At 37.7% G+C, this 95,695-nt stretch carries 98 protein-coding genes and 1 riboswitch (1 of these 99 running past the window's edge); of the genes, 24 read left to right on the top strand and 74 right to left on the bottom strand.

The window, feature by feature from the left end:
• Positions 1 to 483 precede the first annotated feature (483 nt).
• The 3 genes from cysS to folE form a co-directional block, all read right to left on the bottom strand.
• Positions 484 to 1,950, bottom strand: a complete 1,467-nt coding sequence (cysS, locus tag AOB46_RS15425; protein ID WP_062700954.1) for a cysteine--tRNA ligase — start codon at positions 1,948 to 1,950, stop codon at positions 484 to 486.
• Between the two features lie 120 nt (positions 1,951 to 2,070).
• Complete coding sequence (locus AOB46_RS15420) at positions 2,071 to 2,502, bottom strand: DinB family protein (protein ID WP_062700952.1); 432 nt, start codon at positions 2,500 to 2,502, stop codon at positions 2,071 to 2,073.
• Between the two features lies 1 nt (position 2,503).
• Positions 2,504 to 3,172 (bottom strand): GTP cyclohydrolase I FolE, encoded by a 669-nt coding sequence (folE, locus tag AOB46_RS15415; RefSeq protein ID WP_062700950.1) that lies wholly within the window; start codon positions 3,170 to 3,172, stop codon positions 2,504 to 2,506.
• A gap of 98 nt (positions 3,173 to 3,270) precedes the next feature.
• Here folE and AOB46_RS15410 point away from each other — a divergent pair, with 98 nt between their 5' ends.
• Complete coding sequence (locus AOB46_RS15410) at positions 3,271 to 4,425, top strand: hypothetical protein (RefSeq protein ID WP_062700948.1); 1,155 nt, start codon at positions 3,271 to 3,273, stop codon at positions 4,423 to 4,425.
• A 51-nt stretch (positions 4,426 to 4,476) separates the two neighbouring features.
• On the opposite strand, the gene metF is transcribed toward AOB46_RS15410, so the two are convergent.
• The 7 genes from metF to AOB46_RS15375 all read right to left on the bottom strand — a co-directional run bounded on the left by metF (position 4,477) and on the right by AOB46_RS15375 (position 14,177).
• Positions 4,477 to 5,436, bottom strand: a complete 960-nt coding sequence (metF, locus tag AOB46_RS15405; protein ID WP_062700946.1) for a methylenetetrahydrofolate reductase [NAD(P)H] — start codon at positions 5,434 to 5,436, stop codon at positions 4,477 to 4,479.
• Positions 5,437 to 5,501: 65 nt separating this feature from the next.
• On the bottom strand, positions 5,502 to 8,159 hold the full coding sequence (metH, locus tag AOB46_RS15400; RefSeq protein WP_062700944.1) for a methionine synthase: 2,658 nt from the start codon (positions 8,157 to 8,159) through the stop codon (positions 5,502 to 5,504).
• Between the two features lie 6 nt (positions 8,160 to 8,165).
• Positions 8,166 to 9,257 (bottom strand): fatty acid desaturase family protein, encoded by a 1,092-nt coding sequence (locus AOB46_RS15395; RefSeq protein WP_062700942.1) that lies wholly within the window; start codon positions 9,255 to 9,257, stop codon positions 8,166 to 8,168.
• An 83-nt stretch (positions 9,258 to 9,340) separates the two neighbouring features.
• Positions 9,341 to 10,351: a homocysteine S-methyltransferase family protein gene (locus AOB46_RS15390; RefSeq protein ID WP_062700941.1), complete on the bottom strand. Its 1,011-nt coding sequence runs from the start codon at positions 10,349 to 10,351 to the stop codon at positions 9,341 to 9,343.
• Positions 10,352 to 10,393: 42 nt separating this feature from the next.
• The gene (locus AOB46_RS15385; protein ID WP_062700939.1) at positions 10,394 to 11,554 is read right to left on the bottom strand and encodes an O-succinylhomoserine sulfhydrylase; all 1,161 of its coding nucleotides are present in this window, start codon (positions 11,552 to 11,554) and stop codon (positions 10,394 to 10,396) included.
• A 141-nt stretch (positions 11,555 to 11,695) separates the two neighbouring features.
• Positions 11,696 to 13,234, bottom strand: coding sequence for an ACT domain-containing protein (locus AOB46_RS15380; protein WP_062700937.1), 1,539 nt, complete (start codon positions 13,232 to 13,234; stop codon positions 11,696 to 11,698).
• A gap of 4 nt (positions 13,235 to 13,238) precedes the next feature.
• Positions 13,239 to 14,177: an alpha/beta fold hydrolase gene (locus tag AOB46_RS15375; protein WP_062700934.1), complete on the bottom strand. Its 939-nt coding sequence runs from the start codon at positions 14,175 to 14,177 to the stop codon at positions 13,239 to 13,241.
• A gap of 58 nt (positions 14,178 to 14,235) precedes the next feature.
• A riboswitch (SAM riboswitch) is annotated at positions 14,236 to 14,343 on the bottom strand.
• Between the two features lie 190 nt (positions 14,344 to 14,533).
• On the opposite strand from AOB46_RS15375, the gene AOB46_RS15370 reads away from it, so the two are divergent.
• A complete protein-coding gene (locus AOB46_RS15370) occupies positions 14,534 to 17,149 on the top strand; it encodes an MGH1-like glycoside hydrolase domain-containing protein (RefSeq protein ID WP_062700932.1) in 2,616 nt (871 codons plus the stop codon).
• A gap of 76 nt (positions 17,150 to 17,225) precedes the next feature.
• Here the strand turns inward: AOB46_RS15370 and AOB46_RS15365 are convergent, their stop codons facing one another.
• From AOB46_RS15365 to AOB46_RS15335, 7 genes are all read right to left on the bottom strand, one after another.
• A complete protein-coding gene (locus AOB46_RS15365; RefSeq protein ID WP_062700930.1) occupies positions 17,226 to 17,645 on the bottom strand; it encodes an OsmC family protein in 420 nt (139 codons plus the stop codon).
• Positions 17,646 to 17,711: 66 nt separating this feature from the next.
• The gene (locus tag AOB46_RS15360; protein ID WP_062700928.1) at positions 17,712 to 19,034 is read right to left on the bottom strand and encodes a DUF58 domain-containing protein; all 1,323 of its coding nucleotides are present in this window, start codon (positions 19,032 to 19,034) and stop codon (positions 17,712 to 17,714) included.
• Positions 19,035 to 19,188: 154 nt separating this feature from the next.
• Positions 19,189 to 20,220 (bottom strand): AAA family ATPase, encoded by a 1,032-nt coding sequence (locus tag AOB46_RS15355; protein WP_062700927.1) that lies wholly within the window; start codon positions 20,218 to 20,220, stop codon positions 19,189 to 19,191.
• 114 nt (positions 20,221 to 20,334) lie between these two features.
• A complete protein-coding gene (locus tag AOB46_RS15350) occupies positions 20,335 to 21,495 on the bottom strand; it encodes a DUF4350 domain-containing protein (RefSeq protein ID WP_062700925.1) in 1,161 nt (386 codons plus the stop codon).
• Positions 21,496 to 21,510: 15 nt separating this feature from the next.
• Entirely contained in the window at positions 21,511 to 22,311 is an 801-nt protein-coding gene (locus tag AOB46_RS15345) for a hypothetical protein (RefSeq protein ID WP_062700923.1), read from the bottom strand.
• On the bottom strand, positions 22,304 to 23,269 hold the full coding sequence (locus AOB46_RS15340; RefSeq protein WP_062700920.1) for a DUF4013 domain-containing protein: 966 nt from the start codon (positions 23,267 to 23,269) through the stop codon (positions 22,304 to 22,306). Before AOB46_RS15340 ends, AOB46_RS15345 begins: the two co-directional genes overlap by 8 nt.
• Positions 23,253 to 24,236, bottom strand: coding sequence for a stage II sporulation protein M (locus AOB46_RS15335; RefSeq protein ID WP_062700918.1), 984 nt, complete (start codon positions 24,234 to 24,236; stop codon positions 23,253 to 23,255). Before AOB46_RS15335 ends, AOB46_RS15340 begins: the two co-directional genes overlap by 17 nt.
• 28 nt (positions 24,237 to 24,264) lie before the next feature.
• On the opposite strand from AOB46_RS15335, the gene AOB46_RS15330 reads away from it, so the two are divergent.
• Together AOB46_RS15330 and AOB46_RS15325 are read left to right on the top strand one after the other, a co-directional pair.
• Positions 24,265 to 25,014: an RDD family protein gene (locus AOB46_RS15330; protein WP_062700916.1), complete on the top strand. Its 750-nt coding sequence runs from the start codon at positions 24,265 to 24,267 to the stop codon at positions 25,012 to 25,014.
• A gap of 123 nt (positions 25,015 to 25,137) precedes the next feature.
• On the top strand, positions 25,138 to 25,428 hold the full coding sequence (locus tag AOB46_RS15325) for a GNAT family N-acetyltransferase (protein WP_062700914.1): 291 nt from the start codon (positions 25,138 to 25,140) through the stop codon (positions 25,426 to 25,428).
• Between the two features lie 135 nt (positions 25,429 to 25,563).
• On the opposite strand, the gene AOB46_RS15320 is transcribed toward AOB46_RS15325, so the two are convergent.
• The 5 genes from AOB46_RS15320 to smpB form a co-directional block, all read right to left on the bottom strand.
• A complete protein-coding gene (locus AOB46_RS15320; protein WP_062700912.1) occupies positions 25,564 to 26,535 on the bottom strand; it encodes a glycosyltransferase family protein in 972 nt (323 codons plus the stop codon).
• Positions 26,536 to 27,360 (bottom strand): UDP-2,3-diacylglucosamine diphosphatase, encoded by an 825-nt coding sequence (locus tag AOB46_RS15315; protein ID WP_062700910.1) that lies wholly within the window; start codon positions 27,358 to 27,360, stop codon positions 26,536 to 26,538. It lies immediately after the preceding gene.
• 136 nt (positions 27,361 to 27,496) lie between these two features.
• Positions 27,497 to 28,237, bottom strand: coding sequence for a YebC/PmpR family DNA-binding transcriptional regulator (locus AOB46_RS15310; RefSeq protein WP_062700908.1), 741 nt, complete (start codon positions 28,235 to 28,237; stop codon positions 27,497 to 27,499).
• Between the two features lie 94 nt (positions 28,238 to 28,331).
• Positions 28,332 to 29,819 (bottom strand): OmpA family protein, encoded by a 1,488-nt coding sequence (locus AOB46_RS15305; RefSeq protein ID WP_062700906.1) that lies wholly within the window; start codon positions 29,817 to 29,819, stop codon positions 28,332 to 28,334.
• Between the two features lie 77 nt (positions 29,820 to 29,896).
• On the bottom strand, positions 29,897 to 30,355 hold the full coding sequence (gene smpB, locus AOB46_RS15300) for an SsrA-binding protein SmpB (protein WP_062700979.1): 459 nt from the start codon (positions 30,353 to 30,355) through the stop codon (positions 29,897 to 29,899).
• Between the two features lie 121 nt (positions 30,356 to 30,476).
• Here smpB and AOB46_RS15295 point away from each other — a divergent pair, with 121 nt between their 5' ends.
• On the top strand, positions 30,477 to 32,099 hold the full coding sequence (locus AOB46_RS15295) for an ABC-F family ATP-binding cassette domain-containing protein (RefSeq protein WP_062700904.1): 1,623 nt from the start codon (positions 30,477 to 30,479) through the stop codon (positions 32,097 to 32,099).
• 75 nt (positions 32,100 to 32,174) lie between these two features.
• On the opposite strand, the gene AOB46_RS15290 is transcribed toward AOB46_RS15295, so the two are convergent.
• Both AOB46_RS15290 and AOB46_RS15285 read right to left on the bottom strand, forming a co-directional pair.
• Positions 32,175 to 32,945, bottom strand: a complete 771-nt coding sequence (locus AOB46_RS15290) for a T9SS type A sorting domain-containing protein (RefSeq protein ID WP_062700902.1) — start codon at positions 32,943 to 32,945, stop codon at positions 32,175 to 32,177.
• A 293-nt stretch (positions 32,946 to 33,238) separates the two neighbouring features.
• On the bottom strand, positions 33,239 to 34,051 hold the full coding sequence (locus tag AOB46_RS15285; protein WP_062700977.1) for a M48 family metalloprotease: 813 nt from the start codon (positions 34,049 to 34,051) through the stop codon (positions 33,239 to 33,241).
• Between the two features lie 107 nt (positions 34,052 to 34,158).
• On the opposite strand from AOB46_RS15285, the gene recJ reads away from it, so the two are divergent.
• The 6 genes from recJ (at position 34,159) to AOB46_RS15255 (ending at position 43,230) form a co-directional block, all read left to right on the top strand.
• Entirely contained in the window at positions 34,159 to 35,871 is a 1,713-nt protein-coding gene (gene recJ / locus AOB46_RS15280; protein ID WP_062700900.1) for a single-stranded-DNA-specific exonuclease RecJ, read from the top strand.
• A gap of 255 nt (positions 35,872 to 36,126) precedes the next feature.
• A complete protein-coding gene (gene nadD / locus AOB46_RS15275) occupies positions 36,127 to 36,711 on the top strand; it encodes a nicotinate (nicotinamide) nucleotide adenylyltransferase (RefSeq protein WP_062700897.1) in 585 nt (194 codons plus the stop codon).
• A 78-nt stretch (positions 36,712 to 36,789) separates the two neighbouring features.
• Positions 36,790 to 37,134, top strand: a complete 345-nt coding sequence (locus AOB46_RS15270) for a DUF3817 domain-containing protein (RefSeq protein ID WP_062700895.1) — start codon at positions 36,790 to 36,792, stop codon at positions 37,132 to 37,134.
• Between the two features lie 433 nt (positions 37,135 to 37,567).
• Positions 37,568 to 39,823, top strand: coding sequence for an outer membrane beta-barrel family protein (locus tag AOB46_RS15265; protein ID WP_062700975.1), 2,256 nt, complete (start codon positions 37,568 to 37,570; stop codon positions 39,821 to 39,823).
• A 47-nt stretch (positions 39,824 to 39,870) separates the two neighbouring features.
• The gene (locus AOB46_RS15260) at positions 39,871 to 42,177 is read left to right on the top strand and encodes an outer membrane beta-barrel family protein (RefSeq protein WP_062700893.1); all 2,307 of its coding nucleotides are present in this window, start codon (positions 39,871 to 39,873) and stop codon (positions 42,175 to 42,177) included.
• 180 nt (positions 42,178 to 42,357) lie between these two features.
• The gene (locus AOB46_RS15255; protein ID WP_062700891.1) at positions 42,358 to 43,230 is read left to right on the top strand and encodes an alpha/beta hydrolase; all 873 of its coding nucleotides are present in this window, start codon (positions 42,358 to 42,360) and stop codon (positions 43,228 to 43,230) included.
• A 72-nt stretch (positions 43,231 to 43,302) separates the two neighbouring features.
• On the opposite strand, the gene AOB46_RS15250 is transcribed toward AOB46_RS15255, so the two are convergent.
• The 4 genes from AOB46_RS15250 to AOB46_RS15235 all read right to left on the bottom strand — a co-directional run bounded on the left by AOB46_RS15250 (position 43,303) and on the right by AOB46_RS15235 (position 48,375).
• A complete protein-coding gene (locus AOB46_RS15250) occupies positions 43,303 to 45,057 on the bottom strand; it encodes a discoidin domain-containing protein (RefSeq protein WP_062700889.1) in 1,755 nt (584 codons plus the stop codon).
• 138 nt (positions 45,058 to 45,195) lie between these two features.
• Positions 45,196 to 46,119 carry a citrulline utilization hydrolase CtlX gene (gene ctlX / locus AOB46_RS15245; RefSeq protein ID WP_062700887.1) on the bottom strand — a complete coding sequence of 308 codons (924 nt, stop codon included), beginning with the start codon at positions 46,117 to 46,119 and terminating at the stop codon, positions 45,196 to 45,198.
• A gap of 3 nt (positions 46,120 to 46,122) precedes the next feature.
• Positions 46,123 to 47,454 (bottom strand): hypothetical protein, encoded by a 1,332-nt coding sequence (locus tag AOB46_RS15240; RefSeq protein ID WP_157845072.1) that lies wholly within the window; start codon positions 47,452 to 47,454, stop codon positions 46,123 to 46,125.
• 6 nt (positions 47,455 to 47,460) lie between these two features.
• On the bottom strand, positions 47,461 to 48,375 hold the full coding sequence (locus AOB46_RS15235; RefSeq protein WP_062700882.1) for a dimethylarginine dimethylaminohydrolase family protein: 915 nt from the start codon (positions 48,373 to 48,375) through the stop codon (positions 47,461 to 47,463).
• A gap of 286 nt (positions 48,376 to 48,661) precedes the next feature.
• Here AOB46_RS15235 and AOB46_RS15230 point away from each other — a divergent pair, with 286 nt between their 5' ends.
• The 3 genes from AOB46_RS15230 (at position 48,662) to AOB46_RS23405 (ending at position 50,117) form a co-directional block, all read left to right on the top strand.
• Entirely contained in the window at positions 48,662 to 49,153 is a 492-nt protein-coding gene (locus AOB46_RS15230; RefSeq protein ID WP_062700880.1) for a hypothetical protein, read from the top strand.
• 49 nt (positions 49,154 to 49,202) lie between these two features.
• Positions 49,203 to 49,694: a hypothetical protein gene (locus AOB46_RS15225; protein ID WP_062700878.1), complete on the top strand. Its 492-nt coding sequence runs from the start codon at positions 49,203 to 49,205 to the stop codon at positions 49,692 to 49,694.
• A 258-nt stretch (positions 49,695 to 49,952) separates the two neighbouring features.
• Entirely contained in the window at positions 49,953 to 50,117 is a 165-nt protein-coding gene (locus AOB46_RS23405) for a hypothetical protein (RefSeq protein ID WP_157845071.1), read from the top strand.
• A gap of 157 nt (positions 50,118 to 50,274) precedes the next feature.
• Here AOB46_RS23405 and AOB46_RS15220 read toward each other — a convergent pair whose 3' ends face one another.
• The 7 genes from AOB46_RS15220 to AOB46_RS15185 form a co-directional block, all read right to left on the bottom strand.
• A complete protein-coding gene (locus AOB46_RS15220) occupies positions 50,275 to 50,763 on the bottom strand; it encodes a hypothetical protein (protein ID WP_062700876.1) in 489 nt (162 codons plus the stop codon).
• A gap of 82 nt (positions 50,764 to 50,845) precedes the next feature.
• On the bottom strand, positions 50,846 to 52,132 hold the full coding sequence (locus tag AOB46_RS15215) for a citrate synthase (protein ID WP_062700874.1): 1,287 nt from the start codon (positions 52,130 to 52,132) through the stop codon (positions 50,846 to 50,848).
• An 81-nt stretch (positions 52,133 to 52,213) separates the two neighbouring features.
• Positions 52,214 to 53,506, bottom strand: a complete 1,293-nt coding sequence (gene eno / locus AOB46_RS15210; protein ID WP_062700872.1) for a phosphopyruvate hydratase — start codon at positions 53,504 to 53,506, stop codon at positions 52,214 to 52,216.
• Positions 53,507 to 53,705: 199 nt separating this feature from the next.
• Complete coding sequence (locus tag AOB46_RS15205) at positions 53,706 to 54,749, bottom strand: YEATS-associated helix-containing protein (RefSeq protein ID WP_131724392.1); 1,044 nt, start codon at positions 54,747 to 54,749, stop codon at positions 53,706 to 53,708.
• 166 nt (positions 54,750 to 54,915) lie between these two features.
• Positions 54,916 to 55,704, bottom strand: a complete 789-nt coding sequence (locus AOB46_RS15200; RefSeq protein WP_062700867.1) for a sensor histidine kinase — start codon at positions 55,702 to 55,704, stop codon at positions 54,916 to 54,918.
• Positions 55,705 to 56,331: 627 nt separating this feature from the next.
• Complete coding sequence (locus tag AOB46_RS15190) at positions 56,332 to 57,042, bottom strand: hypothetical protein (protein WP_062700863.1); 711 nt, start codon at positions 57,040 to 57,042, stop codon at positions 56,332 to 56,334.
• Positions 57,043 to 57,048: 6 nt separating this feature from the next.
• Positions 57,049 to 57,681, bottom strand: a complete 633-nt coding sequence (locus tag AOB46_RS15185; RefSeq protein ID WP_062700861.1) for a response regulator — start codon at positions 57,679 to 57,681, stop codon at positions 57,049 to 57,051.
• A 179-nt stretch (positions 57,682 to 57,860) separates the two neighbouring features.
• Here AOB46_RS15185 and AOB46_RS15180 point away from each other — a divergent pair, with 179 nt between their 5' ends.
• Entirely contained in the window at positions 57,861 to 58,295 is a 435-nt protein-coding gene (locus AOB46_RS15180; protein ID WP_062700859.1) for a hypothetical protein, read from the top strand.
• 56 nt (positions 58,296 to 58,351) lie between these two features.
• Here the strand turns inward: AOB46_RS15180 and AOB46_RS15175 are convergent, their stop codons facing one another.
• The 30 genes from AOB46_RS15175 to AOB46_RS15035 all read right to left on the bottom strand — a co-directional run bounded on the left by AOB46_RS15175 (position 58,352) and on the right by AOB46_RS15035 (position 74,356).
• The gene (locus tag AOB46_RS15175; protein ID WP_062700857.1) at positions 58,352 to 59,176 is read right to left on the bottom strand and encodes an N-acetylmuramoyl-L-alanine amidase; all 825 of its coding nucleotides are present in this window, start codon (positions 59,174 to 59,176) and stop codon (positions 58,352 to 58,354) included.
• A gap of 260 nt (positions 59,177 to 59,436) precedes the next feature.
• The gene (gene rplQ, locus AOB46_RS15170) at positions 59,437 to 59,964 is read right to left on the bottom strand and encodes a 50S ribosomal protein L17 (RefSeq protein WP_062700855.1); all 528 of its coding nucleotides are present in this window, start codon (positions 59,962 to 59,964) and stop codon (positions 59,437 to 59,439) included.
• Positions 59,965 to 59,970: 6 nt separating this feature from the next.
• Complete coding sequence (locus AOB46_RS15165; protein WP_045491108.1) at positions 59,971 to 60,966, bottom strand: DNA-directed RNA polymerase subunit alpha; 996 nt, start codon at positions 60,964 to 60,966, stop codon at positions 59,971 to 59,973.
• A 33-nt stretch (positions 60,967 to 60,999) separates the two neighbouring features.
• Positions 61,000 to 61,608, bottom strand: coding sequence for a 30S ribosomal protein S4 (gene rpsD / locus AOB46_RS15160; protein WP_062700853.1), 609 nt, complete (start codon positions 61,606 to 61,608; stop codon positions 61,000 to 61,002).
• Between the two features lie 19 nt (positions 61,609 to 61,627).
• Positions 61,628 to 62,017, bottom strand: a complete 390-nt coding sequence (gene rpsK / locus AOB46_RS15155; RefSeq protein ID WP_039364102.1) for a 30S ribosomal protein S11 — start codon at positions 62,015 to 62,017, stop codon at positions 61,628 to 61,630.
• A 12-nt stretch (positions 62,018 to 62,029) separates the two neighbouring features.
• Positions 62,030 to 62,407 (bottom strand): 30S ribosomal protein S13, encoded by a 378-nt coding sequence (gene rpsM, locus AOB46_RS15150; protein WP_002983260.1) that lies wholly within the window; start codon positions 62,405 to 62,407, stop codon positions 62,030 to 62,032.
• 9 nt (positions 62,408 to 62,416) lie between these two features.
• Positions 62,417 to 62,533, bottom strand: coding sequence for a 50S ribosomal protein L36 (gene rpmJ, locus AOB46_RS22955; RefSeq protein ID WP_007839480.1), 117 nt, complete (start codon positions 62,531 to 62,533; stop codon positions 62,417 to 62,419).
• A 113-nt stretch (positions 62,534 to 62,646) separates the two neighbouring features.
• A complete protein-coding gene (gene infA, locus AOB46_RS15145; RefSeq protein ID WP_034684855.1) occupies positions 62,647 to 62,862 on the bottom strand; it encodes a translation initiation factor IF-1 in 216 nt (71 codons plus the stop codon).
• Between the two features lie 3 nt (positions 62,863 to 62,865).
• The gene (secY, locus tag AOB46_RS15140) at positions 62,866 to 64,245 is read right to left on the bottom strand and encodes a preprotein translocase subunit SecY (protein ID WP_062700851.1); all 1,380 of its coding nucleotides are present in this window, start codon (positions 64,243 to 64,245) and stop codon (positions 62,866 to 62,868) included.
• A 9-nt stretch (positions 64,246 to 64,254) separates the two neighbouring features.
• Positions 64,255 to 64,704, bottom strand: a complete 450-nt coding sequence (gene rplO, locus AOB46_RS15135) for a 50S ribosomal protein L15 (RefSeq protein ID WP_062700849.1) — start codon at positions 64,702 to 64,704, stop codon at positions 64,255 to 64,257.
• Positions 64,705 to 64,725: 21 nt separating this feature from the next.
• The gene (gene rpmD / locus AOB46_RS15130) at positions 64,726 to 64,902 is read right to left on the bottom strand and encodes a 50S ribosomal protein L30 (protein WP_029297759.1); all 177 of its coding nucleotides are present in this window, start codon (positions 64,900 to 64,902) and stop codon (positions 64,726 to 64,728) included.
• A gap of 11 nt (positions 64,903 to 64,913) precedes the next feature.
• A complete protein-coding gene (gene rpsE / locus AOB46_RS15125) occupies positions 64,914 to 65,435 on the bottom strand; it encodes a 30S ribosomal protein S5 (protein ID WP_034703137.1) in 522 nt (173 codons plus the stop codon).
• Between the two features lie 20 nt (positions 65,436 to 65,455).
• A complete protein-coding gene (rplR, locus tag AOB46_RS15120; protein WP_062700848.1) occupies positions 65,456 to 65,809 on the bottom strand; it encodes a 50S ribosomal protein L18 in 354 nt (117 codons plus the stop codon).
• A 15-nt stretch (positions 65,810 to 65,824) separates the two neighbouring features.
• The gene (gene rplF, locus AOB46_RS15115; protein ID WP_062700845.1) at positions 65,825 to 66,370 is read right to left on the bottom strand and encodes a 50S ribosomal protein L6; all 546 of its coding nucleotides are present in this window, start codon (positions 66,368 to 66,370) and stop codon (positions 65,825 to 65,827) included.
• A gap of 17 nt (positions 66,371 to 66,387) precedes the next feature.
• Positions 66,388 to 66,786, bottom strand: coding sequence for a 30S ribosomal protein S8 (rpsH, locus tag AOB46_RS15110; protein ID WP_062700843.1), 399 nt, complete (start codon positions 66,784 to 66,786; stop codon positions 66,388 to 66,390).
• 144 nt (positions 66,787 to 66,930) lie between these two features.
• Complete coding sequence (rpsN, locus tag AOB46_RS15105; protein WP_002983233.1) at positions 66,931 to 67,200, bottom strand: 30S ribosomal protein S14; 270 nt, start codon at positions 67,198 to 67,200, stop codon at positions 66,931 to 66,933.
• Between the two features lie 3 nt (positions 67,201 to 67,203).
• Positions 67,204 to 67,755: a 50S ribosomal protein L5 gene (gene rplE, locus AOB46_RS15100; RefSeq protein ID WP_062700841.1), complete on the bottom strand. Its 552-nt coding sequence runs from the start codon at positions 67,753 to 67,755 to the stop codon at positions 67,204 to 67,206.
• A gap of 13 nt (positions 67,756 to 67,768) precedes the next feature.
• A complete protein-coding gene (gene rplX / locus AOB46_RS15095; protein WP_062700839.1) occupies positions 67,769 to 68,095 on the bottom strand; it encodes a 50S ribosomal protein L24 in 327 nt (108 codons plus the stop codon).
• A gap of 21 nt (positions 68,096 to 68,116) precedes the next feature.
• Positions 68,117 to 68,485, bottom strand: a complete 369-nt coding sequence (gene rplN / locus AOB46_RS15090) for a 50S ribosomal protein L14 (protein WP_007839504.1) — start codon at positions 68,483 to 68,485, stop codon at positions 68,117 to 68,119.
• Positions 68,486 to 68,487: 2 nt separating this feature from the next.
• Complete coding sequence (gene rpsQ, locus AOB46_RS15085; RefSeq protein WP_027381310.1) at positions 68,488 to 68,742, bottom strand: 30S ribosomal protein S17; 255 nt, start codon at positions 68,740 to 68,742, stop codon at positions 68,488 to 68,490.
• Between the two features lie 12 nt (positions 68,743 to 68,754).
• Positions 68,755 to 68,940 (bottom strand): 50S ribosomal protein L29, encoded by a 186-nt coding sequence (rpmC, locus tag AOB46_RS15080; RefSeq protein ID WP_062700837.1) that lies wholly within the window; start codon positions 68,938 to 68,940, stop codon positions 68,755 to 68,757.
• Positions 68,941 to 68,952: 12 nt separating this feature from the next.
• The gene (gene rplP / locus AOB46_RS15075; protein ID WP_062700835.1) at positions 68,953 to 69,378 is read right to left on the bottom strand and encodes a 50S ribosomal protein L16; all 426 of its coding nucleotides are present in this window, start codon (positions 69,376 to 69,378) and stop codon (positions 68,953 to 68,955) included.
• 98 nt (positions 69,379 to 69,476) lie between these two features.
• Positions 69,477 to 70,223, bottom strand: a complete 747-nt coding sequence (rpsC, locus tag AOB46_RS15070) for a 30S ribosomal protein S3 (protein ID WP_062700833.1) — start codon at positions 70,221 to 70,223, stop codon at positions 69,477 to 69,479.
• 7 nt (positions 70,224 to 70,230) lie between these two features.
• The gene (gene rplV / locus AOB46_RS15065) at positions 70,231 to 70,629 is read right to left on the bottom strand and encodes a 50S ribosomal protein L22 (RefSeq protein ID WP_002983214.1); all 399 of its coding nucleotides are present in this window, start codon (positions 70,627 to 70,629) and stop codon (positions 70,231 to 70,233) included.
• Between the two features lie 2 nt (positions 70,630 to 70,631).
• Positions 70,632 to 70,910 carry a 30S ribosomal protein S19 gene (rpsS, locus tag AOB46_RS15060; protein WP_002983209.1) on the bottom strand — a complete coding sequence of 93 codons (279 nt, stop codon included), beginning with the start codon at positions 70,908 to 70,910 and terminating at the stop codon, positions 70,632 to 70,634.
• A gap of 2 nt (positions 70,911 to 70,912) precedes the next feature.
• Positions 70,913 to 71,734, bottom strand: a complete 822-nt coding sequence (rplB, locus tag AOB46_RS15055; protein WP_062700831.1) for a 50S ribosomal protein L2 — start codon at positions 71,732 to 71,734, stop codon at positions 70,913 to 70,915.
• Between the two features lie 22 nt (positions 71,735 to 71,756).
• Entirely contained in the window at positions 71,757 to 72,047 is a 291-nt protein-coding gene (gene rplW, locus AOB46_RS15050) for a 50S ribosomal protein L23 (protein ID WP_062700829.1), read from the bottom strand.
• A gap of 3 nt (positions 72,048 to 72,050) precedes the next feature.
• Entirely contained in the window at positions 72,051 to 72,680 is a 630-nt protein-coding gene (gene rplD, locus AOB46_RS15045) for a 50S ribosomal protein L4 (RefSeq protein ID WP_062700827.1), read from the bottom strand.
• Positions 72,671 to 73,297: a 50S ribosomal protein L3 gene (rplC, locus tag AOB46_RS15040; protein WP_034678007.1), complete on the bottom strand. Its 627-nt coding sequence runs from the start codon at positions 73,295 to 73,297 to the stop codon at positions 72,671 to 72,673. The genes rplD and rplC overlap by 10 nt, the downstream gene beginning before the upstream one ends.
• Positions 73,298 to 73,591: 294 nt before the next feature.
• Positions 73,592 to 74,356, bottom strand: coding sequence for a DeoR/GlpR family DNA-binding transcription regulator (locus AOB46_RS15035; protein WP_062700825.1), 765 nt, complete (start codon positions 74,354 to 74,356; stop codon positions 73,592 to 73,594).
• A 116-nt stretch (positions 74,357 to 74,472) separates the two neighbouring features.
• Between AOB46_RS15035 and AOB46_RS15030 the strand changes: the two genes are divergently transcribed.
• From AOB46_RS15030 to AOB46_RS15000, 7 genes are all read left to right on the top strand, one after another.
• A complete protein-coding gene (locus tag AOB46_RS15030; RefSeq protein ID WP_062700823.1) occupies positions 74,473 to 76,071 on the top strand; it encodes a glycerol-3-phosphate dehydrogenase/oxidase in 1,599 nt (532 codons plus the stop codon).
• Between the two features lie 10 nt (positions 76,072 to 76,081).
• Positions 76,082 to 77,578 (top strand): glycerol kinase GlpK, encoded by a 1,497-nt coding sequence (gene glpK, locus AOB46_RS15025; RefSeq protein WP_062700821.1) that lies wholly within the window; start codon positions 76,082 to 76,084, stop codon positions 77,576 to 77,578.
• A 25-nt stretch (positions 77,579 to 77,603) separates the two neighbouring features.
• The gene (locus AOB46_RS15020; RefSeq protein ID WP_062700819.1) at positions 77,604 to 78,335 is read left to right on the top strand and encodes an MIP/aquaporin family protein; all 732 of its coding nucleotides are present in this window, start codon (positions 77,604 to 77,606) and stop codon (positions 78,333 to 78,335) included.
• A 17-nt stretch (positions 78,336 to 78,352) separates the two neighbouring features.
• Positions 78,353 to 79,153, top strand: coding sequence for a hypothetical protein (locus AOB46_RS15015; protein WP_117590581.1), 801 nt, complete (start codon positions 78,353 to 78,355; stop codon positions 79,151 to 79,153).
• A 203-nt stretch (positions 79,154 to 79,356) separates the two neighbouring features.
• A complete protein-coding gene (locus AOB46_RS15010) occupies positions 79,357 to 80,523 on the top strand; it encodes a T9SS type A sorting domain-containing protein (protein ID WP_062700817.1) in 1,167 nt (388 codons plus the stop codon).
• 82 nt (positions 80,524 to 80,605) lie between these two features.
• A complete protein-coding gene (locus AOB46_RS15005) occupies positions 80,606 to 81,577 on the top strand; it encodes a hypothetical protein (RefSeq protein ID WP_062700815.1) in 972 nt (323 codons plus the stop codon).
• A 76-nt stretch (positions 81,578 to 81,653) separates the two neighbouring features.
• Entirely contained in the window at positions 81,654 to 84,377 is a 2,724-nt protein-coding gene (locus tag AOB46_RS15000; RefSeq protein WP_062700813.1) for a hypothetical protein, read from the top strand.
• A 123-nt stretch (positions 84,378 to 84,500) separates the two neighbouring features.
• Here the strand turns inward: AOB46_RS15000 and AOB46_RS14995 are convergent, their stop codons facing one another.
• The 9 genes from AOB46_RS14995 to AOB46_RS14955 form a co-directional block, all read right to left on the bottom strand.
• Positions 84,501 to 85,001 (bottom strand): low affinity iron permease family protein, encoded by a 501-nt coding sequence (locus AOB46_RS14995; protein ID WP_062700812.1) that lies wholly within the window; start codon positions 84,999 to 85,001, stop codon positions 84,501 to 84,503.
• A gap of 282 nt (positions 85,002 to 85,283) precedes the next feature.
• Positions 85,284 to 86,477 (bottom strand): PepSY-associated TM helix domain-containing protein, encoded by a 1,194-nt coding sequence (locus AOB46_RS14990; protein WP_062700810.1) that lies wholly within the window; start codon positions 86,475 to 86,477, stop codon positions 85,284 to 85,286.
• Between the two features lie 228 nt (positions 86,478 to 86,705).
• The gene (locus AOB46_RS14985) at positions 86,706 to 87,323 is read right to left on the bottom strand and encodes a hypothetical protein (protein WP_062700808.1); all 618 of its coding nucleotides are present in this window, start codon (positions 87,321 to 87,323) and stop codon (positions 86,706 to 86,708) included.
• Between the two features lie 15 nt (positions 87,324 to 87,338).
• On the bottom strand, positions 87,339 to 89,507 hold the full coding sequence (locus AOB46_RS14980; protein WP_062700971.1) for a TonB-dependent siderophore receptor: 2,169 nt from the start codon (positions 89,505 to 89,507) through the stop codon (positions 87,339 to 87,341).
• A 302-nt stretch (positions 89,508 to 89,809) separates the two neighbouring features.
• Complete coding sequence (rpsJ, locus tag AOB46_RS14975; protein WP_002661363.1) at positions 89,810 to 90,115, bottom strand: 30S ribosomal protein S10; 306 nt, start codon at positions 90,113 to 90,115, stop codon at positions 89,810 to 89,812.
• A gap of 16 nt (positions 90,116 to 90,131) precedes the next feature.
• Positions 90,132 to 92,249 carry an elongation factor G gene (gene fusA / locus AOB46_RS14970; RefSeq protein ID WP_062700806.1) on the bottom strand — a complete coding sequence of 706 codons (2,118 nt, stop codon included), beginning with the start codon at positions 92,247 to 92,249 and terminating at the stop codon, positions 90,132 to 90,134.
• A 6-nt stretch (positions 92,250 to 92,255) separates the two neighbouring features.
• Positions 92,256 to 92,732, bottom strand: a complete 477-nt coding sequence (rpsG, locus tag AOB46_RS14965; protein WP_062700804.1) for a 30S ribosomal protein S7 — start codon at positions 92,730 to 92,732, stop codon at positions 92,256 to 92,258.
• Positions 92,733 to 92,755: 23 nt separating this feature from the next.
• A complete protein-coding gene (rpsL, locus tag AOB46_RS14960; RefSeq protein WP_002983146.1) occupies positions 92,756 to 93,169 on the bottom strand; it encodes a 30S ribosomal protein S12 in 414 nt (137 codons plus the stop codon).
• 109 nt (positions 93,170 to 93,278) lie between these two features.
• Entirely contained in the window at positions 93,279 to 94,871 is a 1,593-nt protein-coding gene (locus AOB46_RS14955; RefSeq protein WP_062700801.1) for a hypothetical protein, read from the bottom strand.
• 222 nt (positions 94,872 to 95,093) lie between these two features.
• On the opposite strand from AOB46_RS14955, the gene AOB46_RS14950 reads away from it, so the two are divergent.
• The gene (locus AOB46_RS14950) at positions 95,094 to 95,570 is read left to right on the top strand and encodes a Dps family protein (RefSeq protein ID WP_062700798.1); all 477 of its coding nucleotides are present in this window, start codon (positions 95,094 to 95,096) and stop codon (positions 95,568 to 95,570) included.
• Positions 95,571 to 95,663: 93 nt separating this feature from the next.
• Positions 95,664 to 95,695: the 5' portion of a nicotinate phosphoribosyltransferase gene (pncB, locus tag AOB46_RS14945; RefSeq protein WP_062700796.1), read on the top strand. Its footprint extends 1,147 nt past the window's final position; 32 of the gene's 1,179 nt are visible here — the first part of the coding sequence; the start codon lies at positions 95,664 to 95,666; the stop codon falls past the right edge of the window.

Raw genomic sequence — 95,695 nt, 5'->3', positions numbered from 1 at the left:
TGAAAATATCAGAGTTATCCACAAAAGCGGATATGTTTCTGCAATCTCCCGGAAAGGGTGTTTAAGAAGGCAGGGATGGTTTCTTTATTTATATTATATATAACAGATCGGGGTATTAATAATGTGGGGCAAAACTATAAGTAAACGGTTTTGCGCTAAGCCGTATTGGAGGAACGGTATCCAGTTTGAACCTCATCGGGGGAATTTTAATAATATGTACTCTACCCTAGCCCCGATAGAAGCGGTTACCCCGCAACATGCACCGGAAAGGCAAAGGAAATGAAGCGGCAAAAAACGGCGTGAGGAGTAAAAGCGGAGAGCGGGAAAAAGCTCCTAAGAAAAAAATTGAATTCCAGAAAGATGAAATAATATGAGGGATACAATAATATATGAATGATCTCCCCAAAAAATATTCCGTAAGAATCCTGATGCTTAACACTTCTGGATTCCTACGGAATTATATCAATTGAAATTTTACTATTTTTAATTCAGAACGTAAGTTGTTCCGTCTCTTCCGTCTTTTAGTTCGATGCCTTCTGCAAGCAGTTTGTCTCTGATCTGGTCTGAGAGTTCGAAATTTTTTGATCTTCTGGCCTGATTTCTGAGTTCAATTAAAACTTTTAAAGTCTGATCCAGCTTTTCATAATTATTTTCTTCTACTGCCTGAAGTCCTAGTACATCAAATACAAAAGCATTCAGGGTTGATTTGAAATCTTCAAGATCTGCGGATGAAATGGTTTCTTTTTCATCTTTCAGTGCGAAGATGTACTTCACGGCTTCGAATAGATGTGCAATCAGAACCGGAGAATTGAAATCATCAGTCAGTGCATCGTAAGCTTTGCTCTTCCAATCTTGGAAACTAAATCCTGACTGTTTCGTGTCATCCGGAGTAATGGAGTTTAACACTTTAAGGGCCTCCATCAACCTGATAAATCCTTTTTCGCTGGCGATCATTGCATCATTAGAGATATCCAGCACGCTTCTGTAATGTGCCTGCAGGAAGCAGAAACGAACGATTGAAGGATGGAAAGGCTTTTCAAAGAAGTCATTTTCTCCTGTTACCAGCTGCATCGGAAGGATATAATTTCCTGTGGACTTACTCATACGCTGGGAATTCATCGTCAGCATATTGGCATGCATCCAATAGTTTACCGGAGCGGCATCATTGCAGGCTTTCCCCTGAGCAATTTCACATTCATGATGTGGGAATTTTAAATCCATTCCGCCTCCGTGGATGTCAAAAGTTTCGCCCAGATATTTTGTACTCATTGCAGTACATTCAAGGTGCCATCCCGGGAATCCTTCGCCCCAGGGAGAATTCCATCTCATGATGTGAGCAGGAGATGCCTTTTTCCAAAGTGCAAAATCCTGTGGATTCTTTTTCTCTCCTTGTCCGTCAAGATCACGGGTATTGGCAAAAAGCTCTTCTATATTACGTTTTGAAAGCTCACCATAATTCAGTCCTCTTCTGTTGTATTCCAGTACATCAAAATATACGGAACCATTGCTTTCGTAAGCGAACCCTCTTTCTATGAGTTTTTGTGTAAGCTCGATCTGTTCTACAATATGACCGGTAGCTGTAGGCTCAATATTTGGTGGAAGCAGATTGAACATATCTAAGACTTTATGGAAGTCTACTGTATATTTTTGTACAATCTCCATTGGTTCCAGCTTTTCTAGACGGGTCTGCTTTACGAATCTGTCGTTTTCTACGTTACCGTCATCGGTAAGGTGGCCTGCATCGGTAATATTTCTTACGTACCTTACTTTGTATCCTAAATGCATCAGGGTACGGTAGATAAAATCAAAGGAGAGGAAGGTTCTTACATTTCCTAAATGCACATTGCTGTACACTGTAGGGCCGCAGACATACATTCCCACGTTTCCTTCCAAAATTGGTTTGAATATTTCTTTTTCCGCTGTAAGCGAGTTGTATATTTTTAGTTGCATTTATTTTTAATTAAAAGATTTAATGATTAAGATTCAAAAATTAGTCAAAATAATTCTATCCACAACAAATAATTGTTGTGATGAAAATTTTATCTGAAATCCTTTTAAATTTTATCATACTTAAATTGCTTTTAAATGATACTTCAGGTGATCAATATAATCCTGAATAATATATTCCAGTGAGAAAACCTGCGGAGTTGTTTTGGTTGTATCACAGGTCCTTTTCAAAGCTTCATCCGGAATATTTTCTACGGTGTGAACAATCTGCAAATTCAGAAGCTTCCAAAGGCTGATGATTTCATCTGTAGGAATATTCTGATAGTTTTGTGCTTTTACCCAGAAATCCTGATCATAAACAATATTATCATTCTCTTTGTATTGAGTTACCACAAATCTTCTGATGTTTGTTAATGCGCTATCACAAAGATGGCCTAAAATTTCTTTTTTCGACCATTTTTCTGGTGAAATTTTATGGGACCATTCTTCCTCCGGGATGTTTTTGAATCTCGGAAGCTCTGATTCAACAATATTTTTAAGGATCTGATAGTTCATTCTAATAATCTAATTTAGCATGACTTCCCACATAGTGCAGGAATTCCTGTCTTGTGATTGGGTTTGTTCTGAAAATACCGCTTAATTCTGCCGTGATGGTAGAGCTTGCCGTATCTTTTATTCCCCTGCAGTTTACACAAAGGTGTTTCGCATCGATGATACATGCTACATCTTTTGTGCCAAGTGCTTCTTTGAGCGCATCCACAATCTGCATGGTAAGTCTTTCCTGTACCTGAGGTCTTTTTGCATAATAATCCACAATCCTGTTGATCTTTGAAAGGCCAATTACTTCACCATTTGAGATGTAAGCAACATGGGCTCTTCCGATGATGGGCAGAAAGTGATGCTCGCAGAAAGAATATACGGTAATATCCTTTTCTACCAACATCTGGCGGTATTTATATTTATTGGAGAATGTAGAGATTCCCGGTTTATTTTCCGGAAGGAGTCCCCCAAAAATTTCGTTTACATACATCTTGGCCACACGTTTCGGGGAATCTTTTAATGAGTCGTCTGTCATATCCATCCCCAGGGTTTCCATGATCTCTCCAAAAAGCTGTGTTATTTTTTCTATTTTTTCCTCTGGCGATTTATCAAAAGCATCTTTCCTTATAGGCGTATGTTCTTTTCCAGTGAAAATATCATCGTCGTTATCAGTAAAATCAACCATTTTTATTTAATTTGCACAAAAATACGGATAATATTTATTCGTCTATTTTAAATTAAACGAAAACATCATCTTTCATCTCTCAGTTTCCATCCAGGCCTATGATTATTGTTGAAGAAGTACAGAACCCAACCCAGAAAAAGGAATTTTTAGAATTTCCGTCCCGGCTTTATCAGCATGATAAAAACTATATCAGACCTTTAGATAAAACCATCAGTGAAATTTTTGATCCTGAAAAAAACAGATTCTTTAACAATGGTGAATGCGCCCGTTTCCTTTTCAAAAACAGACAGTCTGAAACGGTAGGAAAAGTTGCTGTTTTCATTCACCATGATTATCAGCAGAAACAGCCAACGGGAGGAATTGGTTTTTTTGACTGTATTAATGATCAACAGACGGCTGATTTTATTTTTGACCACTGCAAAAAGTGGCTTCAGGAGAGAGGTATGGAGGCTATGGACGGACCGATTAATTTCGGTGAACGGGATAAGTTCTGGGGACTTTTAGTTGAGGGGTTCCATGAACCGCTGTATGGAATGAACTATCATTTTCCTTATTATAAAGGTCTGTTTGAAAACTATGGTTTTCAGGTTTATTTTGAACAACTTTGTTTTTCGAGACCTATTTTCACTGAGGTTCCCAGGGTTTTCACGGTTATGCATGCCAAACACAGCCGAAATCCGGAAATTTCTGCCCAACCTTTAAGAAAGAACAATCTTCCGAAATTTGCAAAGGATTTTGCAGAAATCTATAACCGTGCGTGGGCCTGCCACGGGGAAGGGAAACAAATGGAAGAAGCAAAAATTCTGAAAATGTTCAGGACTATGAAACCTGTCATTAATGAACATATTTCCTGGTTTGTTTACGAAAATGAAAAGCCTATTGCTATGTGGATGAATATTCCGGATGTCAATCAATGGTTTAAGCATCTTCACGGCAGGTTTGGTATTGTAGAGAAGCTCAGATTTTTGTGGATGAAGAAATTCAGCAAAAACGAAAAGATGGTAGGCCTTGTTTTTGGGGTTGTTCCTGAATGGCAGAAAAAAGGAATTGACGGCTATATGATCTGGGAGGGAACACAGCATCTTCGGAAGCATACGGATTTTAAAACCACGGAACTCCAATGGATCGGAGATTTTAATCCTAAAATGATCAAAATCGCTGAAAGCCTTAATACAACGGTGACCAGAAAACTGGCTACTTACCGGTATTTATTTGACCGTAACCAGGAGTTTGAGAGACATCCTGTTCTTTAAAATAAAAACCCTGCCGTTGAACAGCAGGATATCTTTCATTTTGATACTTTATTAGAATAGCTCACCGGCTACTTTTTTAATGTTATCACTTTTCCCCATGGAGTAAAAGTGCAGTACAGGAACTCCGAAATCCAGCAGTTCCCGGCATTGGGCAATGGCCCATTCTATTCCGATCTGCTTTACCGCTTCATTATTTTTGGCATTTTCCACTTCATTTATCAATTCTTCGGGAAGATCAATCTTAAATACCTGAGGAAGTATTTTCAAATGTTTTTTTGTTGCAATAGGCTTGATTCCCGGAATGATAGGAACTGTAATTCCCATTTCTCTGGCCTTTTGAACAAATTCAATGAATTTTTTATTCTCAAAGAACATCTGGGTTACGATATAATCGGCTCCGGCATCTACTTTCTGCTTCAGCCATTTCAGGTCATAGTTCATGGAAGGAGCTTCCATGTGTTTCTCGGGATATCCGGCTACGCCTATGCAGAATTTGTTGAGTTCATCACACACCGTGTCTTCGTTATGAAGATATTTTCCTCTGCCCAGATCATTGATTTGATGAACAAGATCCATTGCACTGGCATGCCCTCCCTGAGTAGGCTCGAAATACTGATGCCCTTTCATTGCATCTCCTCTTAATGCCATAACGTTATCAATACCCAGGTACATACAATCTACCAGCAGATATTCTGTTTCTTCTTTGGTAAATCCTCCGCACAGCAGATGGGGAACGGTATCTACGTTATATTTATGCTGAATGGCTGCACAGATACCGAGAGTTCCGGGACGCATTCTTGTGATGCGGCGTTCCATCAGCCCGTTTCCTTTATCAATATAAATATATTCTTCTCTGGAGGTTGTTACATCAATAAAAGGCGGCTTGAATTCCATTAAAGGATCTATATTGGTATAGAGATCTTCAATTCCGATTCCTTTTTGGGGAGGAACAACTTCGAGGGAGAATAAAGTTTTTCCATTTGCGTTTTTTATATGATCTGTTATCTTCATTTTCTTTTCAGTTATTTTTTACTGTTACCGGTTGGCTTTTCTTAGTTTTTAACTCCCTGAATTTATTAAGCTAAATTGGGAGACAGCCATTTCTGTGCTTCTTGTATGGTGCATCTTCTTCTTACAGCATAGTCTTCCAGCTGATCTTCCGTAATTTTCCCAAGACCGAAATATTTGGCGTGCGGGCTTCCGAAATAATATCCTGATACGGATGCTGTAGGAAACATGGCTAAGCTTTCGGTAAGGAAAACACCTGTATTTTCCTCTACTTTTAAAAGATCCCAGATGGTTTTCTTTTCCAGATGATCAGGGCAGGCAGGATATCCCGGAGCGGGACGTATTCCTTTATATTTTTCGGCAATCAGGTCTTCATTACTCAGGTCTTCCTGGTTGGCGTATCCCCAATATTCTGTTCTTACTTTTTTGTGTAAAAATTCAGCATAGGCTTCTGCAAATCTGTCGGCAAGTGCTTTTACCATGATGGCATTATAATCATCATTGGCTTTTTCATATTCGGCAGCAAGTTCATCGGTTCCGAAACCTGTTGTTACGCAGAAAGCTCCTATATAATCTGTTTTACCGGAATTCTGTGGTGCAATAAAATCACTTAAAGCCAGATATTCTTTGCCTTTAGATCTCTGAGCCTGCTGTCTAAGGGTTAAGAATCTGGCCTGCTCTTTATTATCCTCATCGAAAACAATAATATCATCCGTTTCATTGGAATTGGCTTTAAAAACACCAAAAACTGCTTTTGCCTGCAGAAGTTTCTCATCAAGAATCCTCTTTAGAATACCCTGGGCATCTTTGAATAATTCTTTGGCCTGGGCACCTACCACCTCATCTTCTAAAATATTCGGGTATTTGCCATGAAGATCCCAGCTTCTGAAGAACGGCGACCAATCTATAAACGGAAGAAGCTCATTAAGGTCCTGATTTTCTATAACGGTTACGCCTAAATTATTCGGTGTAAAGATTTCTTCATTTTTCCAGTCTATGGTAAAGTTGTTTTCGCGGGCTTCCTCAATTGAAACGTAATCTTTGTCCACCTGCCTGTTCAGGAATTTTTCTCTGAAATCTGAATAGTCATTTTTTAACTCTGAAACGTATTCTTTATTTCGGTCTCCCAGAAGAGAGCTTACCACGTTGACAGCTCTGGAAGCATCATTCACATGAACGACTGCATTTTTATATTTTAAATCTATTTTTACTGCGGTATGTGCTTTAGAAGTTGTAGCGCCACCAATCAATAGAGGGAAATTAAGATTCTGTCTTTCCAATTCTGAGGCGATATATACCATTTCATCAAGGCTTGGCGTAATTAATCCGCTTAATCCAATAACGTCTACTTTTTCTTCAATAGCTGTCTGGATGATTTTTTCAGCAGGTACCATTACTCCGAGATCTACAATTTCGTAATTGTTGCAGCCCAATACCACACTCACAATATTTTTCCCGATATCATGAACGTCTCCTTTTACTGTAGCCATCAGGATTTTACCGTTAGCCGGCTTTGAACCGTCTTTCTCTGCTTCAATAAAAGGCTGCAGGTAAGCTACAGCTTTCTTCATTACCCTTGCTGATTTTACCACCTGGGGCAGAAACATTTTTCCGCTTCCGAAGAGATCGCCTACAACTCCCATTCCGGTCATCAGATTAATTTCAATAACATGGAGTGGTTTTTCTGCCTGCTGCCTGGCTTCTTCCACATCTTCTTCAATGAAACGATCGATACCTTTAACCAGGGCATGGGTAATTCTTTCCTGCAATGGATGATTCCTCCATTCAAGGTCTTCTGTCTTTTCTTTTTTTACGGATTTATGTTTTTCGGAATAATCCAGAAGTCTTTCTGTGGCATCATCTCTTCTGTCGAGGATCACGTCTTCTACAAGTTCCAGCAGCTCTTTATTGATTTCATCATATACTTCCAGCATCGCAGGATTTACGATTCCGATGTTCATTCCTGCCTGAATTGCGTGATAAAGGAATACGGAATGCATTGCCTCCCTTACGGTATCATTTCCGCGGAAAGAAAAGGAAACATTGCTCACTCCCCCGCTTACTGAAGCATAAGGCAGGTTTTGTCTCACCCATCTTGTGGCTTCAATAAAATCCAGTGCATTTTTTCTGTGCTCTTCCATTCCTGTAGCCACCGGGAAAATATTCAAATCAAAAATAATATCTTCCGCAGGAAAGCCTACCTGATTGACAAGAATGTCATAAGACCGTTTTGAAATTTCAATTCTACGTTCGAGATTATCTGCCTGCCCTACCTCATCAAATGCCATAACGATAACTGCTGCCCCATATCTTTTAACTGCTTTGGCCTGTTTAATGAATTCTTCTTCTCCCCCTTTCAGGCTGATGGAATTCACTACACATTTTCCCTGTGCCACCTGAAGTCCGGCTTCGAGAATTTCCCATTTGGAAGAGTCTACCATGATGGGGATTCTTGCGATATCCGGTTCTGAGGCAATCAGATTAAGGAATTTAATCATAGAAGCTTTTCCGTCGATCAGTCCGTCATCAAAATTCACATCCAGGATCTGCGCTCCTCCTTCTACCTGATGGCGTGCAATATCGAGTGCTTCGGAGAATTTCTCCTCTTTAATCAGTCTTAAAAATTTTTTGGAACCGGCAACGTTAGTCCTTTCACCTACATTGATGAAGTTACTTTCCGGTGTTATGATAAGAGGCTCGAGGCCTGATAATCTTAAATATTTCATTAATTTTTATTCTTCTAAAATATAGTAGGCATTGTTAGCATTCTGTTTCAGCAGATCTACATGTTTGCCTAAAGCTTTAAAAATCGGGAACCTTTTATAGGTCAGGCCATGTTCTTTTGCGAATACCTCTATTTCTTCTGTAATCTCGTTATAGTACATATAGCTATAGTTCGGAAAGAGGTGATGGGCAACATGGAAGTTAAAGTTTCCCAGTACATTTCTTACCAGCCAGTTATTTTCCTGCAGATCATTGGTTACTTCCAGCTGATGACGAAGCCAGCTGAACGGGAGTCCGTTTTTCTGATCGAGTTTGGGAAAGGCATTATCCGGAAGCGGATGCAGAGGCAAAAGCACAAACAGTGCAAAAATACTTGCTGCGATCACCTGCAGGAACCATGCTCCCAAAGCCAAACCGATTGATACTTTAAAGAACACAACCGGAACCACAATCTGATAAAAGAAGTAAAACAGTTTGTAACTCACCATTTTTACTTTTTCCATTACCGGAATGGCCCCCTGCGTTTTCAGAATTACTCTTTCTTTATCAAAAAAGTCCCTGAAATCCCTTATAAACATCCAATTAAACAGATAGAGCGGGTATACAAGGAAAAAAAATCTGTGTTGGTATTTCTGAATTCCTTTTGCTTTAATCCACGGAACAATCAGTAATAGTCCGCTCTGTTCAATGTCTGTATCCCATCCGTCTACATTGGGGTAGGCATGATGGCTTGCGATATGCCTTTTTTTCCAGATATAGGAATTGGCGCCTACAAAGTCAAACAGATGCATCACCAGCGCATTCAGCTTTTTACTTTTATAAATATTATTATGGGCAGCTTCATGAATTAAATTCAGATAGATCAGAACAAGGGAAATTCCCATTAAAATAAAGCCGGAAATATAAACCCATGGTTTATCTGCATGAAACACCGCAAAAAAATACAACCCAAAGTAGACCAAAGGCAGGATGACTGCTTTGATCTGAATATAAATATCCCGATTTTCAGGAATGGCTTCTACCCTTTGGTTCACTTTCTTTCTCAGTTCATTAAACAATTTGGCATCGTCTGAATCTTTTAAGTAACTCGGCTTTTCCATTATATTAAATTTTGTGGTTTATTTAAAGATAATATTTATAACCTAGCTCTCATTCTTTGTTTTAATTAAAAAAATCTATTAAATCAAACAAATTCCTTCAATTTCCTTGGCGGATATTCTGCTACTAAATCTGCAATTGCTTTGATATGATCGGGCGTTGTTCCACAGCATCCTCCGATAATATTGATCAGCCCTTTTTCTGCGTATTCTTTGATCTGTCTGGCCATATCTTCCGGTGTTTCATCATATTTACCAAAGGCATTCGGAAGTCCTGCATTCGGATAAGCAGAAACATAGAATTCTGAATTATGGGCCAGCGTTTCCAGATAAGGCGTCAGCTGATCTGCTCCCAACGCACAATTGAATCCTACACTCAGCAGGTTCAGGTGCGATACTGAGATCAGGAAGGCTTCAGCAGTCTGACCGCTTAGTGTTCTTCCTGAAGCATCTGTAATTGTTCCTGAAACCATGATCGGAATTCTGATTTTTCTTTCGTCCTGAATTTCGTCGATTGCAAATAGCGCTGCTTTTGCATTCAGGGTATCAAAAATGGTCTCTACCAGCAGAATATCTGACCCTCCATCCAGCAAGGCTTCACACTGCTGTTTATAGGCTATTCTCAGTTCTTCAAAAGTAATGGCCCTGTATCCGGGATCATTAACATCCGGGCTTAAGCTTGCCGTTCTGTTCGTAGGTCCTATTGATCCTGCAACAAATCTTGGCTTATCGGGATTCTTAGCTGTAAATTCATCGCATACTTTTCTGGCAATTTTTGCTGATTCATAATTAAGGTCATATACCAGCTCTTCCATATGGTAATCTGCCATTGCAATCGTTGTTCCGGAGAATGTATTGGTTTCGATAATGTCTGCTCCAGCTTCCAGGTATTTCCTGTGTACCTCTTCAATAGCCTGTGGCTGCGTAAGGGAAAGCAAATCATTGTTTCCTTTTACAGGGTGTTTCCAGTCTTTGAAACGTTCTCCACGATAGTCTTGTTCTTCGAACTTATATCGCTGGAGCATGGTTCCCATGGCACCGTCGAGAATTAATATTCTTTCGGATAGGGCTTTATATAATTGTTCTGAATTTTTCATATTTCTCTGATAGGACTGCGTTCTATGCTTTATTAAATCAAATTAGTCTAATGCCTGCTTTAAATCTGCGATAATGTCGTCCACATATTCCAGGCCTACTGAGCAGCGTACCAACCCTGCAGTGATTCCTACTTCATTTCGCTCTTCATCTGTCAGCTTGGAGTGCGTGGTTGATGCAGGATGTGTTACGATCGTTCTTGTATCACCAAGATTGGCAGAAAGTGAACACATTTTTATCTTATCCAGGAAGTTTCTTCCCCCCTCAATTCCTCCTTTGATTTCAAAGGCTACAATGTTTCCGCCCAGCTTCATTTGTTTTTTTGCCACTTCATAGCTTGGATGGGATGGCAGGAACGGATATTTTACCAGTTCTACATTAGGGTGGTTTTCTAAAAATCCGGCTACTTTCAAGGCATTTTCACAATGTTTTTCTACACGGATAGCCAGGGTTTCTAAACTTTTTGACAGTACCCATGCATTGAAAGGGGACATTGCCGGTCCTGTATTTCTTGCAAAAAGATAGATTTCCCTGATGAGATCTTCTTTTCCAACTGCTACTCCTCCTAATACTCTCCCCTGTCCGTCAATGAGTTTCGTTGCAGAATGTACAACAATATCTGCACCATATTTTACAGGCTGTTGCAGGTAAGGTGTTGCAAAACAATTATCTACAATAAAAATCAGGTTATGTTTTTTTGCGATCTGTCCGAAGAATTCAAGATCCAGAATTTCAATAGCCGGATTGGTAGGGGTTTCCAGATATAAGATCTTTGTATTAGGCTGAATATACTGTTCTACATTTTCTGCATCTTCTGCTTTAAAATAGGTGGTTTCAATATTCCATTTCGGAAAATACTTTGTAAAGAGGGTGTGGGTAGATCCGAAAACAGACTGGCAGCTTACAATATGATCTCCAGCGTTCAGCAAAGCAGCAAATGTAGAATAAATTGCTGCCATTCCTGTAGCAAATGCATATCCGGCTTCTGCTCCTTCCATTTTAGCGATCTTTTCTGTGAATTCGCTTACGTTAGGGTTTGAAAAACGGCTGTACAGGTTTTTAGGTTTTTCTTCCGCAAAACTCGCTCTCATGTCTTCTGCATCCTGGAAAATAAAGCTGGATGTAAGATATAACGGTGTGGAATGCTCATCAAACTGCGACCTTTCAGTCTGGGTTCTTATTGCTGATGTTTCGAAATTTTCCATATAGTTTTAATTTTGATAATTTATTTGACAAGGCTTTGTTCTATCCTTGTTTAAACGTTCTTTCGGACTCTGCTTCAATTAATTTATCATGACAATACTCATCGTTGGTTATCTGTTATATTGCCAGATTATTGTATCCACTTATTTGGTTTCGCTTACTCTTAAAATATCTCCGAAGACACCTCTTGCGGTTACCTGAGCTCCGGCTCCGGCTCCCATAATAACGATAGGGTTTTCACCGTAGCTTTCTGTATAGATCTCAAAGATGGAATCTGAGCCTTTTAACTGTCCCAAAGCTGAAGTTGCAGGAACAGAAATTAATTTTACATCCAGTTCACCTTTGTCTTTCTGTAAATCTCCATGTAAGTCTCCAACATACCTCAATACGTGGCCGGGTTCCTGATTTTCTTTAATCTTCTGATATTCTTCATCCAGCTCTTCCAGTCTCGAAAGGAATTCTGTTTTTGAAACGGAAAGTAAGTTTTCAGGAACCAGATTTTGAATATTGATATCCTCAAATTCGTTAATTAAATCCAGTTCTCTTGAGAGTATCAATAGTTTTCTTGCCACATCATTTCCGGACAGATCTTCTCTTGGATCCGGTTCTGTATATCCTTTTTCCAAGGCTTCTTTAATAATTGTGGAGAACTTATCGTCTCTCAAAGAAAAATTATTGAAAACGTAGCTTAATGTTCCGGAGAAAACTCCTTTTATTCTAGTGATATTCTCTCCTGAGAGATGAAGAAGTTTAATGGTATCAATTAGCGGAAGACCAGCCCCTACATTGGTTTCATACAGATAGCGTCTGTTGTTTTTACTTAACGTATATCTTAGTTTCCGATATTCTTCAATGGGAAGAGTGTTGAATATTTTATTGGAGGAAACCAAATCGAAGCCATTTTCAGCCAAGGCATGATAGTTTTTAACAAAATCTTTACTTGCTGTATTATCTACAACAATCAGATTTTCCAGCTGATTGTCATTGGAGAAATTGATCAGTTCCTGAACGTTTGATGGATGTTCTGCTGTCAGAACCTCATCTGTCCAATTTGTATCAAAACCTTTTTTATTGAAGGCTATTTTCTTTGAATTGGCTACTGCTACTACTTTAAGGTCTATTTTTTTACGTCTCTTAATCTCTTCTGCGGATTCCAGAACCTGTTCTATAAGGGTTTTCCCAACGTTACCATGACCAATAATTGCCAGATGAACGGTCTTTGGTTTCTTGAAGATTTCAGACTCTATGATGTTTTTGGTTTTTTCGTCCTGTGAAGAAGTTACCACAATGTTTACCCTATTCTCGCCTGCAACCTGATTTAACAGCAGCGGGAAGACATTATTTCTTGCCAGCTCTGCAAAGACCTTATTGAAATCTTCTGCTACAAAGCCAATAACAGAAACATTGTTGATGCTGTAGATCTGTGATACTTTTCCTGATTTTCTTTCTGCTTCAAATTCATCAATAAGGCAGGCTACGGCTTTTTCTGCATCATTTTCGTGAACCAAAATAGAGATTCCGTTTTCTATAGCCTGCTGAGAGATTACTCCTACACTTATACGCGCTAAAGTAAGCGCTTTAAAAATTCGTCCGTCAATTCCTATTTCCCCCAGAAAATCTTCTCCTTCAAATTTGATAATTGATCTGTTCTTTAAAAATTTTATTTCGTTAGCATTTTTCATTTCTCTATAAAATGTTTTTTATGATATTGTTTAATTGTTGATATTCCATTAGGAAGGCATCATGCCCGTGTATAGATTGGATCTCGTGATAAGAAATATTCTCTTTTTTTTCTCTGATTTTTTCAAAACACATCCGGATTTCAGAAGCCGGAAAGAATAAGTCTGTATCTACGGAGATCATGTGCATTCGTGCCTGTATTTTTTCCAGTGCTGTTTCATCAGCATTAATATTCATCAGTAAATGATTCATCATCCTGTATGCTTTTAAACTAAACCTTTCGTTTAGAGCATTACCATGATATAACAGCCAATCTTCTGATTCCAGGCATTGTTTTTCCTGATTATACTGGTTTTGAAATCTATTGTTTAACGATTGTGGAGTTCTATAGCACAACATGGCATGAATCCTTGCTTTTTGTAATGGATCATCCTGACTGTTCAATAAGAATTTCTGAACCAGACATTGCGCATGCAGCCAGTCATGTGTTCTGTAATCGCAGGCTACAGGAATGAATATTTCTGCCAGCTCAGGCTGCTTAGCAAGCATTTCCCAGGCAATTCCTCCTCCAAGGGAACCTCCGATAATGGCATAAAGATTTTTGATATGTAGAGATTCCAGCCCTTTCAGGAATATATTAGCGATATCTGAAGGTGTGAAGTCTTCGTAGTTTTCAATTAAAAAATCATCATATCCGTTTCCGGGAATATTGAAGCACAGAACAGTGTATTTATTGGTATCAATGATCTGATTCTCCCCAACCAGCTGTTTCCACCATCCTTTTTCACCAGACACATTTGAGTTACCGGTCAGGGCATGATTGATAAGAACAATCGGGGCTGTAAACAGGTCTTTCCCGAAGATCTGATAGGTCAACGGGATATGGTATTCCTTTTGGGAATAGGTGTGATACGAAAGATTAATATAGTTTAGTTCTGTTTTCAATTCTATTATTTTAATACAATTGAAAATGCCACAAGAAATGGCTGAAAAGAACTTCAGTAAGTTATCTGTCCAAAATAATTCTGGTAGAACGTAGCACCTTCTTTGCTTGCACAAAGGGTTGCTAAGGTTTCATAGGGTCTAATCCCTCAACCTTTCTTGATAACATTTTCAATATTTGAATGAACGAATGGTGCAAAGGTAGTTATTTTCTTTTAAATATTTGAAAAAAATTTATTTAACATTAAAAAAGCCTATAAACAGAAGAGTTCCAAGGGCATGTTAAGGATTGTTCAGATGAAAAAAATTGGAATTATTTTTCAAAAAAACTACCTTCGTATTGATAAAAATGATGAGATATGACTGTTGAAAAGGAAAGATTACAAAATATACAATGGAAAAACTGGGGTCCCTACGTAAGCAACCGGCAATGGGGAAATGTACGTGAAGACTACAGTTCAAACGGAAATGCCTGGAATTTCACCAACCATAACAATGCGGAAAGCTACGCTTACCGATGGGGAGAAGAAGGTATTGCGGGAATTTCTGATGTAAAGCAGCTTTTCTGTTTTGCTTTTTCATTCTGGAATAAGAAAGATAAGATTGTTAAGGAACGTTTTTTCGGGCTGAGCAATCCTCAAGGGAATCACGGTGAGGATATTAAAGAAATTTTCTATTATCTGGACAACACCCCTACTCACAGCTATATGAAGATGGTATATAAGTATCCGATCAATGCGTTTCCCTATGATGAGCTTGTCGCTGAAAACGGAAGACGCAGCAAGAAAGAGCCGGAATATGAAATCTTTGATACCGGAATCTTTAATAATGATGAATATTTTGATATTTTCATTGAATACTGTAAAGCTGATCATAATAACATTCTTGCCAGAGTAACGGTTTGTAACAGAAGCCGCCATGATGCCCCGATTGTTGTGATGCCTACGGCCTGGTTCAGAAATAACTGGAAATGGGGCTATAATACTTATAAAGCACAGATGCATGCTTCTCAGGATGGAAGTATTGATATTGCCCATGATAGCATTTCCATCAAAAAGCTTTATTCAAGAACTCCGAATGTAGAGAGTGTTTTCTGTGATAATGAAACCAACAACTCCAAGCTTTATGGTGCTCCTCATGCTGAAAACACCTATTTTAAGGATGGCATCAATGATTTTGTCATTTACGGGAGCGCTACGGTAAACCCGGAAAAGATAGGGACCAAAGCTTCTTTTTTGATTGACGAGATCATCGGAGCGGGACAATCCAAAACTTTTGATTTCAGATTATGTCCTGAGGAAACGGATGAGCCTTTTGAGCAGTTTGATGAGATTTTCAATACCAGAATCAGCGAAACGAATGAGTTTTATAATGAAATTCAGAGTGACACAACCAATGAGGATGAAAGGAATGTTCAGCGACAGGCTTTTGCCGGGCTTTTATGGAATAAACAGTTTTATCATTATAATATCGGAAAATGGCTGAAGGGCGATCCCAATTTTGATGCTCCGAGAAACTTCAATGAGTATGTAAGAAATACAGAATGGAACCATCTTCACAATAAGGATATTATTTCAATGCCTGATAAATGGGAGTATCCCTGGTATGCAACCTGGGATCTGGCTTTTCACTGTGTTCCGTTTTCTATTATTGATGCTGAATTTGCAAAGGGGCAGCTTCTCCTGCTCACGAAGGAATGGTATATGCATCCGAACGGGCAGCTTCCGGCTTATGAATGGAATATGAGTGATGTAAATCCGCCTGTACATGCATGGTCCTGTTTCAGGGTCTTTAAAATTGATGAAAAACAAAACGGTAAGCCCGATCTTTTATTCCTTGAAAAGGTATTCCAGAAGCTGCTTCTGAATTTTACCTGGTGGGTAAACCGGAAGGATAAAAGCGGGAATAATATCTTTGGAGGCGGATTCTTAGGACTGGATAATATCGGAGCATTCGACAGAAATATGGAGCTTAAAGACGGCCAGCATCTCGAACAGGCTGACGGAACAAGCTGGATGGCAATGTATGCACTGAATATGATGCGGATTGCTATGGAACTTGCTCAGTATTATCAGGTTTATGAAGATATGGCAATCAAGTTTTTTGAACATTATCTGTATATTGCGGAAGCCATGGAAAACCTTGGTGATGGCAAGGAAGGTCTGTGGAATGAGGAAGACGGCTTTTTCTATGATGTGCTTCAGCTTGGTAACGGGGAAAGTGTTTCATTGCGATTAAGAAGTATTGTGGGACTGATCCCTTTATTTGCTGTAGAGATTGTTGATCACCGGTTGCTGGAAAAAATGCCTAATTTCAGGAGCCGAATGGAATGGATCTTAAAGAATAAGCCTGAACTCACAAAGCTGGTTTCACACTGGGACGAGGAAGGACATGGCAGAAAACACCTGATGAGTATCCTGCGTAAGAACAGACTGACGAAAGTTTTAACCAGAATGCTTGATGAGAAAGAGTTTCTGAGTGCTTACGGCATCCGGGCGATGTCTAAAGTCTATGAGGAAAATCCGTTTGTATTTTCCGTTCATGGCTCTGAAAATGTTGTGTATTATACTCCGGCAGAAAGTGACAGCAGAATGTTCGGAGGCAACAGTAACTGGAGAGGTCCAATCTGGTTTCCGATCAATTTTCTGATTGTGGAAAGTCTTCAGCGTTTTCATTTTTACTATGGCAATAGCTTAAAGGTAGAATTCCCAACAGGGAGCGGTGATAAAAGAAATCTGGATGAAGTGGCGCAAAATATCAGCCACAGGCTCTGTTCTATATTTTTAAAGGACGAAAACGGACAGCGTGCTTTTAATGGCGGAAATGCCAAATTTAATTATGACGAACATTTTAAAGATTATATTACATTCTTTGAATATTTCCACGGAGATAACGGCCGGGGCGTGGGTGCTTCCCATCAAACAGGTTGGACTGCAACGGTAGCTAAGCTGCTTAAGCCAAGGCTCACTTTTTAATGGGTAATTGGTGATGGTAATCAGTAACAAAAAAAGCCGGACAATATATCCGGCTTTTCTGTTCTAGAATATCAGATTATATTTTTTCTCCGTTCACAAGAACTTCATACCCGATTTCTACATTAGGTTCCAGAGTTTTGGATACGGAACAGTATTTCTCGAAAGATAATTGTGCTGCTTTTAGGGCTTTTTTAGGATCTATATTTCCTTCTAAAAGAAATTTTACTTTGATTGCTTTAAATGGTTTTGCATCTTCTACAGGAACTCTTTCCCCTTCTACTTCTGCCTGAAATCCTGTAATTTCCTGACGCTGTTTTTTCAGGATAGATACCACATCAATACCACTGCATCCGGCCACAGCCATCAGCACGCTTTCCATGGGGGAAACGCCTTTTGCTCCGGGTTGTGAAGTATTGTCCAGAAGGATAGAATTTCCCTGGGAATTGGTGCATTCAAATAAAAAATCGTCGTTTATTCTGTTGAGTGTTATTTTCATTATTGCTTATTGCTTATTGCTTATTGCTTATTGCTTATTGCTTATTGCTTATTGCTTATTGCAAAGTTATAAAATTCCCCTCGCTTTTATCTCCAGATATTTATTGATAACGTCAATATTTAAATTTTCAGGAAGGGTATACACCGTATAGATTCCGTATTTCCGCAATTCCTGAATGATTAATTTTTTTTCAAATTCAAATTTTTCGGCAATTACCTCATCGTAGATTTCCTGCATGCTTTCAGGGTTTTTATGGATAAGGGTCTGCAATTCTGAGTTTTTGAAGAAGACTACAACCAGAAGGTGATTTTTGGCAATTCCGCGAAGATACTTCAGCTGGCGGTTCAGTCCGTCCAGCGTTTCAAAATTGGTAAAGAGCAGTACAAGGCTTCTTTGATTCAGGGAATATTTTACATCCTGATAGAGACGGTTGAAATCACTTTCAAAAAAGTCTGTTTTGATATTATAAAGCGCTTCTGAGATTTTCCTTAGCTGCCCCGATTTATTTTCTGCAGCCACTTTATTTTCCGTTTTCTTTGAAAAGGTCATCATTCCGGCACGGTCTCCTTTCTTCAGAATGATGTGTGATAAAGCCATAGCCGCATTGATAGAATAATCAAGCAGACTTAATCCGTTGAAAGGCATTTTCATGGTTCGCCCTTTATCTATTAATATAAAGATACGCTGTGATTTTTCATCCTGAAACTGGTTCACCATTAACCTGTTTATTTTGGAAGTGGCTTTCCAGTTGATGGTTCTGATATCATCACCGGGAACATATTCTTTGATCTGCTCAAATTCCATGGTATGTCCAAGCTTCCGGATTTTTTTTATTCCACCCAGCATAAATTCACTCTGCAAGGCCATGAGTTCATATTTTCTAAGGTGTACAAAAGAAGGATAGGAAGGCAGCATAGCATCTTTCTGGAAATTAAATCTTTTAGCGGCCAATCCTAAAGGTGAAGATGCATATATATTCAGGCTGCCAAAATGATACTCGCCTCTTTCTTTAGGCTCAAGACTGTATTGGAAAAAAGTGTTTCTTCCCGGCTCGATTGTTTTCCGAATTAAAAAGTCTCTTTTCTGAAACTGAAAAGGAATTTCGTCAATAATTTTGGTTGTAATCTTAAACCCATAATTATTTTTAATATCGATTTTAACGAAGTTTTCATCCCCGTTTGATAGTTTTTCCGGAAGTATTCTTTGCGCCTGCAAACCGTTTTTCTGATTAAATAACAGCAGATAATCTACCATGACAGCAAGGAAGCAAGCCACCAGTGCAATATGGGCAATGATCATCATAAACGGAAAGAAAAATGCCAGGACATACAGGACCCCCACTCCGATGAGCGCGAAGAAAAACCGTGTATTGATGTATAAGTTCTTCATTAAGTTGCAGCTTGTTGATTGCTGGTTATAGATTTTAGGCAGACATTCTCTCTTGCTTCAGAAAATTGATTAGCCCGTCTAACGTTTTACATATTTCTATAATCCCCAGGTCCAACTTTATATAATTTTCTTCTTTTCAGATAAGATTTTAAACCTATCTGGGAATTTCTATTCCTTCTAAAATCTGGCGGATAATTTCATCTGCGGTGAGACCTTCCATTTCTCTTTCGGGAGAAACGATTACTCTGTGTCTCAGTACGGCATAACTGGCCTCTTTAATATCTTCCGGTGTTACAAAATCTCTTCCCCTTAATGCAGCAAAGGCTTTTGATGCGGTAAGCAGTGCAAGAGAAGCCCTGGGTGAAGCTCCAAGATACAGGAACTGGTTTTCCCTGGTATTGATGATAATTTTAGCAATATATTCCATCAGCTGGGCTTCTACAATAATCTCTTTTACGAGATGCTGGTAATTTTTCAGCTGTTCTGCATTGATGACACGGTTAACCCCTTCTGTTTTGTCTTCTTTTTTGCTTTCGTGCTGGTTTTTAATAATCGCGATTTCCTGTTCCAGATTAGGGTAGCCAACATTAATTTTGAAGAGAAAACGGTCCAGCTGGGCTTCAGGAAGCCTGTAGGTTCCTTCATGCTCAATCGGGTTTTGAGTGGCAACAACAAGGAAAGGCTCATCCATGATGTAACGGACGCCATCCATTGTGATCTGTCTTTCCTCCATAACCTCAAATAGTGCGGCCTGGGTTTTCGCCGGAGAACGGTTAATCTCATCAATTAATATAAAATTAGAGAAAACCGGTCCTTTTTTAAATTCAAATTCAGAATTTTTCACGCTGAACACTGAGGTTCCTAAAATATCGGAAGGCATCAGATCCGGAGTAAACTGAATTCTGCTGAAGCCCACATCTATGGTCTTTGCCAATAATTTTGCCGTGATAGTCTTTGCTACTCCCGGAACACCTTCTATGAGAACGTGTCCGTTTGATAAAAGTGCAGCCAGAAGATGCTCAATCATATTCTCCTGTCCTACAATAACTTTCCCGATTTCAGATTTTACCTTATCCAGGCTTGCGCGAAGTTCAATCATATCTATTCTGGACTGAAACTGGTCTTCGCTTTTATTAAGATTAATTGAGCTTTTAGTTTCTATGTTTTCGTTATCAAGATTTTCCATATTATTTATTTTTTTTGACAGGACTCCGTTCTATCTTTTGTTAAACTGTTCCTTGGGAACTTTTTTTATAATTCAGTAATATTGAGCCTCGTTATACATTATTGGTACATTTTATTATTTCAATATTTCATCAAGGAGCTTATTCATCCTTGCAAGGTCTTCTTTCATCACACTGGCGTAAGGATCCTGTGCTTTTCGGATAAGGGTAATGGCCTCTTCAATCATTTCTAGGCTTTTTCCGGTTTTTAACTGCAGTTTTTTGGCAAATTCTGTATCCAGGTTTTGGGTATCTATCAGCAGGTCCATTCTTACTTTGTTCAGGAAATACTGGGATTTTTTGGCCATCATATCATGAAAGTCTCCTTCCTGAAGATAGAGATTTCCTATGCTTTTCACAAACTCTACTGAAGTATTTTTCAACGGTTCAATTACGGGAACTACGCGCTGCTTTCTTTTTGCATTGAAGAAAATAAACAATACCAGACCTCCCAAAAATATCCACCAGGCATATTTGAGTGCCGGGTTGGATAAAACAAACCTCATAAAAAAATGTGAAACTTTCCTGTTACCATCTACAAACCAAAGGGTTTCTTTATCCTGAAGATATGAAAAAACATCCTGTGCATAGCGGGCGTTCCCTGGTTTAAGAAGGTAGTAGTTGGTAAGAAATAAAGGTTCACAGTGAACATATACTGTTCCTTTTCCAAATTTGGTTTTTATAAAATTAACCTGATCTGTATTGTTTTTTTCTACTGTTTTTCCTAAAACTTCAATGTTTGGCTTAATATATGAGAAGCCTTTTCCTGAAGGAAGTTTATCTAAGTGTATGAAATCATTCTGGTATTTTTTGTCTGTGAATTTCAGTACATTTTCTTCTGCAAAAGAGATATAGGAATCAAAATAGCCGATTGTATCTGAAATTTCTTTAGGCATATTGCTAACAATTAGCATTGCATCGGAACCTTTTGCAACCTGGTCAAGTATTTTGTTCCATGACTCTTTATCAATCTCGTGTTCAATCACCACAATATTATGAGCCTCGTTTTCTTTATGGCTGTTATAATAGTCATAAGGGGTCTGATCAATCTTTTTCAGGGTTCCTTTAAATAAATCTTCAGCCTCATTATTAAAAACAAAGAGCCCGAACGGAGATTTTTCATTGATATCAAAGTTTTTCCGCCAGTCTGTTGTTTCTTTTTTATTGACTTCAAGCAATGCCAGGATAATCATCACTACGATGAATATGACAGCATATATTTTGAAGGTTTTATTCATGATTAATTCGTTTAGTTATGGTTTAAATGTCTGATATTGATCTTTAAATTTCAGATAACTCTGTTCATCAATATTGAATTCTCCGTACCAGACATTATCAAAGATGTAAGATAGTTCAGAAAACACGGATTTCACATGAGAGTCTTTTAGCTCAGCTGTATAATCTTTATTGGTTTTTTCAGGATTCCAGCTAATGAGTTTTTTATCACTCAGCTTTTTAAGGATCAATAAAAACTGGTAACGAACTGCCGAGCGGTAGTCTTTTTCTCTTTCAAACCGTGCAATGCTTTCGGGAAAGTTAATCTCATGGATATTTTCATGAAGTTCTTCTGCCTCAATATTTAATTTTTTATTTCTCTTACCAAAGAAGAAATTCCCTTCTTTGCCCATCAGATATTTAATGATAAAATAAAGCAGAAACCCTACAAGAACAATGGCAAACAGCCGGATAAAAATATCAGTAGCCTTAACTGATTTACTAAAAACCGTTTCCCCGAAAATGCTTTCAAGGATTTTATTTATTTTCCTCATCAGCTTCTGGAAAAAAGATTCCCGTGGTTTAGATACAGAATAATCAAATTCTTTTCCTTTGTATCTGGACTTCAGGTTCTCCTTAAAACTTTTCGGATAGACTGTATTTTCAGAGACCGGTTTCAGAATCAGGACAGAATCAGCACGCAGCATATTCCGGTAATGTCCGGTATCAACGGTGTCTCCCATATAATCTTCCACCACAGCATCCATTCCGTCATCATCCTGTGCATAAACGGAACCTATGGAAAAAAAGAGTAACAGAAAAATAAACAGCTTATTCATTGAGACCAATTGTATCTATTTCTGCCAGTTCAACTTTCTGATGAAGATCTGTTCTGCTGTCGTAGTACATCAGTCCGGCATTTACATACATCAGGTTCGATAGGAAAAGGGAAAGGAGTGTTGATAATCCATATAATACAAAGACAATAATCCCTATGAATCCGCCTGAAAAAGGGTTTTCCTCGAAGTTTCCGTCCGGAGCGCTTGTAAGTAATGATCCATACAGAAAAAAGACTGGTACAAAGGTAAATATCATCATAACAGCATACATGATGATAAACATGATTAATGTTCCTCCCCAATATTTCCAGTAAGGGGATTTCTCATTTCCGTTGGGATAGGAAAACTGTGCTCTTACGGAATAGCTGAGACTGTCTAAAAAACCTCTGTCTGCATTAAAATAATCAAACATCAGAAATGCAGATATATTGAATGCGGTGGGATAAATAAGCAGTATCAGGAAAATCCCTATAAAGATAAGCAGAAGTACATAGGCAAAGCCCATTACAATCATCATTACAGGAAGTAAAATGAAAAGCATACCAATGCACATCTTAAAAATTCTTCCTGCATTTCTTTTAAAATCTCCCAAAATCTCATCTGTTTTTATCTTTTGGGCTCCCTGAGCAATTCTCTTCATATAAAAGACAGGAAACAGATAGTTGACAATGGCCAGTAGGGCAAAAAGAAGAAACACCAGCAGCCCTGCAACAATAAGCAGTCCCGAGTTTTCTGCAAAATATCTTTCAAAATAGTAAGTTTCCCCGCTCAGATTGGAGCCAACAAGCTGTCCGAAGATCTCTCTGAATCCAAAAATAAGGACAACAACGGTTAAAATCAGCAGCAATCCATTGATCAGAAAATAATTCTTGAAATAATTCTTACCATACAGCTTGAAAAAATTAAAGCTGTCACTGATAAAACTTCCAAATTCTCTTTTTTTATAAAACTGTATCATTGATCTGATTATTAGTTTGTTTATACACCACTGAAGGATATACAAAATAGTAAAATCCTATAACAGCCAGTGAGCTTAAAATGATGGCCAGATTCAAGACCAGCGGCATTTTTAACGCATGTCTTGTCACGTACCCCTCTATAATTCCTGCACAAATGGTAAATGGAACGGTGCTGAGAAATATTTTGAATGAATCCTGGAAACCTCTTTTAAAAGAATTAAATCTTGAAAATGTTCTCGGAAAAAGAATGCTCGCACCCAGAATCAGCCCGCACATGGCTTCTACCACCATAGCAAAAATTTCAAAAACCCCGTGAAGCCATATTCCTCTTGCACTGTCCTTCAATGCCCCGTAATCATAGAAAAAATACTGAAATGATCCCAGCATTACACTATTGGAAAGAAGAGCAAACAGGGTTCCTACTCCGCCTGTAATTCCGTATATATATAATTTTGCGCCTACCCCAATGTTATTAAAAATAATTCCAATGGTACTTCCCCACGTAGATCCGCTTTGATATACACCTACAGCATTTCCTTTTTTAATATTTTCAATGGTCTCATTCACATAGCTTTTCCCTAGAATAATATTGGCGAAATCTTTGTCATAGACCGCAGAAAGTACTCCTATAGACGTAAAGAGGATAAAAAACAGAAAAGCATACATCAGGTATCTCCTGTATTGGTAGACCAACAAAGGGACTTCTGTTTTGAAAAAATAAACCAGCCGGTTCTCCTCTACTCTTTTGGTTTTATAAATTTTCTGGAATATCTGAGAAGACAGGTGATTCAGATAAACGGTTGTATTGCTTTTGGGATAATAAGTCTGTGCAAAAGAAAGATCATTGATCAGGTTGATATACAGTGAAGACAGGTCATCCGGATTTTTTTTTATTTTCCCTTGAATAACCTGTTCAATTCCCAACCATTTTTCTTTATTTTGTTTAATGAAATAAACTTCTCTCATAATAGTATAGGCTAAAATAATAAAAATTATGTCTCAAATTGCGATAAATACTTCACAAAATGTAAATATTAATTTCAATATTGCCAGTGTTGGGGAAAGAATGCTTGCATTTATCATTGATCTGCTGATCAAGGTAGCGTATGTTATCCTTGTATTTTATCTTTTCTTCAATATTCTGGACCTGGGATACCTTTTGAGGGGGCTTGACCAATGGTCTGTTATAGCTGTTTATATTGTGATCACCTTTCCTGTCTATGTTTATCCGGTTGTTTTAGAAAGCCTGATGGAAGGGCAGACTCCCGGTAAAAAGCTTATGAAAATAAAAGTGGTAAAGATAGACGGATATCAGGCCAGCTTCGGAGATTATCTGATTCGCTGGGTTTTTAGACTGATTGACACTTCATTTGTAGGATCAATAGGCGTGATCTCTATGATTGTTTCCAAGAACAACCAGCGTTTGGGAGACCTGGCTTCCGGTACGGCTGTTATTTCATTAAAAAACAATATTAATATTTCTCATACCATCTTAGAAAATATCCACGAGGATTATGTTCCGTCATTTCCCCAGGTTATTGCCTTAACCGATAATGATATGAGGATTATCAAAGATAATTACACCAAAGCCCTCAAAGTGGATGACCGGCAGATTATAAGCAAGCTTTCTGATAAGATTAAAAGCATTCTGAAGCTCGAGATTGATCCGACTAAAATGACTGAAAGGCAGTTTATCAGTGTGGTCATTAAAGATTATAATTATTATACCGGAAAAGACAATTAAAAGGTGAATAATAATTTTACTCTTCAAGGGAATGATGAATTACACACAGATGAGTTATTCATGTTATCTATCAGAAATTCACAGACGGTGTAATTTTTGTATTTTAATCACAAAGTTTAGATTATGACATTTGAAAACAACAGATCGGGCAACGGAGGCGTTCTTACCCTGAATAATGAAATAAAAGAAGTAGGAAGACTTACCTATACTATCTTCCCTGAAGAGAATAAATTCATCATTTCTTTTGTACTCGTTCATCCTGAATTTGAAGGAAGGGGAATGGGAAAATATCTTGTGGAGGAAGCCATAAAACTGGCAAGGGAAAACCAATGGAATGTCTACCCTCATTGCTCTTATGCAAGATCGGTCATGATGAGAATGGATGATGTGGAAGATATATTCTTAAGGAGCTAATGAAATCCAGTCGATTACAGTAGCCAGAAGTAAAAATGAATAATTTTCCCTTATGAAAAATTAGCGGCACATCACACAATAACATTTCTTACTTAAATACAAAGAAGAAGAATTGGAATAATATTTTCCAATTTTTTAAAAGGTGAGCACTTCATTCACGAGGATTTCTTCAATATCATCAGGATAGCTTACTTTTAGGTGATGATCCGAAGCAACCCACTTCATAATTTCCTGAGAATTCAGGACTTTAGAATTAGGGATTCCCATAAGATCCAGAGCGGCAGCATTGCATTCCTGCTCATATTGATTATGAATAGGGATAACAAACAGTTTCTTATCCATGAAAAGTGCCTCTGCAGGAGTTTCAAAACCTGCATTGCATAAAATTCCTTCACAGTTTTCAAAATATTTCAGGTACTGTACTTCGTCAATAGGAAAGACTTCAATGTTTTTTACTTTAACCTGTACTTTACTGTATTTTGAAAATATCTTCCACTCCACCGGAATCTGCTTTAAGATTTTGATGATATTTTCGTCTGCAAAACTAGGAAGATAAACAAGATAATATCCTTTTTTTTCAGGGTTTAAATTCCTGATTTTATTCCTGATCACCGGCTTTTTGATCTGTGGGTGATACCTTTCAAAATGAAAACCTATTTTCTGCTCACTGGGAACATAGTACTTCAAAATCAGTTCTCCTAAAAAATCTTTTTTTTGAGGTTTTGGAGTTTCCGGAAAACTCATTGAAGCCTGATGGCTAAGTTCAATCATGGGAAGTTTCCTCATTTTACATGCCCAGCCTGTTAGCGGTTCGTAGTCATTAATAATAAGATCGTACTGTGCAAGTTCGAGTTCCCTGATTGTTTTTACCGCTTTTAAAAAGTGATTTTCAGTAAAGGTTTTACGATAGGATAATCCACCGGTTTTGTTATAGAGAAGAGAAATCCCTTTATGCTGGAAGTTAATGTTAAAATCGGCCTTTAACTGAGATTGGTGCCCGCTGATCAAAGTATCCACCGAAGCATATTTTTTGAGAATAGGAATAATTTCCTGTGCTCTGGCCATATGTCCGTTTCCGGTACCCTGAAATGCATACAGAATCTTCATCTAGGAAAAGTTAGTTACTATTTTCAGAAGTTCGGAACTATCCATATCCGGAATTTCCTCGGTTTCATCCTCTCTCAGCAGATGCTTGTTTTCATCGTAATAAAAAATCTTCCATTCTTTATTATCATACTCCAGTGCGGATAAGTTTTCAATCCAGTCTCCGGAATTCAAGTAGGTACAGGAGCCTTTTTTAGTGATTACTTCCCGTATCTGAGGCTGGTGAATGTGGCCGCATATCACATAATCGTAATGGTTATCAATAGCCAGCTCAGAAGCAGTTAATTCAAAATCGCCAATGTATTTTACTGCTTTCTTCACGTTATTTTTAATTTTTTTTGAAAATGAATATTTTTCTCTTCCCATTTTCTCCAAAAACCAGTTAACGGCATTGTTAACCATGATCAAAAGATCATATCCCTTTCCGCCAAGTCTGGCAATCCATTTAGAATGCTGAACGGACGCATCAAAAACATCTCCGTGAAAGATCCAGGTCTTTTTTTTGTCTATATTCAGGCAAATCTTATTGCAGACCTTCAGATTCCCCAATTCAAAATCGGTAAACTTCCGGAACATTTCATCATGATTTCCTGTGATATAGTAAACATCTGTGTTTTTAGTCGCCAGTGAAAGAATCTTCCTGATCACTTTCAAATGAGGTTTAGGGAAGTAAGACTTTTTGAACTGCCAGATATCAATGATATCTCCATTTAAAACTAAAGTTTTAGGCTGGATAGAATTAAGATACTTCAACAGCTCTTTAGCCTTACATCCATAAGTTCCCAAATGAACATCCGATATAACAACTAATTCTACGTTTCTTTTCATCCGTATATTTCAGCTTTTTAAATTTGGCCGAATGGAACGCCTTCCTATTCCAATGGAATAAACAGAACAGGCGTTTCATGGTTTTATACAAAGAAACTAATTGAAAGTTAACTGTATATGAATGCTATATTATTTTTTATAGTGAGTCCATCAGCTCTTCTGTAATTTCCATGTTATGATACACGTTCTGTACATCATCATCATCCTCAAAGCGCTCAAGCATTTTCATATTCGCCTTGAACTGGTCTGCATTAACCTCCTTTGTATTATTAGGAATTCTCTGAAGCTCTGCACTCTTGGCTTCAATTCCCAGTTCGTCTAATTTATGAGACAGGGAACCGAAATCTTCAAATGCAGTGGTGATCATTACTTCTTCTTCATCTTTTTCAACATCTTCTGCTCCGCCGTCAATCATTTCCATTTCAAAATCATCCCATTCCATTTTAATCTGAGCAAGATCTATGGTGAATATCCCTTTTCTATCAAAAATAAATGCCAATTCACCGTTCTTTCCAAGATTTCCGTCAAACTTATTAAAAACGGCTCTTACGTTGGCTACAGTTCTTGTAGGATTATTGGTTGTACATTCAACAAAAAACGCTACCCCTCCCTGTCCGTATCCTTCATACGTGATCTCTTCGTAGTTTTCCGCATCAGCACCGCTTGCTTTTTTAATTGCTCTTTCAACATTATCCTTTGGCATGTTGGCTCCTTTTGCATTCTGAATGCATCTTCTTAAAGCCGGATTGGCTTCAGGATCTGCTCCTCCTGCTTTTACAGCTAAAGCAATATCTTTTCCAATTTTAGAGAATGTTTTAGCCATTTTATCCCATCTGGCCATTTTAGAAGCTTTTCTATATTCAAATGCTCTTCCCATTTTTATTTTTAAATTTTCAACAAAATTAATTAAAAGTCAACAGAAAAAAAATACCCCCAAAAAATTGGAGGTATTTATTATTTAGAAAAATTAATTATTTTTTCTTTTTAGCCGGAGCTTTTTTCCCAGACTTTTTAACAGCCTTTTTAACTGGCTTAGCTACAGTAATGTCATTTTTCTTGTAAGTTTCCCACTCAGAACCTGAGATAGCTCTTACAATAACTTTTCTGTCTTTTTGTCTTACAGCATCAGATGCAGTAGCTGGCTCAACAGCTTCTTGAGAACCGATACCGATAGACTTAAGCGTGTTAGGGTTGATTCCTCTAGATTCTAGAGCAGCAACTACAGCAGCAGCTCTTTGCTTAGATAGGTTCAAGTTGTAAGCAGCAGAACCTTTCTTATCTGTCATACCTACTACCAAGAAGTTAGTTTCTTCAGCATCTTTGATGATCTTAGCAGCTGTATCTAACTTACCGCTAGATTCTGGTCTGATCGTAGCTTTGTTGAAGTCGAACAAGATATCTTTTAATGTTTCGTTAACAACTACCACGTTTGGTTTTTTCGGTGGAGGAGGACATCCGTTAAATTCTGGAACACCAGGAACTGTAGGACAAGCGTCATCTTTATCTAAGATACCGTCATTATCCTGATCTGGCCAAGGACAACCGTTGTTTTCAGCAGGACCTGCTACTGAAGGACAAGCATCATCTTTATCGATAACACCATCACCATCTGTATCTGGCCAAGGACAACCGTTGTTTTCAACCGGACCAGCTACCTCTGGACACTGATCGTCTTTATCTGGAACTCCGTCACCATCTGTATCAGGACATCCCTGGAATTCTGGTAAACCTGGAGTATCTGGACAAAGGTCATCTTTATCTAGGATACCATCTTTATCTCTGTCTCTGTTTCCGAATCTGAATAAGATAGATGCGGAAGCTTGCCAGAAGTTAGCAACTGTAGATTTATCACCTGGAGTTGACACGTAATCTCCCTGAACACCAAGACCGAAGTTCTTAGTTACCCAGAAGTTAACACCAGCACCTGTAGCAACTGTAAAGTGGTTTGCTTTACCGTTTTCGTTACCGTTATCTCCGTTAGAAACAGATTCTCCTTTGTAATCGTTTCTTGGGAAAGTAAGTGCAGTATAGTCATGTCTTAGGTAGTTAGCACCAACTCTTAAGTATGGGTCAAACCAAGACTCTTCATTCCATAAAAGACCAGCTGCCTTAGCTTGGAAACCAAGACCTGTCATTAGGAAAAATTCTTTCCCCATGCCGAATCTCTTATTGTCTACATTACCTACGGTAGTCTGCCAGTCAATAACTAAACCTTTACCGATGTTTCTAGCAACTGTTAATTTAGATAATGGAGGTGTAATAGAGAAATTGTTCATATTGAACATTCTCTTCGTTAGATTATTAGCAGAGAACGTATTACCGAATTTGTTCTGTACTGCCTTGTGGTTCTCTCCATGAGCACCAACTCCGATCAACCACGGATTGTTGGTAGTCTGAGCAAAGACAGTAGAGGCAACAGTAAGCGCCAATGCTGAAATTCCTAATTTTAGATTTTTCATAGAATTAAATGATTAAATAATTGATAATGCAAAATAAATATAATTTTTCTTTATATACAAAGTTTTTTAAATGATTTTTAACTTTTCTTTAATATTCTGTCCAGGTTTCGTTTATTTTCTCTATCTTTTATCGCGTCCCTTTTATCAAAGAGTTTTTTCCCTCTGCCAAGCGCTATCAGCACCTTTGCTTTCCCCTTATCTGTGATATATAATTTTAAAGGGATAATTGTATTCCCGGCATCTTTTAACTTTTTTTCAAGTTTAAGTAATTCTTTTTTGTGCAACAGCAATTTCCGTTCCCTTTTTGTTTTATGATTGTAAAAAGTACCCAATTTATACTCATCAATCATCATGTTGATGATGTATAATTCCCCATCAATAAACTGACAGAAGGACTCTGTAATGGATGCTTTGGAAGAACGCAAAGATTTTATTTCGGTACCCGTCAGAACCATTCCTGCTTCAAACTCTTCAAGAATTTCATATTCAAAACGGGCTCTTCTATTTAATATATTAACTGTTTTCTCAATCTTCATCATTTTAAAATTTCGTTAATGAAATATATAAAAAATACCTCATAATTAAAAACTTGACTATTATATTATTACAAAATACCCAAATTCTTTTTGTATTTTTGCGCCAAATTTACAAAACTATATGTTAACAGTATCTAACTTATCTTTACAATTCGGGAAAAGAGTTCTTTTTGACGAGGTAAATATCATGTTTACCAAAGGAAACTGCTACGGAATTATCGGAGCAAACGGTGCGGGAAAGTCTACATTCCTTAAAATATTAACAGGAAAGCAGGATCCTACAACAGGACATGTATCTCTGGAACCAGGGAAAAGAATGTCTGTACTTGAGCAGGATCACTTTGCTTATGATCAATATACTGTTCTTGAAGCTGTTTTGAGAGGAAATAAGAAATTATTTGATATAAAAGAAGAGATGGACGCTTTGTATGCAAAAGAAGACTTCTCTGATGAAGATGGGATCAAGGCGGGAGAATTAGGTGTAATCTATGATGAAATGGGAGGATGGACGGCTGAATCTGATGCACAGACCATGCTTTCCAACGTTGGAATTTCCGAAGATATGCACTGGCAGCTGATGGGAGAACTTGAAAATAAAGACAAAGTAAAAGTTCTTTTGGCACAGGCCCTTTTCGGAAACCCAGATGTACTGATTCTGGATGAGCCTACGAACGACCTGGATATCGATACGATTTCCTGGTTAGAAGATTTCCTGGCTGACTATGAGAACACTGTAATCGTAGTATCTCACGACCGTCACTTCTTAGATACGGTTTGTACGCATATTGGTGACTTAGATTATGCTAAACTTAACCTTTATACGGGTAACTACTCTTTCTGGTATCAGGCATCTCAATTAGCAACAAGACAAAGAGCCCAGGCTAATAAAAAAGCCGAAGAAAAGAAAAAAGAGCTTCAGGATTTCATCGCAAGATTCAGTTCCAACGTTGCAAAAGCAAAACAGGCTACTGCAAGAAAGAAGATGATTGACAAGCTGAACATTGATGATATTAAACCTTCTTCAAGAAGATACCCTGCTATTATTTTCGAAATGGAAAGAGAAGCAGGAGATCAGATATTAGATGTAAAAGGTCTTGAAAAAACAAAAGACGGAGAGCTTCTGTTCTCTAATATTGACCTGAACCTTAAAAAAGGAGATAAAGTTGCTGTACTTTCTAAAAACTCATTAGCAATCACTGAATTTTTCGAAATTCTGGCAGGAAATGTTGAAGCTGACAAAGGTGCTGTAGCCTGGGGAGTAACAACCAACCAGTCTCACATGCCATTGGACAACACCAGTTTCTTCCAGGAAGACCTTAGTTTAGTGGACTGGTTAAGACAATTCACTAAAAATGACGAAGAGCGCCACGAAGAGTTTGTAAGAGGATTCCTTGGAAGAATGCTTTTCTCAGGCGATGAGGCTTTGAAATCTTGTAAAGTATTATCCGGAGGTGAAAAAATGAGATGTATGTTCAGTAGAATGATGCTTCAGAAAGCGAACATCCTTCTTCTTGACGAACCTACCAACCACCTGGACCTTGAAAGTATTACGACGCTGAACAACTCTTTGTCTAACTTTAAAGGAAACATTCTGCTCGCTTCTCATGACCACGAAATGCTTCAGACAGTCTGTAACAGAATTATTGAACTTACTCCAACAGGAATCATTGACAGAGAAATGACGTACGATGAATACCTTGCAGATAAGAAAGTAAAAGAATTAAGAGAAAAAATGTATTCTTAACATCAGAATACATCAATAAAAAATAGGCTGCCCTTTTGGACAGCCTATTTGCTTTTTACACATTTATCATTTATTCTATCTTTTAATAAATTTCGTTTTCGATAAAGTTCCGTCTTCATATTTAATCACCAGAAAATAAGTTCCTCTAATCAATTGGGAAACATCTATTTTTTCTTTTATTCCTGTTAAAGACAAAACAAGCTTTCCGGAAACATCTAGAATTTCTGTTCCTGCATTCTTTTTAGCGTTTTTTATAAACAGATAATCTTTAACCGGATTGGGGTACACCTCTATATCGTCTTTCAGACGCCTAACCTCAGATGCAGACAAAGTTGATTGCAGGGTTATTGATAAGTTATCAAGAAGTAACGTTCCAGGATTGCCTCCCTTGTAATTAAATCCGAAATAATAAACGCCGCTAGCGGAAGGGCTAAAAGTCATGGATGCTAAAACGGGCGCAGTATTATTCGGAATATTAGGGAATTCCTGAATCACATTAGTCATTGAAGTATCTGCTTGAGCTGTGCCGTAAGCTACTGCAAAACTTTGAGGAAGATAATTTCCTGAGTAATCAAATGTAATTTTATAGACATTACCAGCCTGCAGGTTAAAGCCCCGGGTATAAAACCATGAATTCGGATTTGCATTAGTATCACCAATGTATAGTCCTCCCAAATGCGCCTGCCATTCAGTGCCCCCTGATATCACCTGTGTTGAAGTACATGGTGGAAGAAGACTGGAATTAAAATTCTCAGAATAAGGCACATTAATAGCATTGCACTGTGCATTAAAAGCAGATGACAATAAGATCATCATTACACAAAAAGAAAAGGTAATAATTTTCATAAAATATGTTTTTATTTAACACAAACATACCATAAAAATCAAAACACATCAATGAATTAACAATTATTAACTAATTAAAATCAACAATAATTAATAAAAATTATCATACAATAATAATAAAACAGATAATAAAATTGATACCCGCATTAAATTATAAAAGAGAAATTATAGGATCATTCAATTTCAAATGAATTTCATTCTTATTCATTTTTTTTATAATGACAGACTGCTGATAAATAAAAAAATCCTCAAATAGTGAATTTGAGGATTTTGTATTCTTAAAATAAAATCTATTATTTGGTAAGTTTTGTTTTAGGAATAGATATTGTTCCCGGATCTTTCCACAAGCCATCTTTTTCTGCTCTTTTTTTGATTGCCTGGGCTCTTTTTTCACTGTCCGGGTGAGAGTTGAACATTTTTTCAAAACCACTCTGCGTGCTTCCTTCGGAAAGAAGTGCCAATTTTTTAAATGCTGAATAAGCTCCCACAACATTATAGTTGTTCGCTTTCATAAAGTCATATGAGTAAGTATCAGCTTGTGACTCTTGCTTTTTACTGTGAGAAGCATCAAGAAACGCATTAGCCATTTTTCCGATCTGGCTGTCATTTAATGTGGCCACTGCACCTGAAGCAGATGAAGCAGCATCTAATGCCGCAGCTTTCAGATAGGCTGCTTTTATAGCATCTTTAGTATCCTGATTTTTTACGTGACCAATTTCGTGACCGATTACGGCAAGAATCTCATCATCTGTCATAATATCCATTAAAGAAGAGAATACACGTACACTTCCGTCTGCACAGGCGAATGCATTGATATCTTTTACTTTATAAACTTTATAATTCAGGTTAAGCCCGTCCTGAGATTTATGCTTTCCGAACAGCTTGTTCAATCGAACAGTATAAGGATCTTTAGGACCGGCAACAGGATTATTTTTATCCATCCATTCCACAGATTCTTTGGAAAGCTTAATGGCATCTTCATTGGTAAAAGTAAGTGCTTTTGCCCCTTTGGAAACAACGTCTGCTGCTTTTCCAAGATTGATTTTCTGTGCTGAAACCGAATGCATTGCCCCTAAAACCATAAGGCAGATTGTAATTTTTTTCATAATCATTTAATTTGGACTGCGAATATAGATAATTTTTAACAACCCTGAAGACAAAACTTCATTTACAATCATTTCAGAATGCTATTTTTTTTCCTTAGTTTTGTGAAATGAGTCAAAAATGGATTTATAAGCCTGAACCCGATGAGGAAGTTGTGGACAGACTAAGTTCGTCACTTGGTTTTGGTACTTTTGAATCTAAACTTCTCGTTCTAAGAGGAATTGACAATTATCAAAAGGCCAGAGAATTTTTCAAACCCAACCTTAACGACATTCACAATCCATTTTTAATGGCCGATATGCAAAAGGCTGTAGAGCGTATTGCCAATGCTATTGAAAACGGAGAGAAAATACTGGTATATGGAGATTATGATGTAGACGGAACTACAGCTGTAGCTTTGATGTACCTTTACCTCAGCAAAATTGTTGAGAAAAAATACCTGGATTATTATATTCCCGACAGAAATTCTGAAGGATATGGAATTTCTACCGAAGGTATTGATTTTGCCAAAGAAAACGGTTTTTCCCTGATTATTGCTTTGGACTGTGGTATCAAAGCCATTGACATGGTGAACTATGCAGAAAGCCTTGGTATTGATTTCATTATCTGCGATCACCACCTTCCCGGAGAAGAAATTCCGAATGCTGCGGCCGTTTTGGATCCGAAGAGAAGTGACTGCCGGTATCCATTCAAAGAACTTTCAGGATGCGGTGTAGGTTTTAAGCTCTGCCAGGGTCTTAACACCATTTATAAGATTCCTGAAGCTGAATTATTTGAACTTACCGATCTTCTGGCGATTTCTATTGCTGCAGATATTGTATCTATGACCGGTGAGAACAGAGTGCTTGCCAAAATGGGATTAAAGATTCTGAGAAAAACCAGAAACATGGGATTAAGATTATTAATTCCCGAAGATAAACTTTCACATTTTGAAATTTCGAATATTGTTTTTGAAATTGCCCCTAAAATTAATGCGGCAGGAAGAATTTCTCATGGTAAAGCAGCCGTGGAACTTATGGTCTCCGACAACCTGAAGCATGCCAACCAGATTGTGAGCGACATCATGAACCTCAACGATGAAAGACGTGAACTGGACATGAATTCCACGCTTTCTGCTCTTAACCAGATTATCGAATCCCAGCAGGAAACCAAACATACCACCATTGTTTATCATCCCGAATGGAATAAAGGCGTCATTGGCATTGTAGCTTCAAGACTTATTGAAACCTATTACAAGCCAACCCTGGTATTTACAGACGGAAATAATGGAGAAATGGTGGCTTCTGCAAGATCTGTATCTGATTTCGACGTTCATGAAGCCCTGGATATGTGTTCTGAATATTTTCTGAAATTCGGAGGACATCATGCTGCTGCCGGACTTTCCATGGAAAAAGAAAAGTTTGCTGCCTTTAAAGAAAAATTTGAACGTATTGTTTCTGAAAAAATCCAGGATCACCAGAAAGAACCTTCCATATCAATAGATACGGAAATCAGGATTGATGAAATCAACAGGGAGTTTATCAATTTTCATAGAAAGCTGGCTCCTTTCGGCCCTCACAATATGAAGCCTATCTTTACGCTGACCAACCAAAAGCTTTCCGGTTATGTGAAAACAATGGGTAAAGACAACAATCACCTTAAGTTTTACATCAAACAGGAATCTACCGGAAGGAATATTGAATGTGTAGGCTTTAAGCTCGGGCAGTTTGCTGAAGATTTTAAAACCAAAAATTTTGATCTGGCATTTACGCTGGAAGAAAATCACTGGAAAGGAAATGTTACTCATTATCTCAATATAAAAGACGTGAAGTTCAGGGATTAACAGGATTCAGCAATCAGGAAACAGAGAAACAGATATGGAAAATTACAAGGAATTAATTATCTGGCGCAAGTCTTCAGATCCCGTTACTGATATCTATGCTGCAATGAATTGAAAACCCAACTGATTATTTTCAGAAAATCTAAACTATTTGATTTTGAAAAATTTCAAATTTTAATCGGAAAAATTCCGAAATATCAAAATGCTGAACACTATAATTACAAAGCTTCAAACTCCCTAATTCCTTATCATTAGACCATGAAAAAAATCGGTTTATTTTTCGGATCTTTTAATCCTATCCATATCGGACATCTTATCCTGGCGAATTATATACTGGAAAATTCAGATATGGATGAATTGTGGTTTGTGGTAAGCCCGCAGAATCCGTTCAAGGATAAAAAATCTTTACTGAAAGATCATAACAGACTGGATATGGTACAGCTTGCGGTAAAGAATTATCCGAAAATGAGAGCTTCCAATGTAGAATTTTCGCTTCCGAAACCGAGTTATACAATTGATACGCTTACCTATCTTCATGAAAAATATCCTGAGTATTCTTTTAGTCTGATTATGGGAGAAGATAACCTTGAAGGACTTCATAAGTGGAAAAACTCTGATATTCTGATCCAAAATCATCATATTATTGTTTATCCGCGTGTTTTTGAAGGGGAGAAAAAAGATTCTGAATATCTTCAGCATGAGAATATTTCACTGATTCAGGCCCCTGTCATAGAACTTTCTGCAACAGAGATCCGGAATATGATCAGAGATGGTAAAAATGTACGTCCTATGCTTCCGCCGGAAGTATTTGAATATTTGGACGGAAGCAGTTTTTATAAGTAATTTTGCCATTCAGTAAATAAGAAGCATAACCAGAGTGTTATAACTGACTGATGCTTCTCATCATTTATAACTTAAAGTATGGAGTTCATCGAAAAATATTTCTCAAAATACCCCGAAGAAAAAATCATCAAATGGTTTAAACAGATCTGCCTGGCAGAAGCCATTACCTGTTTCCTTCTTTACGGGGTGGCGATGATCTGGAAACGATATGATGAAGAAGGTCTTCTGGCTACCATTTTCATTATTATTATTGGGAATATCCACGGTTTATTTTTTACGCTTTACCTTTTGTTCTGTATTCCGGCCAGACGTATTTTCAAATGGGATGATGAGGATTTTGTTTTCGCTCTGCTGGCTGCTTTTTTCCCTTTTGCAACAGTCTGGGTAGATAAATCCCTGGCGAAGAAAGACCGCGAACAATAATTTACTGATAACCTGCCATACCAGGTGGAACATCATTACATGTAATCTTTTCATTCCGGGAATGAAAAGATTGGAACTTTGGGAAAGCCCATTATTATTCTATCGTTTTTTTTGCTTACAAAAGCAATCACAATACTGCATTATATTAAAAATTTCATGATCTGAAGTTCAGCTGCAATGAGCTTTTTTTTAAATAATTTCAGAAATTTATCACCCTGATGTAACATTTCATTTATTTTAATTGTCTAATTGTATAGAAAGTTAAAGTATTTAATTTTTTGAGGAAAATTTTTAATCACTGAAAGTCAATCGATTAAAAAGTAAATTAAAACATTTTAAGTACTTTGTATTGCATGATACTAAATTTATTATATATCTTTGTAATGTTAAATAACTAATCATACAAGCTATTAACACCTAAAAAATAATGATCATGAAAACTCAAATTCTTATTGCCGCCATATTTTTCAGTGGATTTGCTGCCGCCCAGCAGTCGAAAGATACCGCAAGAGTAAAAAATATTGAAGCTGTGAATATCAAGAAGCAGGTTTTCAAAAAACAAAGCGACCGTTTTATTTATGATGTAGCCTCCTCTCCTATTGCTAAAGGAACAAACTCTTTTAATCTTCTGAAACAAACTCCCATGCTTTCCAGCATCGATGGAAAATCATTGAAAATCATGGGAAAATCTGATGTGGTGATCTACATCAACAACAAGAAAACCAATATGGACTCCCAGGCGTTGATTGAGATGCTTAAAGGAACCCCCTCTGAGGATATCCAGAAAATTGAGGTGATTACAGTACCGGGCAGTGAATTCCAGGTAGAATCTAATGAAGGGGTTATTAATATCGTCATGAAGAAAAAGAAAAGTGACGGCTACAACGGGACAATGAAGATGAATAATGAACATGGTTATTATAATAATCCTTCAGCCGGAGCTTCTTTTAATATGAGAAAAGGTAAAATATCACTCAATTCCAATTTCAATATGGGAAGCTGGACAGACAGGGAGAGGTATACCTTATCCAACGGTGATGCTACTTTCAGAAATGAATCCTACGGGGCCAATGATGATCCCAATAAATATTACGGAGGCAATATCAATATTGATTATGAGATTAATCCGAAACAGAGTTTAGGTTTTACTTATAACATGCGATACAACAAGAGCTTCAATTCTATTCTTGATGTTACGAATCTGCAGAACGGGGTTCTCCGTAACAGAACGGTTAATCATGAAGATGCCCAGACCCGAAATCATTCTTTCAATTTAAATTATGAAATAAAAACAGACAGCATCGGAAGCAAGCTTACCTCTAACCTTTCTTATTTATGGTTCAACAGGGATAAAATGAGTATGAACGAGAGCTTTCCCCTGAATAATATGAAAGGGAATGAATATACAGCTCTTCAGCAGTCTGTTCCGCAAATCATCAATAATTTTGCAGGTAATATTGATTATTTAAAAAAGACAGCTGCCGGAAATACCTGGCTGATGGGAATCAGTTATAATCACACCAATACGGATAATGATACCAGACAGGATGATATTATCCAGGGAAAGCCGGTGATGGATGTTAACCAGACTAACCACTTCATCTACAAAGAGAGAATTCTCGGGGCTTATATTACGTATGAAAGAAAGTTGAACGAGAAGCTGTCTGGTAAAATAGGAACCCGCTTTGAGATGACCCGGAGCAGCGGAGATATTCTGGGTAAAGACAGCTTTGACAGAAATTACAATAATCTTCTTCCTTACCTGAATATCAACTATGCTATTAATTCAGATCATAACATCAGCTATACTTTTTCCAGCAGAATCAAGAGACCGCGTTTCTGGGAACTGAATCCTTCAAGAACCTATTTTACACCGAATAATTATACGCAGAATAACCCCTTCATTCAGGCTTCCAAGCATTATAACCAGGAGATCAGCTATATGTTTAAAAATGCTTTCTATGCCAACCTCAGCTTCAGCTATGTACAGGATGCCTCTAACCAGATGCCTTTACAGGGAACGATTACGGGCCCTAAAAAAGATGAAGAAGGCAATATCATTCTTGATGAAAACGGAGATCCGGTAATAGAGACTATCAGATTCCTTCGTTACATCAGAACCAATTACGGCAACAACAAGCAACTTGGTCTGACCTTAGGAATGAATAAGCCCTGGTTTAAAGAGATCTGGACAACCAACTATTCCGTAAATTTTGGCTACAGCATGTACAGCGGTACTATAACGAAAGACCCTACTTCTGTTCCTGCTGCAGGATATACTGAGGTACTTGAACCTTATGTGATTGATATTAAAAATTTCAGCATGTCTGCCAATATCAATAATACAATACGGCTATCCTCTAAAAAAGACTGGTTTTTAGGTATTAATTACTATTACGGCAGTAAAGTAAAGATTGAAAGCGGAACCCTCGGAACCAGACAGAGCTTTGACATCAGCCTGAAGAAGATCATTGGTGAATGGACCGTAGTAGCGGAAGTTTATGACCTGTTCAACCAGAATTATAATAAAATAAACGGTATACAGCCTAACGGAAGCTATAACAATGTAATCAATTTCGGATATCCGAGGCTTCTGAACCTAGGAGTTACCTACAATTTCGGAAACCAGAAACTGAAAAAAGCCAGAGAGATGAAATCAGCAAATGATGCTGTAAAATCAAGAACCTAAAACTATCCTGAAAATTTAAACTCAACCACACCCTAAATACTAAAGACATGAAAAAGATCATCGTATTAGCCGCAGCCATATCCGGAAGCATTGTTTTGGCCCAGGAAAAGAAATCCGATACGGTAAAGACCAAATCGATAGAAGGAATTACCCTTACCAAGCAGGTGTTCAAAAAGCAGAGTGACCGTTTTGTATATGATGTAGCGGCTTCCCCTGTTACCAAAGGGAATACTACATTTGACCTTTTGAAGCAGACTCCTCTTTTATCCTCCACTGATGATAAAACCCTGAAAATTGCAGGCAAAAACAATGCACTGATCTACATTAACGGAAGGAAAACCAATATGGATGCTGAATCTCTGGTTCAATTCCTGAAAAATACTCCCGCAGAAAATATCCAGAAAATTGAAGTGATTACGGTTCCGGGAAGTGAATACCAGGTGGAATCATCCGACGGGATCATCAATATTGTTCTGAAGAAAAAAATGAGTGACGGAACGAACGGAAATATGAGAATGTCCAACACTCAGAATAAATACAATAACAGCCAGGCAAGCTTCTCCGTGAATTACAGAAAAGATAAGCTGGGAATCAGTGCCAGCCTGAGCGGAGGTGATAATATCCAACCACAAACCTACATTCTGAGAAACGGAACATCTCTTCTTCAAAATGAATCTGTGGGAGATATTGATGATCCGAATAAAAACCTTGGCGGATATTTAAATATCGATTATCAGCTGAATGAAAAGAATAATCTGGCCTTATCCTGGAATTCATGGGCAAACAAAAGTTATGATTCTAAAATCGATTTATTTAATACCTTAACCCAGACTGATGATAAAGGAAATATTACTACCATTTATACCAGAACAAAAAACAAGGAAAATGCCCGGAATTATAATAATTCTGTTAACCTGAACTATGAATTAAAAATTGACTCACTCGGAAGTAAACTGAATGTAAATGCGGCCTATCTGATTTATAAAAGATTTCAGCTGTCCAATAACAATACGATGCTTCCGGGTAAAGATAACTGGGCTGATTTTTCAAGAACCAGCAAGACCATTGTTCAGGATATTCCACAGGTGATCAATAACTTTTCCGGAACTATTGATTACATCCAGAAGTTTAAAAATGACTTTACATTTTCTGCGGGAGGAAATTTCAACAAAACAAAAACCGACAACAATACCAAGAATCTAACCTATGATTATATATACAATAGTAACGGAGATCTGGAAAAGATAACTACAACGCCTGAGCTTAATCATTTTATTTATGATGAAAATATTTATGGGCTTTATCTAACTTTTGAAAAAAAGTTCTCTGATAAATTTTCCGGAAAAATAGGAGCACGCTATGAGATTACCAACAGCCTTGGAACGGCAGACAGCCCTTACCATACGGTGGAATCTCAAAGACATCAGGTTATTGAAAGAAATTACAATAATTTATTACCTTACTTAAGCTTCAATTATGCCATTAATGATAAAAACAACATATCATATTCATTCTCCAGCAGAATGAGGAGGCCAAGCTTCTGGGAGCTGAATCCGGTAAGAAATTATATCACAGAATATAATTATACCCAAAACAATCCTTTTGTAAAGGCCTCATCCACTTACAATCAGGAGCTGACCTATATGTATAAAAATTCTTATTTCCTGATTCTGAACCATTCTTACTTCAAAGACCAGATCACACAGGTTCCTTTACAGGGGTATACGAAATCTGTTGACGGGAAAATAAGTGACCAGAGTGTACTCAGATACATCAGAACCAATTTTGGGGATAAGCAGGAGATGTCTGCCATGGTTGGAATTCAAAAGACTTTTTTCAAGCAATATCTAACCCTGAACTTCAATGCAGGAATCCAGCATAATATCAATAACGGCTCTCTGGCCGGAGACCCAACAACCGGTGAAACTTTTGTAGACAAAGAAGGAAGACCTCTTGTTTATACCAATACTGTAAAATCAACAAGTTTAGTGGTAACGAGTAACAATACACTCCGTTTAGACAAAAAGAAAACCTGGTTTCTTGGTGTAAATTACTTCTTTGTGGATAAACAGCAGATTGAACTTGGAATGCTGAAAAACCTGATGAGCCTGGACCTGAGCATCAAGAAAAACTGGAACGACTGGACCTTTGCCGTGAATCTTAATGATGTTTTAAGAACCAATATTCTGGAAATTGAAGATTACCAACCTAACGGAAACTACAATTATATCAGAAATGATCAGTACAGAAGGGGCGTAACGGTGAGCCTTACTTATAATTTCGGAAACCAGAAGGTGAAAAAAGTAAGGGATATTGAAGGGGCATCAGATGCCATTAAAAGCAGAACAAGATAAGAGTTATCTTTCTTCATATTAATTATTTTGTGGTGTGACCGCCGGAAAGTCCGGCGGTTTTTTTAGAATTCATAATCAACTCAATTATATTTTTTACAGACTGAACTCCCGCGGGCTTCGCCCGCGGGAGTTTTTATAAAACCCTGGAAAATATCTAAGTCTTTTTTTATCTTTATCTGTATGAAAAAAAAATTCAAAGTTATCTTGATCAGTTTACTGACCTTTTTTCTCTGGACAGGATGTAAAGAGAAAAAGATCAGCCTTGGCCATAACGCCAGCTTCAGTAAAGAAGAGAATATTCATTACGGAAATGATCCGGACCAGATCATGGATCTTTATATTCCGGAAAAAAAATCTATAAAAAAAAGAGAGGCGTTCATCATCATTCATGGCGGAGGCTGGCGTGCCGGAGATAAATCCCAGCTCACTTTCTTTACCTTATCCCTGATGCAGAAATTTCCGGATCACATTTTTGTGAATATGAATTACAGGCTTGCTTCAGAAAAACGCTATGCACTGCCCGGCCAGATTAGCGATATAAGGGATGTTGCAGAATTTTTAGAGAAAAAGTTCAAATACAGTCCTAAGCTTATCCTTCTTGGGAACAGTGCCGGAGGACATTTATCAATGATGTATGCTTATCAGGCGGATACACAGAAAAAAGTGAAGGCGGTTATTAACATTGTCGGTCCGGCAGACCTTTCAGATCCCGGGTTTAAAAAATATCAGGACTATTCATTTGTGGAAAGAAGGCTTGTTGACCCCAGGGTTCCGAAGCTGGAAATTTCCCGTATAGATTATGCCAGCCCCGCCCATTGGATAGATTCTGCTTCTGCACCTACATTGTCATACTATGGAAACGCAGACCTGGTCGTTCCTTTGAGCCAGAAAAACATTCTGGACTCTGTATTCCATAAGCATCATGTCAGACATTCATCTTATGAATTTAATGGAGGACACCTGGATTGGGATAAAGCGCCGAATAATATGTTCCTGATTAATGCAATCGATCAGTTTCTTAAACAATCGGATAAAAAAAAACAAACGCCCTGAAACTCAGAGCGCTTATTTATTTTTAATGACTACAAAAGGAATTCAAACCTTTTATTGATCCCTGCTTTTATTCTATTCAGATTTTACAATTTCTGTTCTTTCAGAAATCCCGTTGGCATTAAAGGCTTCGATCTGGAAATAATAAGCATCCGTCCTGTCTGCACCGGTAAAGAAATATTCATTTTTTCCGTATACCATGATGCTTCCGTATAATTTATCCGGAGATTTCCCCCAATAGATTACATAGCCGTCTGCATCAGCATTCTGCTGCCATTTCATCCAGATGCTTCTTCTCTCGCCATATTTTTTAGGATCTGCTCTTAGCGGAACAAATCCGTCTACTTTTTTAGGCTTTTCACCTACACCTTTTCCGAAGACCCTGAAACCGCTCAGGGCAAACTTTCCGGTTGGCATTTTCAGGTTTTCCATTTTCAGGAATCTTGCTTTTGCAGGTTGTTCCAATTCAACATAATCATGAGGAACATCTTTTGTATTTTTACTTTTATCAACAATCACCTTCCATTTCTTTCCGTCATTGGAACCATAGATTTTATACTGGTGCATTTTTCCTAGGGTTTTCCCCATAAATTCAGCGTCCTGATCCGCATAATTGATCTGAATAGCATTAATGGTGGAAACCTCTCCCAGATCGGTCTGAAACCATTCTCCGGAATTTCCGGTTTTTGCACTCCAATAGGTTTTAATGTCTTCATCAACGGCAAAATTCGGCTGGTATCCTCCCAGGACTGATGAAACCTGAACAGGCTTATTGTAATTCAGCAACATCCATCCGGCAAAAAGACCTTTCGTAAAATCTTTGCCCTGAGCAAATTGAGGAAGAAAGGTAGGATAATCTCCGTAAGCGGTATTGGTATACATCACATCATCTTTATCAAAACCGGCAGGCCAGATTCCCAGCCGTCGTTCAAAATTATTTTTTGTGGAAATAAAGATGGTTGAAACGTGCCACCAGTTTTTGTAATTATCTTCAAAGGTAGCGCCATGTCCGGCTCCTCTTGCAAAGCCTCCGGGTTTATAGGAAAACGGATTGTGCTGCTGGTATTCGAATCCTTCCAGTGGGTTTTTGCTGACGTATACTCCATCGGAATAGCCGCTGAATTCTGTAGCCGGGGCACCGTACTGCATATAATATTTTCCGTTATGCTTAGTCATCCAGGCTCCTTCCACAAAGGGCTGCAGGAATACATTGTCATTATATTCCCCGAATCTTTCCCAGCCGTGGTCTTCGGGTTTTAATTTGATAATTGGCTTGACAAAACCTTCGGACTGAAGATTTTTTACTTTCACCTCTGTTCCTAATAAAGGCCACTCATTACTGGATCCCCAGTACAGATAAAGCTTATTTTTATCTTCATCATAATGGAAGGCAGGATCCCAGGCTCCTACTTTCAGGGTATCAACAGCAATTTTCCAGTCGTCTTTGGTAGGATTAGTGCTTTTCCAGATCGGAAAATCCTGTTCCCATGTGGAGCCGTAAACATACAGGGTATCTTTCATCGCCCAGACTGCCGGAGCATTAAGGTCATGAATGTATTTGTTATCTCTGAGAAATTTCCTTTTAACGAATTTCCAGTCCAGCATATCATCACTGTACCAATATCCTTCCTGATTGGTAGAGAAAAGGAATAGTTTATTTTTAAAATTAACGATTACCGGATCGGCTGTTGCCCGGTGTTTTCCCTGTTTTGAAAAAACTTCAAAAGGCGTATATCCATAATCTATATTAATTGGGTTACAAAATGTCTTCTGTTGTGCCCCCACCAATAATCCCAGGAAAATTGCCAATGATAAAAAGCATTGTCTCATTTTTAGATTTTAAACATTCAGGACAAAGTTAATTAACTTTTTCTGGTTTCTCTATTCAAAACTAATTTATACTGAAACTGTTCCATAAAAAAATCCGGTCTGTATTCAGGCCGGAAGTATATTGTGTGTTGAAGTTCATTATTTTTTAGGAAGAAAAACCTCAGCCAGCATGCATCGGGCGCTTCCTCCTCCATTTACTTCAATCGTATTCAGATCTGAGTAAATGATTTCACAGTATTTTTCTATAGCAGCTACCTGATCTGCATGTAAAGACTGATAAGCAGTCTGGCTCATGACCAGGAACTTTTTACCATCTTTATTCTGAACCTGAAGCATATTTCCGGCAAACTGCTGCATCTGGTCTTCTGAAATTTCGATGATTTCTTTTCCTGAATTTTTAATGGTTTCGATCACTTTTTCTCTTTCCAGCTCATCATCTATACAGTCTAAGCAGATCACTACGAATTGGTCCGCTACGCACATCATTACATTGGTGTGGTAAATAGGAAGTCTTTCTGTTCCTACCGTCTGATAAGAATGGAAGACAACCGGTGTAAATCCGTATTTTGAGCAGAATTCCCGGAACAGCTTTTCGTCCAGCCTTAAAGAAACCGATCCATAAGCAATTTTATTATCGTGGTCGAAGATCATGCTTCCGGTTCCTTCCAGAAAGTGTCCCTGGGTTTCTGAAAAAGACCAGTCATCAATTTCCGTTACTTCAAATCCCTGGTTTTCGATGCTTTCAATAATATCTTCTCTTCGTTCTACTCTTCTGTTGGAAGCGAACATCGGATATAAAACCACTTTTCCGTCTTTGTGGAAGCTTACCCAGTTATTCGGGAAAATAGAATCTGGTGTGTGAGGATCCAAAGTATCTTTAATGGTAATTACATTGATCCCTTTTCCTCTCAGTTTACCGACAAAAGTATTGAATTCTGCCAAAGCTTTTGACTGAATATCAGAACCGGTCTGCTCTACCTGAAAATAATTGTTTTTTGCAGTTTCTGCATTGTAACCGAATGCAATCGGCTCTATCATTAATACGGTATCTGTTGTTTGCATTTTTTATTCTTGTTTACTAAAAATATTTAAAATAATTGAAAATTCATCCGGATGCTCAAAGAATCTTCTGGTAAAGGTCTTTCCGTTTCCATTTGTTATCTCAACGGTATAATCTTCCCTGCAGATAAACTCTGTCAGAAAGTTATAGAATCCCGGAGATAAAGAAGCATTGTTTCCTAAGTAATCGTCCTTCTTTACGGGTTCGTCTGATCTCATTGTATTATAGAAAATCTCCATTTCGTTTAAAAGAACATCAGAAAAATCAAGTTGATCTGAAGCACGGCGGCTGACTTCCTTTGAAAATAAAACAGAAGGTGAAAAAATTGCATATTCTGCCATCCGGCTTTCTAATCTCCTATAAGGTATAGCTATACCGCATTCCCGCATTCTGATGATTTCATTTTTAATCTTCCTTTTATTTCTGATTAATTTTCCATCCGTAAGATCATAGTATTTTTTTGATGGATATTTGCTTTTTATTCTCCCATTCGCCTGCGTAGTTTTTATTTCCCAGAGAACATATCTTTCGTCATCTGCCGTATAATAGATATACTTATTCTTTACATGATGCGGAATAAAAAAGTCTTCATCATACAGCAAATCATTATGCTTTACTGTCCTGCTTTCTATTTTACCCCGTAAATAGGTTTCGATGTAGATGGAGTCCTGACTTCTGGTAATGCTGTCTCTATCCTTATTGCGGATCAAATGATAACGGTTTAATATATTGGGTGACACATGATAAGAAGAATCTATCTCAAATCCGCCCTCACGAGGCGTTTTTCTCACCTTAGTTCCATTCTGATAAACCCTGTAATATCCTCCTTCATAAAGATTTTCATTAAAACTCATTAATGAATCTTTTGAATTAAAAACAAAACGTTTCTTATACAACTCATTCTTGCCTGTCTTTATATCCAGGAAATTCCCCTCATAATTAATGCTTTTCGGATTATTGAGATCCGGACGGTAACTCTTTAAAATACTGACCCCATATCCACTTTTGTTTTCCCTTTCTACCGACTGTATCATTCCGTTGCCAGAATATGAAATTCTATACTCTGTGTTCTTGGATATTATGTGTGATACCCTGTTTTGTTTATCATACATAAGCCAGGAGGTTCCGGCACTGTTTGAGGTTATAATTTCATTTTTATCGGCCAGTACCTCGATCCTGTTGATTACTTCTCCGTTTTTCTTTAAAACAGCAGTTTTAATATTATACTTCCTGTATGTTTCAAGATCTCCGGCATAAATCTTCTTCCAGTCAAAAAGCTGAGCATCAGCTTTCATAACTGAGAAAAAAATCATCCCTATGAAAAGTAATCTAGCCAAAACGCATTATTCTCTTACTAACGGCATGGTAGAACATCTCAGTAATCCGCCCATTTTCGAAATTTCCCGGTAAGGGATTTCTTCTACTGTCATTCCCCACTCGTTTCTGAGGTGGTTGTTCATTCTTGTAAATGTTTTGTCAGACACGACTACTTCCGGGGAAATAGAGAAAATATTCGGGTACATTTCAAACATTTCTTCATCGTTTAAGTGGAAGCAGTTTTCTTCTCCGAAGATATCTATAATCAGACGGTAATCACTTTCATCTACAAACCCGTTTTTGTAGATCAGGCATTTATCTTCTCCAACCGGATTAAATGTACAATCTAAATGCAGGATTCCCTCTAACGGAATTTTATCATTTTTCTTCAGTTCAAGATCAATAATTCTTTTCTTCGGAAAATATTCTTTTAAAATTTCAATGGCGTATTCGTTGGTTCTTGCGGTTTTATAGTTTCTGTAATCTTCACTGAAACAGGTACCGATGAAAAGGAAATCATTCCATACGATCACGTCGCCACCTTCAATATGGGCCGTTTCCGGAAGGTTGATAATTTTTCTCCAGGCTACCTTTTCAAAAACATTTTTATAGGCATCCTGCTCATCTGCCCTGTCTGCAATCACATTGGAAATAATCATTTTGTCATCAATCACAAAAGCTACGTCTCTGGAGAAAACCTGATTGTAATCTTTGATGATACTTGGACGGAGCACTTCTACATCATACTTTTTCAGCACGGCTTCAAAAGCATTCATTTCATTGATGATATCCTCTTCTTTAGGATAAATGTTATGTTCAATGGAGTAATATGATTTGGCATCATAGCTCTCTTCAAGGGTGGGAACTGCTCCCATTGAATTAGGCTGGCCCAGCACTACTGACTTCAGCCTTCCCGTTTCGTTTTTAATATTTAGTCTCATAAAGATTTATGCAATACTACAAATATAAGTAAAGGTCTCTATCTGGAAAACTTTTGAATTGCTTTATCCTTATAATTTTATCCAATATTCGGGTTACTCTAAGGAAGGTTTTATTTACAGTTATTTTATCCGCAGAATACTATATATACAGAAAATACCACCATGATACTCACTTATAATTTTGGTATACGCGCTTATCACTGAAGTGTGCGCACTTACTTGATGTAACTGGCTTTACTTTCCTGTTGCCACTACATTAGCAGTACTAATTTTAAATCCTATTATTATGAAAAAAATGCTTACCAATTTTTTAGCTGTTTTATTAACAGTAGTATCAGTAACGTGTGTATTTGCCCAAAGCTCTTTTAGTGTCAAATATGTCGGGGAAGCAAGTCTTAACAGTTTTCCTCCTAACCATATAAAAGTAGAGGCCGATTATAATCGCCATACCCACATTATTTCCCCTCCGAACAGTTATACCCAAACTACTCCCGTTCTTGAAAGCAAATATATTACAAGCGGAACAACTGTCGCCTATCTTTCTCCTTCTACTTCTAATGGATTTCAGACCTATGAGCTTTTCCATTTAAAAGTAACATGGATTGCTTATCACAACGGAAATCTGATTTCGAGAGTATATACTTTCAATGATTTACAAATCCTTTCTGCCAATAGCGGTAATGAAGTAGATTTTACAATAATAGGGGCCAGAATACGTCTGAAAGCCATCAGTTCAGGATCACATATTACTTACCAGATCACTCTCCAAACCTATTAAGAAGATTGACCAGTATACATTAGCAATATTAATTTTAAATCTCATTATTATGAAGAAAAACCTTACCTATTTATTAACTGTTTTATTGACAGTAATGTCAGTCACCGGCCTATTTGCCCAAAATTCTTTTAGTGTTAAATACGTTGGAGAGGCAGACGGAATCAATCCTACGCCAATATCTATAAAAGTGGAAGCAGATTATGACCGTCATAATCACATTATCAACCCTCCTAACAGTTCTACTCAGACAACCCCTGTTCTTGAAAGCAAGCATATCGCCAACGGGGGAACGGTTGCTTATCTTTCCGCTCCGGCTCCAAGTCCGAATACAGGCCAGACCTTTGAGCTCTTTCATTTAAAGGTGATATGGAATAATGGTACAGGTCCCTTTTCATATGTAGTTACCTTCACTAATGCACACATATTAGCTGCCAATAGCGGGGCTGAAGCAGAGGTAACCTCAGCAGGTAGAAAATTTCGTCTAAAAGCAATCTATTCAGGTACCCATGTTCTTTATCAGATCACCCTTAAACAATTTTAAACGGACTGACTATTATTACCATTCCTATACTAATCAATATTCATCACAAAAAATAAACTCTGTTTTTACAAGCAGGGTTTGTTTTTTATTATTTCCAATAAAACCCTACACTGTTAATTAATCTACAAATAACTATTTTTCATCTACATACCAATAAAAAAAGCAATCAGAATTCAAATTAAATTCATAATTTAGTGATATAATTTCAAAAGAAATTACCATTTAAAACTTATTTATTAACATCAAAAGATCAAAATCATGAACAAGAAAAATCCAGTGCTGAAAAACGCACAAAAGTTAGGAAGAGAGCAACAGAAATCCGTTATGGGAGGAATGCCGCCGGGAACCAGAAGATGCTGCGAATGGGATGACGTTACAGGAAAATGTTATATCTGGACCTGCGACAGATGTGCGTGTCCATAAAACGAAAAAGCCTGCCTGATCAAACAAGCAGGCTTTATTTTTTAGGCTAAAGCTTATTGGATATTTTTATGATGATGTGAGCAGACTAAAGCCCATTCCTATTGAGTGACAATGTTATAAAAACAAACGAACTCTCAACCTTTCCGCTTAATCCTTATTATTGAAAATCTGACTGATTATTATGCTTTTGATCACTTTTTACTGCTTTAAAGCCATACCAAAGGGCAATCAAACTTACAATTAATTGTGCCGGAACAAATGTATTTCTGAATAATGTACTGAACGGATTTGCTTCTTTATAAATAAACGGAATCCATCTTTCTTCAGTTTCATAAAAGTACAGGTAATATACGGTAGCCACCCTGAATATCAGTAATAGTATATTGATGGAAAACAGCGTTTTAATCGTTTGCCTTGTGGAGACCAAAATAACCAGACTAAAGCCACACAAAAAGCAGATAATCATTTCCATTTGGTAGAAAATAACGTTTACCAGACTATAAGTGGCGTGATAATCTTTTGGGGTTGTATGAAGCATTTCAAGAAAATCAAATGTTTCCACAAGAAGAAAAAGCGCATAAACAAAATACAGAGCGATATTAATACGCATCATTTTTCTCATTGAATGTAATTTCTTGTTTTCCATGCTTTAATTTAAAAGTTTTCTTTGGAATAAAAAAAATCCCAAAGCAATAAACTTTAGGATTTTAATTGATAAGAATGGGATATTATCTGTTTGAAATATCTACATAGTTTCTTTTTTGAGCACCTTGATAAACCTGTCTTGGTCTTCCGATAGGGTCTCCTTTCAGTCTCATTTCTTTCCACTGAGAAATCCATCCCGGAAGTCTTCCTAATGCAAACATTACAGTAAACATTTCTGTAGGAATTCCTAATGCTCTGTAGATGATTCCTGAGTAGAAGTCTACGTTTGGATATAGCTTTCTTTCTACGAAGTACTCATCTTCAAGGGCTACTTTTTCAAGCTGCATTGCAATGTCAAGAGCTTTGTCCTGAATTCCTAATGCGTTAAGAATGTCATCAGCTGCTTTCTTGATGATTTTTGCTCTTGGATCGAAGTTTTTGTATACTCTATGTCCGAAGCCCATCAGACGGAAGCTGTCATTTTTATCTTTAGCTTTTGCTACCCATTTGTTTACATCTCCTCCATCTTTTTCGATAAGCTCAAGCATTTCAATTACGGCTTGGTTCGCACCACCGTGAAGAGGTCCCCAAAGTGCAGAAACCCCTGCAGAAATAGAAGCAAAAAGACCTGTATGAGCAGAACCTACCATTCTTACTGTAGAAGTAGAACAGTTTTGTTCGTGATCTGCATGAAGGATTAATAGTTTATCAAGAGCACCTACTACTACCGGATCGATTTCGAATTCTTCGTTAGGTAATCTGAAAGCCATTTTGTAGAAGTTTTCTACGTAGTTAAGGCTGTTATCTCCGTGGTTAAGTGGTAAACCTAATGTTTTTCTGTACGTCCATGCACAAAGATGAGAGAATTTAGCGATCATCAGTTCGGCAGCATGATCCATTTCTTCTTTAGAGTTTACATTAACGGCTTTAGGATTAAATGCAGTTAAAGCGGAAGTTAAAGAAGATAAAACTCCCATAGGGTGAGCAGAACGAGGGAAAGCATCGATGATTTTTTTCATCTCTTCTGCTACGAAGTTATATTGTTTGATGTTGTTTTCGAAAGAAGTAAACTGATCGGCTGTAGGTAATTCACCATGTAATAAAAGATACATTACTTCTGTGAAGTTGGATTTTTCAGCAATCTGTTCGATTGGATATCCTCTGTAGAATAATTCTCCTTTATCTCCGTCCAAGTAAGTGATATCGCTAATAGTAGCTCCGGTGTTTTTGTATCCTAAATCCAGAGTGATCAAACCTGTCTGGTCTCTTAATTTTGAAATATCAATCCCTCTGTCTCCGATAGTGCTATCCACGATGGGATATTCATATGAATTACCTGCGTAATTCAATATTACTTTGTTGTCTGACATTATTTATTTTTTTTTAAATATACTACTTTCCATAAAATACGGCAAACAAAAATTATCGCTTGCCGTTATTTATAAATTCAATTATCTTTTTACTTTGAATGCGTCTAAACCTGGGAAAATTGCAGTATCCCCCAATGCTTCTTCGATTCTTAAAAGCTGGTTGTATTTTGCCATTCTGTCTGATCTTGAAGCCGAACCTGTTTTGATCTGCCCGCAGTTCATGGCTACTGCAAGATCTGCAATGGTAGAGTCTTCAGTTTCTCCCGATCTGTGAGACATTACGGAAGTGAATTTGTTGTTCTGAGCCATTTGTACGGCAGCCATGGTTTCAGAAAGGGAACCAATCTGATTTACTTTTACAAGAATTGAATTGGCAATACCTTCTTTTACTCCTCTTGATAATCTTTCAACATTGGTCACAAATAAATCGTCTCCTACAAGCTGTACTCTGTCTCCGATTTTATCGGTAAGCATTTTCCATCCCTCCCAGTCATTTTCCTGCATCCCGTCTTCGATAGAGATAATCGGGTATTTAGCAGCCAGTTCAGCAAGGTAAGAAACCTGTTCGCTGCTTGAAAACTGAGCAGCATCCGCAGTCTGGAATTTTCTGTAATCATAAATTCCGTCTTTATAGAATTCTGAAGCAGCACAGTCTAATGCCAGCATAATATCGTCACCAGGCTTGTAACCTGCTTTTTCGATAGCCTGAAGCAATGTATCCAAAGCATCTTCAGTTCCTTTGAAAGTAGGAGCAAAACCTCCTTCGTCACCTACAGCTGTAGACAGACCTCTTGAATGAAGAATGGATTTCAGGTTGTGGAAAATCTCCGTTCCTTTTCTCAATGCATGAGAGAAAGAATCTGCTTTTACCGGCATAATCATAAATTCCTGGAATGCGATAGGCGCATCTGAATGCGAACCTCCGTTGATAACATTCATCATAGGAACCGGAAGTGTATTTGCGTTTACTCCTCCAACATATTTATATAAAGGCATTCCCAGTTCGGCAGCTGCAGCTCTTGCAACAGCCAGGGAAACTCCTAAAATTGCATTGGCACCAAGACTTCCTTTGTTAGCAGTTCCGTCAAGATCAATCATGATCTTATCGATAAAATTCTGCTCAAAAACAGGCTGTCCGATCAGGTTTTCTGCAATGATCTCTCTTACATTTTCAACTGCTTTCAGGACTCCTTTTCCCATGTATTCAGAGCCTCCGTCGCGTAATTCTACGGCTTCGTGTTCACCGGTAGAAGCTCCTGAAGGAACTGCCGCGCGCCCCATGGCACCGCTTTCTGTAAATACATCTACTTCAATGGTAGGATTACCTCTGGAATCCAGAATTTGTCTCGCTTCTATGAAAGAAATTGCACTCATTTTTTATTTTTTATAGTTCCTACAAATTTAATCATTTTTTGAATTTTTTGAGGTACACAGAAAGTATTTTATCGGCCATATCCAAGTTAAATTTTAGTTAATTTTAATATTATGTTAATCAAATAGTTCAAAAGAATAAAAACTCTCCGATATTGTGGAAAACCGGAGAGTCTGCAGGTTATTAAAATTGGTTGTAGTTCTATCTGTTTCTGAAGCTTTCCGGAAAGTTTTTCAGCTCTGCAATGTCAAGTTCCAGAAGGGTATTTCCGTTATCCAGGATGGCTCCTATTGTGAATGCTCCGTAAGAAGGGATCTTATATTCCACTTCTTTTTTCCCATAACCTTCAAGATGGATGATGGATTTGGCGAAAGAATTGTGCAGGAACAGGTAAACGTCACTGGTTAATTCTCCTTCATCAGCGGAAACTTTAATGGTCAGGTTGAGAAACCCCGGTATAATGTATGAATCATACTCTACGCTAAGTGTTTTTCCATTAACACAGCTCTTTCCTCCAAATCGTCCTTTCTGTGGATCGTTGGCATGAATAACCGGCGGAAGCTGAGAAAGTATCATTTTACTTTGTTCTGCCGTACTGATACCGCTTTTAAGCACGCTGGCTTGTGATGCCATCTGAAGCTGAAGAGGCTCACTTACCTTGTAATTATTTTCGGCAATGACTGATTCTTTCTTCAGGTCTTTGATTTCCTTATTCTTTTCATTAATAGTAGTTTCTGCTTGCTTAATATACTCTTTAGAGATTACCCGCGACATCAGAAGATCAATAAACCTCATTCCTGCACACGCGGCAAGAAGACAATAAGCTGTCCAGATCAGATAATCTGAGGCTAAAGAATTTTTCTCTTCGGAAGTTGTTTGAGGCTGGTCCGGCTTTGATGTATTTGTAGTTGATAGCGGCTCACTGGCCTGAGGTCCGGACCGCAGAGAATCGGGTATTGCCATTGTATGAGCTGCAGGCGTTGCTTTAGTACTTTCGGCCTTATTTTCAGCTTGTGTACACTTATTCGGAAGCTTAATTTCATCAAGAAGCTTACTTTCTGCAAATTTGAGAAACAAAGGAACAAGAATAGTCGCTGCAATTCCGAAAAGGATACACACCCCTGCTGATCTCAGTTTAGCTGTTGATTCACTTCCAGTCTGTTTATTGGCATCTGAATAAAAATTAACAATGCCTCCTAATATGCCTGTTATGAGCATAATACCTAAGATACAATATAATTCCATGGTTTTGATTTTTAAATTAATTCAGGAAAGGAACTTTCATGCTTCAGTTCGGTTTACTCAAATTTCCATTTAAAAAGGTTCCATGTCAATTACACAAAAGGGTGATTCTTAAAACCGAACAGCATCACTTCTATGAAATGATGCTGTTATTGCAGTTTTAAAATGATTACATTATTATTTTGAAAAGCAGATGCGTTCCGGCTTCAGAACTCATGATCTCGCATTCTCCTTCCTGTTCCTGCATTCTGCGTTTCATATTTCGGAGACCGTTTCCTTCAGAATGTTTTTCAGGAATTCCTTTTCCGTCATCTTTGATGGTCATTAAAAAGAAATTCTTTTCCTGGGAAAAAGAAAGTTTTAAAGTATCTGCCTGGCTGTGTTTATATACATTATTCACTGCTTCTTTGAGGCATAGAAACAGATTGCGCCTCACTTCCGTAGAAATCGGGGTCTCAGCGATGACGTCTATACTTTCCGTCCAGAGTTTTATTTTGGTTTTTTTAAGAAAGCTAGCGGCATATTGGATGGCATAATCTATAAAGTTCCCCAGCGTATCATTTCCTGAATTTAAGCTCCATAGCATTTCCCGCATGGAAAGATTCATTTCTTCCGAAGTTTTCAGAAGCTCATTGATGTCATTCTGCAAATCTTCATCATTGGCTTTCTGTTTCAGGAATTCTGCCTGGAGTTTCAATGCTGAGATTCCTGCACCGAGGTCGTCATGCATATCGTGTGAGATCCGTTCTCTTTCTTTTTCTATGGATCTCTGCTTTTCGAGTTCTTTCTGGAGGAGCTGGTTTTCGTATTCTGCCTGCCGGAGCTGTTTTTCTTTGAGATTTAATAATTGGCGCCTATTATACGTTACAATTACAAAAACGATGAAACACACCAGCAATAGTACCACAACTATTGTGACAATATATGTTGTTTTTATAGGATTATCAAAATACAACATTTCTTTTATTTTTATTATACTTCAGTAATAAGTAAAAAAACAGGCAATAGGTAATAATATTTATAATACCGAAGAAATTCCTTACACCGTCCATAAATAGCTTATCTGTATCCTGGAAATAGAATCTCGGAACTATTCTTAATAAAAAAATTACGCACCATAAAAGCATTGCAATCCCATACCAAAAAAATGGAAGATCCTGAATTTTTTTATCCGAGCTTGAACTACTTTCAATTATTTTATAAAATCCAAACAGACATACAAAAATGGTGTAAAAACAACTGATTAGCCCCCAAGAGTCTTCATAATTATTTTTTGACCAGTTCGTTATATTTAAAAATAGAAAAATTAAACATAGAACGGTTAACACTAGTATTTTTCTCTCTTTAGAAAATTGCAGAACAAAATACAGATAGGCAAAAAGGATATTAATTAAATCCGAAAAAAAATAAATTCCCGTGATATCGGTTTTAAAAATTTTCGCAAAAAGTAAAACGCTGAAATCTATTAAAAATATCAACGTTAAATAAATATAAAGATAATCATTATTGATACCCTTAATCTTTTGTACCAGTGAAAATAGCACACAGCAAAAAAAAATAAAAAAGTATATATAAAGTATCATGATTAAGGATATAATGATCCTCGGTTACCATAAACGGTCTTACCTCCGGCATCACTAAATTCACTCGTAAGACTTATTCTACCATTATCAAGACATGGGTAAATCTTTAATGTACCATAAACATCATTTATATCGGCTAAAACATCTCTTACAAGAATCGTTGTGAGTTTGCTAGGTGATAATCCTAATTCATTTGCATACTTGGTTTCAAATTTTCCATTCAAATCTGATAAATTCTCACTGTCTGCAGGTTGTAGATCTTTATTAACAATTATATACTGATGATCTCCGCTCTTCAATACAAAATTTTTTCCTTTAGGCTCACTGGTAAATTTAAACATCAGATTTCTTTGCCCTGCCTTATCCAAAATAAAATAAATATCAAGAAATTTTTTAGATTTCTTATATTTTTTCACCACTTCATTAAATGAAGCGCTATTGATCTCAAAGACCATTGTCTGTAAATTAGATCCATTAAAAATCTTATCATAGTCATTTTTAAGTGAATCATGTTCATCTTTATCTACTGTTCCGAACGTGCCACCAAATGGAGTATACTTAGTTTTATTTATTGTCTGAGATACTGTATCTTTTGTTATGGACACGGTATCATTTAATTGAGAAGCATTTTCTTTACTCTCTAATGATGTTTTGTTACAAGATAATATCAACACCGAAGTGAAAAATAATATCAATAAATTTTTAGTTCCCATAATCTTTTAGTTTTTAAATTGGTTAAATTTATTAATGGCCTCTACTTTATTGCTGACATGCAGCTTACGGTAGATGTTTCCTACGTGTTTTTTTACGGTGTCTGTGCTGATGCATTTCTTATCGGCAATCTCTTTATACAATAAGCCCTGTGAAAGAAGTTCCAGTATTTCTTTTTCACGTTCCGTAAGTTCATCGAAACCTTTAATCTCAGGAAGTTTTTTTTCAAAATGGCTTAATACTCTTCTGGCGATAGAAAAACTCATGGGTGCTCCGCCATTGTAAACATCACGGATCGAGGAAAGGATCTTATCCATGCTTTCACCTTTAATCAGGTAACCCATGGCACCAGCTTTCAGGGAATTGAAGATCTTTTCATCGTCTTCAAAACTGGTACACATAATGAACTGGGTATTGGGCATATCTTTTTTCAGTTTCTCAATAATTTCAATGCCGAGCATATCCTGAAGCTGGATATCCATCATCACTACATCCGGAGAAATATCGGAGAGGCTTTTCAGAGCTTCGTTCCCGTCAAAAAACTGGGCAATCACTTTCATGTCATCCTGATAATTGATGACCTTCTTCAACGCATTGTTGTAGTTTTTTTCGTCTTCTACTATGGCTATGGAGATGCTCATTGTTTTTTGTTTAAGACAAATTTCTGAAGAAAACAGAGCGGAATCAATTACACTTTTGTGTAATTTTAAAGCTTGAATTCATGGCTGTTGGTTTGTTTTTTGTTTCTATTAAATTTAATCAATTTTTGATTACCATTCTAAAACATTTCATACCCAACCCATTAAAAAAATAAAATATCATGAAAAAAGGGCTTTTAATAGCAGTTTCAACGGCTGCACTATCATTAATTGGCTGTAAAAAAAGTGAAAGCGGCAACAAGAGCATCATCAAAACCGATAGTTCGGAAACAGTAATTACCAACAACAACGGAAAAATTGACTCATTAACACAGAGTTCATCCACAACAGAAATAAACGGACAGAAAACTGAAAAAACAGATTTCGTTTATAAGGCAACGGACGGAACTCTGGTAAAAGTAGTATTCAAAAATGATCCTAAAGAGAATACGGTGGCCATTACCAGCAATAAGAAAACATTTACCCTTCCTAAAACAGAAACCAAGGATGGTGAAACAATCTATAAAAAAGACGACATGACTGCCAGAGTAAAAGGTGACAGCCTTCACCTTGAACAGGGCAATAATGTAATCGAATTGAAGAGAACCAAGATATAGAAACAGTAAAGTCCCCCAATTTTTATTGAGGGACTTTTATTGATGTTGTGTGTAAGTTATACTTTCTTCAGCAGATCGCTGTTGATCCAGCCATACAAAGGCTCTTCTCCGTTTACCGGCTTCAGTAAAACATAAACGTAGAACCAGCCCAGCTTACTTTTAATAAATTCTACCTGGGTTCCTTTTTTAAGCTTCATCATTGAATCAAACTCGGTTCCTGCCCCTTTTCTTATATTGACCTGATCCGCTGTCACCTGGTAAATGTCCGCAGTGTCATCCTCTCTTCCCAATAATTTTGCTCTGAAGCTTTCCATTGGAAAAGCAGGCCCCGGATCATTTTTCCTGAAAGGTGCAATATCATCATGTCCCAGAATATCTTTAATATGATAGGTCTCCATCAGCAGTTTGCAAACCCGGAAACAGGAATCGATCTGCTTTTCGGTAAAGCTATGCCAGTAGGAGGCATTTTCTTCATGCTTATGTTTTGCCCTGACTACAAATTCCTTTGGATATTCCTTTTCAAACCAGGCATAGAATCTGTCATTTACATTGGTAAGCCTTCCGGGATTATCCAATTCAATTCCTATAGAGAAATCGTTAAATCCGGAACGGTCTGCCCATCGGCTTTTTCCGGCGTGCCATGCTTTTCTGTTAAAATCTACCATTTGGGTAATCTTCCCTTCCCTGTCTATAACAAGATGAGCGGAAGCTTTAGCCGCCGGATCTTTAAACCAGCTTACGGAACTATCTGCTCCTCTTCCTGCGGTAAAATGAATAATGATATATTCGGGAACAATATTCCCTCCTTTGTTGGGAGTATCTGCAAAACTGAGACTCTCTCCTGAAACTGTTTTGGATAATTTGTCTTTTAAAACTTTCATGACTGGTATTTTTAGAAACTCAAATTTCCTGTATTTTAAAACACCGGTCAATTACACTTTAGGGGTATTCTTCCTTCTCAAACAGCTACAAGGCAAAGTTCAAAAACGGACGTTTTTATTACCAACGAGATTAAACAAGGATACATAATGATGATCGAAAAATATATTTACGTCTTTCCTGCCAGCCTTTTTCAGAATGGGATAAACAAAAAAAAACCATCCGGAATGCGGATGGTTTTTCATTGATATCTGAATGAATATTATTCTTCAGTTTTCTCTTCAGCAGAGTCAGCTGCTTCAGCCTTAGGCTCTTCAACTTTCTCTTCTACTGCAGGAACTTCAGCCACTACAGCTTCAGCTTTTTTAGCAGTTGTAGATCTTCTGCTTCTTCTTGTAGCTTTTTTCTCTTCAGCATTAGGGTTGTAAAGCTCGTTGAAATCTACTAGTTCGATAAGAGCAGTATCAGCAGCATCACCTGGTCTGAATCCTGTCTTGATGATTCTTGTATAACCACCGTTTCTTTCAGCGATTTTAGGAGCTACAGTTCTGAATAATTCAGCAACCGCATATTTATTTTGAAGGTAAGAGAATACTACTCTTCTGTTGTGTGTAGTATCTTCTTTTGCTTTTGTTAATAGAGGCTCAACATATACTCTTAAAGCCTTAGCTTTAGCTACAGTAGTGTTGATTCTTTTATGCTCAATTAGAGAACAAGCCATATTAGAAAGTAAAGCACTTCTGTGAGAAGCTGTTCTTCCTAAGTGATTGAATTTTTTACCGTGTCTCATTATTAATTATTTATCAGCGTCTAACTTATATTTTGCAACGTCGAAACCGAAGTTAAGACCTTTTGAATGCACTAATTCTTCTAGTTCTGTCAAAGATTTTTTACCAAAATTTCTGAATTTCATCAAATCAGACTTACTGTAGGAAACCAGTTCTCCAAGAGTTTCTACTTCAGCTGCTTTCAGACAGTTAAGGGCTCTTACAGAAAGATCCATATCTGCTAATTTAGACTTAAGCAATTGTCTTGTGTGAAGTGTTTCTTCATCGTATTGGATAGATGCTTTTACCGCTTCCGTTTCAAGCGTGATTCTCTCATCAGAGAATAGCATGAAGTGATAAATTAATATCTTTGAAGCTTCAGTTAAAGCATTCTGAGGGCTGATAGACCCGTCAGTTTCTATATCTAATACAAGTTTTTCGTAGTCTGTTTTTTGCTCTACACGATAATTTTCAATGCTGTATTGTACTTTCTTAATCGGCGTAAAAATAGAGTCAATAGCAATGGTACCTACCGGTGCATTGTTTGACTTATTTTGTTCTGAAGGAACATACCCTCTACCTTTTTCAATATTGAAAGTAATTTCGAAAGTTACATCAGTATTTAGGTTGCAGATCACCAAATCCGGGTTCAGCACCTCAAATCCGTTGATAGACTTTCCTAAATCCCCAGCAGTAATAACCGTTTGACCTGAAACTTTAGCAACCACCTGCTCATTGGCCTGGCCTTCTGCTGAAGCTTTTAATCTTACCTGCTTAAGGTTAAGAATAATTTCAGTAACGTCTTCGATTACTCCTGGAATAGTTGAAAATTCGTGCTCTACACCTTCTATTTTGATAGATGAAATAGCGTATCCTTCCAGAGAAGAAAGCAACACTCTTCTCAAAGCATTACCGATTGTAAGCCCGAAACCTGGTTCTAAAGGTCTGAATTCAAATTGACCTTTAAATTCATCAGAGTTAAGTAAAATTACTTTATCGGGTTTTATGAATTGTAAAATTGCCATATTATTGGGTTGAGCAAAAATTTGATTAAAAAATTATTTAGAGTAAAGTTCGACGATAAGGTTCTCCTTGATGTCTTCCGGAATCTGGATTCTTTCAGGAGCAGAAATGAAGGTACCTTCTTTCTTCTCATCGTTGAATTGTAACCACTCATAATTTGCTTTAGAAGCTAATGCATCAGTAACAACTTCAAGAGACTTAGATTTTTCTCTAACAGCGATTACATCACCAGCTTTAACCAAATACGAAGGGATATTAAGAATTTCTCCGTTCACAGTGATGTGTCTGTGAGAAACTAATTGTCTAGCAGCAGATCTTGTTTTAGCAAAACCTAATCTGTATACTACGTTGTCCAGTCTAGATTCGCAAAGTTGTAATAGTACTTCCCCTGTTACCCCTTTACTTCTGTGTGCTTTTTCGAATAAGTTAGCAAACTGTCTTTCTAAGATACCGTAAGTATATTTAGCTTTTTGTTTTTCAGCCAGCTGAACTGCATATTCTGATTTTTTAGCACCTCTTCTCTTGTTAGGACCGTGTTGTCCTGGCGGTTGGTTTTTTCTTTTTTCGAAGTTTTTGTCATCTCCGTAGATTGCAGCACCAAACTTTCTAGCAATCTTAGTTTTAGGTCCAATATATCTTGCCATAATGGGTAAATTCTAAAAATTAAACTCTTCTTCTTTTCGGTGGTCTACATCCATTGTGTGGCATAGGAGTCACATCAACGATTTCACTAACTTCAATTCCTGAATTGTGGATCGTTCTGATAGCAGATTCTCTACCTGCACCAGGACCTTTCACAAACACCTTCACTCTTCTTAAACCAGCTTCGTGAGCTACAGCAGAGCAATTTTCAGCTGCCATTTGAGCAGCAAATGGAGTATTCTTTTTAGAACCTCTGAATCCCATTTTACCGGCAGAAGCCCAAGAGATAACCTCTCCGTTTTTATTTGTTAAAGAAATGATGATGTTATTGAAAGAAGCCTGAATATGTGCTTCACCAATAGCTTCAACTTTTACTTTTCTTTTTTTAACTACTTTAGTTTGTTTTGCCATAATTCCTAACGATTATTTACTAGCTTTTTTCTTGTTAGCAACAGTTTTTCTCTTCCCTTTACGTGTTCTAGAGTTGTTTTTCGTTCTCTGGCCTCTTAAAGGTAATCCTAGTCTGTGACGTATTCCTCGTTGGCATCCTATGTCCATCAATCTCTTGATGTTCAATTGCACTTCAGATCTCAATTCTCCTTCTACTTTTACGTTTTCAGAGATATAGGTTCTGATTGCAGCCAATTCATCGTCATTCCATTCGTTGACTTTCTTGTCTTCGCTGATACCGGCAGCTTTAAGGATTTCAGAAGAAGTACTTCTTCCTACTCCGTAGATGTAAGTTAAACCGATAACACCTCTTTTGTTTTTTGGTAAATCAATACCTGCAATTCTCGCCATAATTTAATGTTAGCCTTGTCTTTGTTTAAATTTTGGGTTCTTTTTGTTGATTACAAACAGTACACCTTTTCTGCGTACGATTTTGCAGTCAGCACTTCTTTTTTTAATTGATGCTCTAACTTTCATTTGATAGTATTTATTTTTACTAATGCTCAATGGAATCTTTCGATTTCATTTTTGATAGTATTTATTTTTCAACAAGAGCCAAATGGAATATTTATTCCATTTGGCATTTGTTTTTAATATCTAAATGTGATTCTCCCTTTGGTTAAATCATAGGGAGACATTTCTAGTTTTACCTTGTCTCCAGGTAAAAGTTTAATATAATGCATTCTCATTTTGCCAGAGATATGAGCAATAAGAATATGCCCATTTTCCAGCTCTACACGGAACTGAGCGTTCGAAAGAGCTTCCGTTATAACGCCGTCTTGTTCAATATGTTTTTGTTTTGCCATAAATTAATATCCAGTCGTTCTTGACAATTTAGACTGCATTAAGCCATCATAGTGATGGTTCAGCAGATACGTATTAATCTGTTGAACAGTATCTAAAATTACTCCCACCATAATCAATAGTGACGTTCCCCCGAAAAATAGGGCAAACGCATCTGTCTGAACAAAGCTTCCATGCACAATTGCCGGAAGGACTGCAAAGATAGATAAAAAAATTGCACCTGGCAAGGTAATTTTTGATAAAATATCATCTAAATAATCAGCTGTTTCTTTACCGGGTCTTACTTTCGGTACTAAACCTCCATTTCTCTTCAAATCATCAGCCATCTGGTTTACCGGAATTGTAATCGCAGTATAGAAAAATGAGAAGATAATAATTAATAGCGCAAACAATACGTTGTACTGCCAGCTAAAAACATTCTTGAAACCTGCAAGAAAAGTATTGGACTCATCGAATTTCGTTAATAATCCTGGTACGAACATCAATGCCTGAGCAAAGATGATTGGCATTACACCAGCAGCATTTACTTTCAATGGAATCCATTGTCTTGCTCCCTGCATAAGATTTCTGTTTACACCTCCTCTTGCTTGAGCTCTGCTTACATACTGAATTGGAATTTTTCTAACAGCTACCGATAGGATCACCGCCAAAAGAACAACCAACATCCAGAATAATACTTCAATAAGGATCATGATAGACCCCATTCCTCCTTTTCCGTTCTGCACAGCCATTTCCTGTACGAATGCTTCAGGTAATCTTGAAAGGATCCCCACCATAATAAGGATAGAGATACCGTTTCCGATACCTTTGTCGGTGATTTTTTCACCTAACCACATTGCGAATACTGAACCGGCAACCAGGATAACAATACTTGGTAACCAGAACATGATAGAATTTGGCTCTTGAAAATAAGCAGACTGGAATTGAGCATACGGTAAGAATAATTGAGTAATTGAGGTTAAATAAGAAGGAGCCTGTACTAAACAAACACCAATTGTTAACCATCTTGTAATCTGATTCAATGTATTTCTACCTGACTCTCCATCTTTCTGAAGCTTCTGAAGATAAGGAATAGCCATCCCCATCAACTGAACAATAATAGAAGCAGAAATATAAGGCATGATCCCCAACGCCATTACGGAAGCGTGGCTGAAAGCTCCCCCCGTAAACGACGAAAGCAAGCCAAGGAGACCTGCTCCTTGCTTGTTACCGCCTTGATTTTTATAATGCTCTAAGAGATCTCCCACTTCTGCAAGGTTAATTGCGGGAAGTGAGATATAAGATGCGAATCTATACACAAGGATAATACCTAACGTAAAGAGAATTTTTTCTCTTAGTTCCTTTAGGCTCCAAATATTTTTAAGTGTTTGTATAAATTCTTTCATTAGTAAGTATTATAAGGTAATTGCTTTTCCACCTGCTTTAGCAATAAGCTCTTCAGCAGATTTAGTGAATTTGTCAGCAGAGATTGAAACCGCAGATTTCAATTCTCCTCTACCCATAATTTTCACTAATTCGTTTTTAGAAACTAAACCGTTTTGTACTAAAACTTCTTTCGTGATATCTCCAGTGATGGATTTGTTCTCGATTAAAGTTTGGATAGTATCAAGGTTAACTCCTCTAAACTCTTTTCTGTTTACGTTTTTGAAACCGAATTTCGGTAATCTTCTTTGTAAAGGCATTTGTCCACCTTCAAAACCGATCTTCTGAGAATAACCAGCTCTAGACTTCTGACCTTTGTGACCTTTTGTAGATGTACCTCCTTTTCCAGTACCCTGACCTCTACCAATTCTTTTTGAGTTGAAAGTAGATCCTGCAGCAGGTTTTATGTTATTTAAATTCATTTTAATTTCTCTTTTTTAAAATTATTTTTGAACTTCAAGTAAGTGGCTCACTGCAGCGATCATTCCTAAGATGGAAGGAGTAGCTTCATGTTCTACAACTTGGTGAAGTTTTTTTAATCCTAATGCTTCAAGCGTTCTCTTTTGGGTTTTTGTTCTTCCAATAGCGCTTCTTACTTGCTTTACTTTGATTGTTGCCATTGTTTTAATTATTAACCGTTAAACACTTTACTTAGAGAAACTCCTCTCATTCTAGCGATTTCTTCAGGTCTTCTGATGTCTAATAACGCTTTGAAAGTAGCTTTCACCACGTTGTGAGGGTTAGAAGATCCTTTAGATTTTGAAAGGATATCGTGAATACCAGCAGATTCCAATACCGCTCTTACCGCACCACCGGCGATAAGTCCTGTACCGTGAGAAGCAGGTCTTAAGAAGATGTCTGCACCACCGTATCTTGCTGTAGTCTGGTGAGGGATTGTGTGGTTCATTACAGGAACTTTCACAAGGTTTTTCTTAGCATCTTCAACTGCTTTAGCAATTGCAGAAGCAACCTCTTTAGATTTTCCAAGACCGTGACCGATTACTCCGTCTTCATTACCTACTACAACGATAGCAGAAAATCCGAAAGCTCTACCTCCTTTGGTTACTTTTGTTACTCTGTTAACAGCTACGAGACGATCTTTTAATTCTAATCCTCCCGGTTTTACTCTTTCTATATTATCTAGTCCTAACATATTTTCCGAAATTTTTATGATTAGAATTTAAGTCCTCCTTCTCTCGCACCATCAGCCAAAGCTTTTACTCTACCGTGGTATACGAAACCGTTTCTGTCAAATACAATACTTTCAATTCCTGCAGCAATCGCTTTAGCAGCAATAGCTTTACCTACAGCAACAGAAACTTCAGTCTTGGTTCCTTTAGCATCTACACCTTTTTCTCTTGAAGAAGCTGATGCCAGAGTTGTACCATTTTTATCATCGATTAACTGAGCGTAAATTTCCTTATTACTTTTGTATACAGATAATCTTGGCAATTCAGAAGAACCAGAGATTTTCCCTCTTACTCTTCTTTTGATTCTTATTCTTTTTTCTAATTTACTTAATGCCATAATACTTATAATTTATTAAGCAGATTTACCAGCTTTACGTCTAACATTTTCTCCTACGAATCTTACACCTTTTCCTTTGTATGGCTCAGGCTTTCTGAAAGAACGGATCTTTGCAGCTACCATCCCTAGAAGTTGGTTGTCGTGAGACGTTAAAGTAATAATTGGGTTTTTACCTTTTTCAGTCAATGTATCTACTTTTACTTCGTTTGGAAGTTCCAATACGATACCGTGAGAGAATCCTAAAGCTAACTCAAGTTTTTGACCTGCGTGTGAAGCTCTATATCCTACCCCTACTAGTTCAAGTTTCTTTTCGAAACCTGCACTTACACCAACAACCATGTTGTTGATTAACGCTCTGTATAAACCGTGAAGCGCTTTGTGTTGCTTAGAATCAGATGGTCTGTTTACATTAAGTTCACCATCTTTTTGTTCTATAGTAATTCCTGCTGTAAGCTCCTGAGAAAGTTCTCCTTTTGCTCCTTTTACTGTTACTACACCGTTGTTTTCAGTGATCGTAACTCCAGCTGGAATTGTTATAATTGCTTTACCAATTCTTGACATTTTCCTCTGATTAAAAATTAATAAACATAGCAGATTACTTCACCGCCTACTTTCTCTTCTCTAGCTTTCTTATCAGTCATTACTCCTTTAGAAGTAGAGATGATAGCTATACCCAAACCGTTTAGTACTCTTGGAAGCTCAGCTGAACCTTTGTACTGTCTCAAACCTGGTCTTGAAGCTCTCTGAATAGACTTAATAGCAGGTTTGTTAGTTTGCTTATCATACTTTAAAGCGATTTTGATCGAACCCTGAACAGCGCTATCCTCAAACTTGTAGTTTAAGATATACCCCTGATCAAATAAGATCTTAGTAATCTCCTTTTTGATTTTCGATGCAGGAATTTCCACCACTTTGTGGCCTGCGCTTTGTGCGTTCCTTACTCTTGTTAGGAAATCTGAAATTGGATCTGTTACCATTTTTCTTTTTTAAAATTATTGGTTAAAGACAATCAGTTTTGTAAAGACTTGAAGAGTAAAATATCAGACTTCAGAAATCTTCGGTCTGATATTTTTTATCTTTAGTATCTGAACAACTTAATTGTCCGGATTAATTAGTAATTATTACCAACTGGCTTTTCTTACTCCCGGGATAAGTCCGTTGTTGGCCATTTCTCTGAAAGTTACTCTGGAAATACCAAACGTTCTCATGTATCCTCTTGGTCTACCTGTTAGTTTACATCTGTTGTGTAATCTTACAGGAGAAGCATTTTTAGGTAATTTTTGAAGTCCTTCATAATCACCCGCTTCTTTTAGAGCTTGTCTTTTTGCAGCGTATTTAGCAACTAGTGCTTCTCTTTTGCGCTCACGCGCTTTCATTGATTCTTTAGCCATTTCTTAGTTCTTTTTAAATGGTAAACCGAAGTGAGTTAATAATGCTTTAGCTTCTTTATCAGTTTTCGCAGTAGTAACGAAAGTGATGTCCATCCCCTGGATTTTCTTCACTTTATCGATTGCGATTTCCGGGAAGATAATCTGCTCAGTAATACCTAAATTGTAATTACCTCTACCATCGAAACCATCTGCTTTAATACCAGAGAAATCTCTGATACGTGGCAAAGCAGAAGAAGTAAGTCTGTCTAAGAATTCATACATTCTCTGAGCTCTTAGGGTTACTTTAGCACCTACAGGCATACCTTTTCTCAACTTGAAAGCAGCTTCGTCTTTCTTAGAGATAGTTCCTACTGCTTTCTGGCCAGTAATCATCGTTAATTCTTCTACAGCATAATCAATGATTTTCTTATCTGCAGTAGCATCACCTAAACCTTGTGAAATAACGATTTTCTCTAATTTAGGTACTTGCATGATTGACTTGTACCCAAATTCTTCCATCATTGCAGGAACAATTTTCTCTTGATATATTTTTTTGGGTCTTGCTATAAATTCCATGTGTTAATTTAAATTATAAAGTTTCACCCGTTTTTTTGTTGATTCTTACTTTCTTATCTCCATCGATTTTGTAACCAACTTTGATAGCTTTTCCGTCTTTACCAACTAAAGCTACGTTTGAGATATGAATAGAAGCTTCTTTTTCAGTAATTCCACCTTGAGGATTAGAAGCTGAAGGCTTAACGTGTTTTTTAACGATGTTAAGACCTGCAACGATTACTCTTGGATCTCTTCCTTCTTTTTTGATCACTTCAATAACTTCACCTGTTTTACCTTTGATATCTTTCTTACCAGTAGTAATGATTACGTTATCTCCTCTTTTTATTTTTAACTTTGACATTTTCTTTAAAAATTTTAAAAATTAAAGTACTTCAGGAGCTAATGAAATGATTTTCATATATTCTTTGTCTCTCAACTCACGAGCAACCGGTCCGAAAACACGTGTTCCTCTCATTTCTCCCGCTGCGTTCAGTAATACACAAGCATTATCTTCGAATTTGATGTATGAACCATCTTTTCTTCTTACTGCTTTTTTAGTTCTTACTACTACAGCTTTAGATACCTGACCTTTTTTAGCGTTTCCTGATGGTGTAGAATCCTTGATAGTAACAACGATTTTATCACCAACTGAAGCATATCTTCTTCTGGTTCCTCCCAGAACTCTGATAACTAGTACTTCTTTTGCACCTGTATTATCAGCAACTTTTAATCTTGATTCTGTTTGTAACATTATTACTTAGCTTTTTCAATGATTCTTACTAATCTCCATCTCTTGTTCTTGCTCAAAGGTCTAGTTTCCTGGATCAGAACTGTATCTCCTTCGTTGCATTCGTTGTTCTCGTCGTGTGCAGTATATTTTTTCGTTTTTAATACGAATTTACCGTACATCGGGTGTTTCATTCTCATCGTTTCACTAACAACAATGGTCTTTTCCATTTTATTGCTGGAAACCACTCCGATTCTTTCTTTTCTTAAATTTCTATCCATTGTAAAATGAAATTATTGTTTGTTAGTTAACTCAGTATTTAGTCTTGCGATTGTTCTTCTCAAATCTTTGATTTGAATAGGGTTTTCAATTGGGCTGATCTTGTGAGCCAATTTCAGTTTTGAATATTGAGCTTTCAGTTCAGCAAGTTTCGCTTGAATATCCCCTGCGCTTAAATTTTTAATATCAGCTTGTTTCATTGTATTCAAAGATTATAGAGGTTTAACAAAATCGTTAGCAACTACGAATTTAGTAACTACCGGTAATTTCTGTGCAGCAAGTCTAAGAGCTTCTTTCGCAACTTCGTAAGGAACACCTCCTACTTCGAACATAATTTTACCTGGTTTTACTACAGCTACCCAATATTCAACAGCACCTTTACCTTTACCCATACGTACTTCCGCTGGTTTCTTAGTAATAGGCTTATCCGGGAATATTTTGATCCATAGCTGACCTTCTCTCTTCATATATCTTGTCGCAGCGATACGCGCAGCTTCAATCTGTCTTGCAGTGATCCAAGCTCCTTCAATAGCTTTGATTCCAAAAGTTCCGTAAGCAAGTTGACTACCTCTCTGGGCATTCCCCTTCATCTTCATCTTGTGAACTCTACGGAATTTGGTTCTTTTTGGTTGTAACATAATTTCTAAATTTTAGATTTTAGATTTTAGATTTTAGATTTTTTTTAATTTTAAAAAAGTAACGGTAATTTAAAATTCAAAATTTCTAATCTAAAATTTTAATTATTATTGTTATTGTTGTTTTTTCTAGGTCTTCTGTTATCTCTGTCTCCACCTCTGTTTCCTCCTCCAGCAGGACCTCCTTTTTTCTGTTGTCCCACTAATGGAGAAAGTTCTCTTTTACCGTAAACTTCTCCTTTCATGATCCAAACTTTTACTCCCAGTCTACCGTAAGTAGTGTGAGCTTCAGCCCAGTGATAATCAATATCAGCTCTGAAAGTAGACAATGGAATTCTTCCTTCTTTGAAAGATTCGCTTCTTGCCATTTCAGCACCGTTCAATCTACCAGAGATCTGAACTTTGATACCTTCAGCACCCATTCTCATTGTACTTGCCATAGCCATTTTAACAGCTCTTCTGTAAGAGATTCTGTTTTCAATCTGCTTAGCAATACTGTCAGCTACTAATACTGCGTCAAGTTCAGGTCTTTTGATTTCGAAGATATTGATTTGAATATCCTTACCTGTAAGTTTCTTCAATTCTTCTTTCAATTTATCAACTTCCTGACCTCCTTTACCGATGATAAGCCCCGGTCTAGCAGTAGTAATTGTAACTGTTACTAATTTTAGTGTTCTTTCAATATAGATTTTTGAAATTCCACCTTTAGATAATCTAGCCTCAAGGTATCTTCTGATTTTGTAGTCTTCTGCGATTCTGTCTCCATAATCGTTTCCACCAAACCAGTTAGAATCCCATCCTCTGATGATACCTAATCTATTACCAATTGGATTTGTCTTCTGTCCCATACCTTGATTAATTTTCTTTATTACCTAAGATTAATGTAACGTGGTTAGATCTTTTTCTGATTCTATACCCTCTACCTTGTGGAGCTGGTCTTAGTCTCTTCAATTGTCTTGCACTATCCACGAAGATTTCTTTAACGATAAGGTTTGCTTCTTCAATATCCGCACCTTCGTTTTTCACCTGCCAGTTTGCCATAGCAGAAAGAAGTAATTTTTCTAACTTGTTAGAAGCATCCTTCTTAGAATATTTTAGGATATAAAGTGCTTTATCTACCTGCTCTCCTCTAATGATATCAGCAACTAATCTCATTTTTCTTGGAGAAGACGGGCAATTATTTAGTGAAGCTTTTACAACGTCTTTGTTAGCTTCTTTTCTTGCGATTGAACTATCTTGTTTTCTTGATCCCATGATTATCTGCTTCCTTTGTTTTTGTTACCACCATGACCTCTGAAAGATCTTGTTGGAGAAAATTCGCCTAACTTGTGACCAACCATGTTTTCTGTAACATATACAGGGATAAAAGATTTCCCGTTGTGTACAGCAATAGTTTGTCCTACGAAGTCCGGAGAGATCATCGATGCTCTAGACCAAGTTTTGATAACTGTCTTTTTACCAGACTCTATATTTGCCTGAACCTTCTTATCTAAAGTATGATGAATGAATGGTCCTTTTTTAAGTGATCTTGCCATAATTATTTTCTTTTAGATACGATGTAACGGTTAGACACTTTGTTTTTCTTTCTAGTTTTGTAACCTTTAGCCGGCTTACCGTTTCTAGATCTTGGGTGACCTCCTGAAGAACGTCCTTCACCACCACCCATTGGGTGATCTACAGGGTTCATTACAACCGCTCTTGTTCTTGGTCTTCTACCTAACCATCTGCTTCTACCTGCTTTACCAGATACTGTTAACTGGTGATCTGAGTTGGAAACTGAACCAATCATTGCGATACATTCAGTAAGGATCATTCTTGATTCTCCTGAAGGCAATTTAATGATGGCATATTTTCCGTCTCTTGAAGTTAATTGAGCTGAAGAACCAGCACTTCTTGCTAAAATAGCACCTTGTCCAGGCTTCATTTCAATACAAGAAATTACAGTACCCAATGGAATATTTTTCAATTTCATTGCGTTACCTACGTTAGGTTCTACGTTCTCACCAGCGATAACTTTCTGGTCAACTTTGATACCGTTTGGAGCGATGATATATCTCTTCTCTCCGTCTGCGTATTCAACTAGAGCGATGAAAGCAGTTCTGTTTGGATCGTATTCTACAGTTTTTACCGTTCCTTCAACATCAAATTTATTTCTCTTGAAGTCAATAATTCTGTATTTCTTTTTGTGTCCACCTCCGGTGTAACGCATGGTCATTTTACCTGTTTGGTTACGTCCACCTGACTTTTTAATACCAACTGTAAGAGATTTCTCTGGCTTATTGGTAGTAATTTCCTCAAAATTGTTTACAACTCTGAATCTCTGTCCCGGGGTGATAGGTTTTAATTTTCTAACAGACATTACTATTATTTATAATTAATAATTAATTTACAGCAAAAATATCGATAACCTCACCTTCAGCAAGCTTGATTACCGCTTTTTTCAATTTGTTTGTCTTTCCTACTTGAAGACCTTTTTTAGTGTACTTTGAAGAAATCTTCGGAGCATAAATCATTGTGTTAACGTCTGCTACTTTTACACCGTAAGCTGCTTCAACAGCCTTTTTGATCTCGATTTTATTCGCCTTAGGATTCACTAAGAAAGAATAAGAACCTCTTAAATCTGTAAGGTAATTAGCCTTTTCTGAAATAACTGGTTTAATAATAACTGACATGATTTATTTCTTTAAATTTTCCTGGAATTTTTCAACTGCACCTTCGAAGAATACAACTTCACCTGCGTTTACTAAGTCATAAGAACTCACTTCGTTGAAGTTCATTACTTTAGTTTTAGGTAAGTTTCTTGAAGACAAATATACATTCTTGTTAGCTTCAGGAAGGATAAATAAAGCTTTCTTATCGTTCAACGCCAAAGCATTTAATACGTTGATGAAATCTTTAGTTTTAGGAGCGTTTAAGCTCAGATCTTCCATAACTTTGATGCTGTTGTCTCTCATTTTTTGAGATAAAACAGATTTTTTTGCTAATCTCTTAAGAGCTTTGTTCAGTTTGAATCTGTAGTCTCTTGGTTTTGGTCCGAATACTCTACCTCCACCTCTGAATACTGGAGATTTAATATCACCATATCTTGCAGATCCTGATCCTTTTTGCTTCTTAAGCTTTTTAGTAGAAGCAGTGATTTCGCTTCTTTCTTTTGCTTTATGAGTCCCTTGTCTTTGTGCTGCAAGGTACTGTTTAACTTCTAAGTAAACCGCGTGCTGATTTGGCTCAATTCCGAATACTGTTTCGTCTAGAGTTACTTTTCTTCCGGTCTCTTTTCCTGATGTATTTAATACTACTAGTTCCATTTTCTGATAATTACATAAGAATTTTTAGCTCCCGGAACAGCACCTTTTACTACTAAAAGATTTTGTTCTTGATCCACTTTTAATACCTGAAGGTTTTGTACAGTTACCTGCTTACCTCCCATTCTACCCGCCATTCTCATTCCTTTGAATACTCTCGAAGGATCCGATCCAGCACCGATAGAACCTGGAGCTCTAAGTCTGTTGTGCTGACCATGAGTAGCTTGCATTACACCTCCAAATCCGTGTCTTTTAACAACACCTTGGAAACCTTTACCTTTTGAAGTTCCTGTTACGTCAACATATTCTCCTTCAGAGAACAAATCAACTTTTACTTCTTCTCCTACTTTCACCTCATCAACGAATTCTCTGTAGAATTCCACCAATTTAGCTTTAGGAGCAGAACCAGCCTTTTTGAAATGACCAGCTAACGCTTTACCTACGTTCTTCTCACTCTTGTCATCGAAACCTAACTGAACTGACTTGTAGCCGTCCTTTTCTATGGTTCTGACCTGTAAAACCGAGCATGGACCAGCCTGAATAACTGTACAAGGAATGTTTTTTCCTTCTTCGTTAAACAAAGATGTCATACCGATTTTTTTACCAATAATACCTGACATTGTTTATATTATAATAAAATTTATCCTTTATTTATCCCCATTTTCCGGAAGTCTGAAGTAATTTCTAATTCTGATATAGGCATACTACGCTCCTAAAATGAGTGTGCAAATTTATGAATAATTTTATAACTGACAAATATTTACAGCAAAATATTTTGATTTTTAATCAATTAGATGATTTTGAAAAAACTCCGGTGAAATTTTAGCCCGGATTATTTGGAATTTAGAAAAAGAAATCAGAAAGAGGACTATTTTAAATCTAAACCTTAGCTTCAAATCTTACCCAAACTAAGATTATTTTATAATTACAATAACGCCTGCTTCTTCCAGTCCGGTCTTATCCTCTTCCGAAATCCCGTCGTCAGTGATCAGATAATCTACTTTATCCAGAGAAGCTATTTTACCAAAACCTTTTTTATTCAGCTTTGTGGAATCCGCAAGAATAATCACCTGGTCTGCACAATCTATCATCACCTGATTCAGATGAGCTTCCGCAGCATTCGAAGTACTGATCCCAAATTCAAGATCAATCCCGTCTACACCCAGAAAAAGTTTATTACAAGAAAACTGCCTCAGAATAGTTTCAGAAATGGAACCTACGATGGAAGTAGAACTTTTTCTAACCTCTCCTCCTAATTGTATAATAGTAATATTAGGATTATTACACAATTCAATAGCTACCCTTAAAGAAGATGTCAAAACAGTTAATGAACCAAAATTGACCAGCATCCTTGCCAGATAATGCATCGTAGTTCCTGAAGCCAGGATAATACAGTCATTTTCCTGAATAAGCTCTACGGCAGCTTTTACAATTCCCTGTTTCGCCTCTACATTAATATTCTCCTTTTCATTCACATTTCTTTCATAAGCATACCTTACATGCTTGCTGGCTCCTCCATGATTACGAAAAAGCAGACCTAAACTTTCGAGATAATTCAGATCCTTTCGGACCGTAACTGAAGAAACATTGAACTTTTCGCACAGGTCCTGCACCAGCACATGCCCTTTCTCATCCAGCTCTTTTAATATTTCATCATGCCTTGGTATCAACTTTTCCATTCTTATTGTTTCATCAAAAATACCATTTTTTTTCGAAAGTGTTAAAATTTCATTTATTTTCTTTATGTTTCGTTTTTAATTTATATATTTGAAAACGAAACATAAACGAAACATTTATGAAACGAAATGAAGAAATCAGCAAGCTAGCCAGCGTTCAGGAATGGGATTTCATTGTCATCGGAGGCGGAGCCAGCGGTCTGGGTTCAGCATTAGATGCTGCAAGCAGAGGATTTAAAACCCTCCTTCTTGAATCCCATGATTTTGCAAAAGCAACATCAAGCCGCAGTACCAAGCTGGTACACGGAGGAGTAAGATACCTGGCACAGGGAGACATAGGATTGGTAAGAGAAGCATTGAAAGAAAGAGGGCTTTTGGCAAAAAATGCAGCTCATGTGGTAAAAAACCAGTCTTTCATTATTCCAAACTATACCTGGTGGGGAGGGATTTATTATAAAATAGGACTTTCCATTTATGATTTTCTTGCCGGAAAACTAAGCTTAGGAAAAACAAAATACATCAACAAATCTAAAACGATTGAAAAACTCCCAACCATTGAGCAGCATGGCCTGGCCAGCGGAGTAGTTTATCAGGACGGACAGTTTGATGATGCACGACTTGCCGTTAACCTGGCACAAACCCTTATAGAAAAAGGAGGAAGCGCTATTAATTATATGAAAGTGACCGGACTTCTGAAGAATGATTTCGGAAAAATATCCGGAGTTGCAGCAGAAGACCAGTTTTCTCAGAAAAAATATGAGCTTCGTGCAAAGGCAGTGATCAACGCAACAGGAGTATTTACGAATGACATTCTGAACATGAATAACCCCAGACATGGAAAATACGTTGTACCAAGCCAGGGAATCCATCTTGTTCTGGATAAATCATTTTTGAAAAGTGATGATGCCATCATGATCCCCAAAACATCAGACGGAAGAGTTCTTTTTGTAGTCCCGTGGCATGACCGTGCTCTTGTAGGAACCACAGACACCTTACTGGAAAAACCAAGCTTTGAGCCTCACGCCCTGGAATCTGAAATTAATTTCGTTTTAGAAACCGCAAGACAATACCTGTCAAAGAAACCTACCCGTGAAGATGTAAAATCTGTTTTTGCAGGACTAAGACCTCTTGCAGCCCCAAAAGAAGGAGGTAAAAGCACAAAAGAAGTTTCCAGAAGCCACAAGGTTATCGCTTCAGATACAGGATTGGTTTCCATCATTGGAGGTAAATGGACCACTTATCGGAAAATGGCAGAAGACACCATTGATAAATCTGTAGAAGTTTTACAGCTGAAAGCAGGTCCTTCACAAACAGAGCATATGTCTATTCATGGTAACATTCAATCTGAACTTGTTGACCGCAGCAGCCACCTCTATGTATACGGATCTGATATTCCTGCTATAAAATCATTACAGAGCACCGATCCCCGGTTTGCACAGAAAATCCATCCCGATCATGCCTTCACCATTGCGGAAGCGGTATGGGCCATAAGATATGAAATGGCAGAAACCATTGAAGATATTCTTGCCAGAAGAGTTCGTCTTCTGTTTTTAGATGCAAGGGCCGCTATAGACAGCGCGCAAACCATTGCACAACTCATCGCTGAAGAAAAAAGATATTCTGAAGAATGGATTCAGCAGCACACGAGCGAATTCATTGATTTAGCAAAAGGCTATTTATTAACACCATATTCCCCTCAAACATTCAACAAAAACTAAACGATCCGGTATGAAAGAAAAACTGATTCTCGCTTTAGATCAGGGAACAACCTCTTCCAGAGCAATTCTATTCAATCACAGTGGAGCTATAGAATATATATCCCAGAAAAATTTTGAACAAATATTCCCCACTCCCGGCTGGGTAGAACATGACCCCAACGAAATATGGTCTTCTCAAATTTCTGTTGCCGCGGAAATCATTGCCAAAGCCGGAATTTCCGGGCTGGAAGTCGCTGCCATCGGAATTACCAATCAGAGAGAAACGACAATTGTTTGGGACAAAGAAACGGGCGAACCTGTTTACAACGCTATTGTATGGCAGGACAGAAGAACATCCAAATACTGCGATGAACTGAAGGAACAGGGACACGCCGAAATCATCAGGGAGAAAACGGGACTTGTGCTGGATGCTTATTTTTCTGCCACCAAATTAAAATGGATCCTGGACAATGTAGAAGGAGCCAGAGAAAAAGCAGCAGCAGGCCGGTTATGCTTTGGAACAGTTGATACCTGGCTGGTATGGAAGCTTACCCGTGGAAAAATGTTTATTACCGATGTATCCAACGCCAGCAGAACCATGCTTCTGAATATTCACACTCTGGAGTGGGATGAAGATCTTCTGCAGTTATTTGATATTCCAAGGTCTGTTCTTCCTGAAGTAAAGCAGAGCAGTGAAATCTACGGCGAAACTGCAACCACTTTATTCTCCACCAAAATCCCAATTGCCGGAATTGCAGGAGACCAGCAGGCCGCTTTATTCGGGCAGATGTGCATCACTCCCGGAATGGTTAAGAATACTTACGGAACAGGATGCTTCTTATTGATGAATACGGGAAAAGAAGCTGTATCCTCCAAAAATAATTTACTCACAACAGTTGCCTGGAAAATCAACAATGAAGTAAACTATGCTCTTGAAGGGAGTGTATTTGTAGGCGGAGCGGCTATCCAATGGCTGAGAGACGGTCTAAAGCTTATCCATTCTTCAGATGAAGTGAATAATCTGGCTGCAAGTGTTGAAGATAACGGAGGTGTTTATTTTGTTCCTGCTCTTACAGGATTGGGAGCTCCTTATTGGGACCAGTATGCAAGAGGAACTATGGTAGGCATTACCCGGGGAACTACTGACGGGCATATCGCCAGAGCAACCCTGGAAGGAATAGCATTTCAGGTATATGATATTGTAAAATCTATGGAAGCAGATTCCGGAAGAGCAAGCCTTGAACTGAGAGTAGATGGCGGAGCTTCGGCAAGTGATCTTCTGATGCAGATCCAGTCTGATCTTTTCGGATTTAAAATCACCCGGCCAAAAACCCTCGAAACAACAGCATTAGGTGCGGCTTATCTGGCTGGCCTTGCTGTGGGATACTGGAAAGATATTGATGAAATTCAGGCTCAATGGATTGTAGATAAAGACTTTCATCCGCAGCTTGAAAAAGAAAAGGCAGAAAAAATGATTGATACCTGGAACAAAGCAGTATCGCGTGCCCAAAACTGGATTGAAGATTAATTCCACTGAAAACAAAATTAAAACTATGACTCCATTTGTAGCAGAAATCATCGGAACCATGCTGATGATACTTTTAGGAAACGGCGTAGTGGCCAACGTTGTTTTAAAGGATACCAAAGGAAATAATTCCGGATGGATTGTAATTACCACCGCGTGGGCATTGGCTGTGTTTGTAGGTGTAACGGTTGCAGGACCAGTCAGCGGAGCCCATCTGAATCCGGCTGTAACTTTGGGATTGGCTTTTGCAGGAAAGTTCTCCTGGGATCTTGTTCCCACCTATATTGCCGGAGAAATGACCGGTGCAATGCTGGGTGCTTTTCTGGTTTGGCTGTTTAATAAAGACCATTTTGCCATCACAGAAGATGAAGGTGCTAAGCTGGCCTGCTTCAGTACAGGTCCGGCCATCAGAAAACCTGTTTCCAATATAACCAGTGAAATTATCGGAACTTTCGTTCTGGTGTTTGTCATCTTTCATTTTGCGGACCCAAGCGTTACTTTAAATAATGATCCGACTGCAAAAATCGGCTTAGGAAGTATGGGAGCGCTCCCTGTAACTTTATTGGTCTGGGCAATCGGGTTGTCTTTGGGCGGAACAACCGGATATGCCATTAATCCCGCAAGAGATCTTGGTCCAAGAATTATGCATGCTATTCTTCCGGTAAAGGGGAGCAGCGACTGGAGCTACGCATGGATTCCTATTGCGGGCCCAATCATCGGAGCAATTCTGGCAGCTTTACTATATGGAGCATTAAGGTAACCACTAACGCTTACACAATGAAAAAACTCTTTTATACAGGCCTGGTTTTACTAGGCACAGGGAATCTTTTTGCTCAGGAAAGCACAGAAAACCAGAAAGACAGCAGATTAGATTTTACGATGAATATCCAGAACAACCATTTGTGGAGAGGATTGATCATTACGGACAAACCTGTTGTTATGGGAAATCTTTCCTATGCTCTGGATGCTGAAAAGAAATGGAAGATGGGAATCTGGGGAGCTTCTGCGTTGGCTGATGATAAAGACAATACTCATTATAAGGAAATCAATTATTACATTCAATATTCAGATGGCCGTTTTTATATCGGGCTTTGGGATCTCTACAACTCCAGGAATATCAATACTGCTGTTGCTGCGGATGATATTTTCAGTTATTCGCGAAGGAGGACAGCTCACATCATCGATCTGAGAACCAACTATACTTTCGGACCTTCTTTTCCTTTAAATATAGAGGCAGACATTATGCTTTACGGAGGGGCTAATGCAGGAGAAGTTGTTCTGAACGATGACGGAAGCTATGAAAGGAACAAATATTCCACCTATCTTCAGGTCAGCTACCCTGTAATTTCCGGCAGGAAAATCAATCTGGATGCTTTTGCAGGGGTTGGATTCGCTATTAATGACAGACATTTCCTGTATGGGAACGGCAAAAACAGCTTCGATATTGTTAACGTAGGTCTAAAAGCAGGCAAAACCATTAAAATCACGGATCATTACAATCTCCCGGTCTCCATGATGGCGATGTGGAATCCGTCTAATAAATTCGCCAGAATTCAGCTGGCTGCAACTGTTTTTTAATCTCAAAAAAACCGAACCAATTATATAAAGACCATTTCACTCCGAAGTGGTCTTTATTTTTTAAGAACATTCAAATTACAACGCACTTATCAGAGTCTTTGAAACAGTTATTAGACAATCAAACGCATTTATTAGCTCTTGGCTGAATCTCATGCAGTATTTAAATAAATTCGTAACACATTAAACACCAAAAATTTATTATCATGAAAAGACATCTATTAAACCTTAAAAATATTGTTGCGGGAGCAATGATATTTTCCGCTGGAGTGATGAATGCCCAACAATGGGAAATTACCGGAAATTCAGGTATCACGAGCACTAACTATGTAGGAACAAATGAGCAGTCTTATTTATTTTTAAGAACCGGCGGTTCTCTTCCCAATCCGGGACAGGCCTTTTTAACAAGCCCCGGATCGTTTGTTGTAGACGCCGTAAATAATTCTAACGGGGTAAAAGCTAAAGGCAGCATTATTACCGGATCACAAAATATGCTTGGAGGAAATGCAAACAGCTCTATAGTAGGCGGCTGGGGAAACAGCTTACAGGCAAGCGGGGGTGCAAATCTTGTTGTAGGACAGACGAACACGGTATTAAATGACGCAGGAAAGTCAATAGCACTGGGGTGGAATAATACGGTCAGGGCTTCTAATCAGTTTGCCATTGGAGTTGGCGTGGACCTGACATCTGAATATTCCGGTGGGTTCGGGGTAGATCTTATTGCAACAGGAAACCGCTCTTTCGTTATAGGATCAGGAACACATGCTTCCACAAAGCTGACTAATTCGATTCCATATTCCATCATGTTCGGACTTTCAAAAAATTCAACAATGCTGATTAAAGACCAGCAGGTAGGTGTCCGTACCAATGCTCCAACGGCTAATTTCCATACGGTAGGAACTGTCCGGTTACAGGACCTTCCCAATGGATCCGGAAAGGCTCTGGTAGTAGATGCAGACGGAAATGTTATGGTAGCCTCTACCGCTTTGGCCAAGCAGGCTAATGATCAGACAGTAACTGAACTTCAAAATCAGATTGATGACCTTAAGCTGCAGGTTGATGAATTGAAAAGCCTTCTATTAAAACAAACGGGAATAAAAGATATTTCATCGGGTAACAGTGCCAGACTTTATCAGAATGTACCCAATCCTACAAAAGGGGAAACCAACATCAAATACTATCTTCCCAACGGGAGCAAAAACAGCAGTATAGAAATTTATTCTGCATCAGGCCAGTTGGTAAAATCTTTTCCTATAAGAGAAGCCGGTGAAGGTAATATTGCAGTAAACAATATAAAATCCGGGATGTATTTATACAAGCTATCTGTTGACGGTAAAACTATCGACACAAAAAAAATGCTTATTCAGGATTAATTCTTTGAACGCTGATACACTAAAATGCTGTCTCACTCTTGAGACAGCATCTTTTTTTGTTATATTTTCTTACTTTTAGAATATGAAAAAAATCTTAATTTTCTCTTTGTTATTCATTATATTCTCATGCAGTAAAAAGCAGGTTCACCCTTATACATTTTATTACTGGAAAACCCATCTGAAAATGGACCAGGAAGAAAAAAAAATATTGGATAAAGCTCCCGAACCTTTTCTCTATACCCGTTTCTTTGATGTTGACAAAGTTGGTGGAAAATTCCAACCTGTAGCTGTGATCACGAAAGACAACAGCTTTCAGACCTCCAAGCAGATTGTTCCTGTTGTTTTCATTACCAATCAATCTATGTTGCACATCTCACCGGAAGAGATCACATTTCTTGCGGAAAGCATTCATCAGGTGGTTCAGAAAAAAACCCGTGAATACCAGCTTAAGACCAATAATGAAATTCAGATCGACTGCGACTGGACAGCCGGCACACGGGACGATTATTTTAAATTTTTAAAGGAACTGAAAAGGGTTTCCGGAAAAGAGGTCACCTGTACCCTTCGGCTTCATCAGGTAAAGGATAAAAAGAATACGGGAATCCCACCTGTTGATAAAGTTTATCTGATGTGCTACTCTACTTCCTCTCCCCTGGAAAATACCAATAAAAATTCAATCCTGGATTTGGTTACGTTAAAAAATTACCTTTCAAAGCTTGAAGACTATCCTATTAAGAAAATTGAAGCAGCCCTGCCTATTTATTCATGGGGAATCGTTACCAACCACCTTGGCAGGCACCGGCTTATCAATGCCCTGTCTAAAAAGGATCTGGAAAATCCGGATTTCAAAAAAATCTCAGATCATGAAGTGGAAATTATGAAAGACGGGTTTTATTTCGGAAACTATCTAAACAAAGGCTTCAAAATAAAAACTGAAGAGATCTCTGAAGAGCAGCTTAAAGATGCCGTTGATTTCCTGGAGAAAAAAATACATGATTTTACTATTATTTATTATCAATTAGATGGTAAATTTGTGATGGGAAGGAATTTTTAATATTCTCAGCCTGTTTCAGGTATTTCCTGAAAGCAAAAAAGTTATTAACGACAACACTAAAAGCACTTGAATCTATATGAAAAAGTATATTCTTTCACTGGCAGTACTCTCTCTTTTCTATACGAAATCAGAGGCCTGCGCATGGTCAGATCCGGATTATGATTATTTTAATCTTTTTACTCAAAGTATTATTAAGGACAAATCCTATCTTCCGTTTCTGCATAACTACTCCAGCAGGTTTTATACCGGATATAATGCCGCTCTGATCCCTGATGATAATCTTAACACCTGGAAAAAGTTCTTTAACAATCAGCTTAGCTATGCTGAAACCCAAAACCTGGTGTACAAGATCAGCATGAACGACCTTAATGCTTTAAAAAAAGGAACTCCAGCCCATCCTCTCCTGCAAAAGTTAGGAACAGGATTCTATCAGAAATACCGTGAAGGCATTGATTATCTGATTGAAGCGAAATACCTGGAGCCCTACATGAGCATCAATTATGTTGAAAGTGAAAATTTATTTTATTACGGAGGCAGCAGCAATAAAGAAAATGCCACTTCTCTTGATTATCCTAAAACCATTGCGGCTTTAACTTCTCTGTATAATGCGGCTAAAAATCCTGAAATCAAACAGCGTTATGGTTATCAGCTGGTTCGTTTCAACCATTATACAAGAAATTATGATGCAGCAGTACAGGCCTTCAAAACCTATGTTGAGCCAATCAAACTGAAAGGTGCCGTTTATTTTATGGCACTTGACCAACTGGCCGGAGCTCAGAGAGGACTCGAAATGAACAGTGATGCCAACTGGAATTTCTTCCAGGTTTTTATGAATACAAAAGACCGTAAAGAATCGGCTTTTGTTTCGATGAAGCTCTCAGATACTGCTTCTTTCAGCAATATTATGAAAAGAGCAAATACGAATGAGGAAAAGAACATGGCTTATTTCCTGTTAGGCTATGAGGATTTCAACAACCCGATTCCTATCATGGAAAAGATGTATGACATCAACCCCGACTCTGAGATTCTGAAGGTAATGGCCGTACGAAGTATCAATGAACTGGAAAGAAGCTATCTTCCTACCTATTATTATTCTTCAGATGCCTCAACCCATCCGGCTGTTTCAAGAGGAAAAACCGATGGAAATACCAATTCCAAGGAGGATAAAGAAAGTACAGCAGCCCCTGAAGTGAAGGAGCAGAAGCTTTCTTTCTGGCAAAAGATTGTACGATTCTTCAAAAACCTTTTCGGAGGATCCAAATCTGATAAGACAGGAAATGCAAAAGCGGATCAAAGTGATGATGAATTATTGAACAACCCGAACAGAATTCCGTTTTACACGACAGGCTATGGATATGACGACGCCTCCAAAAACTACCTTGATGAGCTGGAAAAATTCACTTCAAAAACCAAAGAAAAATCTAAAGATGAGTATTGGCAGATTGCAGATGCCTATCTTAAGTTTTTAAAGAAAGATTATAAGGAAAGCACAGAAATCCTGAATGATATTAAAACAACCAACCCTGAATACATGGAGCAAATCAAGAGAATGAAAGTTCTTAACGATATTGTTTCCCAGCCTAAAATTGATGCTTCCTACGAAGATCATCTGATGAAGGATTATGCAGAATATTTTGTGGAAAAAGAGGTGAAGCAGGATACCGCCAATACCGATTATGATTATTATGGTGAAGCTCCTTCCACAGCCTCCTTCCTTAAAGATGTCCTTGCCAACAGATATTTCCTCCAGGGAGAAGACGGAAAGTCATATTTAATGAACAATAAGCTTTCAGATCTTCAGTACAACCCGAATTCAAGCCTGGTAAAAAGTGTTGAGGACTTTTACAGAAAGCCGAATAAAACACAGTTTGAACAACAGATCATTGCTAAAAATATGGACAGCGTAGGAAATATTGATGCTTTCTTCAACACAATCTATGGTGACAGAGCCATGAGGCAGGCGGAGTTTGAAAAAGCCAAATCCTATTACGAAAAAGCCCGGAACTTTGCCGGAATTCCAAGGCTGAACTACGACTGGACAGAAAAAGACGGCCAGAAGATCACCCAGAAACAGTACGCTCCAACAGAGTATGACGGTTTCAGAAATATTTCAGATCTTGTTTTCGGGCATAATGTATGGGAAAGTTTTGGCAGCCCTGATACCGAAAGTATGAAGGCTGAAAATTATTCAGAATTCCCGTTCATTAAAAGTACCATGAATAAAGTGGAACTTGCTGATGCACTTATCCAGTTGAAAAAGATTGGAGCCGGAACCGGTGAAAAGGCAGCAAAAGCGGATCAGCTGATCGGAAATTTACTTTACAATACTTCTATTTTAGGATATTACCGCCAGCTCTTTGTAATGGATATTGATAACAGCAACGGAGGAAAATATGATTTCTGGAACACAGCAAGAAAAAATCCGTACCAATATTATTATAAAAACTTTACGAATACTTCTTATATTGAACCTGACAATTTTGATCTGGCTATCAGCTATTATCAAAAGGCTCTTAAACTTTCCACCGATAAAGAACAAAAAGCCAGAATCCTGTTCCAGATGGCCAGCGCCGAGCAGGGAAAATATTATCAGTACGAAGAGAAGAATCGGCCTGATATTGATTATTCAGATCCTAAATGGTCTGAAAAAGAACAGGCTCATCAGGCCGAACTGGACAATCTGAAAAACCAGAAATACAGAACCTATTTTGCCCAGCTGAAAGCCCAATATGCCGATACCCAGGCAGCCAGCGCCCTGATGGGAAGCTGCAGCTATTTCAGTTATTTTATGAAAAGATAATTGAGAAAGGAAGTTGGAGGTTGGAAGAAGGAAGTTTACCTAAGCCTGAAAGACGGAAACAGAGCTTCAATAACCACTGTTTCTTATTAACAAATAAGGCGATTGTATCAAATAAAAAAGGAATCAGTTCGATTCCTTTTTTTGTTGCTGCTTCTGAAGCCATTCTTCGTGTTTCACTTTAAAAGCTTCATGTTTGCTACTCTGATTATGCTGGGCTGCATCTATGGAATGCGAGGTATGAATATCAGCGTCCTCTTTGGCAAGCTTAGCCAGGTTTTCATAAAAGCAGTGAAGCTGATCGAGTTCCTTTTCAGTAAGATCTTCAATATCTACAATTCTGTTACTGGCCTTTCCATGAGCTGCAATAAGTTCATTCAGTTTGATCTGGATCGCCTTTGAATCTTTATTCTGGGCTTTCTGAATCAGGAAGACCATTAAAAAGGTAATGATGGTGGTTCCGGTATTGATAACCAGCTGCCATGTTTCGGAATAATCAAACACCGGTCCCGAAACAGCCCATCCCAATACAACTACTACTGCTCCGATGAATGCATATGAACTCCCTGTAAATTTGGTAGCCCAGTCTGAAAATTTTTCAAAAAAACTATGATTTTTATTGCTCATACTGTAGATTCTTTTATATCTAAATGTATAAAATTAGCATGAACCGGCAATGAAATGATTTTAAGGTGGAAGATGTTTTTAGGAATGGAAGCTGGAAGAGGGATAATGGAGGTTTAAGCAGTTAAGCGTATTGGCCATAGTCATCCTATTCAATACAACATATTAGAAAACTAATGGTCTAAATTTATATTTATCTCTCTCAACTATTTATCATTAACGCTAGAAATCTCATATTACAGACTATCTAAACTTCCCTCATCCAGCCTCTATCTTTATTTCTTATCACTTTGTCTTCTTAAACCTGTGCCACCAGATCAGAAACCCTGTAACAGGCAGTGAGCAGCCAATGAGCGATATGATAAAATACAGAATAATACTCGGAAGTCCCATAATTTCTCCCGTGTGAAGCGGTTTAGCCAGAGCAGTGAACTGTTTGTTCAAAGGTCTGTCAGAAAATAATTCTTTTGTTTTTAAGATGCCGGTTTTGTCAAACGTTACTTCATCCGGAAGCATCATCCCTAAAAAGTTCTGAGTGTTGGTTTTGATCACCACATACCTTGGATTGTCTTTGTTCGGGAGTTCAATGCTGGTGGCTGCCGTGTATGGAAGATGCTCATCTGCCATTTTCAGGATCTTATCAACAGATGCTGTTGAAACATCTTTAAGGTTTTTCTTTTCATCCTGCTTTTGAAGCATATCTTCCAGAAGTCCTCCGAAAGGGTCATCTCCATTATCTTTTTCTTTAGAAATCCGGTCTATGGAAGAGCCTCCAAGGCTTACAATGAGGCCGTTTTTCACCCAGGGATAGGTTACATACAATCCAGTAACCGCCATGAAAAACAGCATTAAAAAGGTATAAAATCCCAGAGTGTTATGGAAGTCATAATTCACGCGTTGAAACTTAGCTTTGAATTTTACGGTTAAGCCTTGTTTCAGGAATTTCAATTTTTTGGGAAGCCATAAAACCAGTCCGGAAATCAACAGTATACAGAACATCAATACAGAAGCCCCCACAATCTGGCGTCCTGCATTTCCCAGCATCAGATTGCGGTGAATATCAAGCACCACTTCAAAAAAATAATTGGCTCCTGTATCAGCCTGTCCGAGAATTGTACCTGTATACTGATTGTAATATACACTTTTATCAAGCCGGTTTTCCCGATAGGAAACCACATAGCTTCTGTTTTTACCTTCAGGGATCAACAGTGAGGTCAGCTCCTTTCCGTTTTTTAATAATTCAGCCTGAATATGATCCGCTGTTTTAGCATTTGTTCCGGCAGTTATATACACTTTCTCCCAGTTGTAAAGATCGGTGATCTGACTCTTAAAGGCATATAAACATCCGGTAAAGCACATCACAAAAACAATGATGCCTGATAAAAGTCCCAGCCACAGGTGTATGATCCACATCAGGTATTTTGGGAATGATTCATTCTTTCTCTTTTTCCGGTAAAGACTTTTAAATAGTGGTTTCATGGCTTAACATAAGCAAAAACATTAAGACAGGAACGCCATCTTAATGTTTTTATTAAAAATTGAAAATGAATGTTTTTTGATAGGGGAAAAGAAGTAAGGAGGATGGATGGCAGAGGTTTCTGATAGTCGAACAAATCTCAGCCCATTGTATATTTATGCCGGATAGGCATCTTTTCTCTCCTAACTTTGTATCATTTCCTTCTCTCTTTCAGCTTCCTGTCCGGAAAATTACTTTCTTCCTTTGAACTGAACCTCTTTTACAATTTCCTGGAATTTCGTGTAATGTTCCGGAGTTAATGCTTTTTCAATAGCTGCTTTTCTCTGGGCATCAAACTTTTCCCAGTACTCTTTAGCCAGATCATTATTCCCGTGATAAACATCATGAGCATCATTGAATGCTTTTTCAAAGGCATCATTAGCTGCATTCACCACTTTGAATTCGTCTTCCGAAAGCTGGGCTTCAGTTTTTATTCTTTCCAGCAAAGCGTTGTCATATCTTGGTCTTTTTCTGGAATTTTCATCAACAAATTTATTGAATTTCTCCATCTGTGGAGCATCTAAAACTTTAGCCATTTCCAGGGACTGCTGTGCTCTGAGCTCTTCGTTCTTAATACTTAATGCCACCCTGTCCATATTTCCACCCTGAGCTTTGGCAGCCTGATAATTCTGCTCCTGAAGATCCTGATATTTTTTAGTGATCTCATCGAAACTTTTTTCCTGTTCAGGAGTAAGCTTAACTTCAGTTTTGAACTGATTGTAATCTATTCCTTTCTTTTTCTCTCCGGAGCAAGAAATAACTGCTGCCCCTATCATGAATGCGAATAATAAAGTTTTCATATTTTTCATAATGATGATTTTTGATTAGAATTTATAGTTAACCTGTACCGCAAAGTTTCTCGGCTGGATCTGGTCGATGTAGCCTCCTCTGAAGTAAGAGTTGTACCCTACAGCATTAAAAATATTATTGAAGAATCCTCTTACCCCCAATCCATTTTTAAAAGTATATCCAATCTGGGCATCCACAGTAGTATACTGAGGCATATTGAAAGGTTTTTCATCCGGCTGTGTACCATTTACGTGACCTGTGTTTACTACTTTTTGTTTATAATCATCAACAGGTCTCACACCTACATAATAAATTCCTGCACCAACATCCAGTCCTGACAGCATTCCTGTATTAAATTTATAATTCAACCAGCCGTTTGCTGAATGCTTAGGGGTATTGATCGGAGCAGAACCATTAACAAATGAAGGACTGTCCTGGTATTGAGCATCCACATAGGCCCATCCCGTCATGACCTGAAGGTTGGGAAGTATTTTACCAATTAATTCAACTTCCATTCCCTTTCTTTTCAGTTCTCCGGCCATTGCATATTCCCCGGTACCGTTATTATTAGCTATAATTTCGTATGATAAATTGTCTGTATTGATGTCAAAGAAAGTAACATTGAATCTCAGTCTTTCATTCAGCCAGTCAGACTTTATTCCTGCTTCCCATTGTTTTGTGGTGGAAGCCCCAACTGTACCGCCTCCAACTAAAGGGTTATTAGAATTTCTTAAAGATGTAGTACTGGTATAGGAACCAAAGACATTCATGTTCTCAATGGGAGAGACCATAATTCCCAATGAAGGATTCCATGCATAATCCGTAGTTTTATCTGAACCAATTAACCGGCTGTAGCGAACTCCTAAGTGAGCTTTTACATATTTATTGAAAGTGATAACATCCTGTGCCATTAATCCCATGGTAGGGGTAACTGTATTGACAGTTTTAGCTGAATTCAAATTAATATCAAATCCTGCAGGAAGAATATTACTAACGTCATTTAAAACATTAATCCTGTCTATAACTTTCGTTGCATCATATGAAGTTGTGGTAACATTAGACTCCTTCCAGTCGAACCCTGCCTGGAATGTATGTTTCACAAAACCGGTCATCACATCTGCCCCGATAAAATCAAATTGAAATACTTTGTTCAGATCTTCCCTGTCTGATCTGGTTAGTGTTCTGTTACGGAATTCGTTCGGGTTATTTCTATCGATAGGAGCTAAAGCAGCGCCAATGATTTCAGACTGATAGGAAGAGCTCATAAAAGCTGCTCTAAGTTTCAGCTTTTCGGTCAGCTTTCTTGTTGCTGTAGTGGAGAAGTTAAAGGTTTCAATTTTTGCATTATCTGATGCAAACCCCAGGAATTTTCTTCCCGGCATTCTGTAAATTGCTTCTACATCACCTTTGGCAAGATTTACAGTTCCTCTGTCTGGTGTTGTATTATTGTGCATATAATCCATTTCCACTACGATTTCCGTTTTTTCATCCGGACGGACGGCAATGGATGGGTTTACATAAATACGGTCTGTATTCACAAACCTTCTGAAACTGTTATTACTCTGGTAAGCTGCATTTAATCTCACAGCAACTTTTCCCTGAGAATCCAGCACTCTTTGAAAGTCTACTGTTGGTCTGTAGAAATCCCAGCTTCCATACCGGAAACCCACATTGGTCTGGTTGATAAACTTAGGAACTTTAGTTACTACATTAATCACTCCTCCTGCTGATCCCAATCCGTCTCCGATTCCCTGCGTAACGGCAGCAGATCCTTTAATGACCTGAATACTTTCCACTCCCTGCATATCAGTAAGCATTGCCCCTGTACGGAAGTCGGAATCCATCTGAACCCCGTTTTTCAGAACCGGAACTCCTCTGTATCCTCTGATAGACATACTCTCTCTTGTTCCCCCGTAGCTTCCGAACTGGGTAACACCCGGAATGTTTTTGGCAACATCTGTTACCGTTAACCCTCCAAGGTCTTCTATTACTTTATAGGAGATCACGGAAATACTCTGGATCTGGTCTCTGGTTTTTAAAGGCAGCCTGGTGATGGCTTCCAGTCCTTCCGGCTGTTTCTTTTTTTCACCAAACAATTCTACTTCGTCAATTTCTTTTGATTTCTTAATAGAATCATTCACTTGCTGTGCGTTTGCAAAAACCCCACCCAATACAAGCAGAGAAAAGGATACTACTTTATTCATCTGATTATTTTTTGCAAAATTATTATTTTTATTAATTCTAAATAAATACATAAGACTGACATATATCACCTCACTTAGAGTAATCAATATCAAATCAATATTTATAATTTAGAAACGATCAAAATAAACTAACAGATAAGCCCTGTGAACAAGAACATCATTCTGAAGCATCGATATAATTAAGGATAATTAATTTTCAAAAAAAGTTATTCTGTTTGATCAGTTTGCAGAAAAGCCGGTAAATAAAAAAATCCGCCCCTAAAAAGGGACGGATTTTATAATCATTGCAAAGTATGCAGTTATCACACTTTAATTTCAACGTCTACTCCTGAAGGAAGTTCTAATTTCATTAGAGCATCAACAGTTTTGGAAGAAGAAGAGTAGATATCCATTAGTCTCTTGTGAGCTGATAATTGGAACTGCTCTCTTGCTTTCTTGTTTACGTGCGGAGATCTCAACACTGTGAAGATTCTCTTATTCGTTGGCAATGGAATTGGTCCGTTTACAACAGCACCAGTAGCCTTTACCGTTTTTACGATTTTCTCAGCAGACTTGTCTACCAAGTTGTAATCGTAAGATTTTAGTTTTATTCTGATTCTTTGTGACATTTCTTTAGTTTAAAAATTAACCTTTTGCTTTAGCTATGATTTCTTCAGCAACGTTTTGTGGAGTTGGTGCGTATTTCTCTAATTCCATAGAAGAAGTAGCTCTTCCTGATGAAAGTGTTCTTAGAGTTGTTACATATCCAAACATTTCAGAAAGTGGAACAGAACCTTTGATTACAATAGCTCCGTTTTTCTCTTCCTGGCCACTGATAGTACCTCTTCTCTTGTTAAGGTCACCAATGATGTTACCCATATATTCTTCCGGAGTTACAACTTCCAGTTTCATAATAGGCTCCATAATTACCGGTTTAGCAGCTTTACCAGCTTCTTTAAATCCTAGCTTAGCAGCCATTTCGAAAGAAAGAGCGTCAGAATCCACCGCGTGGAAAGATCCATCTTTAAGAGTAACTTTAATACCTTCAACTTCGAAACCAGCCAAAGGACCGTTCTTCATTGCAGCTTTAAATCCTTTTTCAATAGCAGGAACGAATTCTCTAGGAACGTTACCACCTTTGATCTCATTGATGAATTCTAAACCAACTTTACCTTCGTCTGCAGGTCCTAGTTCAAATACAATGTCAGCAAATTTACCTTTACCTCCAGACTGCTTTTTGTAAACTTCTCTGTGGCTGGCAACTTTTGTTAAGTTTTCTTTGTACTCTACCTGAGGTTGTCCCTGGTTTACTTCAACCTTGAATTCTCTCTTCATACGGTCTACAATGATATCTAAGTGAAGCTCACCCATACCAGAGATGATCGTTTGTCCAGAAGCCTCGTCAGTTCTTACAGTAAACGTTGGATCTTCTTCAGCCAATTTAGCTAGAGCGTTACCCATTTTATCCTGGTCAGCTTTAGTTTTAGGCTCAACAGCGATACCGATTACCGGATCAGGGAAAACCATCGATTCAAGAACGATTGGGTTTTTCTCATCACACATCGTATCACCGGTTTTGATAGACTTGAATCCTACTGCTGCACCAATATCACCAGCTTCAATATATTCTACCGGGTTTTGCTTGTTAGCGTGCATCTGATAGATTCTTGAGATTCTTTCTTTATCTCCTGAACGGGTGTTCAAGATGTAAGAACCTGCATCCAGTCTTCCAGAGTAAGCTCTGAAGAATGCCAATCTTCCCACGAACGGGTCAGTAGCAATCTTAAATGCAAGAGCTGCGAAAGGCTCATCTACAGATGGCTTTCTTGTAATTTCAGCGTCTGTTCTTGGATCAGTACCTTTGATATCATCTTTATCCAATGGAGAAGGCAGGTATTTACATACTGCATCCAACATAAACTGTACTCCTTTATTCTTGAATGAAGAACCACAAGTCATTGGGATAATAGATAAATCGATAGTAGCAGCTCTCAATGCAGCATTGATTTCTTCTTCTGTAATTGAATCCGGATCTTCAAAGAATTTCTCCATCAAAGTTTCGTCATACTCAGAAACAGCTTCTACTAGTTTTTCTCTATATTCAAGAACTTCATCTTTCATATCTTCAGGAATTGGCACTACTTCGAAAGTAGCTCCTTGTCCTGCTTCATCCCAGATGATCGCTCTGTTTTTAATTAAGTCAACAACACCTTTGAAATCTTCTTCAGCACCGATTGGTAAAACGATTGGAACGGCATTAGATCCTAACATTTCTTTAACCTGGTTTACCACGTTAAGGAAGTCAGCACCCTGTCTGTCCATTTTGTTTACGAATCCCATTCTAGCAACTTTGTAGTTGTCAGCAAGTCTCCAGTTTGTTTCAGACTGAGGCTCTACTCCGTCTACTGCAGAGAATAAGAATACCAATCCATCCAATACTCTCAGAGATCTGTTTACTTCTACAGTGAAGTCAACGTGTCCCGGTGTATCAATGATGTTGAAGTGGTAAGGTTTAGTTTCAGCAACAGGTTTTCCTTGATCTGTTGGAAAGTTCCAAGAACAAGTGGTAGCTGCAGAAGTAATGGTAATACCTCTTTCTGCTTCCTGCTCCATCCAGTCCATTGTAGAAGCACCATCGTGAACTTCTCCAATTTTGTGGTTTACCCCTGTATAGAATAGAATCCTTTCTGTAGTGGTAGTCTTACCTGCATCAATGTGAGCAGCGATACCAATATTTCTTGTATATTTAAGATCTCTTCCCATTTCAGATTAGAATTTGAAGTGTGAGAAAGCCTTGTTAGCTTCCGCCATTTTGTGAGTATCAGATTTCTTTTTGAAAGCTGCACCTTCTTCTCTTGAAGCAGCTACAACTTCGTTAGCTAATTTCAAAGCCATAGACTTATCATTTCTAGCTTTAGAATACTTGATTAACCATTTCATTGCCATAGAAATTTTTCTGTCAGCTCTGATTGGCATAGGGATCTGGAAGTTAGCTCCACCTACTCTTCTGGAACGTACTTCTACGTGAGGCATTACATTTGTTAATGCGTCTTTCCAGATTTCAAGTGCAGTTTTTTCGTTATCTCCTTTTTTAGTTTCTACGATATCTAATGCATCATAGAAAATTTTGAATGCGATTGACTTTTTACCGTCAAGCATTAAGTTGTTTACGAATCTCGTTACCAATTGATCATTAAATTTCGGATCTGGTAACAACGCTCTTTTTTTCGCTTTTGTCTTTCTCATTGTTTCTGTACCTTATTTAATGATTATTTTTTCTTTCCTTTTGCAGGAGCAGCAGCTGCTTGTCCTGGTTTAGGTCTCTTCGCTCCGTACTTAGATCTTCTCTGAGTTCTTCCATTTACACCAGCGGTGTCTAATGCACCTCTTACGATGTGGTAACGTACTCCCGGTAGGTCTTTCACCCTTCCGCCTCTAACCAATACTATCGAGTGCTCTTGAAGATTGTGTCCTTCGCCCGGGATATAGGCATTCACTTCTTTACCGTTAGAAAGTCTTACCCTCGCTACTTTTCTAAGTGCAGAGTTAGGTTTCTTAGGTGTAGTAGTATATACTCTCGTACATACACCACGTCTTTGTGGACAAGAATCAAGGGCAGCCGATTTGCTCTTCTTGGCAAGCGTGGCTCTTCCTTTTCTTACTAATTGTTGAATAGTAGGCATTTAATTGCTTTTTATTTTAGGGTGCAAAAATAATAATTTTTTTTTAATTAACAAGTAGTTATCTGCAAATAATCTTTTTTATTAAAATTTAATTAACAGACACTTACATTTAATCGGTGATTGTGACGGTAACGTTTTTATTCCACTTAAATTTTCTGATATTTTGTTTCAGCTGTTGCAGATTCTTTCCGTTGATGGAATAGACGGATACTTCCTGTCTTGCCACAGTTACCTTTTCTCCTATCTTCAGGACAGCCGCTTTTCTCCAGTGCGGGGGAACTTGTCCCTGAAGCCAGCCTTCATATACTATTGCAAGATCATAATGATGTTCAATACAATATCTGGTAAGAAAATCTTTAAACGTCTTATCAAACTTTCGTCTGTTTTCATTAAAAGGGACGGTTTCTACAGAGCCCAGCCCTGCAATATCCAGCAAATGAATATCTGTATAATAGCTTACCGCGCCAATATCATTAGCAACTACTTTAGAGGTATTATAAAACTGATGCAGAAATTTCGCAGACTGCACCTGCTGCTCATAAATATTCTTTCCTCCGTTATTCATTACTTTATGTGCAACACTTCCTTTATATATAAGAAGTATAATATTGGCCGTAATGAGTACACTGATTACCCTTTCTTTTTTAATATAATGGGCTAAATTGAAGAACAATCCTTTAAGCTTTGGTATCAGGATCATGCAGAACCCTGTAAGGATATAGGCTTCATAGCGGAAAAGTCCTTTCAGATCAGCAAACATAGAGTGACCTATCATAAGCAGCGAAAATACAATCAGAAGAAAATTATCCTCAAGCATTTTTTTAAAGGTTTTCGTTCTGAAATCTCTGTAAATAAAGACAAGGCAAAGCAAAACAGGAAAAACACCCACTTTATAAAAACTGATATTCAACAGGAAATTATCCAGCAGAATAACTTTCAACTGCTCTATTATATTGGAATCAAAACTTAATTTTGTTCCTTTTACCACTACAGAATTAGGAAAAAAATAACCATCCTGCCGCTCATTGAAAATACAGAAAGCAGCAATAGGTATAAATCCCAACACTAAAACCAGCGCTGCCTCTTTCCATTTTCTTACCACAGCAAACATGACTGCCAGAATCACAAAATAAAACATGCTTTCAAAACGCACCAGTCCCATGAGTAAAAGACTGAGATAAAAACCGTATTCAGCAGCCCTGCTCTGGCCGCGCCTGTAAAAGCAGAAAATATTAATCACAAAAAGGAATACCTGAAAAACATGTTCCATTCCCGAAAGAAGATGGAGCGGAAGAACAATAAAAAATACGGTGAAGAGTACCGCTAAAACAGTTCTTTTTACGTCATTAAGAATATCAGCATAATATATTGAAAGAATATAAAGAAGCCCGATGCTGAAAATCACATTAAAGTATAAAGGAATCTGGTCATTGTTTCCAAAAACCTTAATCAGTACACTGAGCATATAGGTAAAAAGAGGTGATGAAGAGGTAGAGGAAAACTGATATCTGGTCATTCCCCAAACCTCATACACTGCAAAGTTTTTCGCCATTGCAAGATGGATATAAGCATCATCCAGAAGATATACATAATGTCCGTCTGTTTTCAGAACCGAACTGATATAATACAGTAAACAGACTGAGAAAAAAACAGCGAAAGACAGCAGAAAGCTGCGTAATCCTATATTTCGGAATGCTTCCATTATAAAATACAATATAAAGTTTCAAAGATAAGCATCGTGAAGTGTAAACCGATGGATAAGGAAGAAATTGTTTTATTTCACTATTCGTTTATCATAGCTCTTTTTCTTTTTCGGCTATATCTCCAAACTATTTTAAAACATTTTCTTATAGTTATCATCTATTGGCAATACAGGCTTTTCGGCACAATATTTTCTAAATTTGTTAGTATAAAAAATAAACGTATGAAAAATGCAAGCATTATCGGCCTGAAAGAAGCCGACTGTAAAAACATTTCGGAAAAATTAAATATCCTTTTAGCCAATTATTCCGTGTTCTATCAGAATACACGAGGTTCACACTGGAATATCAAAGGTGACCAGTTTTTTACCCTTCATCCAAAATTTGAGGAGCTTTACAACAGCCTGGTATTAAAGATTGATGAGATTGCGGAAAGAATTCTTACCTTGGGAGCTACTCCGGCTCACAATTATTCTGATTACCTAAAAGTGGCTACTATTAAAGAAAGCAAAGAAGTATCTGATGCAGCAAAAAGCGTTGAACTTATCTTAAATTCATTCAAAGTGGTTATTGATCTTCAGAGAGAACTTCTGGATATTACAGATAAAGCAGGAGATGAAGGAACCAATTCTCAGATGAGCGATTACATCACAGAACAGGAGAAAGAAGTATGGATGTACAACTCTTATTTAGGGAAGTAACCTGTAAAACCATCTGAATAATAAAAAAAATCGTCTTACATTTAGGCGATTTTTATTTTTAATGATTATATTTGCGTTAAAATTACACATATTATGCACGACGTACGATTAAATTCAATCTTAGA

The sequence above is a fragment of the Chryseobacterium indologenes genome (genome assembly GCF_001295265.1).
GTDB classification, from domain to species: Bacteria; Bacteroidota; Bacteroidia; order Flavobacteriales; family Weeksellaceae; genus Chryseobacterium; species Chryseobacterium indologenes_A.
The sequence above is the reverse complement of the archived record's forward strand: the minus strand, read 5'-3'. Positions and strand labels throughout refer to the sequence as shown.

Excerpts from the sequence above, each read along its gene's own strand:
- AOB46_RS15385 (WP_062700939.1), bottom strand. The coding sequence starts at position 11,554 with ATGGAAAATTTCGAAACATCAGCAATAAGAACCCAGACTGAAAGGTCG.
- AOB46_RS15180 (WP_062700859.1), top strand. The coding sequence starts at position 57,861 with ATGAAAAAAGGGCTTTTAATAGCAGTTTCAACGGCTGCACTATCATTA.
- AOB46_RS15225 (WP_062700878.1), top strand. The coding sequence starts at position 49,203 with ATGAAGAAAAACCTTACCTATTTATTAACTGTTTTATTGACAGTAATG.
- AOB46_RS14990 (WP_062700810.1), bottom strand. The coding sequence starts at position 86,477 with ATGAAACCACTATTTAAAAGTCTTTACCGGAAAAAGAGAAAGAATGAA.
- AOB46_RS15000 (WP_062700813.1), top strand. The coding sequence starts at position 81,654 with ATGAAAAAGTATATTCTTTCACTGGCAGTACTCTCTCTTTTCTATACG.
- AOB46_RS15010 (WP_062700817.1), top strand. The coding sequence starts at position 79,357 with ATGAAAAGACATCTATTAAACCTTAAAAATATTGTTGCGGGAGCAATG.
- rpsS (WP_002983209.1), bottom strand. The coding sequence starts at position 70,910 with ATGGCAAGATCACTTAAAAAAGGACCATTCATTCATCATACTTTAGAT.
- rpsH (WP_062700843.1), bottom strand. The coding sequence starts at position 66,786 with ATGGTAACAGATCCAATTTCAGATTTCCTAACAAGAGTAAGGAACGCA.
- metH (WP_062700944.1), bottom strand. The coding sequence starts at position 8,159 with ATGAAATATTTAAGATTATCAGGCCTCGAGCCTCTTATCATAACACCG.
- AOB46_RS15365 (WP_062700930.1), bottom strand. The coding sequence starts at position 17,645 with ATGAAAATAACACTCAACAGAATAAACGACGATTTTTTATTTGAATGC.
- rplO (WP_062700849.1), bottom strand. The coding sequence starts at position 64,704 with ATGAATTTAAATAACATAAAACCTGCTGCAGGATCTACTTTCAACTCA.
- AOB46_RS15005 (WP_062700815.1), top strand. The coding sequence starts at position 80,606 with ATGAAAAAAATCTTAATTTTCTCTTTGTTATTCATTATATTCTCATGC.
- cysS (WP_062700954.1), bottom strand. The coding sequence starts at position 1,950 with ATGCAACTAAAAATATACAACTCGCTTACAGCGGAAAAAGAAATATTC.
- AOB46_RS15185 (WP_062700861.1), bottom strand. The coding sequence starts at position 57,681 with ATGAGCATCTCCATAGCCATAGTAGAAGACGAAAAAAACTACAACAAT.
- AOB46_RS15255 (WP_062700891.1), top strand. The coding sequence starts at position 42,358 with ATGAAAAAAAAATTCAAAGTTATCTTGATCAGTTTACTGACCTTTTTT.
- rplW (WP_062700829.1), bottom strand. The coding sequence starts at position 72,047 with ATGTCAGTTATTATTAAACCAGTTATTTCAGAAAAGGCTAATTACCTT.
- AOB46_RS15325 (WP_062700914.1), top strand. The coding sequence starts at position 25,138 with ATGACATTTGAAAACAACAGATCGGGCAACGGAGGCGTTCTTACCCTG.
- rpmD (WP_029297759.1), bottom strand. The coding sequence starts at position 64,902 with ATGGCAACAATCAAAGTAAAGCAAGTAAGAAGCGCTATTGGAAGAACA.
- AOB46_RS15260 (WP_062700893.1), top strand. The coding sequence starts at position 39,871 with ATGAAAAAGATCATCGTATTAGCCGCAGCCATATCCGGAAGCATTGTT.
- rplR (WP_062700848.1), bottom strand. The coding sequence starts at position 65,809 with ATGGCATTAAGTAAATTAGAAAAAAGAATAAGAATCAAAAGAAGAGTA.
- AOB46_RS15190 (WP_062700863.1), bottom strand. The coding sequence starts at position 57,042 with ATGGGAACTAAAAATTTATTGATATTATTTTTCACTTCGGTGTTGATA.
- AOB46_RS15345 (WP_062700923.1), bottom strand. The coding sequence starts at position 22,311 with ATGAATAAGCTGTTTATTTTTCTGTTACTCTTTTTTTCCATAGGTTCC.
- AOB46_RS23405 (WP_157845071.1), top strand. The coding sequence starts at position 49,953 with ATGAACAAGAAAAATCCAGTGCTGAAAAACGCACAAAAGTTAGGAAGA.
- recJ (WP_062700900.1), top strand. The coding sequence starts at position 34,159 with ATGAGTCAAAAATGGATTTATAAGCCTGAACCCGATGAGGAAGTTGTG.
- rplF (WP_062700845.1), bottom strand. The coding sequence starts at position 66,370 with ATGTCAAGAATTGGTAAAGCAATTATAACAATTCCAGCTGGAGTTACG.
- AOB46_RS15370 (WP_062700932.1), top strand. The coding sequence starts at position 14,534 with ATGACTGTTGAAAAGGAAAGATTACAAAATATACAATGGAAAAACTGG.
- AOB46_RS15360 (WP_062700928.1), bottom strand. The coding sequence starts at position 19,034 with ATGAAGAACTTATACATCAATACACGGTTTTTCTTCGCGCTCATCGGA.
- rpsL (WP_002983146.1), bottom strand. The coding sequence starts at position 93,169 with ATGCCTACTATTCAACAATTAGTAAGAAAAGGAAGAGCCACGCTTGCC.
- rplQ (WP_062700855.1), bottom strand. The coding sequence starts at position 59,964 with ATGAGACACGGTAAAAAATTCAATCACTTAGGAAGAACAGCTTCTCAC.
- AOB46_RS15315 (WP_062700910.1), bottom strand. The coding sequence starts at position 27,360 with ATGAAAAGAAACGTAGAATTAGTTGTTATATCGGATGTTCATTTGGGA.
- secY (WP_062700851.1), bottom strand. The coding sequence starts at position 64,245 with ATGAAAGAATTTATACAAACACTTAAAAATATTTGGAGCCTAAAGGAA.
- AOB46_RS15420 (WP_062700952.1), bottom strand. The coding sequence starts at position 2,502 with ATGAACTATCAGATCCTTAAAAATATTGTTGAATCAGAGCTTCCGAGA.
- AOB46_RS15390 (WP_062700941.1), bottom strand. The coding sequence starts at position 10,351 with ATGAAAAATTCAGAACAATTATATAAAGCCCTATCCGAAAGAATATTA.
- nadD (WP_062700897.1), top strand. The coding sequence starts at position 36,127 with ATGAAAAAAATCGGTTTATTTTTCGGATCTTTTAATCCTATCCATATC.
- AOB46_RS15295 (WP_062700904.1), top strand. The coding sequence starts at position 30,477 with ATGTTAACAGTATCTAACTTATCTTTACAATTCGGGAAAAGAGTTCTT.
- AOB46_RS14955 (WP_062700801.1), bottom strand. The coding sequence starts at position 94,871 with ATGGAAGCATTCCGAAATATAGGATTACGCAGCTTTCTGCTGTCTTTC.
- rpsM (WP_002983260.1), bottom strand. The coding sequence starts at position 62,407 with ATGGCGAGAATTGCAGGTATTGATTTACCAAAAAACAAAAGAGGTGTT.
- rplD (WP_062700827.1), bottom strand. The coding sequence starts at position 72,680 with ATGGAACTAGTAGTATTAAATACATCAGGAAAAGAGACCGGAAGAAAA.
- AOB46_RS14950 (WP_062700798.1), top strand. The coding sequence starts at position 95,094 with ATGAAAAATGCAAGCATTATCGGCCTGAAAGAAGCCGACTGTAAAAAC.
- rpmJ (WP_007839480.1), bottom strand. The coding sequence starts at position 62,533 with ATGAAAGTTAGAGCATCAATTAAAAAAAGAAGTGCTGACTGCAAAATC.
- rpsQ (WP_027381310.1), bottom strand. The coding sequence starts at position 68,742 with ATGGATAGAAATTTAAGAAAAGAAAGAATCGGAGTGGTTTCCAGCAAT.
- AOB46_RS15030 (WP_062700823.1), top strand. The coding sequence starts at position 74,473 with ATGAAACGAAATGAAGAAATCAGCAAGCTAGCCAGCGTTCAGGAATGG.
- smpB (WP_062700979.1), bottom strand. The coding sequence starts at position 30,355 with ATGAAGATTGAGAAAACAGTTAATATATTAAATAGAAGAGCCCGTTTT.
- AOB46_RS15395 (WP_062700942.1), bottom strand. The coding sequence starts at position 9,257 with ATGGAAAAGCCGAGTTACTTAAAAGATTCAGACGATGCCAAATTGTTT.
- AOB46_RS15305 (WP_062700906.1), bottom strand. The coding sequence starts at position 29,819 with ATGAAAAATCTAAAATTAGGAATTTCAGCATTGGCGCTTACTGTTGCC.
- AOB46_RS15310 (WP_062700908.1), bottom strand. The coding sequence starts at position 28,237 with ATGGGAAGAGCATTTGAATATAGAAAAGCTTCTAAAATGGCCAGATGG.
- AOB46_RS15355 (WP_062700927.1), bottom strand. The coding sequence starts at position 20,220 with ATGGAAAATCTTGATAACGAAAACATAGAAACTAAAAGCTCAATTAAT.
- rplB (WP_062700831.1), bottom strand. The coding sequence starts at position 71,734 with ATGTCTGTTAGAAAATTAAAACCTATCACCCCGGGACAGAGATTCAGA.
- AOB46_RS15380 (WP_062700937.1), bottom strand. The coding sequence starts at position 13,234 with ATGAAAAATGCTAACGAAATAAAATTTTTAAAGAACAGATCAATTATC.
- AOB46_RS15200 (WP_062700867.1), bottom strand. The coding sequence starts at position 55,704 with ATGTTGTATTTTGATAATCCTATAAAAACAACATATATTGTCACAATA.
- rpmC (WP_062700837.1), bottom strand. The coding sequence starts at position 68,940 with ATGAAACAAGCTGATATTAAAAATTTAAGCGCAGGGGATATTCAAGCG.
- eno (WP_062700872.1), bottom strand. The coding sequence starts at position 53,506 with ATGAGTGCAATTTCTTTCATAGAAGCGAGACAAATTCTGGATTCCAGA.
- AOB46_RS14995 (WP_062700812.1), bottom strand. The coding sequence starts at position 85,001 with ATGAGCAATAAAAATCATAGTTTTTTTGAAAAATTTTCAGACTGGGCT.
- AOB46_RS15320 (WP_062700912.1), bottom strand. The coding sequence starts at position 26,535 with ATGAAGATTCTGTATGCATTTCAGGGTACCGGAAACGGACATATGGCC.
- AOB46_RS15215 (WP_062700874.1), bottom strand. The coding sequence starts at position 52,132 with ATGTCAGACAACAAAGTAATATTGAATTACGCAGGTAATTCATATGAA.
- AOB46_RS15270 (WP_062700895.1), top strand. The coding sequence starts at position 36,790 with ATGGAGTTCATCGAAAAATATTTCTCAAAATACCCCGAAGAAAAAATC.
- AOB46_RS14985 (WP_062700808.1), bottom strand. The coding sequence starts at position 87,323 with ATGAAAAATATGAAAACTTTATTATTCGCATTCATGATAGGGGCAGCA.
- metF (WP_062700946.1), bottom strand. The coding sequence starts at position 5,436 with ATGAAGATAACAGATCATATAAAAAACGCAAATGGAAAAACTTTATTC.
- rpsJ (WP_002661363.1), bottom strand. The coding sequence starts at position 90,115 with ATGTCACAAAGAATCAGAATAAAACTAAAATCTTACGATTACAACTTG.
- AOB46_RS15265 (WP_062700975.1), top strand. The coding sequence starts at position 37,568 with ATGAAAACTCAAATTCTTATTGCCGCCATATTTTTCAGTGGATTTGCT.
- rpsC (WP_062700833.1), bottom strand. The coding sequence starts at position 70,223 with ATGGGACAGAAGACAAATCCAATTGGTAATAGATTAGGTATCATCAGA.
- rplX (WP_062700839.1), bottom strand. The coding sequence starts at position 68,095 with ATGTCAAAGTTAAAAATAAAAAGAGGAGATAACGTAATCATTACTACT.
- rpsN (WP_002983233.1), bottom strand. The coding sequence starts at position 67,200 with ATGGCTAAAGAATCAATGAAAGCGCGTGAGCGCAAAAGAGAAGCACTA.
- rpsK (WP_039364102.1), bottom strand. The coding sequence starts at position 62,017 with ATGGCAAAACAAACTAAAGTAGTTAAAAAAAGAAAAGTAAAAGTTGAA.
- AOB46_RS15290 (WP_062700902.1), bottom strand. The coding sequence starts at position 32,945 with ATGAAAATTATTACCTTTTCTTTTTGTGTAATGATGATCTTATTGTCA.
- folE (WP_062700950.1), bottom strand. The coding sequence starts at position 3,172 with ATGGTTGATTTTACTGATAACGACGATGATATTTTCACTGGAAAAGAA.
- infA (WP_034684855.1), bottom strand. The coding sequence starts at position 62,862 with ATGGCAAAACAAAAACATATTGAACAAGACGGCGTTATAACGGAAGCT.
- glpK (WP_062700821.1), top strand. The coding sequence starts at position 76,082 with ATGAAAGAAAAACTGATTCTCGCTTTAGATCAGGGAACAACCTCTTCC.
- rplC (WP_034678007.1), bottom strand. The coding sequence starts at position 73,297 with ATGTCAGGTATTATTGGTAAAAAAATCGGTATGACATCTTTGTTTAAC.
- AOB46_RS15340 (WP_062700920.1), bottom strand. The coding sequence starts at position 23,269 with ATGATACAGTTTTATAAAAAAAGAGAATTTGGAAGTTTTATCAGTGAC.
- rplV (WP_002983214.1), bottom strand. The coding sequence starts at position 70,629 with ATGGGATCAAGAAAACAAGATAGTTCAATCGCAAGAAAAGAAGCTAAC.
- rpsG (WP_062700804.1), bottom strand. The coding sequence starts at position 92,732 with ATGAGAAAGACAAAAGCGAAAAAAAGAGCGTTGTTACCAGATCCGAAA.
- rplN (WP_007839504.1), bottom strand. The coding sequence starts at position 68,485 with ATGTTACAAACAGAATCAAGATTAAAAGTTGCTGATAATACAGGTGCA.
- AOB46_RS15015 (WP_117590581.1), top strand. The coding sequence starts at position 78,353 with ATGAAAAAACTCTTTTATACAGGCCTGGTTTTACTAGGCACAGGGAAT.
- rpsD (WP_062700853.1), bottom strand. The coding sequence starts at position 61,608 with ATGGCAAGATATATTGGACCTAAAACTAAGATTGCTAGAAAGTTTGGT.
- AOB46_RS15330 (WP_062700916.1), top strand. The coding sequence starts at position 24,265 with ATGTCTCAAATTGCGATAAATACTTCACAAAATGTAAATATTAATTTC.
- AOB46_RS15230 (WP_062700880.1), top strand. The coding sequence starts at position 48,662 with ATGAAAAAAATGCTTACCAATTTTTTAGCTGTTTTATTAACAGTAGTA.
- AOB46_RS15285 (WP_062700977.1), bottom strand. The coding sequence starts at position 34,051 with ATGAAAAAAATTACAATCTGCCTTATGGTTTTAGGGGCAATGCATTCG.
- ctlX (WP_062700887.1), bottom strand. The coding sequence starts at position 46,119 with ATGCAAACAACAGATACCGTATTAATGATAGAGCCGATTGCATTCGGT.
- AOB46_RS15165 (WP_045491108.1), bottom strand. The coding sequence starts at position 60,966 with ATGGCAATTTTACAATTCATAAAACCCGATAAAGTAATTTTACTTAAC.
- AOB46_RS15175 (WP_062700857.1), bottom strand. The coding sequence starts at position 59,176 with ATGAAAGTTTTAAAAGACAAATTATCCAAAACAGTTTCAGGAGAGAGT.
- AOB46_RS15035 (WP_062700825.1), bottom strand. The coding sequence starts at position 74,356 with ATGGAAAAGTTGATACCAAGGCATGATGAAATATTAAAAGAGCTGGAT.
- AOB46_RS15020 (WP_062700819.1), top strand. The coding sequence starts at position 77,604 with ATGACTCCATTTGTAGCAGAAATCATCGGAACCATGCTGATGATACTT.
- AOB46_RS15335 (WP_062700918.1), bottom strand. The coding sequence starts at position 24,236 with ATGAGAGAAGTTTATTTCATTAAACAAAATAAAGAAAAATGGTTGGGA.
- AOB46_RS15250 (WP_062700889.1), bottom strand. The coding sequence starts at position 45,057 with ATGAGACAATGCTTTTTATCATTGGCAATTTTCCTGGGATTATTGGTG.
- rpsE (WP_034703137.1), bottom strand. The coding sequence starts at position 65,435 with ATGTTAGGACTAGATAATATAGAAAGAGTAAAACCGGGAGGATTAGAA.
- rplE (WP_062700841.1), bottom strand. The coding sequence starts at position 67,755 with ATGGAATTTATAGCAAGACCCAAAAAAATATATCAAGAGAAAATTGTT.
- AOB46_RS15220 (WP_062700876.1), bottom strand. The coding sequence starts at position 50,763 with ATGGAAAACAAGAAATTACATTCAATGAGAAAAATGATGCGTATTAAT.
- AOB46_RS14980 (WP_062700971.1), bottom strand. The coding sequence starts at position 89,507 with ATGAATAAAGTAGTATCCTTTTCTCTGCTTGTATTGGGTGGGGTTTTT.
- AOB46_RS15235 (WP_062700882.1), bottom strand. The coding sequence starts at position 48,375 with ATGAGACTAAATATTAAAAACGAAACGGGAAGGCTGAAGTCAGTAGTG.
- AOB46_RS15410 (WP_062700948.1), top strand. The coding sequence starts at position 3,271 with ATGATTATTGTTGAAGAAGTACAGAACCCAACCCAGAAAAAGGAATTT.
- AOB46_RS15350 (WP_062700925.1), bottom strand. The coding sequence starts at position 21,495 with ATGAATAAAACCTTCAAAATATATGCTGTCATATTCATCGTAGTGATG.
- rplP (WP_062700835.1), bottom strand. The coding sequence starts at position 69,378 with ATGTTACAACCAAAAAGAACCAAATTCCGTAGAGTTCACAAGATGAAG.
- AOB46_RS15205 (WP_131724392.1), bottom strand. The coding sequence starts at position 54,749 with ATGGAATTATATTGTATCTTAGGTATTATGCTCATAACAGGCATATTA.
- fusA (WP_062700806.1), bottom strand. The coding sequence starts at position 92,249 with ATGGGAAGAGATCTTAAATATACAAGAAATATTGGTATCGCTGCTCAC.